Origin of the sequence: Kitasatospora sp. NBC_00039 (genome assembly GCF_045160625.1) — a bacterium.
Classification (GTDB): Bacteria; Actinomycetota; Actinomycetes; order Streptomycetales; family Streptomycetaceae; genus Kitasatospora.
The window spans coordinates 2,217,691-2,332,429 of the sequence record NZ_CP108289.1 but is presented as its reverse complement, the minus strand read 5'-3'; the positions used below and the strand labels follow the sequence as shown (position 1 = coordinate 2,332,429).

The 114,739-nt window shown below is 74.5% G+C and carries 93 protein-coding genes, 1 tRNA gene and 1 pseudogene (2 of these 95 running past the window's edge); 56 read left to right on the top strand and 39 right to left on the bottom strand.

Annotated features, from left to right (window positions below; translation table 11 throughout):
* The 6 genes from OG286_RS10465 to OG286_RS10440 all read left to right on the top strand — a co-directional run.
* Positions 1–377 carry the 3' end of an aminotransferase class IV gene (locus tag OG286_RS10465; RefSeq protein ID WP_396319679.1) on the top strand. It extends 412 nt beyond the left edge of the window, so only the last 377 of its 789 coding nucleotides appear in the window; its start codon lies off the left edge, out of view; the stop codon is at positions 375–377.
* 134 nt (positions 378–511) lie between these two features.
* Entirely contained in the window at positions 512–1,324 is an 813-nt protein-coding gene (locus OG286_RS10460) for an ABC transporter ATP-binding protein (protein WP_396319680.1), read from the top strand.
* Positions 1,321–3,861 carry an ABC transporter permease gene (locus OG286_RS10455; protein WP_396319681.1) on the top strand — a complete coding sequence of 847 codons (2,541 nt, stop codon included), beginning with the start codon at positions 1,321–1,323 and terminating at the stop codon, positions 3,859–3,861. Before OG286_RS10460 ends, OG286_RS10455 begins: the two co-directional genes overlap by 4 nt.
* A 307-nt stretch (positions 3,862–4,168) precedes the next feature.
* Complete coding sequence (locus tag OG286_RS10450) at positions 4,169–4,657, top strand: hypothetical protein (RefSeq protein WP_396319683.1); 489 nt, start codon at positions 4,169–4,171, stop codon at positions 4,655–4,657.
* A complete protein-coding gene (locus OG286_RS10445) occupies positions 4,654–6,246 on the top strand; it encodes a multicopper oxidase family protein (RefSeq protein WP_396319684.1) in 1,593 nt (530 codons plus the stop codon). Before OG286_RS10450 ends, OG286_RS10445 begins: the two co-directional genes overlap by 4 nt.
* A gap of 335 nt (positions 6,247–6,581) precedes the next feature.
* The gene (locus tag OG286_RS10440; protein ID WP_396319685.1) at positions 6,582–7,943 is read left to right on the top strand and encodes a DUF2252 domain-containing protein; all 1,362 of its coding nucleotides are present in this window, start codon (positions 6,582–6,584) and stop codon (positions 7,941–7,943) included.
* Between the two features lie 35 nt (positions 7,944–7,978).
* Here the strand turns inward: OG286_RS10440 and OG286_RS10435 are convergent, their stop codons facing one another.
* Positions 7,979–8,917 (bottom strand): LLM class flavin-dependent oxidoreductase, encoded by a 939-nt coding sequence (locus OG286_RS10435; RefSeq protein ID WP_396319686.1) that lies wholly within the window; start codon positions 8,915–8,917, stop codon positions 7,979–7,981.
* 86 nt (positions 8,918–9,003) lie between these two features.
* Here OG286_RS10435 and OG286_RS10430 point away from each other — a divergent pair, with 86 nt between their 5' ends.
* The gene (locus OG286_RS10430) at positions 9,004–9,765 is read left to right on the top strand and encodes a helix-turn-helix domain-containing protein (protein ID WP_396319687.1); all 762 of its coding nucleotides are present in this window, start codon (positions 9,004–9,006) and stop codon (positions 9,763–9,765) included.
* On the opposite strand, the gene OG286_RS10425 is transcribed toward OG286_RS10430, so the two are convergent.
* Positions 9,744–10,166 carry a hypothetical protein gene (locus OG286_RS10425; RefSeq protein ID WP_396319688.1) on the bottom strand — a complete coding sequence of 141 codons (423 nt, stop codon included), beginning with the start codon at positions 10,164–10,166 and terminating at the stop codon, positions 9,744–9,746. The two genes, OG286_RS10430 and OG286_RS10425, sit on opposite strands and share 22 nt — an antisense overlap.
* Before the next feature lie 363 nt (positions 10,167–10,529).
* On the opposite strand from OG286_RS10425, the gene OG286_RS10420 reads away from it, so the two are divergent.
* The gene (locus OG286_RS10420; protein ID WP_405365105.1) at positions 10,530–12,083 is read left to right on the top strand and encodes a hypothetical protein; all 1,554 of its coding nucleotides are present in this window, start codon (positions 10,530–10,532) and stop codon (positions 12,081–12,083) included.
* Positions 12,084–12,434: 351 nt separating this feature from the next.
* Here the strand turns inward: OG286_RS10420 and OG286_RS10415 are convergent, their stop codons facing one another.
* From OG286_RS10415 to OG286_RS10405, 3 genes are read right to left on the bottom strand one after another with little or no spacing between them, the layout of a single operon-like run.
* Entirely contained in the window at positions 12,435–13,970 is a 1,536-nt protein-coding gene (locus OG286_RS10415; protein WP_405362103.1) for a Clp protease N-terminal domain-containing protein, read from the bottom strand.
* A complete protein-coding gene (locus OG286_RS10410) occupies positions 13,967–15,286 on the bottom strand; it encodes a tetratricopeptide repeat protein (RefSeq protein ID WP_405365103.1) in 1,320 nt (439 codons plus the stop codon). Before OG286_RS10410 ends, OG286_RS10415 begins: the two co-directional genes overlap by 4 nt.
* Position 15,287: 1 nt before the next feature.
* On the bottom strand, positions 15,288–15,638 hold the full coding sequence (locus tag OG286_RS10405) for an effector-associated constant component EACC1 (RefSeq protein WP_396319692.1): 351 nt from the start codon (positions 15,636–15,638) through the stop codon (positions 15,288–15,290).
* Positions 15,639–15,752: 114 nt separating this feature from the next.
* Between OG286_RS10405 and OG286_RS10400 the strand changes: the two genes are divergently transcribed.
* On the top strand, positions 15,753–16,343 hold the full coding sequence (locus OG286_RS10400; RefSeq protein WP_396319693.1) for an HAD family hydrolase: 591 nt from the start codon (positions 15,753–15,755) through the stop codon (positions 16,341–16,343).
* Between the two features lie 70 nt (positions 16,344–16,413).
* On the opposite strand, the gene OG286_RS10395 is transcribed toward OG286_RS10400, so the two are convergent.
* A complete protein-coding gene (locus OG286_RS10395; protein ID WP_396319694.1) occupies positions 16,414–17,331 on the bottom strand; it encodes a diacylglycerol kinase in 918 nt (305 codons plus the stop codon).
* 64 nt (positions 17,332–17,395) lie between these two features.
* Positions 17,396–19,018: an FAD-binding oxidoreductase gene (locus tag OG286_RS10390; RefSeq protein ID WP_396319695.1), complete on the bottom strand. Its 1,623-nt coding sequence runs from the start codon at positions 19,016–19,018 to the stop codon at positions 17,396–17,398.
* 20 nt (positions 19,019–19,038) lie between these two features.
* Here OG286_RS10390 and OG286_RS10385 point away from each other — a divergent pair, with 20 nt between their 5' ends.
* Entirely contained in the window at positions 19,039–19,701 is a 663-nt protein-coding gene (locus tag OG286_RS10385; protein WP_405362109.1) for a TetR/AcrR family transcriptional regulator, read from the top strand.
* 127 nt (positions 19,702–19,828) lie between these two features.
* Positions 19,829–21,415: a glycerol-3-phosphate dehydrogenase/oxidase gene (locus OG286_RS10380; protein ID WP_405362111.1), complete on the top strand. Its 1,587-nt coding sequence runs from the start codon at positions 19,829–19,831 to the stop codon at positions 21,413–21,415.
* A gap of 31 nt (positions 21,416–21,446) precedes the next feature.
* Here OG286_RS10380 and OG286_RS10375 read toward each other — a convergent pair whose 3' ends face one another.
* Together OG286_RS10375 and OG286_RS10370 are read right to left on the bottom strand one after the other, a co-directional pair.
* Complete coding sequence (locus OG286_RS10375; RefSeq protein ID WP_396319698.1) at positions 21,447–21,740, bottom strand: hypothetical protein; 294 nt, start codon at positions 21,738–21,740, stop codon at positions 21,447–21,449.
* Positions 21,741–21,924: 184 nt separating this feature from the next.
* Entirely contained in the window at positions 21,925–22,704 is a 780-nt protein-coding gene (locus tag OG286_RS10370) for an SDR family oxidoreductase (RefSeq protein WP_405362113.1), read from the bottom strand.
* Between the two features lie 112 nt (positions 22,705–22,816).
* Here OG286_RS10370 and OG286_RS10365 point away from each other — a divergent pair, with 112 nt between their 5' ends.
* Together OG286_RS10365 and OG286_RS10360 are read left to right on the top strand one after the other, a co-directional pair.
* Positions 22,817–23,722 carry a LysR substrate-binding domain-containing protein gene (locus OG286_RS10365; RefSeq protein ID WP_396319700.1) on the top strand — a complete coding sequence of 302 codons (906 nt, stop codon included), beginning with the start codon at positions 22,817–22,819 and terminating at the stop codon, positions 23,720–23,722.
* 199 nt (positions 23,723–23,921) lie between these two features.
* Positions 23,922–24,497: a TerD family protein gene (locus OG286_RS10360; RefSeq protein WP_396319701.1), complete on the top strand. Its 576-nt coding sequence runs from the start codon at positions 23,922–23,924 to the stop codon at positions 24,495–24,497.
* Positions 24,498–24,526: 29 nt separating this feature from the next.
* Here OG286_RS10360 and OG286_RS10355 read toward each other — a convergent pair whose 3' ends face one another.
* The gene (locus OG286_RS10355) at positions 24,527–25,870 is read right to left on the bottom strand and encodes an FAD-dependent monooxygenase (RefSeq protein ID WP_396319702.1); all 1,344 of its coding nucleotides are present in this window, start codon (positions 25,868–25,870) and stop codon (positions 24,527–24,529) included.
* A gap of 199 nt (positions 25,871–26,069) precedes the next feature.
* On the opposite strand from OG286_RS10355, the gene OG286_RS10350 reads away from it, so the two are divergent.
* The 7 genes from OG286_RS10350 (at position 26,070) to OG286_RS10320 (ending at position 35,595) form a co-directional block, all read left to right on the top strand.
* Positions 26,070–28,109 carry an FAD-dependent oxidoreductase gene (locus tag OG286_RS10350; protein ID WP_405362117.1) on the top strand — a complete coding sequence of 680 codons (2,040 nt, stop codon included), beginning with the start codon at positions 26,070–26,072 and terminating at the stop codon, positions 28,107–28,109.
* Between the two features lie 34 nt (positions 28,110–28,143).
* Complete coding sequence (locus OG286_RS10345; protein WP_405365101.1) at positions 28,144–28,701, top strand: PadR family transcriptional regulator; 558 nt, start codon at positions 28,144–28,146, stop codon at positions 28,699–28,701.
* Between the two features lie 270 nt (positions 28,702–28,971).
* Positions 28,972–29,688: a hypothetical protein gene (locus OG286_RS10340; protein ID WP_405365099.1), complete on the top strand. Its 717-nt coding sequence runs from the start codon at positions 28,972–28,974 to the stop codon at positions 29,686–29,688.
* A 150-nt stretch (positions 29,689–29,838) separates the two neighbouring features.
* A complete protein-coding gene (locus OG286_RS10335) occupies positions 29,839–31,476 on the top strand; it encodes an amidohydrolase (RefSeq protein ID WP_396319706.1) in 1,638 nt (545 codons plus the stop codon).
* A 627-nt stretch (positions 31,477–32,103) separates the two neighbouring features.
* The gene (locus tag OG286_RS10330) at positions 32,104–34,791 is read left to right on the top strand and encodes an RHS repeat-associated core domain-containing protein (RefSeq protein WP_405365097.1); all 2,688 of its coding nucleotides are present in this window, start codon (positions 32,104–32,106) and stop codon (positions 34,789–34,791) included.
* Between the two features lie 214 nt (positions 34,792–35,005).
* Positions 35,006–35,257 (top strand): hypothetical protein, encoded by a 252-nt coding sequence (locus OG286_RS10325; RefSeq protein WP_405365095.1) that lies wholly within the window; start codon positions 35,006–35,008, stop codon positions 35,255–35,257.
* Between the two features lie 80 nt (positions 35,258–35,337).
* Positions 35,338–35,595 carry a hypothetical protein gene (locus tag OG286_RS10320; protein ID WP_396319709.1) on the top strand — a complete coding sequence of 86 codons (258 nt, stop codon included), beginning with the start codon at positions 35,338–35,340 and terminating at the stop codon, positions 35,593–35,595.
* A gap of 115 nt (positions 35,596–35,710) precedes the next feature.
* On the opposite strand, the gene OG286_RS10315 is transcribed toward OG286_RS10320, so the two are convergent.
* Entirely contained in the window at positions 35,711–36,280 is a 570-nt protein-coding gene (locus OG286_RS10315) for a hypothetical protein (RefSeq protein ID WP_396319710.1), read from the bottom strand.
* 317 nt (positions 36,281–36,597) lie between these two features.
* Here OG286_RS10315 and OG286_RS10310 point away from each other — a divergent pair, with 317 nt between their 5' ends.
* A complete protein-coding gene (locus OG286_RS10310; protein WP_405365093.1) occupies positions 36,598–37,563 on the top strand; it encodes a DUF4331 family protein in 966 nt (321 codons plus the stop codon).
* A gap of 120 nt (positions 37,564–37,683) precedes the next feature.
* On the opposite strand, the gene OG286_RS10305 is transcribed toward OG286_RS10310, so the two are convergent.
* Positions 37,684–40,860, bottom strand: a complete 3,177-nt coding sequence (locus OG286_RS10305) for a putative bifunctional diguanylate cyclase/phosphodiesterase (protein WP_396319712.1) — start codon at positions 40,858–40,860, stop codon at positions 37,684–37,686.
* Between the two features lie 139 nt (positions 40,861–40,999).
* On the opposite strand from OG286_RS10305, the pseudogene OG286_RS10300 reads away from it, so the two are divergent.
* The 4 genes and pseudogenes from OG286_RS10300 to OG286_RS10285 form a co-directional block, all read left to right on the top strand.
* A pseudogene (locus OG286_RS10300) lies at positions 41,000–41,230 on the top strand (MbtH family NRPS accessory protein); the annotation flags it as partial.
* A 108-nt stretch (positions 41,231–41,338) separates the two neighbouring features.
* On the top strand, positions 41,339–44,668 hold the full coding sequence (locus OG286_RS10295) for an amino acid adenylation domain-containing protein (protein ID WP_405366046.1): 3,330 nt from the start codon (positions 41,339–41,341) through the stop codon (positions 44,666–44,668).
* Positions 44,665–45,453 (top strand): leucyl/phenylalanyl-tRNA--protein transferase, encoded by a 789-nt coding sequence (locus tag OG286_RS10290; RefSeq protein WP_405362125.1) that lies wholly within the window; start codon positions 44,665–44,667, stop codon positions 45,451–45,453. The genes OG286_RS10295 and OG286_RS10290 overlap by 4 nt, the downstream gene beginning before the upstream one ends.
* An 86-nt stretch (positions 45,454–45,539) precedes the next feature.
* The gene (locus OG286_RS10285; RefSeq protein ID WP_405362127.1) at positions 45,540–46,391 is read left to right on the top strand and encodes a serine hydrolase; all 852 of its coding nucleotides are present in this window, start codon (positions 45,540–45,542) and stop codon (positions 46,389–46,391) included.
* Positions 46,392–46,404: 13 nt separating this feature from the next.
* Here OG286_RS10285 and OG286_RS10280 read toward each other — a convergent pair whose 3' ends face one another.
* The 5 genes from OG286_RS10280 to OG286_RS10260 form a co-directional block, all read right to left on the bottom strand.
* Complete coding sequence (locus OG286_RS10280) at positions 46,405–47,547, bottom strand: FAD-dependent monooxygenase (RefSeq protein ID WP_405362129.1); 1,143 nt, start codon at positions 47,545–47,547, stop codon at positions 46,405–46,407.
* A 41-nt stretch (positions 47,548–47,588) separates the two neighbouring features.
* Positions 47,589–48,236 (bottom strand): GTP-binding protein, encoded by a 648-nt coding sequence (locus OG286_RS10275; RefSeq protein WP_405362131.1) that lies wholly within the window; start codon positions 48,234–48,236, stop codon positions 47,589–47,591.
* Between the two features lie 3 nt (positions 48,237–48,239).
* On the bottom strand, positions 48,240–48,605 hold the full coding sequence (locus OG286_RS10270) for a DUF742 domain-containing protein (RefSeq protein WP_396320137.1): 366 nt from the start codon (positions 48,603–48,605) through the stop codon (positions 48,240–48,242).
* A 64-nt stretch (positions 48,606–48,669) separates the two neighbouring features.
* Positions 48,670–49,101: a roadblock/LC7 domain-containing protein gene (locus OG286_RS10265; RefSeq protein WP_396319717.1), complete on the bottom strand. Its 432-nt coding sequence runs from the start codon at positions 49,099–49,101 to the stop codon at positions 48,670–48,672.
* On the bottom strand, positions 49,098–51,794 hold the full coding sequence (locus OG286_RS10260; protein WP_405366045.1) for a nitrate- and nitrite sensing domain-containing protein: 2,697 nt from the start codon (positions 51,792–51,794) through the stop codon (positions 49,098–49,100). The genes OG286_RS10265 and OG286_RS10260 overlap by 4 nt, the downstream gene beginning before the upstream one ends.
* A gap of 833 nt (positions 51,795–52,627) precedes the next feature.
* Between OG286_RS10260 and OG286_RS10255 the strand changes: the two genes are divergently transcribed.
* The 3 genes from OG286_RS10255 (at position 52,628) to OG286_RS10245 (ending at position 55,206) form a co-directional block, all read left to right on the top strand.
* Entirely contained in the window at positions 52,628–54,286 is a 1,659-nt protein-coding gene (locus tag OG286_RS10255) for a 2-isopropylmalate synthase (protein ID WP_405363842.1), read from the top strand.
* The gene (locus OG286_RS10250; RefSeq protein WP_396319718.1) at positions 54,283–54,810 is read left to right on the top strand and encodes a YbaK/EbsC family protein; all 528 of its coding nucleotides are present in this window, start codon (positions 54,283–54,285) and stop codon (positions 54,808–54,810) included. The genes OG286_RS10255 and OG286_RS10250 overlap by 4 nt, the downstream gene beginning before the upstream one ends.
* 324 nt (positions 54,811–55,134) lie before the next feature.
* Positions 55,135–55,206 (top strand) — tRNA-Glu (locus OG286_RS10245).
* 92 nt (positions 55,207–55,298) lie between these two features.
* Here OG286_RS10245 and OG286_RS10240 read toward each other — a convergent pair.
* The 3 genes from OG286_RS10240 to OG286_RS10230 form a co-directional block, all read right to left on the bottom strand.
* The gene (locus tag OG286_RS10240; RefSeq protein WP_396319719.1) at positions 55,299–55,829 is read right to left on the bottom strand and encodes a GNAT family N-acetyltransferase; all 531 of its coding nucleotides are present in this window, start codon (positions 55,827–55,829) and stop codon (positions 55,299–55,301) included.
* Positions 55,830–55,988: 159 nt separating this feature from the next.
* Positions 55,989–56,399: a Scr1 family TA system antitoxin-like transcriptional regulator gene (locus OG286_RS10235; protein ID WP_405365091.1), complete on the bottom strand. Its 411-nt coding sequence runs from the start codon at positions 56,397–56,399 to the stop codon at positions 55,989–55,991.
* A gap of 69 nt (positions 56,400–56,468) precedes the next feature.
* A complete protein-coding gene (locus OG286_RS10230) occupies positions 56,469–56,660 on the bottom strand; it encodes a hypothetical protein (protein WP_405365089.1) in 192 nt (63 codons plus the stop codon).
* Positions 56,661–56,787: 127 nt separating this feature from the next.
* Here OG286_RS10230 and OG286_RS10225 point away from each other — a divergent pair, with 127 nt between their 5' ends.
* Both OG286_RS10225 and OG286_RS10220 read left to right on the top strand, forming a co-directional pair.
* Entirely contained in the window at positions 56,788–57,228 is a 441-nt protein-coding gene (locus OG286_RS10225) for an ATP-binding protein (protein WP_405365087.1), read from the top strand.
* 325 nt (positions 57,229–57,553) lie between these two features.
* Positions 57,554–57,748, top strand: coding sequence for a hypothetical protein (locus tag OG286_RS10220; protein ID WP_405362138.1), 195 nt, complete (start codon positions 57,554–57,556; stop codon positions 57,746–57,748).
* 25 nt (positions 57,749–57,773) lie between these two features.
* On the opposite strand, the gene OG286_RS10215 is transcribed toward OG286_RS10220, so the two are convergent.
* A complete protein-coding gene (locus tag OG286_RS10215; RefSeq protein ID WP_405365085.1) occupies positions 57,774–58,772 on the bottom strand; it encodes a DUF5937 family protein in 999 nt (332 codons plus the stop codon).
* A gap of 91 nt (positions 58,773–58,863) precedes the next feature.
* On the opposite strand from OG286_RS10215, the gene OG286_RS10210 reads away from it, so the two are divergent.
* Both OG286_RS10210 and OG286_RS10205 read left to right on the top strand, forming a co-directional pair.
* Entirely contained in the window at positions 58,864–60,153 is a 1,290-nt protein-coding gene (locus OG286_RS10210; protein ID WP_405362142.1) for an MFS transporter, read from the top strand.
* Between the two features lie 159 nt (positions 60,154–60,312).
* On the top strand, positions 60,313–61,041 hold the full coding sequence (locus OG286_RS10205) for a hypothetical protein (RefSeq protein ID WP_405362144.1): 729 nt from the start codon (positions 60,313–60,315) through the stop codon (positions 61,039–61,041).
* Between the two features lie 30 nt (positions 61,042–61,071).
* On the opposite strand, the gene OG286_RS10200 is transcribed toward OG286_RS10205, so the two are convergent.
* On the bottom strand, positions 61,072–61,515 hold the full coding sequence (locus OG286_RS10200; protein WP_405362146.1) for a protein phosphatase: 444 nt from the start codon (positions 61,513–61,515) through the stop codon (positions 61,072–61,074).
* 463 nt (positions 61,516–61,978) lie between these two features.
* Between OG286_RS10200 and OG286_RS10195 the strand changes: the two genes are divergently transcribed.
* Positions 61,979–62,356, top strand: a complete 378-nt coding sequence (locus OG286_RS10195; protein WP_405362148.1) for a peptidoglycan-binding protein — start codon at positions 61,979–61,981, stop codon at positions 62,354–62,356.
* A gap of 88 nt (positions 62,357–62,444) precedes the next feature.
* Here the strand turns inward: OG286_RS10195 and OG286_RS10190 are convergent, their stop codons facing one another.
* On the bottom strand, positions 62,445–63,785 hold the full coding sequence (locus tag OG286_RS10190) for a LuxR C-terminal-related transcriptional regulator (protein ID WP_405365083.1): 1,341 nt from the start codon (positions 63,783–63,785) through the stop codon (positions 62,445–62,447).
* A gap of 154 nt (positions 63,786–63,939) precedes the next feature.
* Between OG286_RS10190 and OG286_RS10185 the strand changes: the two genes are divergently transcribed.
* The 6 genes from OG286_RS10185 (at position 63,940) to OG286_RS10160 (ending at position 69,839) form a co-directional block, all read left to right on the top strand.
* On the top strand, positions 63,940–64,869 hold the full coding sequence (locus OG286_RS10185) for an NADP-dependent oxidoreductase (protein WP_396319729.1): 930 nt from the start codon (positions 63,940–63,942) through the stop codon (positions 64,867–64,869).
* A 140-nt stretch (positions 64,870–65,009) separates the two neighbouring features.
* Positions 65,010–65,948 (top strand): ABC transporter ATP-binding protein, encoded by a 939-nt coding sequence (locus OG286_RS10180; protein ID WP_396319730.1) that lies wholly within the window; start codon positions 65,010–65,012, stop codon positions 65,946–65,948.
* Positions 65,945–66,778, top strand: coding sequence for an ABC transporter permease (locus OG286_RS10175; RefSeq protein WP_405365081.1), 834 nt, complete (start codon positions 65,945–65,947; stop codon positions 66,776–66,778). Before OG286_RS10180 ends, OG286_RS10175 begins: the two co-directional genes overlap by 4 nt.
* Positions 66,779–66,920: 142 nt before the next feature.
* Entirely contained in the window at positions 66,921–68,210 is a 1,290-nt protein-coding gene (locus tag OG286_RS10170) for a sensor histidine kinase (protein WP_405366044.1), read from the top strand.
* Positions 68,200–68,889, top strand: a complete 690-nt coding sequence (locus OG286_RS10165) for a response regulator (RefSeq protein WP_405362156.1) — start codon at positions 68,200–68,202, stop codon at positions 68,887–68,889. The genes OG286_RS10170 and OG286_RS10165 overlap by 11 nt, the downstream gene beginning before the upstream one ends.
* A gap of 164 nt (positions 68,890–69,053) precedes the next feature.
* On the top strand, positions 69,054–69,839 hold the full coding sequence (locus tag OG286_RS10160; protein ID WP_405362158.1) for an SDR family NAD(P)-dependent oxidoreductase: 786 nt from the start codon (positions 69,054–69,056) through the stop codon (positions 69,837–69,839).
* 42 nt (positions 69,840–69,881) lie between these two features.
* Here OG286_RS10160 and OG286_RS10155 read toward each other — a convergent pair whose 3' ends face one another.
* The 4 genes from OG286_RS10155 to OG286_RS10140 are packed head-to-tail and all read right to left on the bottom strand — an operon-like array spanning position 69,882 to position 74,130.
* Positions 69,882–70,553, bottom strand: coding sequence for an ATP-binding cassette domain-containing protein (locus OG286_RS10155; RefSeq protein WP_405362160.1), 672 nt, complete (start codon positions 70,551–70,553; stop codon positions 69,882–69,884).
* Positions 70,550–71,332: an ABC transporter ATP-binding protein gene (locus OG286_RS10150; RefSeq protein WP_405362162.1), complete on the bottom strand. Its 783-nt coding sequence runs from the start codon at positions 71,330–71,332 to the stop codon at positions 70,550–70,552. The genes OG286_RS10155 and OG286_RS10150 overlap by 4 nt, the downstream gene beginning before the upstream one ends.
* The gene (locus OG286_RS10145; protein ID WP_405362164.1) at positions 71,329–73,332 is read right to left on the bottom strand and encodes an ABC transporter permease subunit; all 2,004 of its coding nucleotides are present in this window, start codon (positions 73,330–73,332) and stop codon (positions 71,329–71,331) included. Before OG286_RS10145 ends, OG286_RS10150 begins: the two co-directional genes overlap by 4 nt.
* Before the next feature lie 9 nt (positions 73,333–73,341).
* Positions 73,342–74,130 (bottom strand): hypothetical protein, encoded by a 789-nt coding sequence (locus OG286_RS10140; protein ID WP_396319737.1) that lies wholly within the window; start codon positions 74,128–74,130, stop codon positions 73,342–73,344.
* Between the two features lie 169 nt (positions 74,131–74,299).
* Between OG286_RS10140 and OG286_RS10135 the strand changes: the two genes are divergently transcribed.
* Both OG286_RS10135 and OG286_RS10130 read left to right on the top strand, forming a co-directional pair.
* Positions 74,300–74,926, top strand: coding sequence for a hypothetical protein (locus OG286_RS10135; RefSeq protein WP_396319738.1), 627 nt, complete (start codon positions 74,300–74,302; stop codon positions 74,924–74,926).
* The gene (locus OG286_RS10130; RefSeq protein WP_405362166.1) at positions 74,917–76,323 is read left to right on the top strand and encodes an ABC transporter substrate-binding protein; all 1,407 of its coding nucleotides are present in this window, start codon (positions 74,917–74,919) and stop codon (positions 76,321–76,323) included. Before OG286_RS10135 ends, OG286_RS10130 begins: the two co-directional genes overlap by 10 nt.
* 24 nt (positions 76,324–76,347) lie before the next feature.
* On the opposite strand, the gene OG286_RS10125 is transcribed toward OG286_RS10130, so the two are convergent.
* The 3 genes from OG286_RS10125 to OG286_RS10115 all read right to left on the bottom strand — a co-directional run bounded on the left by OG286_RS10125 (position 76,348) and on the right by OG286_RS10115 (position 79,382).
* Positions 76,348–77,451 (bottom strand): PP2C family protein-serine/threonine phosphatase, encoded by a 1,104-nt coding sequence (locus tag OG286_RS10125; RefSeq protein ID WP_405365079.1) that lies wholly within the window; start codon positions 77,449–77,451, stop codon positions 76,348–76,350.
* Between the two features lie 186 nt (positions 77,452–77,637).
* Positions 77,638–78,060: a MarR family winged helix-turn-helix transcriptional regulator gene (locus tag OG286_RS10120; protein ID WP_396319741.1), complete on the bottom strand. Its 423-nt coding sequence runs from the start codon at positions 78,058–78,060 to the stop codon at positions 77,638–77,640.
* A 98-nt stretch (positions 78,061–78,158) separates the two neighbouring features.
* The gene (locus OG286_RS10115; protein WP_396319742.1) at positions 78,159–79,382 is read right to left on the bottom strand and encodes a M48 family metallopeptidase; all 1,224 of its coding nucleotides are present in this window, start codon (positions 79,380–79,382) and stop codon (positions 78,159–78,161) included.
* A 230-nt stretch (positions 79,383–79,612) separates the two neighbouring features.
* Here OG286_RS10115 and OG286_RS10110 point away from each other — a divergent pair, with 230 nt between their 5' ends.
* Entirely contained in the window at positions 79,613–80,764 is a 1,152-nt protein-coding gene (locus tag OG286_RS10110) for a CapA family protein (protein ID WP_396319743.1), read from the top strand.
* Between the two features lie 865 nt (positions 80,765–81,629).
* On the opposite strand, the gene OG286_RS10105 is transcribed toward OG286_RS10110, so the two are convergent.
* Positions 81,630–82,280, bottom strand: a complete 651-nt coding sequence (locus OG286_RS10105) for a hypothetical protein (protein ID WP_396319744.1) — start codon at positions 82,278–82,280, stop codon at positions 81,630–81,632.
* A gap of 313 nt (positions 82,281–82,593) precedes the next feature.
* Here OG286_RS10105 and OG286_RS10100 point away from each other — a divergent pair, with 313 nt between their 5' ends.
* Positions 82,594–83,763 (top strand): PQQ-dependent sugar dehydrogenase, encoded by a 1,170-nt coding sequence (locus OG286_RS10100; RefSeq protein ID WP_405362171.1) that lies wholly within the window; start codon positions 82,594–82,596, stop codon positions 83,761–83,763.
* A gap of 85 nt (positions 83,764–83,848) precedes the next feature.
* Here OG286_RS10100 and OG286_RS10095 read toward each other — a convergent pair whose 3' ends face one another.
* On the bottom strand, positions 83,849–84,592 hold the full coding sequence (locus tag OG286_RS10095) for a TetR/AcrR family transcriptional regulator (RefSeq protein WP_396319746.1): 744 nt from the start codon (positions 84,590–84,592) through the stop codon (positions 83,849–83,851).
* Between the two features lie 190 nt (positions 84,593–84,782).
* Between OG286_RS10095 and OG286_RS10090 the strand changes: the two genes are divergently transcribed.
* The 7 genes from OG286_RS10090 to OG286_RS10060 all read left to right on the top strand — a co-directional run bounded on the left by OG286_RS10090 (position 84,783) and on the right by OG286_RS10060 (position 99,379).
* A complete protein-coding gene (locus OG286_RS10090) occupies positions 84,783–85,514 on the top strand; it encodes a DUF4386 domain-containing protein (RefSeq protein ID WP_405362174.1) in 732 nt (243 codons plus the stop codon).
* Between the two features lie 139 nt (positions 85,515–85,653).
* The gene (locus tag OG286_RS10085; RefSeq protein ID WP_396319748.1) at positions 85,654–86,514 is read left to right on the top strand and encodes a DUF4132 domain-containing protein; all 861 of its coding nucleotides are present in this window, start codon (positions 85,654–85,656) and stop codon (positions 86,512–86,514) included.
* On the top strand, positions 86,511–91,682 hold the full coding sequence (locus OG286_RS10080) for a hypothetical protein (protein WP_405362176.1): 5,172 nt from the start codon (positions 86,511–86,513) through the stop codon (positions 91,680–91,682). The genes OG286_RS10085 and OG286_RS10080 overlap by 4 nt, the downstream gene beginning before the upstream one ends.
* On the top strand, positions 91,679–92,884 hold the full coding sequence (locus OG286_RS10075; protein ID WP_396319750.1) for an AAA family ATPase: 1,206 nt from the start codon (positions 91,679–91,681) through the stop codon (positions 92,882–92,884). Before OG286_RS10080 ends, OG286_RS10075 begins: the two co-directional genes overlap by 4 nt.
* Before the next feature lie 4 nt (positions 92,885–92,888).
* Entirely contained in the window at positions 92,889–96,758 is a 3,870-nt protein-coding gene (locus OG286_RS10070) for a DUF5682 family protein (protein WP_405362178.1), read from the top strand.
* Positions 96,755–98,788, top strand: a complete 2,034-nt coding sequence (locus tag OG286_RS10065) for a hypothetical protein (RefSeq protein WP_405362180.1) — start codon at positions 96,755–96,757, stop codon at positions 98,786–98,788. The genes OG286_RS10070 and OG286_RS10065 overlap by 4 nt, the downstream gene beginning before the upstream one ends.
* 123 nt (positions 98,789–98,911) lie before the next feature.
* The gene (locus OG286_RS10060; protein WP_405362182.1) at positions 98,912–99,379 is read left to right on the top strand and encodes a MarR family winged helix-turn-helix transcriptional regulator; all 468 of its coding nucleotides are present in this window, start codon (positions 98,912–98,914) and stop codon (positions 99,377–99,379) included.
* A gap of 106 nt (positions 99,380–99,485) precedes the next feature.
* Here the strand turns inward: OG286_RS10060 and OG286_RS10055 are convergent, their stop codons facing one another.
* From OG286_RS10055 to OG286_RS10035, 5 genes are all read right to left on the bottom strand, one after another.
* Positions 99,486–100,058 (bottom strand): GTP-binding protein, encoded by a 573-nt coding sequence (locus tag OG286_RS10055; protein WP_396319754.1) that lies wholly within the window; start codon positions 100,056–100,058, stop codon positions 99,486–99,488.
* A gap of 55 nt (positions 100,059–100,113) precedes the next feature.
* Positions 100,114–100,494 carry a DUF742 domain-containing protein gene (locus OG286_RS10050; RefSeq protein ID WP_396319755.1) on the bottom strand — a complete coding sequence of 127 codons (381 nt, stop codon included), beginning with the start codon at positions 100,492–100,494 and terminating at the stop codon, positions 100,114–100,116.
* Positions 100,491–100,922: a roadblock/LC7 domain-containing protein gene (locus OG286_RS10045; protein ID WP_405362185.1), complete on the bottom strand. Its 432-nt coding sequence runs from the start codon at positions 100,920–100,922 to the stop codon at positions 100,491–100,493. The genes OG286_RS10050 and OG286_RS10045 overlap by 4 nt, the downstream gene beginning before the upstream one ends.
* Positions 100,919–103,057: an ATP-binding protein gene (locus tag OG286_RS10040; protein WP_405365077.1), complete on the bottom strand. Its 2,139-nt coding sequence runs from the start codon at positions 103,055–103,057 to the stop codon at positions 100,919–100,921. Before OG286_RS10040 ends, OG286_RS10045 begins: the two co-directional genes overlap by 4 nt.
* 554 nt (positions 103,058–103,611) lie before the next feature.
* Positions 103,612–104,892 (bottom strand): acyl-CoA dehydrogenase family protein, encoded by a 1,281-nt coding sequence (locus tag OG286_RS10035; RefSeq protein WP_396320140.1) that lies wholly within the window; start codon positions 104,890–104,892, stop codon positions 103,612–103,614.
* Positions 104,893–105,301: 409 nt separating this feature from the next.
* Here OG286_RS10035 and OG286_RS10030 point away from each other — a divergent pair, with 409 nt between their 5' ends.
* The 3 genes from OG286_RS10030 (at position 105,302) to OG286_RS10020 (ending at position 110,540) form a co-directional block, all read left to right on the top strand.
* Entirely contained in the window at positions 105,302–106,375 is a 1,074-nt protein-coding gene (locus OG286_RS10030) for a GAF domain-containing protein (RefSeq protein ID WP_396319758.1), read from the top strand.
* A 233-nt stretch (positions 106,376–106,608) separates the two neighbouring features.
* On the top strand, positions 106,609–108,153 hold the full coding sequence (locus OG286_RS10025; RefSeq protein ID WP_405362189.1) for a lipase maturation factor family protein: 1,545 nt from the start codon (positions 106,609–106,611) through the stop codon (positions 108,151–108,153).
* 206 nt (positions 108,154–108,359) lie between these two features.
* Positions 108,360–110,540, top strand: a complete 2,181-nt coding sequence (locus tag OG286_RS10020) for a hypothetical protein (protein WP_405365075.1) — start codon at positions 108,360–108,362, stop codon at positions 110,538–110,540.
* Between the two features lie 101 nt (positions 110,541–110,641).
* Here OG286_RS10020 and OG286_RS10015 read toward each other — a convergent pair whose 3' ends face one another.
* Entirely contained in the window at positions 110,642–111,673 is a 1,032-nt protein-coding gene (locus OG286_RS10015; RefSeq protein WP_405362193.1) for a transglycosylase SLT domain-containing protein, read from the bottom strand.
* Positions 111,674–111,970: 297 nt separating this feature from the next.
* Here OG286_RS10015 and OG286_RS10010 point away from each other — a divergent pair, with 297 nt between their 5' ends.
* On the top strand, positions 111,971–112,240 hold the full coding sequence (locus OG286_RS10010; protein ID WP_396319762.1) for a hypothetical protein: 270 nt from the start codon (positions 111,971–111,973) through the stop codon (positions 112,238–112,240).
* Positions 112,241–112,309: 69 nt separating this feature from the next.
* On the opposite strand, the gene OG286_RS10005 is transcribed toward OG286_RS10010, so the two are convergent.
* Positions 112,310–113,140, bottom strand: coding sequence for a helical backbone metal receptor (locus OG286_RS10005; RefSeq protein WP_396319763.1), 831 nt, complete (start codon positions 113,138–113,140; stop codon positions 112,310–112,312).
* A 183-nt stretch (positions 113,141–113,323) separates the two neighbouring features.
* Between OG286_RS10005 and OG286_RS10000 the strand changes: the two genes are divergently transcribed.
* Together OG286_RS10000 and OG286_RS09995 are read left to right on the top strand one after the other, a co-directional pair.
* Positions 113,324–114,421 carry an ABC transporter substrate-binding protein gene (locus OG286_RS10000; RefSeq protein ID WP_396319764.1) on the top strand — a complete coding sequence of 366 codons (1,098 nt, stop codon included), beginning with the start codon at positions 113,324–113,326 and terminating at the stop codon, positions 114,419–114,421.
* A gap of 3 nt (positions 114,422–114,424) precedes the next feature.
* Positions 114,425–114,739: the 5' end (the start) of a FecCD family ABC transporter permease gene (locus OG286_RS09995; protein WP_405365073.1), read on the top strand. It continues 768 nt past the right edge of the window; 315 of the gene's 1,083 nt are visible here — the first part of the coding sequence; the start codon lies at positions 114,425–114,427; its stop codon lies beyond the right edge, outside the window.

The window sequence follows — 114,739 nt, the reverse complement described above, 5'->3', positions numbered from 1 at the left end:
TCGGCCTGGTACGGCAGCGTCGGCTGGCCCAACTCGACGGCTACGACGATGCGTTGCTCGTCGACCAGGAGGGCCGGATCACCGAGGGGGCCACCTGGAACGTCGGCTTCCACGACGGCCGGCGGCTGGTGTGGCCGGAGGGCGAGGCGCTGCCCGGCGTCACCGCCGCCCTGCTCGCCCGCGCCCACCCCGGCCCGCAATGGCGCGAGCCCGTCACCGTCGCCGGCCTGGACCGCTTCGAGGCCGCGTTCGCGCTCAACGCGGGCGTCGGCGTCCGCCCGATCGCGGCGGTCGACGGCACCGCCTTCGACCCGGCCCACCCCGCCGTCGCCGCCCTGCGCGCCGCGTACGAGCGGATCGCGGGCGACGAGGTCTGAGCTGAACGGGCAGCCCAGGGGTGGGGATAACCCCACCCTGCGTCCGCCAGCGGCCTCCATGGTCCGGGCCGTCCGGCCTTCCTAGTCTGGAACACGTCGATGACCAGCGATGATTCCCGAAGGAAGGCCCCACCATGGCACCCCGCCGCGACCGCCGCCCGACCGAGCAGTACGGGCAGACCGAGCAGTACGGGCGCCCCGCCCACGCCGCGATCGAGCTGCGGGCGGTCCGGCGCAGCTACGGGCGCGGCGCCGAGACCGTGCACGCCCTGCGCGGGGTCGACCTGGTGCTGGAGCGCGGCACGTTCACCGCCGTCATGGGGCCGTCCGGCTCCGGGAAGAGCACCTTCCTGCAGTGCGCGGCGGGCCTGGACCGCCCGGACGGCGGCGAGGTCTACCTGGGCGGCGAGGAGATCACCCGGCTGAGCGAGAACCGGCTCACCAAGCTGCGCCGCAGCCGGATCGGCTTCGTCTTCCAGTCCTTCAACCTGCTGCCGTCGCTGACGGTGATGCAGAACGTGCTGCTGCCGCAGCGGCTGGCCGGCGAACGCCAGGACCGGGCCCGGGCCAAGGAGTTGCTGGCCCAGGTCGGCCTCGGCGAGCACGCCGGGCGGCGGCCGGGGCAGCTCTCCGGTGGGCAGCAGCAGCGGGTGGCGATCGCCCGCGCGCTGATCACCGCCCCGGACGTGGTCTTCGCCGACGAACCGACCGGCGCGCTGGACACCCGGACCGCGCACGAGGTGCTCGGCCTGCTGCGACGCGCCGTGGACACCATGGGCGCGACCGTCGTCATGGTGACCCACGACCCGGTGGCCGCCTCCTTCACCGACCGCGCGCTCTTCCTGGCCGACGGCGCGCTCGCGGGCGAGCTGCACCACCCGGACCCGCAGGCCGTGGCCGACCGGATGGTCAGGCTGGCCGCGCGCCCGGTCGGGGTGGCGGCATGAGCAACGGACTCGCGCGCGCCGCGGTGCGCTTCCGGCCCGCCTCCTTCGCGGGCACCTTCATCGCCCTGCTGTTCGGCGCGGCCGTCATCATGGCCTGCGGCACCCTGCTGCAGACCGGCCTCACGGCCAGCGTGGCGCCGGTGCGGTACGCGCAGACACCGGTGGTGGTCGCGGCCGACCCGACCGTCTCGGTCACCCGCAGGGTCGCCGAGAACACCGAGACCCAGAAGCTGAGCGTTCCCGAGCGGGCCCGGGTGGACGCGGCACTGGCCGGGCGGATCGCCGCCCAGCCGGGTGTCGCCGCGGCCCGCCCCGACACCGCCTTCCCGATCCCCGCGGCCGCCGGCCTCCCCGGCCTGACCGGCCACGGCTTCGCCTCCCTCGGCATCGTCGGCCCGGGCGAGAAGCTGGCCGAGGGCCGCGCCCCCGGCGCCGGCGAGGTCGTCCTCGACGCGGACACCGCCAGGGCCGCCCACCTCGCCCCGGGCGCCACCGTGACGCTCACCGCGCCCGGTGGCAGCGGCACGTACCGGATCTCCGGCCTCGCGGCCTCGCCGGGCGGCAGCGCACAGCAGGCGTGGTTCGCCGACTCCGTCGCCGACCGCCTCTCCGGACACCCCGGCACGGTCGACGCGATCGCCGTCCGGCCGCGCGACGGCGTGGACGCCAGGATGCTCGCCGCGCAGGTCCGCCAGGCCGTCGGCGGCGAGGCCAAGGTGCTCACCGGTGACGCCCGCGGCGCCGTCGAGCTGCCCGTGCTCGGCGAGAGCCGGACCATGCTGACCGCCCTCGGCAGCTCCTTCGGCGGCGTCGCCACCATGACCGCGGTCTTCGTCGTGATGAGCACCGTCGCCCTGGCCACCGGCCAGCGTGCCCGCGAGTTCGCGCTGCTCCGCGCGATCGGCGCCACCCCGCGCCAGATCCGCCGCACCATCGCCACCGAGGCGATGCTCGTGGCACCGGTCGCCGGCGCGCTCGGCATCCTGCCCGGACTGGCCCTGGCCCGCTGGTGGTTCGGCGAGATGGTGTCCCGCGGCGCCGTGCCCGGGGCCGTCTCGCTGGACGTCGGCCCGGTGCCGATGCTCGCCGCCGTCGCCACCTGCACGCTGGCCGCCCTGACCGCCGGCTTCTTCGCCGCCCGCCGCCCGGCCCGGCTGCGGCCCGGCCAGGCCCTGGGCGCGGCCGCCGTCGAGCCCGGCCGGCCGGGCAGGGTGCGGACCGTCATCGGAGTGCTCTTCACCGCCGGGGCCGTGGCGCTGGCCGGCGTCGCGGCCGGCCTGGACGGGACCAACGCCGCCAACACCGCGCTCGGCGTGGTGATGTGCTTCCTGGTCGCCGTCGGGCTGCTCGGCCCCTGGGTGGCCCGCGCCGCCGCCGGGGTGCTCGGCGCCCCGCTGCGGGCCGCCGCCGGCGCGCCCGGCTCGCTGGCCGCCGACAACACCCGGGCCAACGCCCGCCGGCTGGCCTCCGCGATCACGCCGATCGTCATGGTCACCGCCTTCTGCGGGACCCTGCTCTTCATGCAGGGCACCATCCGCCACGTCACCGGCGAACAGGTGCGCAGCGGCATCACCGCCGACCACGTGGTCGGCCCCACCGGCCCGGGCCTGCCCGCCGCCACCGCCGACCAGGCGGCCAAGGTGCCCGGCGTGGCCGCCGCCGTCGGCGTGCTGCGCACCGGCGCCGTCTACCGCGACGGCGACATGCTCGCCACCGCCACCGCGCTCGGCGTCAACGGAGACCCGGCGAAGCTGCCCCGCGTCCTCGACCTCGGGGTGAAGAGCGGCGCACTCGGCGACCTCGGCCGCTCGGCCGACACCGTCGCCCTGGACGCGGTGCTCGCCGACGCCCTCGGCGTCAAGGCCGGCGACCGCGCCCCGCTCTGGCTCGGCGACGGCACCAGGGTCGAGCCCACGGTGGTCGCCACCTACGAACGCGGCCTCGGCTTCGGCCAGGTGTTGCTGCCCCGGGCGGCCGTCGCGGCGCACGTCACCGCCGGGTACGACAGCCAGGTGCTGGTCGCGGACGCACCCGGAGCCGACCACGCCGCCGTCGCCGCCGGTCTGGCCGGGCTCGCCGGTACCGGCCCGGCCGCCGTGACCGACCGGGCCGGCTACGCGGCGCAGGTCAACCAGGCCCAGGAGATCAGCGCCTGGGCGAACACCGTGATGGCCGGCGTGCTGGGCGGCTTCGCGGCCGTCACCGCCGCCAACACCCTGGTGATGACGGTGCTGGACCGGCGCCGCGAGGTGGCGCTGCTGCGCCTGGCCGGGACCACCCGGCGGCAGGTCCGCGGCATGATGCGCTGGGAGGCGCTGCTGGTCGCCGCGACCGGCCTGGCGGTCGGCGGGGTGATCGCCTGGATCACGCTGGTCCCGATCACCCGGGGCATCGCCGGCGCCGCCCCGCACATCCCGGCCGGCACCGCCCTGCCGCTGGCCGCCGGGGCAGTGCTGCTCTGCCTCGGTGCGACCGGCCTGCCGGCGCGGGCACTGCTTCGGTCCCGTCCGGTGGCGGCGGGCGGCGGCAAGCAGTAGCGGGCACTCGTGGCGTGCTGGGACCTGGACCGCCGAGGGTTCACGGACGAACGGGCGGTGCGCGATCTCGGCGCACCGCCCGTTCGGGTGAGAAATCGGCCCCGGACCGGCGCATTGGGGTGGTCGCCGGAGACAACGCCCCTGAGGTGCGCTGATCGTGATGTCCGATCAGCTACGCTCGCCGCCGCGCCGCCCGTGGCCGAGCCGCCTCCGGCGGCGTTTCCCGTTCCCCTGCCGGCCCCCGTGCCCGCTCCGCGTACCCGTGCCCGTCCCGCCGCCACCCCGGCCTAGCAGAGAGAAGCCCTCCATGAGCAGTCCTCCCGTGGCCCCCGCGCCCCGCTGGCCGCTGATCCTGCTGCGGGCGAGCGCCACCGCGTCGGCCCTCCTGGCCCTCCTGCAGACCGTGCTGGCCGGCGGATTCCTCAACGGCCACTACGAGGCGCTCTCGATGCACGCGGCGGGCGCGACGGCGCTGGCCGCCGTCGTGGTCTGCCAGCTGGTGTCCGGGGCGCTGATCGTGTGGCCCGGCCGCGGCCCGCGCCGGCCGCTCGGCGTCGCGGCGCTGCTGACGGCCGCGGTCATGCTGCAGACCGGCCTCGGCTACAACCGGGCGGTGGGCCTGCACGTGGTGGTCGGGGTGCTGCTGGTCAGCGGCGCCCTGTTCGCCCTGACCGGCGCCTGGCGGCAGCCGCTGCCGGCCCGCCCGGCGGCCCCCGCCGGAGCGGACGGCCCCGGGGACCCCGACGGCGCCGGCCTGCTGCCCCGGCCGGGCGGGCACGTGGAGGCGGCCCAGTGAGGCGCCGCCGGTTCCTGGGCATCGGCGCGGCCGCGGTCGGCGCGGGCACGCTGGGGGCGTTCGCCGTCCCGGCCGCCGCCCGCCTGCTGACCGAAGGCCGGCCGGGTCTGCTGCTGAACAGCACGGTGCCGCTGCCGGAGGCGTTCCAGGTGCCGCTGCCGGTGCCGCCGGTCCTGCGGCCGGTGAGCAGCGACGGCGGCACCGACCACTACGAGATCACCCAGAAGGCCGCCCGGCTGGAGATCCTGCCCGGCCTGCGCACCGAGACGTGGACGTACGGCGGCAGCTACCCCGGCCCGACGCTGGCCGTCCGCTCCGGCCGGCAGACGGTGGTGCGCCACCGCAACGAGCTGCCGGTGCCGTCGGTGGTCCACCTGCACGGCGGGCACACCCCGGCGGAGAGCGACGGCTACCCGATCGACCTGATCCTGCCGTTCGGGTCCGACAGGTCCCTTGCCGCGCCGGGCATGGCGGGCATGGCGGGCATGCCGGGTATGGAACACCCCGCCGACCTCCCGCTCGGCCGGATCACCGACGGCGACCGCAGCTACACCTATCCCGGCAACCAGCGCGCGGCCACGCTCTGGTACCACGACCACCGGATGGGCTTCACCGGTCCCGGCATCTGGCGCGGCCTGTCCGGCTTCCACCTCGTCCACGACGACGAGGAGGACGCCCTGCCACTGCCGCGCGGCGACCGCGACCTCCCGCTGATGCTCGCCGACCGCGCCTTCGCCGAGGACGGCTCCTTCCGCTACCCGGCCGTCGACCCCGCGCTCGCCGTCCCCGGCGTCACCGACGACTACATGAACGGCGTCCTCGGCGACGTCCTCCTGGTCAACGGCGCCCCCTGGCCCCGGCTGGACGTGGACCGCGCCCGCTACCGGCTGCGCCTGCTCAACTCCTCCAACGCCCGCCTCTACCGCCTGGAGCTCGACCCGCAGCCCTCCGGCGGCGGCGCGCTGGTCCAGATCGGCGGCGACGGCGGCCTGCTGGAGGCCCCGCTCGCGCACGACGCCGTCGAGATCGCCCCGGCCGAGCGCTTCGACATCGTGGTCGACTTCTCCCGCTACCCGCCGGGGACGTCCGTCCGCCTGATGAACCGGTTCGGCAGCGAGCGGACCACCGAGGTGATGCGGTTCGACGTCTCCTCCCGCACCGTCTCGGACGACTCGGCCGTGCCCGAGCGGCTCTCCGACTTCGAGCGGCTCGACCGGGCGGCCGCCGTCACCACCCGCACCTTCGGGTTCCGCCGCAGCCGCAGCGACGGCTGGACCATCAACGGCCAGCCGTACCAGCCGGGCCGCGCCCTCGCCCGGCCCGCCCTCGGCACCACCGAGATCTGGCGCTTCTTCACCGACGTCCACCACCCCGTCCACCTCCACCTGGACCCGTTCCAGGTGCTCTCCCGCAACCGTGCGGACCCGGGCCCGTACGACGCCGGGTGGAAGGACACCGTCGACCTGCGGCCGGCGGAGTCGGTGGAGGTGCTGGTCCGGTTCACGGACTACCCAGGGACGTACATGCTGCACTGCCACAACCTGGAGCACGAGGACATGGCGATGATGGCGGACTTCGTGGTCGAGTGAGGGCCTTCGGGTCCTTCGGTGGGCCGGCGGGGCTTTCCGGGGTCCGCCGGGGCCGCCGTGGCTTTCCGTGGCTTTCCGTGGCTTTCCGGAGCCGCCGTGGCCGTGGGGGCCTCACCTGTTCGGCCGAGTGCGGGCGGGCGGGGATGCCGCGCACCCGTCCACGCCTCGACATGCCGGGCCCCGGCAGGTGACCTACCGTCGCGAAGAAGGGAGATGACACCTGCCGAGCGGGATGCCACGTGCGGGCAGAGCCGCCACCCGCCGACCCCCGACGCCGCCCGCCGACCGGGACGCCGCCCGGCGGAAGAGCCGCCCCGCCGACCGAGGAGCCGCGCATGACCACTTCCGCCGAACGCCGCCGGCGTGGCCGGGCCGCCCGTGACCGGGTCTCGCGCTCCGCCCACGGCCGCTGGATCCCGGCCGCCGACCGCCCGGACCCGATCGTCGTGCTGGAGCAGCAGGCCGTCGACCGGGTCCCCGAGCTGCTGCCGATCCGCTACGGCCGGATGGCCGACTCCGCCTTCGCCTTCCTGCGCGGCTCCGCCGCCGTCATGGCGGCCGACCTCGCGGCCGGCCCCGACACCGGCATCACCGTCCAACTCTGCGGCGACGCCCACCTGTTGAACTTCGGGGTGTACGCCTCGCCGGAGCGCGCGCTGCTCTTCGACCTCAACGACTTCGACGAGACCTACCCGGGGCCGTTCGAGTGGGACGTCAAACGTCTCGCCGCCAGCGTCGCCGTCGCGGCCCGGGACAACGGCCACGACGAGGAGCGCGTCCGCCGGGCCGCGCTCGCCGCCGTGCAGGGCTACGTCAGCGCGATGCGACGGCTGGCGGCGATGGGTGAGCTCGACGTCTGGTACGCCCGGATCGACTCCGAGGACCTGCTCCCGCTCGTCCGCAAGCCCAAGCACCGCAAGCAGGTCGAGGCCGGACTCGCCCACGCCCGCCGCCGCACCAGCCTGCAGGCCTTCGGGAAGCTCACCGAGGAAACGGAGGACGGCCGGCGCCGGATCATCAGTGAGCCGCCGCTGATCGAGCCGCTGCCGAGGAACGAGCTCCGCCGCGTCGGCAAGATCTTCAGCGACTACCGCGCCACCCTGGCCGAGGACCGCGGCGTCCTGCTCGACCGCTTCCACTTCGTCGACGTGGCCAGCAAGGTGGTCGGCGTCGGCAGCGTCGGCACCCGCTGCTTCATCATCCTGCTGGAGGGCCGTGACACGGAGGACCCGCTCTTCCTCCAGATCAAGGAGGCCGGCCGGTCCGTCCTGGAGGAACATCTGCCGACCACCCGCCCGCACGCCGAGGCGCCGATCGCCCACGGGGGTCAGCGCGTCGTCACCGGTCAGCGCCTGATGCAGGCCGCCAGCGACATCTTCCTCGGCTGGACCACCGGCCCCGCCGGTCGTCACTTCTACGGCCGCCAACTGCGCGACATGAAGGGCTCGGCGGACGTCGCCGACATGACGCCATCCGCCCTGCGCGCCTACGCCGACCTCTGCGGCCGTGCCCTGGCCCGGGCCCACGCCCGCTCCGGCGACCGCCTGGCCATCGCCGGCTACCTCGGGACCGCCGACACCTTCCCCGAGGCGATCGCCGACTTCGCCGGCCACTACGCCGACCAGACGGAGGTCGACCACGCCGAGCTGCTGGCCGCCATCGCGGACGGCAGGGTCGCGGCCCGGCGCGAGATCTGACGCATGATCACATGGGCCGCGGCTCGGGCGGGAGCTCAGGCAAGCCCGGGCAGGAGCTCGGCGAGCCGCCGGAGCTGCTCGCGATGGGACGGCAGGCCGAGCGCGCCGAGCCGGGCGACGACGTGGCGCGCGCCCGCGTCCCGGTAGCGGGCGAGCCCGGCCGCGACGTCCTCCGGGGTGCCGGTGACCACCGCCTGGATCTTCTCCAACTCCACCAGCGGCATCCCGTAGTTGGCGTGCGCGTAGGCGTCCAGCGCCTCGCGGCCGCTCGCCACGTCCGTGTCCACGCGGACGGAGACGAACAGCGCCGGGGTGATGTCCGCCGCCGGACGCCCGGCATCGGCCGCCGCCTTGTGGACGTCCGCCAGCCCCGAGCGGTAGTCGGCCGGGTCGGGTGGGTAGGGCAGCCAGCCGTCGTACAGCCGCCCGGTGCGGGCGAGTGCCGCCGGCGTCGCGCCGCCGAGCCAGACCGGCGGGCCGCCCGGGCGGAAGGGGGCGGTCGCGGCCGGGATCGCGGCGAAGTCGTGGAACTCGCCGTGGAACGAGCCGGCCCCGCTCCACAGCGCCCGCCAGAGCGCCACCGTCTCGTCCAGCCGGGCGAACCGGCGCGCCCACGGCACCTCCGACAGCTCGTACAGCGGCTGCCCGAACCGCCCGGGGAAGCCCGCCCCGACCGCCACCGCCAGCCGGCCGCCGGAGAGCAGATCGACCGAGGCGAGCGCCTGCGCCGCCTGGATCGGCCGGCGCAGGAACGGCAGCAGCGCGCCGGTGCCGAGGGTCACCCGCTCGGTCACCGGGGCGAGGGCGGCCAGCATGGTGAGCGTCTCGATGCGCGGGCTGAGCAGGGAGTCGTTGGCGAAGAGCGAGGAGTAGCCCGACTCCTCGGCCTGCCTGGCGAAGGCGATCAGCTCGCGCGGGTCGCTGTCGGTGCCCCACTGGGCCTTGCCGGTCGGGAGAAGTACGCCGATGTCCATGCCGGTGATCGTCCCCGGTGGCCGGTAGTGCCACAATTCCCTTGAAGGAATGGCGAGTACGCCGTGACTGCGGTTACAACTGGCCTGTGGAATTCTCCCAGACGCTCCGCGAGCGCCGCACCCGCAGCCGTATCAGCCAACTCGACCTCGCCACCCGCGCGGGCACCACCCAGCGGCACCTCAGCTTCATCGAGTCCGGGCGCTCGGTGCCCGGCCGGGGCATGGTCGTCCGGCTGGCCGAGTCCCTCGACCTGCCGCTGCGTGAGCGCAACGAGCTGCTGCTGTCGGCCGGTTACGCCCCCGCCTACCCGGAGAGCCGGCTCGACAGCCCCGACCTCGCCCCCGTCCGGACGGCCATCGAGCACATCCTCGCCGGCCATCAGCCCTATCCCGCCCTGGTGGTGGACCGGAGGGGCGATGTCGTCGCCGCCAACGCCGCCGTCGACCTGATCACCGAGGGCGCGGCCCCCGAGCTTGTCGGCCCCGGCACCAACGCCTACCGCCTCGCCCTCCACCCCGACGGCCTGGCCCCGCGCATCCTCAACTTCGCCGCCTGGGCCCGCCACATCGTGGAGCGGACGGCGCACCTCGGCGAGCTCCACGCCGAACTGGCGTCGTACGTGCCCGAGCTGGAGGACATCGGGGCCGACCACCTGGGCTTCGCGGTGCCGCTGCACCTGCGTACCTCGCGCGGCGACCTCCATCTGATGACGACGGTCACCACCTTCGCGACCGCCGTCGACATCACGCTCGCCGAGCTGAAGCTGGAGGCCTTCCTCCCGGCGGACGAGGCGACGGCGGCCGCGCTGCGGGCCGAGAGCGGCACTCAGGCGCCGGGAAACATGTAGTCGGTGGTGACCCGGTCCTCGTCGTCGAGCAGCAGGACCTCCAGCCCGCTCCCGACCGGCTCGCCGCCGTCGACGGGGACCATCTCCCAGGTGAACCTGAGGCAGTCGCGGAGCCGGACGGCGGTGTCCCGCGCCCGGAAGGTGAACTCCCCGGGGGCGACGAACTCCCGGTGGCTGCGGGAGACCCGGGTCTCGATCGCGTCGTACCCCGCCGCCTCCAGTGCGGTGTCCTCGAAGCCCAGCTCGGCGGCCCGGTCGCGGATCTCCACCGGCGGCTGGAGGACGTGGACGCCGCCCTCCGCCCAGACCAGCTCGATCGCCTTGCGGCGCAGAGCCGGGTCGGGCTCGGTCCAGAGGGCGATGTAGCGGTCGGCGATCTCCTGTGCGGTGAGGGTGGTCATGGTGTGCTCCTCGCGTTGTGTCGGCGGTGTGCCCGGACGACACCCATCCTGCGGGGGGCGGGTGATGGCAACAATTCCCGGCGGGGAATGGCCCGGCGACCGGCGGGGTGGCCACCCCGCCGGTCGGCGGAATGACACGGTGCTGACACCCGCCAAAGGTCCGGTGCGGGGGATCCGCCGCACCCCAACTCGGTTGCCAGTGACCTTGATTGACGAGCTCTTGACGATTTGTTCACAGTTTGCATGTCTTCGACAATCTTATTCCTCGTCAGTAACATGGCGTGTGCGCGGCTGTTCGAGCCGCTGCTGAAGCCACTGGTCCCGGGCGCCCGTGTGCGCGTCCGCCACTTCGAAAGAGCTTCGTTGAAGAGTCCCCTCGGCACGGCGGTCCGCCCTGCCCTCGTTTCGCTGTTGCTGCTCGGTGTCGCTGCGTGCGGCCCGACATCGGGCGCGCAGCAGGCCGCCCCGGCCACCTTTGAGCCCGCCGGCGCCGTCGCCCCGGCCACCGCCTCCTCGCCGGCGAGCCCGTCGGCGGCGCGGGCGTCCGGCGCGCCGCACGCCCACGCGTCCAGCCCGGCCGCCGCCGCGCCGAGCTCCGGCCGCCCGGCGGCCGGCAGCCTTCCGGTGACGGCCGCCCAGCCAGGCGTCCGGCAGGCGGCCATCGGCGCACCCGGGAAGGACGGCGCGGCCGTCGCCCCGGAGGCGAAGAGCCTCCAGCTCACCGCGTACGACCCGGCCGCCGGCACGGCGGTCCTGGCGGCTGCGGGCGGCCCCTCGGCCGGCCCGTCCGCGACCGCCTCGGCGAGCGCGTCGGCGAGCTCGGCCGCGAGCCCGTCGTCGGCCCCGTCCGTGGCGCCGACGCCGGCCGACGTCGTCAAGCCGGGCCAGCTCCTCGCCAGCCCGCCGACCGACGCCGCGCCGCAGGGGGCGCTGGTCGCGGTCACCGCCGTGAAGTCCGCCGGTGGCGGTTCCGTCACGGTGTCCACCCGGCCGGCCACCCTCTCCGAGCTGCTCGGCAACGCCGAGGCGGACGGCAAGGTCCCCGTCGACCCGGCGGCGATCAAGGTGACGCCGCTGGTCAAGGACCTCAAGGCGACCGTCGCCCGGGAGAACGGCACCACCAAGGCCGACGCCTCCGGCACCCTGGAGGTCGACGTCAAGGCGCCGATCCCGCTGCCCGACGGCCTCAGCGCCGACGCCTCCGCCTCGCTCCAGCTCCACCCGGCCCTGCACTTCGCCTACCACGGCGCCGGCATCGGCAGCCCGCGCACCGCCTCGATCGGCTTCGACCTGGGTGCCCACGCCCAGTGGAAGGTCAGCGGCGACCTCGCGCGCAGCACCGGCTCCGCGCCGATCCGCCTGCCGTTCGCCAAGCTCCAGGCCAGCCCGGTCGTCACGGTGGCCGGCCTGCCGGTCGTGGTCAACCTCGGGCTGACCTGCTACCTGGAGATCGGCGCCGACGGGAAGATCCACGTCGAGGCCGAGCAGGAGATCACGGGCACCTGGGCCGTGCACGCCGACTACACCGGCGGACGCGGCTGGACCTCCTCCACCGACGCGGCCGACACCAAGGTCTCCCCGGTGCACGTCCGCCTCTCCGGCACGGCCGCCGTCCGCGCCGCCCTCGCCGCCGAGGTCAGCGTCGGCCTCTACGACACGGTCGGCGTCGAGGCCACCGTCGCCCCCTACCTGCGGGCCCAGGCGGACGGCTCGCTGGCCGTCGACGTCCCGGGTGGCACACCGCAGCTCCAGGGAAGTTGGGCCCTCCTCGGCGGCGTCGACCTGAACGGTGCGCTCACCGCCCACCTGAGGATCTTCGGCACCCCGATCGTCGAGGGCAAGCTCCCGCTGCCGCCGTTCCACCGCGAATGGCCGCTGCTCTCGGGCGCGTTGCCGTCGGCCTCGCCGAAGAGCTGAACCACTGCCGAAACCGTGAACCCCGGGCCGATCGCGTCGGCCCGGGGTTCACTGCTGTCGTGGTCTCGACGGACGGTGACGTGGGTGTCCGCCCAGCCGGTGTCGCTGCCGCCCCGGGTGGGTCCGGGGTATTCGAGGTGACGTGCGCCGTGGCGGTGACGCCGGTGCCAACGGTGGCGATCGCGCGGACCCGGAAGGTGCGCCGCGCACCGGCCGGGAGGCCGCCGATCCGCCAGGTGAGTTCGGTGGGCGTGCGCTGCCGGGCAGGCGGCGTGACGGATGCGGTGGTCCCGCGCGGGCTTTCGCCGCTGCAGAGGAGATCGGCCCGGCCGACTTCCTGGGCGCGGGGGCTCAGCTCATCGCCCAGACATCAGGGTCGTGTGGGCCGGGCTGTGCGGGCCGGGCCGGCGGTCGGGTGTGAGGGACGGTTGTGGCCAGCAGGCCGGTATAGGCGGTGAGGGCCTCCGTCACCTCCGCGGCGGTGACGCGGCGGCCCGGAGGGCCGTCCGGCGCGGTCTTGCGGCGCTGCTCGGCGAGTGCCGCCGTGAGGCTGTTGACCACCTCGCCGTAGTGGCGTGCCAGGACGAGGTCCTGCGACGCGGTGGCCGAGTCGAGGTGACGCCGGCGTTCGGCGAGCTCCAGTTCGTAGGCGTCGGCGACCGGATCGGCGTGTGGAGCGACCGTGCGGGCGCCCGCCACGGCGGCCGCCTGGTCGAGCAGGTCGATCGCGGAGCCCGGCAGGGCCTGGCCGGGCAGGTGTTCGCGGGCCAGGGCGGCCGAGGCCTGGAGCGCTTCGTCGGTGATCGCCACATGGTGGTGCTGCTCCAGCCGGGGACGGGCGCGCGTGAGGATCTCCTGTACCTCGTTCCCGGAGAGCGCGTCGATCTCCAGTGGTTGGAGGAGCCGGTCGAGGCTCGGGTCCGGTCCCCGGCGGCGGAACTCCGACGTGGTGCAGGCCGCGATGACGGAGACGCCGGCGCAGGCGAGCGCGGGCCGGAAGAAGGCCAGGGTCTCTGCTCTGCCGTCGGGGGTGTGCAGGACGGTGAGCGCGTTGTCGAGGAACAGGATGAGGCCGTCACTGCGCTGGAGCTCGGCGAGCAGACCGGACATCAGCTCGGCGAACCGGCCGTGGTAGTGGGGATCGGTGAACAGGGTTCCGGCGTCGAGCGAGTGGACGCGTCGGCCGGCGGCCGCCGCCGGCGCTGTGCCGGCGGCCGTGGCGTGGGCGAGTCCGGCCACGATGCTCGCCTTCCCCACCCCGGGGTCGCCGACCAGCAGCGGGACGTTCCGCTGCCGCCGGGAGAGGATCTGGATGATCCGCTTGATCTCCGTCGTCCGGCCGACGACGGGATCGAGTTCGGAGACGAGTGCCGCCCGACTGAGGTCGCGGGAGAACCGGTCCAGCAGCGGCGTCGCGGCAGGCGGTGGCGGGCCCGGATCGGCCGCGGAGCCTGACAGGGCCAGCACCTGCCGGCGCAGGCGGTTGGGGTCGACGCCCATTTCGGCCAGGACCTGGATGCCGATGCCGTCGCCCTCGCGGAGCAGGCCGAGCAGTATGTGCTCAGTGTCGACGTGGCTGCGGCCCAGGCGCACGGCCTCCCCGGACGACAGTTCCAGGGCCGTCTTCGCCCGGGAGGTGAGGGGGATGTACCCGGCCATGGCCTCCTGGCCCTGGCCCATGAGCTCCACGACCTTCCGGTGGACGGAGCTGTAGGAGAGGCCGAGGCTGTTCAGGGCTTCGGCAGCGGTACCCAGACCTTCGTTGAACAAGGCCAGCAGGAGGTGCTCGGTTCCCACGCAGGTGTGCCTGAGCATCCGGGACTCGTGCTGAGCCAGGCCGATGACCCGTCGAGCGTCGTCGGAGCCGAGGATGTTGGCTGTGTTCATCCCCTCGCCTCATCGTCGCCGAGAGCCGCCAGATCCGCCCGCGCCCGCCGTGTGTGCGGGTGGTCGGGGCCCAGCACCCGCTCCCGCTCCGCCACCAGCTGCCGCAGCAGCGCCGCCGCCTCGTCGGCCGCCCCGGAGAGTGTGAGGTTGCGGGCAAGCATGTGCCGGGTGCGAAGCGTGTGTGCGTGCTCGACGCCGAGGACGCGGCTGCGGTCGGCGAGCAGGACGCGGAGCATGGCGACGGCCTCCTCCCGGTCGCCCGCCTCGCCGAGGTTGACGGCGAGGAACTGCCGGGTGCGCAGGGTGTCCTCGTGCTCGGGGCCCAGTACGCCGTTCTGGTCGACCAGGAGCAGCCGCAGCAGGCGGGCCGCCTCGGCGGGGTCTCCGGCGCCACCGAGACTGTGGGCGTGGGACTGCCGGCCGAGCAGGGTCTCCGCGTGCTCGGGGCCGAGGACCCGGACCGCCTCGTCGAGGAGGGCGCAGAGCGTGTCCGAAGCCCCCTTCCAGTCACCGAGCGTGCCCTGACTCACCGCCGAGACGCGCCGCCTGCGCAGCTCTCGCTCAGCCGTTGCCGCGTACGCGCGGTTGACGCCGAGGGCGGTCAGGCCCGCCGTCCGGGTGCCGCGGTTGAGCGGAACCGGCAGGCCCTCGGCCGTCATCGTGGCTGCGAGCCGCCGGTAGAGGTCATCCACGGTGAGCAGTTCGGGGCCGCCCGCCACACCCTCGCGCAGCAGGCGGATCAGCCGTCCGGAGAAAGCGGTGTGGTCCTCCCCGGGCAGCGAGAGGGCGACCTGGTCGCGCTGGGCGGAGGTCAGGACGTACGTCCCCTCGACCTCCAGGCGGTTGAGCCGGTCATCGTCCCCGCCCGCCATCGAGTCGGTGACGACCCGGCCGGAGAAGCAGCAGTCGAGGATGATGATCTTCGCAGCGGCCCGGCTGTCGAGCACCGCACCGCGCAGCTTGTCGTACTCCAGTGAGCTGAACCACGGCGTCTCGAACGCGCTGTCCGGCAGGGCCAGGTAGAGGTCGTGCCGGCGTCCGGCGACCAGTCCGTGCCCGGCGTAGTAGACGAGCAGCAGGTCCTCGGCCTCCTGCACGGCGGTGTGCAGCCGTTGGCCGATGCTGCGCAGGTCGCCGTCGTCCAGCAGTACCGTGCAGTGGCCGGTGGGCACCAGCCCGTGGAAGGGGTCGGTGAACAGGTCGGCGAGGTCGTTGATCGTCTGCCGTACGGCGGCGAGGTCCGGGAGTTTCGGGTCGGAGTAGCTGCCGGCGCCGATCAGGACGATCCGGGACCGCTGGGGATCCGGAAGACGCACGTCACTCCTGCTCGGGTGCGCCGCCGTCCAGTACCTGGCGCAGGACGGCCTCCAGGTCCTTGCCGCGGATCCGCTTGGCGTCGAGCTCGACGGTCTCGCCGCCCGGCCGCCGGATCTTCAGCCGGACGTCGCTTCGCTTGGGCTGGGCGAACCAGGTGCGCAGTGAGGCGGCCAGCACCGAGACGGCGCCGCCGGCCCCAACCGCGACCGTCACGAGGTCCGCCACCGAGCCGAGTTCGCCCGGTGCCGGCGCCGCACCGGTCAGAGTGACGCCGGCCAGCCCCGGTTCCCCCCGAAGCCAGTCCGCGAGCGACTCGGCCTCCGCGGCGGTCTGCTCACCGGTCACCGACATGTGCACGTCCACGGCGCCCCCCAAGTGGCCTGGAAATGAGAAAAAGTCGACGCCGAAGTCTACTTAGCCGGGTGGCCCGCAGGCCCGGAAACGGGCGGGAGATAGCCTGGCCCGGTGATCATCCCGCTGCCGCCGGGCGAGTTCCGGGCCTACCTGTTCGACTGCGACGGCACCGTCGCCGACTCCATGCCGCTCCACTACCGGGCCTGGAAGCAGGCGCTCGACGAGTGGCACTGCGTGTTCCCCGAGGAGCTCTTCTACGCCTGGGGCGGCCGGACCGTCGCCGGCATCATCGCCTCGCTCAACGAGGAGCAGGGGCTGGCGATGCCGGTGGAGGCCGTCGCGCGCCGGAAGGAGGACCTCTACGGCGAGCTGTTGCCGCAACTCACCGCCGTGCCCGGCATTCTGGCGCACGTCGAGCACGCGCACGGCCGACTGCCGAGCGCCGTGGTTTCCGGCAGCACCCGGGAGTCCGTCACGGCGTCGTTGGCCACCCTCGGGCTGCTCGACAGGTTCGACCTGCTGGTCTGCGCCGGCGAGTACACGAAGGCGAAGCCCGACCCCGAGGCCTTCCTCCTCGCGGCGGAGCGGCTCGGGGTCCCGCCGCAGGGCTGCCTCGTCTTCGAGGACACCGACCTGGGGATCGAGGCCGCGACCGCCGCCGGCATGGCGTCCGTGCGCGTCCCCCCGCCCCAGGAGCGCTGAGCGGCGCGGAGGCGGGCGCAGGAGGCCGGCGGGGCCGGCCTCCTGCGCCGGGGGCGTCGGCATTCTCCGGTCAGGCCGGGGCGAGCAGGTGGAGGGCGCCCGGGGCGACGGTGACGTCGATCGGCAGCGCCGCCATGAACTCGCCGTCCGCGTAGGCGGTGATGCCCGGCGACTCGATGCGGAGCGAGGCCGTGCGGTGGGTGGTCACCTCCGGGCGGTCGACGTGCGTGCCCTTGAAGAGGGTGGGGAAGAAGCGGGCGATCCTCAGCCGCGGCATGGCGGCGACGAGGGTGAGGTCGAGCAGGCCGTCGGCGGGGTCGGCGGTAGGGCAGATGAGCATGCCGCCGCCGTAGCTGCTGGTGTTGCCGACGGCGGCCAGGGTGAGGTCCTGTTCGATGACCGTGCCGTCGGCCAGGGTGATGCGGAAGGGCAGTGGGCGCAGGTTGGCGAACTCGACCAGGATGGCGAGGTTGTAGCGCATCCGGCCCCGCGGCCAGCGGAGCCGGTTGGTGCGGTCGCTGACGAGGGAGTCGAAGCCGCTGGCGAGGACGGAGCCGAACCAGCGTGACGTACCGTCGGAGGCCGTGACCCGCCCGAGGTCCACGGCACTGGTGTGGCCGGCGGCGATGACGTCGGCCGCGGCCTCGGGTGCGCCGCGCGGCAGCCCGTACGCGCGGGCGTGGTCGTTGCCGGTGCCCGCCGGGACGACGCCGAGCGGGACGCCGGTGCCGGCCGCCGCCTGGAGGCCGAGGTTGATCATGCCGTCCCCGCCGACCACCACCAGCGCGTCGCAGGTGCCGGAGGAGACGGCGGCGTGGGCCAGCCGGAGGGACTCCTCCGGCGAGGAGCCCGCCCGTTCGTCCACCTCGACTCCGAGGGCGCGCAGGCGGGCGGTGGCGCGGCGGGCCGCCGGCTCGGCGTGGCCGGCGGCCGCCGCGGGGTTGGTGAGGAGGACGACGCGGCGGACGGCGCCTCTCGGACCGCTCATGCGCCCACCTCGCTTCGTCCGGCGCGAGCCCGGGCCCGGGCGCATCCCTCGACCGTTCGCCCGCTCAAGGGATCAGCTTTCCGGGGTTGAGGATGCCTGCCGGGTCGAGCTCGGCCTTGACCGCGCGCAGGATCCGGATGCCCAGCTCGCCGATCTCGTCGGCCATCCAGGGCCGGTGGTCGGCGCCGACGGCGTGGTGGTGGCTGATGGTGCCGCCGCCCGCGACGATGGCGTCCCCGGCGGCGCGCTTGGCGGCGGCCCACCGGGTGAGCGGGTCCTCGCCGAGGGCGGCCACGACGGTGAAGTAGAGCGAGGCGCCGGTCGGGTAGACGTGCGAGATGTGGCAGAGGACGAGCGCGCCGGGGAGGGCCCCGGTCAGGGCGGAGGTGACGGCGAAGCGCAGGTCGGCGAGCCGGCGCCAGTCCGTCGCCGTCTCCAGCGTCTCGCAGAGCGCGCCCGCGGCGAGCAGCGAGTCCCGCAGGTACGGGGCGCTGAACCGGCCGTGCTCCCAGGCCCGGGCGGGCGCTTCGCCGAGGGAGGTGCCGCCGGCGGCCAGCAGGACGGTCCGGGTGAGCTGGTGGCGGGTGGCGACCTGTTCGGCGGTGCCCTCGAAGACGGTGACCGCCAGGCAGCCGCTGACGGCCGGCTCGCCGCCGATCTTCTCCGTCATGGCCAGGTTGACCATGGTCTCGGCCTCGTCGGAGAGCCGGATGACGGTCGGGCCGGTGTCCTGCTGCTCGACGGCGCGCAGGGCGGCCGCGCCGGCGGCGAAGTCCGGGAAGGACCAGGCCTCGTAGGCCTTCACGGCGGGCACCGCGTGCACCCGCACCCGGACGGCGGTGATCACGCCCAGGGTGCCCTCCGAGCCGAGGAAGAGCTCGCGCAGGTCGGGGCCGGCGGCGGAGGCGGGGGCGCGGCCGAGGTCCAGGACGCCCGCCGGAGTGACGACGCGCAGGCCGCGCACCATCTCGTCGAAGCGCCCGTACCCGGCGGAGTCCTGGCCGGAGGAGCGGGTGGCGGCGAACCCGCCGATGGTGGCGAAGCGGAAGCTCTGCGGGTAGTGGCCGAGCTCGAAGCCGCGCTCGGCGAGCAGTGCCTCCGCCGCCGGGCCGGTCAGGCCCGCGCCGAGGACGGCCTCGCCGGAGGTCTCGTCCAGGTCGAGGAGCCGGTCGAAGCGGCGCAGGTCGAGTGAGACGACGGCGGTGAGCCCGCCGCGCTCCGGGTCGAGCCCGCCGACCACGCTGGTGCCGCCGCCGAACGGCACGACGGCGATCCGGCGCTCGGCGCAGAGCGCGAGCAGCGCGGTGATCTCGTCCTCGCTGCCGGGCAGCACGACGGCGTCGGGCGCGTCCTGCGGCTCGCGGCTGCGGCGGCGCAGCAGGTCGGGGGTGGACTTGCCGCCGGACCGGGGGAGGCGGTCGGCGTCGGCGGCACTCACGTGGGCCTCGCCGACCACGGCGGCGAGCGCCTTCAGGTCGTCCTCGGCCAGCCGCGAGGGGTGCAGCACGACCTCGTCGGCGGCCGGGCCGGGGGCGGCGTCGCCGGTGACGCCGAGGGCGGCGGTGAGCAGGGCCTTGATGTCGGCGGACAGCTCCTTGGCGAGGGCCGGGTCGCCCCAGGCGTCCCACTTCATCGGGGGGAGCGGCAACGCGGCGCCGGCCGGTCCCGCTTGCTTCTCAGGTGCCATGCGTTACAGTTTCACACATCATGTCAAGTAGTAACGCGAGCTCAGGCGGTTCCCACGGCACAGGCACCCCGGGTGGCCCTGGCGTTCCGGGCACCCCCGGCACCCCCGGCGGCGCCCCGGAGCCCCGCTCCACCGACGACGCGATCCTCGACGCCGCCGCCGAGCTGATCGTCCACCTCGGCGTGCGCCGGACCCAGTTGGCCGAGATCGCCCGCCGCGCCGGGGTCAGCCGGCCGACCGTCTACCGGCGCTGGCCGGACGTCCGGGCGGTCATCGGGGCGCTGCTCACCCGCGAGATCCGGGCCACCCAGGAGACGGTGGCACTCGCCGGCGAGGACCGCGAGGCCCTGGTGGACGGGGTGGTCGAGGTCGCCGTCCGGCTGCGCGACCACCCGGTGCTCGGCGCCCTGCTGCGTTCGGCCGACTCCGACACGCTCTTCGAGTACGTCGTGGAACGGCTCGGCACCAGCCAGCGCGGCCTGATCGAGGCGCTGCGCGCCGGCATCGAACAGGGGCAGGCCCACGGCTCGATCCGGGCCGGCGAGCCGGTCGAACTGGCCGCCATGGTGCTGCTGATCGCCCAGTCCACCGTGCAGTCGCACCGCATGGTTGCCGCGCTGCTGTCCGAGGAGGCCTGGCGGCGCGAACTGGCCCGGGCCCTGAACGGGTACCTCGCGCCGTGAGCCGTCACGAGCGCGCCATGACCGGCCGTGCTGCCGGGACCTGCCGGGGCGCCGGGGCCGACTGGGCCGTCACGGCCGGCCGGAGCACCGCAACCGATCGGAACACCGCGACGAACGGAGGCACCAGATGACCACCGCCGCAGGGCCCTATGCCGGAACCACCCGACTCGACGCCAGGCGCAGGGAGTTGGAGCTCGACGCGCTCACCGCCGGACCGGCCGTCGACCTGCTGGTGATCGGCGGCGGCGTCACCGGCGCCGGGGTCGCCCTGGACGCGGCCGCCCGCGGCCTGCGCACCGTCCTGGTCGAGGCCCGCGACCTCGCCTTCGGGACGAGCCGGTGGAGCTCCAAGCTGGTCCACGGCGGCCTGCGCTACCTCGCCTCCGGACGGGTCGGGGTGGCCCGGGAGAGCGCCGTCGAACGCGGTGTGCTGATGACCCGCACCGCCCCGCACCTGGTCCGCCCGATGCCCCAACTGGTGCCGCTGCTCCCGGGGTTGATGAGCCGAGGGCAGGCCTCGCTGGTCCGTGTCGGGTTCGTCGCGGGCGACGCGCTGCGGCTGAGCGCCGGGACGCCGGGCGGGTTGCTGCCCCGGGTGCGCCGCGTCGGCGCCGAGCGCGCCCGCCAACTGGTGCCCGGCGTCAGGGCGGAGGGCCTCACGGGTGCGCTCGTCGCGCACGACGGCCAACTGGTCGACGACGCACGGCTGGTGGTGGCGCTGGCCCGGACGGCCGCGCAGTACGGCGCCACCGTGCTGACCCGGGTGCGGGCGGAGGAGGTCACCGGCACCTCGGCCCGGCTGACCGACGCCCTTACCGGCCGGTCCCTCACCCTCGCCGCCCGCGCCGTGGTCAACGCCACCGGTGTCTGGGCCGGTGACGTCGACCCGTCGATCAGGCTGCGGCCCAGCCGCGGCACCCATCTGATCGTCGACGCGGCCGCCCTCGGCCGGCCGGCCGCCGCGCTCACCGTGCCGGTGCCGGGCTCCACCAGCCGGTTCGTCTTCGCGCTGCCGCAGCAGCTCGGCCGGGTCGCGATCGGCCTCACCGACGAGGACGCGCCCGGCCCGATCCCGGACGAGCCCCAGCCGACCGAGGGTGAGCTCGCCTTCCTCCTCGACACCGTCAACGCCGCCCTGCAGACCGCGCTGACCCGGGCGGACGTGCGCGGCGCCTACGCCGGGCTGCGGCCGCTGATCGACACCGGCGGCGGCGCCACCGCCGACCTCTCCCGCCGGCACGCCGTGCTGGAGTCCCCGTCCGGCGTGATCACCGTGGTCGGCGGCAAGCTCACCACCTACCGGCGGATGGCCGAGGACGCGGTGGACACCGCCGCCCGCCTGCGCGGCCTGCCCGCCCGCGCCTGCTGGACGGCCCGGCTGCCCCTGGTCGGCGCACCCACCCACCGCGACAGCCGTCCGGCGCCCGAGGGCGAGGTGCCCGCCTCGCTGCTCGCCCGGCACGGTGGCGCGGCCCGCGAGGTCCTGGCGGAGGGGACGGCCCTCGGCGCCGGCTACGCGGCGCCCGTCGCGCCCGGTATCGACGTCACCCGCGCCGAGATCGCCTATGCGGTCACGCACGAGGGCGCGCTGGACGCCGACGACGTGCTCCACCGCCGGACCAGGATCGGTCTGGTGGCGGAGGACGCCGACCGCGCCCGGGCCGCCGTCGAGGAGATCGTGGCGGAGATCGCCGCGGAGGCCGGACAGGCGTGAGGGCTCGTCCGGTGCCGGCCGCGCGGAGCCCTCAGTGCTCCGTGTGTTCCGGCATCGGGTGGGCGGCGCCGCCCAGCTCCAGCAGACAGGTGAGCGGCTGCTCGGGCGCCCCGGTCCGCTCCAGCCGGACGGCGAGCGGCACCGGCGGCTCCTCGGCCAACTGGGCGGCGAGGGTGAGCGGGTAGACGCCGTGCCCGTGCACGCGGTGGAAGGCGAGCTCCTTGCCGTCCACCAGCAACTCGGTCTCGGTGATCCAGCCGGACCGGACGTTCACCGTCACGGAGTGGTTGCCCCGGTCGAGGTGGAAGCTGTGCCGCTGGCGCATGGGGACCTCCTGGGGGACCCGTGCAGGGGAGCGGGAGCGGGAGCGGTGCGCGAGCGCCGCACGGTCAGTCTACGTCCGGTCACTGCGGCAGGCCCGGGCCGACGGGCGCCTCCGGCATGCGGCGAGGTGCCCCTGCGGGCGGGGTGCGCGGCCGGGCCGACGGCCGCTCACGCCGGTGGGTGCCTCACGCCAGGCGGCCGCCGCCGTCCACGTGGAGGACGGTGCCGGTGACGAAGGGGCTGGTCATGGTGAACAGGACGGCGCGGACGAGGTCCTCGGTGGTGCCGACACGGCGGGCCGGGTTGCGTTCGGCGATCGAGCGCAGGAACGGCTCCTTGTCGGCGCCCATGCGGTCCCAGGCGCCGCTGTCGACGATGCCGGGGGAGACCGCGTTGACGCGGACCGGGGCGATCTCGACGGCGAGGGCCTGGACGAGGAACGCCAGCGCGCCGTTGGTCGTGGCCATCACGGTGCGGGCGGGGGCGGGGCGCCAGGCGGCGACGCCGGAGAAGAAGGTGAAGGACGCGCCGTCGGCGGTGCCGGTGGCGGCCTGGCCGGCGAGGTGCTTGGCGAGCAGCAGCGGACCGTAGACCTTGGCGGCGAACGCCCGCTGGACGTCGGCGAGTTCGAGCTCGGCGAGCGGTCCGTTGGCGGGCGTCGCGGCGGTGGAGACCAGGTGGTCGAAGCGGCCGGTGGCGCTCGCCAGGGCCGCGATGGAGGCCTCGTCGGCGAGGTCCACCGGGACGACCTCGGCCGGGCCTGCGAGCTCTCCGGCCGTCCACTCCAGCTTGCGCGGGTCGGGGCCGGCCAGGACCAGTTCGGCGCCGGCCGCGGAGGCGGCGCGGGCGAGGGCGCGGCCGGTGTTCGAGCCGGCGCCGACCACGACGATGCGGCGGCCGGAGAGGCCGGTGGAGGGGAGGGCGGTGTAGCGGTGGTCGGTGGAGGGGAGGTCGGTGGAGGTCATGACGGTGGCTCCTGTCAGGGGGTGCGGAGGGGACTTCGGTACGTCCGACCTTCCACCGGCACCCGCCGATGAGTCCAAGGCTTCTTTTCTCGCCCACCCATAAACTCCGTGCATGGCTACACTGCGACAGCTCGAATACCTGGTGACCGTCGTCGACACCGGTTCCTTCACCCGTGCCGCCGAGCAGCTGCACGTCACCCAGCCCGCGCTCTCGCACCAGGTGCGGGCGTTGGAGCGGGCCGTCGGCGGCACCCTGCTGGAGCGGCTGCCGCGCGCCGTCCGGCTGACGCCGATGGGTCGGGCCGTCCTGCCGCACGCCCGGGCGGCGCTCGCCGACGCCGAGCGGTTGCGGACGGCGGCCCGCCGTACCGCGGGGCTGGACGGCGGCGAGCTGGAGCTGGCCACCGTCTACTCGGTGAGCCTCGGCATCCTGCCGCCGGTGCTGCGCGCCTGGCGCCGGCTCCATCCGCAGGTGCGGATCCGGCTGCGGGAGTACGCCCACAACGACGAGCTGCGCGCCGCGCTGGCGGCCGGGCAGGCGGACGTCGCGGTCGGCACGCCGCCGGCGGACTGGGAGGGGCCGATCCGGGAGCTCGGCGTGGAGGAGTTCGTCCTCGCCCTGCCCGTCGAGGAAGAGTTGAGTGATCGTCTCGTCATCGGCCTGGCCGACCTGTCCGAGCGCGACTGGGTCCACTACGCGCCCGGCAACGGGCTCGCGGATCTGCTGGACCGGGCCTGCGCGGAGGCCGGTTTCCGGCCGCGGGCCGCGGTGCGGACGGAGCAGACCGCGGCCGCACCGCTGCTCGCCGCCGCAGGGCTCGGGCCCGCCCTGGTGCCCGCCAACATCGTGCCGCCGGGTTTCGACGGCCTGGTCCGGCGGCCCGAACCGCCGGTGCGGCGCCCGCTCGCCGCGTACACCCGGACCCGGCCGGATCCGCTGACGGCGGCCTTCGTCGAGCTGCTGGCCCGGCAGGCGTGCCTGCTGCCGCCGCACGTTGCCGAGCTGCTGGCGGCATGAGGGTGCCGATGGGCTCGACCGCCGCGAGACCCGGGGCCGCTCCCGCCGCCCCCGGGCGCACCCGCCCCGCGGCCCCGCGCCCCCGCACCCCGCCCCCGTGCGCCCCACGTCTCGCGCTCCCGCATCGCTGCAAGCGGATTCTCGTGATCTCTACAGTGTTGTAGATTCTTGGGCAGGGAGAGCAATCGAGGAGGGCATCGTGGGAGTTTCGCTGGCCAAGGGTGGCAATGTCTCGCTGACCAAGGAGGCGCCGGGCCTGACCGCCGTCATCGTCGGCCTCGGCTGGGACGTGCGCACCACCACCGGGGCCGACTACGACCTGGACGCGAGCGCGCTGCTCTGCAACGCGCTCGGCAAGGTCGTCTCGGACCAGCACTTCGTCTTCTTCAACAACCTGCGCAGCCCCGAGGGTTCGGTCGAGCACAGCGGTGACAACCTGACCGGTGGCGGCGACGGCGACGACGAGCAGATCAAGGTCGACCTGGACGCGGTGCCGGTCGACGTGGCCAAGGTGGTCTTCCCGGTGTCGATCTACGACGCCGACGCCCGCCTGCAGAGCTTCGGGCAGGTCCGCAACGCGTTCATCCGGATCGTCAACCAGGCCAACGGCCAGGAGATCGCCCGGTACGACCTCACCGAGGACGCCTCGACCGAGACCGCGATGGTCTTCGGCGAGCTGTACCGCAACGGCGTGGAGTGGAAGTTCCGTGCCATCGGCCAGGGTTACGCCTCCGGCCTGCGCGGCATCGCCACCGACTACGGCGTCAACGTCTGAGGCGATGCCGGCGGCAGGCCGGTGAACTCCTACTCCGCCCGCGGATTCTGACGGAGGGTCGGCGGCCGCCCGATGGCGTGGCCGCCGAACCCGCCGGTGCCGGCGACCTGCTGCTGCCACCAGGCGATCATCGACGCCTCGTCCATGGCCGACCAGTCGGGCGCCCCGGTCACCTGGGCCTGCCCGAGCCGGCGCCCCACCTCGACGGTCTCCTGCCCGACCACGCCGCGTTCGGCGTCGTACGCGGGCAGCAGTTCGGCCCAGGAACGGGCCGTGCGCCACGTCTCCTCGAAGGCGCAGGCGTCCTGCAGCGCCTTGACGACGCCGCTGGTGTTGTGCGGGCGGACCACGGTGGCCGCGTCCCCGGCCAGCAACAGGCGGCCGGCGGTGCGGCGCGGGACGGCCAGGTCGTAGATCGGCTGCAGGAAGGTCCGCTCACGCGGGGTGAGGGTGACCACCCCCGCCCAGTACGGCGGCAGGTGCCGTTCGGCCAGTTCGGCCAGCTCCTCGAACCGGGCGGCGGTGAGCGTTCCGGCCGGGATGCTGGTCGCATCGTCCAGCCGCAGCCAGGACGGCGTGGGGGCGTAGAAGACCCAGTTGACCTGGGTGGAGCCGGGCTCCAGGCCCGGGATGCGGTAGAGCACCACCTGGCCGCCGGGGTAGCAGACGGTGATCACCTCGCCCTCCGGCCAGAGCGCCGCGCCGCCGGGCAGCACGTCCAGCAGCCCGGCATCGAAGCTGCCGCGCCAGCAGACGTACCCGGCGTAGGCGGGCCGGGCCCCGGGGAAGGCGGATTCGGGGCAGACGGCCTCGCGGACCACCGAGCGGTAGCCGTCGGCGCCGACCACCAGGTCGTACGTCTCGCGTCCGCCGCCGGCGCTCTCCACCCAGGCCTGCCCGCCGTTGCCGCTGTTCCCGTTCCTGCTGTTCCCGTTCCCGCCGTCCCCGTCCGTGCCTCCCACCGCGGTGACCGCGTCGCCGAGGCGGAAGGTGACGCTGTCGGGGGTGCGTTCGCGCAGGGCCTGCCAGAGCACACCCCAGTGGTAGGAGTGGAACGGCATCTCCTGTGCCCAGAGCAGCCGCCCGCGCGGGCTGCCCCCGCCGGTGGCGCCCGTCCCGCCCCCGCGCCCTTCGCGGGTGAGCCAGTGGCGGTGGCTGAGCCGGTGGTGCCGGATGCCGTCGTCCAGGTGGCCGGCCCGGACGAGTTCGTCGTAGCGGGGGTCGAGGACGCAGAGGCCGACCCCTCGGTCCTCCAGCCGGCCCGGGCTCCGTTCGAGGACCACCACCTGTTCTGCCCCGCCCCGCGCGGCGGCCCGCGCGAACGCGCACCCCGCGATGCTGCCGCCGACCACGGCTATCGACCCGCCCCGCACTGCCGCCCCCTCCCCGGGGGTCCGCTGTGAAACCCCCTGTCGCGCAACGACCATACGCGTGTTCGGCGGTGGGCTGACGGGCTGTCAGTGATATTCGGCGGGCACGGTGCGGATTCCGGTTATGCAACTTGTTGCATAGAGCCCGACGCTTCCCCTACCGTGTGGTAACAAAGAGCCGCCCCGCCGCCAGGAGACGTCGATGAGCACCACCGCCCAGCCGCCCTACCCCCACCTGCTGAGCCCGCTCGACCTCGGCTTCACCACCCTCCCCAACCGCGTGATCATGGGCTCGATGCACGTCGGCCTGGAGGAGGCCCCCGGCGGCTTCGACCGGATGGCCGCCTTCTACGCCGAGCGCGCCCGCGGCGGCGTCGGCCTGATCGTCACCGGCGGCATCGCCCCCAACGAGGCCGGCCGGCCCTGGGGCGGCGGCGCCATGCTCACCACCGAGGCGGAGGCCGACCGGCACCGCACCGTCACCGACGCCGTGCACGCCGCCGGCGGCCGGATCGCGATGCAGATCCTGCACTTCGGCCGCTACGCCTACCACCCCGACCTGGTCGCCCCCAGCGCCCTCCAGGCCCCGATCAGCCCGTACGTGCCGAACGCGCTCGACCCCGGGCAGGTCGAGCAGACCATCGAGGACTTCGTCCGCTGCGCGGCCCTCGCCCAGCGCGCCGGGTACGACGGCGTCGAGATCATGGGCTCCGAGGGCTACCTGATCAACGAGTTCATCGCCGCCGCCACCAACCGGCGCGAGGACGAGTGGGGCGGCTCCTACGAGAACCGGATGCGCTTCCCCGTCGAGATCGTCCGCCGTGTCCGCGAGCGGGTCGGCCCCGACTTCATCCTGATCTACCGCCTCTCCATGCTCGACCTCGTCCCCGGCGGCTCCACCCTCGCCGAGGTCGTCCGGCTCGCCCAGGCCGTCGAGGCGGCCGGCGCCACCATCATCAACACCGGCATCGGTTGGCACGAGGCCCGCATCCCGACCATCGCCACCTCCGTCCCGCGCGGTGCGTACGCATGGGTGACCAAGAAGGTGATGGGCTCGGTCACCGTGCCCCTCGTCGCCGTCAACCGCATCAACACCCCCGAGATCGCCGAGGAGTTGCTCGCCGACGGCTGCGCCGACCTCGTCTCGCTGGCCCGGCCGCTGCTCGCCGACGCCGACTTCGTCGCCAAGGCGCAGGACGGCCGCGCCGCCTCCATCAACACCTGCATCGGCTGCAACCAGGCCTGCCTGGACCACACCTTCAGCGGGCAGATCACCTCCTGCCTGGTCAACCCGCGGGCGTGCCACGAGACCGAACTCGTCCTCGCGCCCACGAAGGTGCGCAAGCGGATCGGCGTCGTCGGAGCCGGACCGGCCGGCCTCGCCTTCGCCGTCTCCGCCGCCGAACGCGGCCACGCCGTCACCCTGTTCGACGCCGCCGACACCGTCGGCGGGCAGCTGAACATCGCCCGGCGGATCCCCGGCAAGGAGGAGTTCGACGAGACCCTGCGCTACTACCGCACCCGGCTGGCCGAGTTGGCCGTCGAGCTGCGCCTCGGCGCCATGGTCGACGCCGGGCAGCTGGCCACCGAGGGCTTCGACGAGATCGTCCTCGCCACCGGCGTCAGCCCGCGAACCCCGGCCGACCTGCCGGGAGTCGACCACCCGAGCGTGGTCGGTTACCTGGACGTGCTGCGGGACGGCGCCCCCGTCGGCGAGCGCGTCGCCATCCTCGGCGCCGGCGGCATCGGCTTCGACGTCGCCGAGTACCTCACCGACCAGGGCGACGCCGCCAGCCTCAACCCGCCCGTCTTCCACCGCAAGTGGGGCATCGACCCCGAGTACCGGGAGCGCGGCGGCCTCACCAGCCCCGAGCGGCCCAAGCCCCCGCGCAGCGTCCACCTGCTCCAGCGCAAGACCACCAAGGTCGGCGCCGGCCTCGGCAAGACCACCGGCTGGATCCACCGCACCGAACTCAAGCACCGCGGCGTCACCATGGTCGCCGGCGCGAGCTACGAACTGATCGACGATGCCGGCCTGCACTTCGCCGTGGACGGCGAACGGCAGCTGCTGCCCGTCGACACCGTCGTCCTCTGCACCGGCCAGGAGCCGCGCCGCGACCTCGACGCCGCCCTGCGCGAACTCGGCCTCACCCCGCACCTGATCGGCGGCGCCGACGTGGCCGCCGAGCTCGACGCCAAGCGCGCCATCAAGCAGGGCACCGAGCTGGCCGCCGCGATCTGATCCGCTGGTGGGGCGGACCTCTAGGATCGACCCCATGTCGCTGCCGCACGCCATCCTCACCGCCCTGCTGGAGAAGCCGTCCTCGGGGCTGGAGCTGACCCGGCGGTTCGACAGGTCGATCGGTTTCTTCTGGTCCGCCACCCACCAGCAGATCTACCGCGAACTCGGCCGCCTGGAGACCTCCGGCCTGATCCGGGCCCTTCCGCAGACCGGCCCGGTGCGCGGCCAGAAGAAGGAGTACGAAGTCCTGCCCGCCGGCCGCGCCGAACTCGAACGGTGGACGGCCGGCGGGGACGACCCCAAGACCGTCCGCGAACCCCTGCTGCTGCGCCTGCGCGCGGCGGCGGTGGTCGGCACGGCCGGGCTGGAGGCCGAACTGGCCCGGCATCTCGCCCTTCACCGTACGCAGTTGGCCGACTACGAGGAGATCGAGCGGCGGGACTTCCCGCCCGAGAAGGCGGCCGGGGAGAACCGGCTCCAGCACGCCGTGCTGCGGGCGGGTATCGGGCTGGAGGCGTTCTGGGTGGAGTGGCTGACGGAGACGCCCGCCGCGCTGCCCGGTGCTTCCGCGCCGCCGGGCCCTCCTGCGTAGCCCGGTGGTTCGAGTCGGCCCGATGCTCCTGCGCAGCCCGGTGCTCCCGCGCGGCCCGGCTCCACTGCGCGGCCCGGTGCTTTGAGGCGGCCCGGTTCTCCTGCGCAGCCCGGTGCTCCCGCGCGGCCCGCTGACCCGTCCTGACCTGCGCTTCTGCCGTCAGGGCGGGCGGTGGGGCGGCCCCGGTGCGACACTGGGTGCCTGTCCCTGTCCGACTCCTGATCGGGGGCCCGCATGTCCCGTTCGCGGCCTCTCCTCGCTCTTGCCGCCGTGGCCGTGGCCACCGCCGTCACCCTCGGCACGGCCGGCAGCGCCACCGGCGCCGCCCCACCGGCCACGCTCACCGTCCGAGTGGCCCCGGCCGAGCAGTTGCCCACGGCGGACCAGTTGAAGGCGGCCCTGCTCACCGCCGCCGAGCTCGGCCCCGACTTCACCGAGGCCCCGGCGGGCGTCGGCCCCTCGCCGAGCGGCGGCGCCTCCCCGGTCGCCGGCTGCGACGTACTGCGCGCCCTGCTGAACCGGAGCGGGGCCCAGGCCTCGCCACAAGCCCCGCATCAGGAAGTCGAGTTCGACGGCCCCGACGGCAACCCGATGGTGACCGAGTCGCTCACCGCCGAGGACTCCGCCCGGCTCACCACCGACTTCGCCACCGTCACCGACGCGTTCGCCTCCTGCCACAGCCTCACCTTCAACGACGACGCCGGCGGGGCCGTGACCTTCACCGTCACCCCCATGACCCTCGGCGACCGCCAGGGCGCCCCCGCCGTCCGCCTCGACGGCACCCTGGGCGGCGTCCAGCTCAACGGCTACATCGCCGTCGAACGCTTCGGTTCCGTCGCCATGTCCTACGGCTTCTTCCAGCGCGACGACGGGTCCTCCCAACTCGCCTCCCTCTACTACCGCGCAGCCGCCGCCAAGGCCGAGCGCACCCTCGGCAGCACGGCCGGCAGCGCCACGGCTCCGGCGGCCCCGGCAGCCCCGGCCTGACCGGGCGGCGAAGGCCCGGGCGACCGGTGCGTGTCCCGCTGGGCGTGCCCTGTCGCACTGCGGCGAGGCTTATGACAACACCATTGACGTGTTGAGCGCGGCGGCGCTTTCATGGGCGCCACGGTCCCGACGCCCCCAGGAGCAGCATCCATGTCCAAGGCCGACCTGGTCTTCACCAATGGTCCCGTTCACACCGGCGACCCGGCCCGCACCCGGGCGAGCGCTCTCGCCGTCACCGGCGAGCGGATCACCGCCGTCGGCCACGACGAGGTCCGCGAGCTGATCGGCCCGAAGACCGAGGTGGTGGACCTCCGCGGGAAGCTGCTGATCCCCGGCTTCCAGGACGCGCACATCCACGCGGTCTACGGCGGGGTCGAGCTGGCCGAGTGCGACCTGACCGGCACCACCGAGGTGGACGAATACCTGCGCCGGTTGGGGGAGTTCGCCGCATCCCACCCCGGGCGGACGTGGATCACGGGCAGCGGCTGGTCGATGGAGAGCTTCGACGGCGGGCTGCCCACCCGGCAGCTGCTCGACTCGGTCGTCCCGGACCGTCCGGTCTTCCTGCTCAACCGCGACCACCACGGCGCCTGGGCCAACACCCGCGCCCTGGAGCTCGCCGGGCTGGCCGCCGAAACCCCCGACCCGGCGGACGGCCGGATCGAGCGGGAGCCGGACGGCACCCCGAGCGGGGTGCTCCAGGAGGGGGCGACGGCACTGGTCTCCCGCCACGTGCCGCCGACCACCGCCGCCGACCGGCTGGCCGGCCTGCTCCGGGCGCAGCAGCTCCTGCACTCGCTGGGTATCACCGGCTGGCAGGACGCGATCCTGGGTGTGTTCAACGGCCAGCCGGACCCGTCCGACGCCTACCTCGCCGCCGCCCGGGCCGGCACCCTCACCGCCCGGGTCAACGGCGCCCTGTGGTGGGACCGTTCCCGCGGCGCCGAGCAGATCCCCGAACTCGTCGCCCAGCGCGAGGAGTTGAATGCCGGACGGTTCCGGGCCGGCTCGGTGAAGATCATGCAGGACGGGATCGCCGAGAACTTCACGGCCGCCCTCACCGGCCCCTACCTGGACGGCTGCGGCTGCGCCACCGCCAACACCGGTCTCAGCTTCGTGGACCCGGCCGCGCTGCGCGACCACGTCACCGCCCTGGACGCGCTCGACTTCCAGGTGCACTTCCACGCCCTCGGCGACCGCGCGGTGCGCGAGGCGCTGGACGCCGTCGAGGCCGCGCGGACCGCCAACGGCCGGCGCGGCACCCGGCACCACCTCGCCCACCTCCAGGTGGTCCACCCGAGCGACATCGCACGCTTCGCCCGGCTCGGCGCGATCGCCAACATCCAGCCGCTCTGGGCCGCCCACGAGCCGCAGATGGACGAGCTGACCATCCCGTTCCTCGGCCCCGAACGAGCCTCCTGGCAGTACCCGTTCGGCGACCTGCTGCGGGCCGGTGCCACCCTGGCGGCCGGCAGCGACTGGCCGGTCAGCAGCCCCGACCCGCTCGCCGGCCTCCACGTCGCCGTCAACCGGATGGAGCCCGGGGCGACGGACGGGCGGGTCTTCCTGCCCGAGCAGCGCCTCGACCTCGCCACCGCCCTCGCCGCCTACACCGCCGGATCGGCCCACGTGAACGGCCTGGACGACGCGGGCAGCCTGCGGACCGGCCACCTCGCCGACCTGGTCGTCCTGGACCGCGACCTCTTCGCCGCCCCGGCCGCGGAGATCGCCGAGGCGTGCGTCGAACGCACCTACGTGGGCGGCGAGTTGGTCTACGCGTCAGCCTGAGCCGTTGCCGCCGACCCGGGCCGCCGACCAGGCCGGCCCGGCTCGGTGGCCCCAGGTCTGAACGGCGGCGGTCCGAACGGCAGCGCCCCCATCGAGCGGATGCTCGGCGGGGGCGCTGCCAACTCAGTACCGGGGGTGTGCGAAGGTGGGCTCTATCCCAAGGCCGGGTAGTTAGCGTTCTCGCAGGTAATGCAAGGGAGTTGATCGACTCTTGCGTGGCGGCTGTGTAGATGCCGGGGCCGTGCTTTCGGAGGTGGCCGTTCTCGGCCCAGCGGGATAGTTGTCTGTACATGGTTCCGAGGGTGATGTCGCCGAGGTGGTGTGCGAGCTCGCGGGCGGGCCAGCGGCGTTCGGGGTCGGCCCAGAGGAGGTCCAGGACCCGTTCCCGGCGACTGTGTAGTGACCGGTGGGCCACAGTTACCGTGCGGGCGATGGTCGTCAGCGCAGACGGCAGGACACACTGAAAGGGCAACGGAACTCCTCGCGGGACAGCTGTCTTGGACGACTGCCTGTACCAACGAGTTCCGTTGCTCTACATCGGAAACCCGTCAACACCCCTTGCATGACCTGCGAGAACGCTAACTACCCGGCCTCGAGCAAAGCCCGGGTGCGGCCTACACCAAGGCCGTGGCCGAGCTGGACGTGGCCTACCGACCGACGAAGACCACCGTGTCCATCCCGGGCAGCGAGATCGGCAACACCGGCCAGACGACGTTCACCCACGGCGCCGTGTACGACCCGATCAGCGGTGCGATGACACTCGAAGGCCGGGCCGCCGCCGGCGACCTGGGCGAAGAGTGGGTGACCTACAACTACGAGGACTACGGCCTGCTCCACGACATGGGCGGGCTGGACACCTACCTGCGGCAGTCCGACTGGGACGCCTACGGGCGCAACATCCGCTCCACGGTGAACCCGTGGGGCACCCAGATCGTCGCCACCAACACCTACGACGAGCCGACCGGGCGGCTGCTGACGCAGTACATCGACAAGCAGACCGCCGCCACCGGCTCGGTGCAGAACACGACCTACGCCTACAACCAGGCCGGACGGGTCACCGCGATCAGGGCGATCCCGAACAACACCCCTGCCGCGACCGACCTGCAGTGCTTCAGCTACGACCACCTCGGCCGCCTCACCACCGCGTGGAGCGACACCGGGCAGCTCAACCAGCCCACCCCGTCCCTCGGCGGCCAGGGCGCCTGCGCCAACGCCACGCCCACCAGCGGCGCGGCCGCACCGGCCAAGACCACGGTCGGCGGCGGCGCGGCCTACTGGCAGGAGTACACCTACGACCTGGCGGGCAACCGCACCAAGCTGGTCAACCGCGACCCGGCGGGCGACCCGGCCAAGGACCTGAGGACCGACCAGACCTTCCCGGCCCCCGGCACCCGCAACACGCCCACCACCGCGTCCGGTACGGGTGGCGGCACCGGCGGTCCGCACGCGCTGGCCACCGGCAAGTACACCTATGGCTGGAGTGCCGGCACGCAGGGCACCGACCAGTACGACGCGGCGGGCAACACCACGAAGATCAACAACCCTGGCGGCAACAAGATCCTGAACGCCGGCTTCGTCCTCAAGTCCGGTGAGTCGGTGCGCTCCAACGGCGCCCAGCTCACCATGCAGGCCGACGGTAACCTGGTGCTCAGCTCGCTGCGCTCCGGCCAGGCGATCTGGTCCACCAGCACCCAGAACCACCCGGGTGCTTGGGCGACCATGCAGGCCGACGGCAACTTCGTGGTCTACGACCCGCAGCGCGTCGCGCTCTGGTCCTCCAAGACCTATGTGGGCGCCGGCAGCGGCTACTTCGCGGTGGTCCAGGATGACGGCAAGCTCATCGTCTACGCCCCCGGCTGGCAGTCCAAGTGGTCCACCCCCACCTGGAACGCCGTCGATGCGGCCAACAGCGCCACGCTGACCTGGGACGTCGAGGGCAAGCTCGGCTCACTCACCCAGGGCACGGCCACCACGACGTACGTCTACGACGCGGACGGCAACCAGCTGGTGCGGCGCAACCCCGGCAAGGTGACGGTCAACCTGGGTGGTGGTGACGAACTCACCTACGACACCGGCAGCAAGACCAGTACCGGCACCCGCTACTACACCATTCCCGGTGGCATCACCCTCGTCCGCCAGGGCCCGACCAAGCTGACCTACCAGTTCTCCGACCACCACGGCACCAACAACCTGTCCATCGACTCCGAGACCACCACCGAGTCCCGCCGCACCTTCGACCCCTTCGGCGCCACCCGCGGCCCCGGCTCCCTGAGCACCCCGTGGTCCGGTGACAAGGGCTACGTCGGCGGATTGAAGGACGACGCCACCGGCTTCACCAACCTCGGCGCCCGCCAGTACCAGCCGAGCACCGGCCGCTTCCTCAGCCCGGACCCCATCCTCGACGCCGGCGACCCGCTCCAGTGGAACGCCTACGCCTACAGCAACAACAACCCCGTCAACCGCTCCGACCCAGGCGGCCTCAAGTCCGAAGAATGCGGCACGCTGTACGACTGCGGCTCGGCCGGCACCATCACCATGAAGAACCACGAGGAAACCACCGCCAACAATGTCCCCGAGCAGACGCCGGCGCGCGAACAGCAGCAATGGCAGCCCAAGGTACTCAGCGATGGAGATGGGAACTTCCTCAATCAGCTGGCTCCGTGTCGTGGAAACACGCACATGGCAGCTCACGGCTACAACTGCGCCCCCGCGTCGAGCTATTTCGGGGAGATGAAGAAGCTGACCTCGAATGCACTCTCGGGAGACAAGACCGCGCGCCTGACGCCCGAGGACATCGTTCGAATGTGGTACAGAGGCGACGGGGAGAAGAATCCCTCGCTTGTGTTCGGTTCCGATTCAGTCCTAGCCGCGATGGTGGCGTCGGATGAACATGTCCTAGCGATCCAGAAGCAGCTGACGCAGGGATTCCAGCATCCTGGCTGGTATGACCCAGTTATGGAGGGGGAATGGGTCACCAAGAATCGGAAGGGCGGTGCTTCTCTTAACGGAGTGAAGGACCTCCTCGCCCTGCTCGGGCTTGACGGAACGACTGGAACTGGGTTCATTAAGGGTGATGGGGGGAGCCGAGCGGACGCCGTTCTCGGCAGCTACTCCCTGAAATACCAGGTGGTGTCCGTGGATAAGATAGCCAAGACCATGACCGTCAACTATCATGTCAATAATACGACTGGATGGACTTCGTTCTGCCATGCCGGGTGTGGCAGAACTGACACGACGACAGGTCAGGGAGCGTCCATCACCCAGGACATCTACTGGACGCAGGTCCTCGATCTCACGCGCACCTACTACCGGTAAAGACGGAGAACGTGAAGGATTTTCTCGAATGACCTTCTTGTCGAGATTTCGGTACCGAGCCTCGGCTACAGTGGTACTGGCTGGCGTCCTGATGTCCTCCGGGTGCGGAGGTGCGCAGAAGTCCCCTCGGGCCCTGACAGCGGACGAGGTCACTGGAACGTGGACAGGCGAGGGAGGAGCGACCGTTTCGATCTCCGGCGACCACCGTTTTTCCGTGGACGCCCAGCTGGGCACCGGCTTCCTGGAGAAGGTGGGGCAGACCCGGACGGGTTCCTGGAAGTTCGTGGACCTGGGGGGAGGGAAGAACTCCGGTGTCGAGCTTGTCTTCCCTGTGGCCGCTGAGGCCAACAAAACCCCGCTGCCGATCGACTTCGTGTCACAGCAGGACGGCACTGAGGTCAACCTGTGCCTCTACGGAGAGCCTGACAAGCCCTGCACGGGCTACATCCTCCGTCGGAACGCCTAGCGGCTCGGCAGACTGAAACACCGGCGGTCCCCAGCATAGGTGGTGGGGACCGCCGGCACCCAGGCATCGACCATTACGACGTGGCGGGCAACACCACGAAGGTCAACAACCCTGGCGGCAACAAGATCCTCAACGCCGGCTTCGTTCTCAAGCCCGGTGAGTCGGTGCGTTCCAACGCGAGTATCAGCCTGATGCCCGGCGGAAGTGGCCGGCACATCGCTTGCAGTATTGCAGCGAGTGTCCAGAAGGATGACGGCGGGATGAACCTGTGTCTGGTCGAGGACCTCGACCAGACCTGCGGGGACGGACAGCTGCTTCGCAAGTCATCGCCCGGGTGACCTGTCCTTCCCATAGCCACCGGGTCTCCCCGGCGATCGGCGGGGGAGACCCGATGGCTTGGCGGAGCTTCGACCTTGCTTGAGAGGGAGGGTGAGTCCGGGTTCCGTACCGCCCTCAGGCGGCAGGGCGGGCCGCTCGCCGGCGGTAGTAGTGCACGGTGAGGATGCCGAGCAGGGGGCCCCAGGCGGCGAGGGGGAGGTAGGCGGCCCAGAAGGTGACGGTCTGCCAGCCGTGGGTGATCAGGCCGGCGTCGGTGGAGCCGTCGATCTTGCGGCCGGAGGCCATCATGGCGAGCGCGTAGGGGAAGATCATCAGTGCCGCCGCGCCGAGTCCGGCTGGGATGACGGCAGCGAGGGGCGGCACCCGCAGGCCGCCGAGGCGGGGGATCCAGCGCGGCCAGACCTCGCCCCACCGGCTGACCAGGCCGACCGCGAGGAAGGCGACGGCCTCGCTGAACAGGCTCATCCCGATGACGTACCACCACTCGCCGCCGAAGAGCTCGGGAGCGGCGGGGGCGTCGGGGCCGGGCTCCATCAGCGGCACGCGCAGGTCGACTCCCGCGATCCGCCAGAGGCAGGAGGGCAGCACGAGCAGGCTGACGAGGTAGGCCGTCCGTACCGCCCAGCGGGGTGCGTCCTCCGCCGGCCGGCCGTGCAGCCTCTGCAGGATGGTGCGCGCGGTCATGGGTGACCCTCCTCGTCCGAAGCCCCGGGGCCGAAGCCCCGAAGGGGTGGCTGCTTCGAAGATCGCAGCTGCCCCGGTCCCCGCTCATCCACCGTGGGGAGGGCCGCATCACCCGCGCGGGGGAGCCCGCCGGGGCGGCCCTCCTTCTCCCGGGGCCGCCCCGCAGCGCGCCGCGCTCGCCGGGAGGGCCGGCCGGCGTCGGCCATCCGGCGGACGGCCGGGCCCCGATCGGGCGTCCTCCCCCCGTGCCACGGATCCCACTGGTACCACGGAGCCGACAGCCAGGGGGGTCCGCAGAGACGAGGTAGCGCAGCGCCATGTCCCACCACCTCAGTGGTCCGAACCTCCGCTCGCCCCGGGGTGACGCCCGGCTCGACCTCACCGACGTGTTCGCCTTCCCGGCTGCCGACGCCTCCGGCCGCACCGTCCTCATCATGAACGTGAACCCGTACGCGCCCACCCGGGCCGCGGAGTTCCACCCGGACGCGGTCTACCGGATCAACATCGACAGCGACGGCGACAACCAAGCCGACGTCGCCTACTCCTTCACCTTCTCCGACCCCGACACCGGTGGTCAGACCGTCACCGTCCACCGTGCCACCGGGGAGGCGGCCCGCAAGCACGAGGCGGGCGGCGACGTGCTGTTCGCCGGAGTCCCGGTCGCCTTCGGCTACAGGCCGGGCGTGGTGGAGAGGGACGGCTGCAAGCTGTCCGTCGGGCTGCGCAGCGACCCCTTCTTCGCCGACCTCGAAGGGATCGTCAACAACTTCACCTGGACCGGCAAGGACGCGATGGCCGAGGCCAACGTGTTCGGCATCGCCCTCGAGGTGCCCGACGCCGAGCTCGGGCCGGAGCCGGAGATCGGCGTCTGGGCACGGGTCAGCCTGCACGAGAACGGCCGGCTGGTCTCGGTCGACCGGGGCGCCCACCCGTCCCTGACCGCCTACTTCAACGCCGAGGAGGTCAAGGACGCCTACAACACGGGCGAGCCGGCCGACGACTGGGAGAAGTACCGCGAGCCGTGGACGGCCGTCCTCCAGCACACCGGGGACTACACCACGGAGGCGGCCACCGAGACGCTGAAGCTCGTCCTGCCCGACATCCTCCGCTACGACCGTTCCCGCCCGGCCGCCTACCCCAACGGCCGCACGCTGGTGGACGACGTGACGTCCACCCGGCTGGCGATGGTCTCCGGAGGCAAGATCACCAGCGACCACATCCCTCCGCACACGGACCTGCTCCCCGCCTTCCCCCACCTCGGCCACCCGCACCCGGCCGAATGACGCGGCGGCCGGGCTGCCCGCCCGCCGTGGGCAGCCCGGCCGGGGGGGCGCGTGCACAACGACGGCTCCACGGACGAGAAGCCGCAGGGCGGCCGTTCCGCCGCGTGAAGCGGGTGTGCGTCAGTCGCCGTGGTGCAGGTCGCTGAGGTCGGCGTACTCCTGGATCAGGGCGCGGGCCTGGTCGGGGGCGAGCGGGCGGGCGAAGAGGTAGCCCTGGCCGAGAGGGCAGCCCATGGCGGCGAGGAGGTCGCGCTGCTCGGTGTTCTCGATGCCCTCGGCGATGACCTGGACGCCGAGGGTGTCGGCGATCCGGGTGATGCCCTCGACCAGGGCGTACTGCTGCTGGGAGAGGCCGAGACCGTCGATGAAGGACTTGTCGATCTTCAGGATGGAGATCGGGAACTCGCGCAGGTAGGAGAGGGACGAGTATCCGGTGCCGAAGTCGTCGATCGCGATGCCGACGCCCAGCTCGCTCAGCGTGCGCATATCGGTGTGCACGCGCTCGTCGCGCCGCATCAGCACGGACTCGGTCAGCTCCAGCACCAGCGCTCCGGGATCGATCCCGGAGCTGCGCACCGCACCGCGGACCACGTCCACGAAGCCCGCGTCGCGGAACTGCCGGGCCGACACGTTGACGTTGACCCGCAGCGGCGGGCGGCCGCCGGCCTTGCGGTGCCCTGCGCTGAGACGGTGCCAGCCGGCCGCCTCATGGGCGGCGCGCTCCAGGACCCAGGCGCCGAGCGGCACGATCTGGCCGCTCTCCTCGGCGAGCGCGATGAACTCGTCGGGCAGCACCATGCCGCGTCGGTCGTGCGGCCAGCGGACCAGCGCTTCGAAGGCGACCAGGTCGCCGGTCTGCAGGTCGACGATCGGCTGGTAGTACAGGTTGAAGGCGGACTCGGCGATCGCGGAGTCCAGGTTCTCGTTCAGCTCGTGCCGCTCCACCAGCCCGGCCTGGAACGCGGGCTGGTAGTGACACCACTGCCGCTTGCCGGCCGACTTCGCCGAGTACAGGGCCAGGTCGGCGTGGCTGAGCAGCTCCGTCGCGTCCACGCTGTCCTCGGTGGTGGCGACGCCGATGCTCGCCGACACCCGGACCGCGCCCGCGCTCAGCCTGAACGGCTCCGTGAAGGCGGCCAGTACGGCGTCCGCCGTGGCGCCGACGTCGGCCGGGCGCACCGCGTCCTCCACCAGCACCGCGAACTCGTCGCCCCCGAGCCGGGCCGCGGTGTCGGAGGTCCGCAGCGCGGTGGAGACCCGGAGCGAGACGGCGACCAGCAGCTCGTCGCCGACCGCGTGGCCCTGGGTGTCGTTGACCACCTTGAAGTCGTCCAGGTCGATGAAGAGCACCCCGGTGATCGCGCCGCTGCGCTCGCCGCGGGAGAGGGCGTGGCCCACGCGGTCCTGGAACAGGACGCGGTTGGCCAGGCCGGTCAGCGAGTCGTGGAAGGCGCGGTGGGTGAGCTCGCGCTCCATCTGCCGCTGCTCGGTGACGTCGCGCAGGGTGAGCACCAGGCCGCCCACGGTCGGATCGCCGCGCAGGTCGTTGCAGCGGACCTCGGCCTCGATCGGGGTGCGGTCGTGGCGCAGCACCCGCCAGTGCTCGCGCTGCGGCTCGCGGCCGTCGCCCGTGCGCGCGCCGCTGCCGTCGAGGCCGCGCATCCGGGCCAGCGCGCTGCCGACGGCGCGGCTGTCCTCGGGCGGGACGAGGTCGGTGATCATCGTGCCGTCCAGGCTGGGGTAGCCGAGGACGCGCTCGGCGGAGGAGGAGGCGTACCGGACGCCGTCGTCGGCGTTGAGGATCAGGATGACGTCGCTGGCGCTCTGCACCAGGGTGCGGAAGTACGCCTCGCTGTTGCGGCGGTTGATCTCCTGGCTCAGCATGACGCGCTCGACGGCCAGCGCGGCCTGGGCGGCGAGGATCTCCAGCGAGCCCCAGAGGCTGGCCAGCTCCTGTTCGGTGCCGGTGACGATGAGGGCGCCGATCAGCGGGTCACCGGAGGGGCGCTCGGCCAGGGTGAGCGGGCAGAGAAGGGCGGACGGCATGCCGTCGAGGCGGGCGGCGAGATCGCTGCCGATGTCCTCGACGGGCAGTAACCGGGTCTCCCGGACGGCGGCGAGGGCGAGCACCTCGTCCGAGTCGGAGCCGTTGCCGAGGGCGTGCAGGGTCGGGCCGCGTTCGGCGTGCCGGACGTGCAGCACACCGGCCTCGGTGACGGCGAGCAGTGCGACGTGGCCGGGCTCGGAGGGCATCAGGGTGGAGGCGGTGTTCTGGACGGCGTCGGCGACCTCCTCGACCGTGACGGCCGAGGTCAGCGAGGCGCCGGCCTCGCGCAGCGCCCGCTCCCGGGCCAGGGCCTGCCGCCGGGCTCCGACGACGATGGCGAGGCGGGCCAGGACGAGCAGGAAGAGCAGGGCGGAGAAGGCGCCGATCACCCCGGCGTTGTTGGTGTTGCCGTTGATGGACTCGACGATCAGGATGGTCGGCGCGATCAGCGAGGCCACGGTGAGCAGGGCGAGCCGGCCACGGCCGAGATCGACCTCCTGCGAGGGCACCGGTCTGGTCAGCTCGACCATGGAGGGGTGCAGTGCGGCCGCGCCCCAGGCGGTGTAGAAGGCGGCCCAGCCGAGGTCGACCGGGGTGCCGATGTGCCAGTCGCCGTGCAGCAGGATCAGCCCGTACAGGAGGTCCGAGATCAGCAGGCCGACCGTGCCGACGGTGAGCAGTTGGAGGGCCCGGCTGCTGCCGCCGCGTGGGACCAGCAGCCGCAGCAGCAGGAAGAGGACGATCACGTCCCCCAGCGGGTAGGCCATCGAGACGGCCTTCTGGAACCAGCTGAGGTCGGGGTTCCGGGCGTACGGGAGGATCAGGTAGATCCAGGCGAGCAGGGCGAGGCCCATGGTGAGGATGAGCGCGTCCAGCAGACTGGCGCGGTCCTGATGGGCCGTCCGCCAGCGGATGAAGCCCAACACGCCGGCCGCGTACAGCAGGTACTCGGCGAGGTAGAAACCGTCGGCGACGGAGGGGAAGGGGCTCCCCAGGTGCAGGAACTCCAACTGGATGACCTGGACCACCTCGCCGGCGGTGAAGCTGAGGTTGGCGAGTGCCAGCAGGTACCAGAAGAGCGCGTGGGAGGGGCGGTTGAGGCGGACGCCGACCACGATGGCGGCGACGCCGCCGAGGCCGATGCCCGTCCACCAGATGATCCGCTGCGCGGGGTTGATGTAGTAGATGCAGGTGAACAGCACCATCCACACCAGGTAACAGACCATCAGGTGATGTCGCCGGCGTGTCAACGAGGCTACCTCCTCCACGACATCACTCCGCCGGTCGGGCGGGGGAGTTCGGCGAGGAACGGGTCTTCCGGGGATGCCCTTCGGGTAGGGGCTTCGTCCGTCCGGTGGATTGCGATCGGACGTTCGAAATATGCCATGAGTGCGTATAGTCGGAAATGTCGCACCTCCCAGCATTCTGCCGCCACAGCATGAGGTCAAGCCGGTGGACGATGCAGCAGACAGCGCACAGGGCGCACGGACGGAAGTGAACTCCGGACGTCACGCCGTGCTGTGCAACGAAGACGGTCAGTATGCGATCTGGCCCGGCGATTTCACCGTCCCGAGCGGTTGGCGGACGGTGTTCGGGCCGGACGACCGGGCAGCCTGCCGGGCCTACGTGGAACGCGAGTGGCGGTGGGAGGGGCTCGGGCTCGGGCCCTTACCGGACGGGAGAGCCGGCGCAGACCGCCCGCCTGCCCGCGCCGGGTTCGCCGACACCGTGCACGGGCTCTTCCGGGCCCGCGCCGCACACGACCCGGACGCCGTCGCCGTGCTTGCCGAGGACGGCGAACTGAGCTACCGCGAACTGGACCGGCGCAGCGACCGGCTGGCCGCCGCGCTACGTGCCCGCGGCGTCGGTGCGGAGCGGGTGGTGCCCGTCTGCCTGGAGCGCGGGACCGGCCTCGTGACGGCCTGGCTCGGCGTGCTCAAGGCCGGCGGCGCGTTCCTCCCGCTGGACCCCGCCCACCCGGAGCGGCGGCTGGCGCAGCTCGTCGAGGACTGCCGGGCCGAGGTGGTGGTGGCGGGGCGCGGGCCGCGGTTCCCGGGGATCACGGTGCTGGGCGTGGACGGTCAGGCGCCCCCTCCCGCCCCTGACCCCGGCGCACCCGCCGGCACACCCGACGACGTCCCGGCCGGTCCCTCGGCAGCTCCAGTCGCACCCGACCCCGTACCAGCCGCAGCCGCAGCCGACCCCGCCGTACCCGACACCGCCGTACCGGACGACCTCGCGTATCTGATCTACACCTCCGGCACCACCGGCACCCCCAAGGGCGTACCCGTCACCCACCGCTCGCTGGTCTTCACCCTGGACCGGGTCATCCGCGCCTACGAGCTCACCCCGCGTGACCGGGTCCTGCAACTGGCCGCGCTCGGCTTCGACACCGCACTGGAGCAGGTGCTCGCCACCCTGGTCAGCGGCGCCACCCTCGTCCTCGGCGGGGCGCGGACCTGGGCGCCCACCGAACTGGTGCACCGGATGAGCGACCTGGCACTCACCGTCACCGACCTCACACCGGCCTACTGGCACCATGTGCTCGCCCTGCTCCCCGAGGGCGGTCCGGCCCCCGCCGGCCTGCGCCTGATGGTCGTCGGCGGGGACACCGTGCACGCCGACGACTGCCGCACCTGCCTGGCCCGGCTGCCCGGCGTCCGGCTGGTCAACGCCTACGGGGTGACCGAGGCCGCCGTCACGTCCACGCTCTGCGAGGTGACGCCCGAGGTGCTCGCCGGCGGAGGGGTGCACGGGTGCGCCGTGCACGGGGCCGCGGCCCACAGCGGGGCCCCGGACGGCGAGGCGGCGGACGGCGGCGTGACGGGGGCGGCGCCGGTGCCGATCGGGCGGCCGCTGCCGGGCGTGCGGGTGCACGTGCTGGACGCGCGGCTCTCCCCGGTGCGTCCGGGGGAGAAGGGCGAGATCTACCTCGGCGGCCCCGGCCTCGCGCGCGGCTACTGGCGCCGGCCCGGGCTCACGGCCGAGACGTTCCTGCCCGACCCGTACGCGCCCGCCCCCGGTGAGCGCATGTACCGCACCGGCGACGCCGGCCGCTGGCGCGCCGACGGCAACCTGGAGATCCTCGGCCGCTTCGACGACCAGGTGAAGGTCCGCGGCTACCGCGTCGACCCCGCCGAGGTCGAATCGGTGCTCGCCGCCCACCCCGACATCCGGCAGGCCCGCGTCGCCGCCGACGGCAGCGACGACGGGACGCGCGTCCTGACCGCCTACTACACGCTCACCGACCGGGTCGGCTCCGGTGCCCGCGCCCGGCGCGCCCAGATCCGCGCCTACCTGGCCGACCGGCTGCCGGACTTCATGGTCCCGGCCGAGTTCGTGCTGCTCGACCGGATGCCGCTCACCTCCCACGGCAAGATCGACCGCCGGCGGCTGCCGCACACCGCACCGCAGCTGCAACGCCGGGAGGGCGGGGGAGGGGCCGACGAGGCCCGGGCCCGCCAGGCGATGAAGGCGGGCGACGTGGGCACGGACGAGGCCGCCCGGGCCGACGGCGTCCCACGCGCCGACGGCACCCCGCGCCCGGACGGGACCCCGCGCCCCGACGGCAACGGGAACGCGACCGAGGCCGGCATCGCCCACCTCTGGTCCGAACTGCTCGGCGTCGCCACCGTCGGGCCCGCCGACGACTTCTTCGAACTCGGCGGCAACTCCCTGCTCGTCATGGAGATGATCGCCCGGGCCCGGATCATGTTCGGCGTCGATGTCACCCGGATCCGCTTCCTCACCCGCTCGCTGCTGCGCGACTCCACCCTGCGTGCCTTCGCCGCCGCCACCCGGACGGCACGATCGGCCCGGGACGGCCTCGGCGAGGCCGCCGTCGACTGGGTCGCGGAAGCCGAACTCGGCACCCCCGTCCGGCAGTCCTGGCGCCCCGCGCCCTCCCGCGCCGAACCCGCCGAGATCCTGCTCACCGGCGTGACCGGATTCTGCGGCGCCCACCTGCTGCACACCCTGCTCCGGACCACCGGCGCCCGCATCCACTGCCTGGTCCGCGCCCCCGACGAGGAACACGCGCTCGAGCGCATCCGCGCCGCGCAACAGCGGTTCCTGCGGCAGGACCTCTCGGACGCCCGGGTCGTCCCGCTGGTCGGCGACCTCACCGAACCGCTGCTCGGCCTGACCCAGCACCGGTTCGAGGCGCTGGCCGGCAGCCTGGACGCCATTCACCACCTCGGCGGGCAGGTCAACTTCATCTACCCCTACCACCAGTTGCGCGCCGCCAACGTCGGTGGCACCCGCGAGATCGTCCGGCTGGCCGGGCACTCCCGCGGCATCCCGGTGCACTACCTCTCCACACTCGCCGTCCTGGCCGGCTTCGGCCCGGCCGGCGTCAAGGAGGTGACCGAACGGATGCCGCTCGCGTACCCCGAGCGGCTCGCGGTCGGCTACGTGGAGAGCAAGTGGGTCGCCGAACAGCTGCTGCACAACGCGGCCGCAGCCGGCCTGCCGGTCACGGTGCTGCGCACCAACGACGTCACCGGCGACCTCACCACGGGGGTGATGAACACCGGCACCGAGATCTGCGCGCTGATCAAGTACATGGCGGACAGCGGGAGTTGCCCGGACGTCCGGCTGCTGCTCGACTTCGTCCCGGCCGACCGCTTCAGCCAGGCCGTCGCCCGTATCGCCGCCCACGCCCCCGCCAACGGTGAGGTCTACCACATCACCTCACCCCGCCCCGCCGTCCTTTCCGACCTCGCCGCCCGCCTGCGCGCCCGCGGCTACCCGGTGGACGAAGTCCCCTACGACATCTGGGTCCAGGACCTCGTCCGCTTCGCCGCCGGCCACCCCACCCACCCGATGACCCCGTTCGTCCCGCTCTTCGTCGACCGCAGCCCGGGGACGGAACTCTCCATCAGCGAGATGTACTTCCGCCCGACGTTCCCGCTCTTCGACCGCGCCAACACCGAACAGGCGCTGGGGGGCAGCGGGATCGACCTGCCGGCCGTGGACGACGGGCTGCTGGACCACTACCTGGAGCAGTTGACGGCGGAGGGCTTCCTGACCCCGCCGGTCGGGGCGGTGCGGAGGTGAGCGCCGTGGCCGGGGCGTTCGACGGGCTGGACGTGGCGCGGGCTCCCGGGGACGGGCCGGTGGCGTTCGGGGCCGGGCTCGGGGCGGAGGTGCTGCTGGCCGCGTACCGGCGCGGGCTCTTCCCGATGCCCGCCGCCGACGACTACGCGAGCGCCTTCAACGAGGCCCGGTTCGAGGACGCCGTGGCCGCGGGCACAGTGGCGCTGCTCCCGGGCGCCGCCGCCGATGACGACGACCCGTACGCGCTCGCCTGGTGGTCTCCCGACCCGCGCCCGGTGATCGCCCCGGACGGCGTGCGCCTCGGGAGCCGGCTCGCCCGGCGCCTGCGCAACAGCCTGCCGTGGTGGACCAGCGCCGACCGGGCCTTCCCCCGGGTGCTCGCCGCCTGCGCGGAGGACCGCCGGCCGTACTGGCTCACCGAGGAGCTGCGGGTCGCACTGCTCCAGCTCCACGAACGCGGTGCGGCCCACAGCGCGGAGGTCTGGGACGGCGAGGAGCTGATCGGCGGCGTCTTCGGGGTCGCCGCGGGCCCCGTCCTCAGCCTCGACTCGATGTTCCACCGCCGCTCCGACGCCGCCCGCGTCGCCGTCGCCGATCTCGCCGCCCGCTTCGCCGAGGCCGGCGGCCGCCTCCTCGACGCCCAGTGGGACACCCCCCACGTCCGCACCCTCGGCGCCACCAGCGTCCCCCGCGCCCGCTATCTCGCCGAGCTCGCCGCCCCGCCGGACGGCATCCGGCCGCTGGCCCCGGACTCCCTTCCGGCCTCCCGCCTGGGGCGTGTCTGACGGCCGGGGAGCGCCGGGCGCCCGGACGGGGGTGGTGAATCCGTGCGGCCGTTTACCCGGGGCCCCGCCCGGGAACGGGGCCGGGCATGGTTTCTGTGGTGGTGGCGCCGTGGGGCGGTGAGCCCGTTCTCGTGCGGGCCGGTGACGAGCTGCACGACGCGGCGAGCACGATGAAGGTGGCCGTGCTGGCGGCGCTGTACCGCAGCGGGGCCGATCTCGAGGCCGAGGTGCCGGTGGTGAACCGGTTCGCCTCGGCGGCCGGCGGGGAGTTCGGCAACGACCCCGGCTGGGACAGCGACCCGCAGCCCTGGACGCTGCTCGGCGGGACGGCCCCGCTGCGCACCCTCGCCGAGCGGATGATCACGCACTCCTCCAACCTCGCCACCAACCTCTGCCTCGCGCACACCGGGCCCGAGACGGTGGCCGAGGTCTGGCGGCGGGCGGGTGCGACCCGCAGCGCCAGCCCGCGCGGGATAGAGGACCACGCCGCGCGCGAGGCGGGCGTGCACAACCGGGTGAGCGCGCTCGACCTGGTCCGCCTGCTGCAATCCCTCGCGGACGAACCGGAGTTGCTCGCGCTCCTGGAGCGCAACGCCTTCCGGGTGGATCTGGCGGCCGGGCTGCCGCCGGGCACCCGGATCGCGTTCAAGAACGGCTGGTTCCCCGGTGTGCGGCACAGTGTCGGCCTGGTCCACCCGGAGGACTGCCCGCCGTACCTGATCGCGGTCTGCTACACCGGCCCGCTGGCCTCGGGCGAGGACGAGGCGGACCCTGCGGCCCGCCTGCTGGCGCGGATCTCGGCGGCGGTCTGGGAGCGGCGTCACGAGGTCGCCAGTGCCTCCAGCCCTTCCAGCGCCGCCTCGTTGAGCAGGTTGATCCCGTCGTCAAGTCTGTCCGTGGCCCTGCGCGGGCACAACCCCGCGCAGGGCCACCGGTAGGGACGGCGGAGCGTCAGTACGGCTGGACGAGCACGTGCGCGGCGCCCGGGATGCCGACCTTCAGCAGCTCGTCCTCCTCGGGGGTGGTCGGGGTGCCGGTCTCCTGCTTGAGGACGGCGCGGGACAGCGCCTGCACCCACATCGCGCGCGGCCGGCGGCGCTCCTCCCAGGCGGCCAGCGCGGCGGCCACCTCGCCGGGCGCCGTGACGGCGTCCAGCGACTCGGCGAGTACGAGCGCGTCCTCGACCGCCATCGCCGCGCCCTGGGCCAGGTGCGGGGTGCTGGCGTGCGCGGCGTCGCCGGCCAGGACCACCCGGCCGACGTACCACGGCTCCTCCACCGTGACCTGGGAGATCCGCGAGTAGACCACTGCGGCCGGGTCGGTGACCTGCGCCAGCGCCTCGGCTATCGGGCCGCCGAAGCCGGCCAGCCGCGCGGCGAGCTGCTCGTGGGCGCGGTCCACGTCCGGGCGGAAGTCCTCGGCCTCGGCGAACACCGAGCCCAGGTACATGAGGTTGTCGGTGATCGGGGTGAGCAGCGCCTTCGCCCTGAGGTTCCCCGCGGACATCACCACGCCCTGCACCTCGGGCAGGCGCGGCAGCGTGACCCGCCAGTTGGCGAAGCCGGTGTACTCGGGCGTGTACGTGTCGCCGTACAGCCGCCCGCGCAGCGGCGAGCCGATGCCGTCGAAGCCGACCACCAGGTCGTAGCGGCCGCTCCGCCCGTCCGAGAGGGTGACGTCCACGCCCTCGCCGTCGTCGGTGAGTCCGGTGATCGTGGTGGAGAAGCGGATCGACGCGCCGGCCTCGGTGGCGGCGGCGGAGAGCACCCTGGCCAGGGCGGGGCGCGGGATGCCGTTGTTGGCGGGCGCGTCGCCCATCCGCGGCTGCGGGATCTCGGCGAGGGTGGCGCCGGCCGGGTCGCAGATGGTCAGCACCTCCCACGCGAAGCCGGCGGCCAGGCAGGCGTCCAGCACGCCGATCTCGCGCATCACGTGCAGCGCGTTGGACGGCTGGATGATGCCGACGCCGAGCGCCTCCAGCTCGTCGCGCAGCTCGGCCACGTCGACCCGGTGGCCGCGCCGGGCGAGGGCGGTGGCCAGGGTCAGGCCGCCGATCCCGCCGCCGTGGATCAGGACGCGCAGGGATGAGGTCATGACGGGGTTCTCCAAACGGGGGAGTGGGAGGGGGAGAGGGCTCAGCCGGCCGGCGCCGCGTGGGCGGTGGAGAGGTCCATCAGGTGGTCGACCAGGGCCAGCAGCAGGTCCCGCCCGAAGGCGCGCTCGCGCACGTCGCCGAGGAGCATCGGCACCTGCGGGTCGAGGTCGAGGGCGGCCCGGATCTCGTCCGGGGTACGGGTGTTGTGCCCGTGGAAGCAGTTGATCGCGACCACGAACGGGATGCCGCGGCTCTCGAAGAAGTCGATGGAGGCGAAGCTGGTGTCCAGGCGGCGGGTGTCGGCGATGACGATCCCGCCGAGCGCGCCGTTCACCAGGTCGTTCCACATGAACCAGAAGCGCTCCTGGCCGGGTGTGCCGAACAGGTACACCACCAGCTCGGGGTTGACGGTGATCCGGCCGAAGTCGAGGGCGACGGTGGTGGTGTCCTTGGTGTCGACGCCGGACAGGTCGTCCACGCCGACGCTGGCGCGGGTCAGGTACTCCTCGGTGCGCAGCGGCGCGACCTCGCTGACCGAGCCGACCAGGGTGGTCTTGCCGACGCCGAAGCCGCCCGCGATGAGGATCTTCACGGCGGTGGGCGCGGCGGGCGCGGTGGGCGCGGTGGGCACGGTGGGCGCGTCAACGGTGTTCGGGGCGGAGGAAGGAAGGGGTGCGGTCGGTGCCATGGTTCAGAGTCTCCGGAGTCCTTCGCGTACGGCCGTCAGCAGTCCGAGGTCCGCGCCCCCGCCGGCCCGGGCCACCGAGAGCGGGGCCCGGGCCAGCAGCAGGCCCTGGGAGATCAGGTCGCCCAAGAGGATCTTGGTGACCGAGACGGGCAGGTCCAGAGCGGCCGCCACCTCGGCGACGGCGGCCGGGCGCCGGCAGCGGTCCAGGATCATCCGGTGCTCGGGCTGGAGCCCGCGTGACCCGGTGCGCGAGCCCCGGGCCAGGGCCGCGCCGGCCTCGTCCACGACGGTGGTCAGCACCGTGATCAGGGTGAGGTCGTCGCGCTCGGGCGCGGTGCGGCCGCGGGTGATGGTGTAGGGGCGCACCATCGAGTCCGAACCGTCGTCCCCGTCCTCGTCGGGGACTTCGCTCCAGTGCGGGATCACCGGGGCATCAACCCCGGTTCCTGGCGGCGAAGGCGTCGAACTCGCTGCGCGCCGGGGTGGTCAGTTTCTGGCCGACCTGCTGCACCAGCGTGTGCATGGCCACCGACATCACCTCGGCGTCCACCTCCTGGGAGGCGACCACGGCCAGGTGGGTGCCCTGGGCGGCGGCGATGATGAACAGCCAGACCTCGGACAGCTCGACGATGACCTGGTGCACCGGGCCGCCGTCGAAGAGCTGGCCCACGCCGCGCGCCAGGCTCTGCTGGCCGGTGGCGACGGCGGCCAGGCGCTCGGCGTCGGCGCGCTCGATGGAGCGGGAGTGGCTGACGACCAGGCCGTCGTCGGAGAGCAGGACGGCGTTCCTGGTCCCGGGCACCGAGTCGACGAGTCCGTCGAGCAGCCAGTCCAGGTCCTGGTGGGTGGCGATCGTGCGGTTCATGACTGGTTTTCCGTCCTCGTGGTTCGGGGGTCCGCGGCCGGGAGGGCCCAGGGGGAGGGGCCAGGCGCGGGGGTCGGGGGCCCGGCGGGCTCGGTCCGGGGTGCCGGGCGGGTGCCGTGGTCGAAGGTGGGGCCGGGGGGCCGGTCGGGGAGGCGGTGCCCGCCGGAGTCGTGGCCGCTGCCCTGGCCACGCGCCGCGCGGGACTGCCGCTGGAAGGCGCCGATCGCCGCCCCCGAGCGCCGCGGCGGGCGTTGGAACGGGTCGGCCGTCCCGGCCTGCCCGGTGCCGAAGCCGTCCGCCGTCGGGAGGTCGGCCGGACCGGGCGCGTGCTCCGTCCGGGGCGGTGGCGGGACGCGCAGCTCGGCGGCCAGGCTGGCCTGGCGCACGCGCTGCGGCAGCGGCGGCTGTCCGCCGCTCGGCTCGCTCAGCGGCACCGAGGAGGCGTACTCGGGCCGCTCCCGCCGTTCGGCGAGCCGGTAGTGCTGGGCCGGCCGGTACTGCTCGTCGGCGTACGGGGCTTCGGCGGGCGTCACCTTGGCGTACGCGATGTCCGGGTAGGCGGGGGTGTCGTGCCCGGGCGCGTCCGGGGCCGGTGCGGGCCGGGGCGCACCCGCGTGGGCCGCGGCGTGCGCGGGGGTGCCGTCCGCCGGGGAGCCGTGTTCGACCGGCTGCGCGGACTCCAGTGGCTGTTCGAGCGGCTGTTCCGGCGACGGATCCAGCGGCTGGACGTACTCGACGTGCGCGAACGCCTCGACCGGACCAGGCCCGGCGGCCGACGGGACCAGCACGATCTCCGGCGGCTCGCCGGCGACCGGCCCGTCCGTGCCCGGCCGCGGTCCGCCCGCCTGCGCCCCCGAGGCCGGCGCCACGCCGGGCGCCGCCTCGCGCGAGCGCCGGACGAGCGGGATCGGCTCGACCGGTGTGGCGTCCGGCAGGCCCGCGTCGCCGTCGATGACCAGCTCGGCGGGGACGAGCACGACCACCCGCGTCCCGCCGAAGGCCGACGGCCGGAACTCGATCCGCAGGCCGGTGTTGGCGGCCAGCCGGGCGACCACGTAGAAGCCGAGGCGGATGTCGTCCGCCCGGGCCAGCACGTCCATCCGGGGCGGACGGCTCATCAGCTCGTTGGCCGCGTCGTACTGTGCCGGGTCCATGCCGAGCCCGCGGTCCTCGATCTCGACCGCCAGCCCGCGGCCGACCATGGCGGCCCGTACCTCGACCGGGGTCGGCGGCCTGGAGAAGCTCGCCGCGTTCTCCATCAGCTCGGCGAGCACGTGCGCGACCGGGCCGACGGCCCGCTCGGAGAGCCACGGGTGTCCCTCGACGTCCAGCATGATCCGCCGGTAGTCCTGCACCTCGCCCTGGGCGGAGCGGAGCACGTCCAGCAGCGGGACGGGCTTGCGCCAGCGCCGCTGCGGCTGGCCGCCGGCCAGGATCACGAGGTTCTCCTCGTAGCGGCGCAGGCGGGCGGTGAGATGGTCGAGGTCGAACAGGCCCTCCAGCACCTCCGGGTCCTCGTGCCTGCGCTCCAGCTCGTCCAGCTTCTTCAGCTGCTGGCCGATCAGCAACTGGGTGCGGCGGGCGATGCGCTGGAGCAGCCGTTCGAAGCCGCGGTGCTGCTCGGCCTGCCGGACGGAGGTCTCCAGCGCGGAGGCGCGGGCCAGGTTGAGCGCCTGGCCGAGGCGGGCCAGCTCGTCGGTGCCGTTGCCCTGGTCGCCCGCGGTGATCACCCGGCTCTCGGCCTCGACGTCGACCTGCTCGCCTCGGGAGAGGCGCTCGACCACCTCGGGCAGGGTGCGCTCCAGCTCCTGTGCCTGGGTGTGCAGTTCCCTGATGCGGCGGCGCAGCGAGCGGGTGAGCCGCCAGCTGGTCACGATGACGGCGACGACCGCGACCAGGCCGATCACGGTGGTCAGCGCGAAGGTGGTGAGCAGCGAGAGGAACGAGCCCTTGCCGACCTCGACGATGCCGTCGGTGCGGGTCTCGATCGCCTTCACCAGCTGCGGGTTGAGCTGGTCGACGGCCTGGCGCCACTGGTCCTGGGAGGGCGGCAGCTTGACGGTGCCGCTCGCGTCCGCCGGGACGGCCCGGGTCAGCGACTGCTCGACGGCGGACTTGGCCTGCCACGCCGGGCTGGTCATCACGTCCTGCCAGGCCGCGGCCTCGGCGGCCGGGACGTACGGCAGGACCTGGACGGTGAAGAGGTGGTTTTGGGCGCCGATGGCCTGCTGGACCTGCTGGAAGTCGCCCGCGCCGAGCCTCCCGGACGGCCAGCCGCGGGCCAGGAGGGCGTCCTCGCGCGCCAGCATCTCCTTGGCCCAGAAGGCGTTCACCAGGGTCTTGGAGATCCAGGTGACCTCGCCGTTGTCGACGTGGCTGAGCGCGGTGAACAGCCGCAGGTCGACGGCGATCAGGTCGGTGTAGTAGGTGAAGGCCGCCTGCTGGTCGACGGCGCCGCGGTCGACCGCGGACCGCTGTTCGGCGAGCCTGCCCATCGCCTGCCGCGCCTCGGCGACGGCGCTGCGCACCTCGGTGGGGGCGCTGTCGGCGGTCTCGCCGGAGAGTGCCTGGAACTGGCGCACCGCGTCGTCGGTGAGCTGGCGCTGGCGGCGCAGCGCCTCGGTGACGCTGCCCGGCCGGGCGAGCGACTCGGCGCTGAGCCGACGCTCCTCCTGGAGGTTGTAGTAGACGATGTTGGAGGGCTGTCCGGCCTTCTGGGCCAGCAGGCCCTGGTCCGCCTGCCGGCTGAAGTCGAGGAAGGTCTGGCCGCTGGTGACCGCCCAGAGGACGGCGAGGGCCAGGCTGGGGACGACGGCCAGGACGAGCAGCGCCGTCCGCAGTGACAGGCGTGGACGCCTGCGGGGGGTCTTCGGCGTCGGGGGCCGCCGATTCGCACGCGCGCGCAGAGCTGACTCCTAGGGGAAGGCGGCCGGCCTGGTGGGGCCGGACCGTCCGGGCACGGGCTTTTGACGAGGCGATACTAGTCATACCGTGTAATAGGAGTGAAAACCCGTTCGCTACCTGGACAGGGTGCACACACGGCCTTAACACAACGTCATTCCCGAGTTCATGATTGGTGGGCGAAGGACCGTTGTGACGCGGGATGTCCTCTTCTGACGTGCGATGACGTGTTATCGGGGCAGATGGACGGTGGCCGGAAGGGCAGGCCGCGGCATCCGGGGGGATTGTGTGAGAACTGTGTGCCGATGGCCCCCGGCGGTGAGCAACTGGCCCCGGTAGGCCCACCCGCTCGACCGGACGATCCCTCAGGGCGGGGCGGAGCCCGGTTGTCCGAGGAGTTGATCGATGGTTACTGTCATCGGCATGAAGCCGTGGACCCTCCTTCTTGGTGGCCGCAGCGGGGTCTGACCGAACCGGCGCCCCGCTGCGGGGCGCCGTGCTGCCGGTTCGTCCTCCGGAACCACCCGCTTGCGAAGGACTTCACGTGCGATCCACCACGTTCCGCACCCCCGCCGGCCCCGTCCCGGCCGCCGCACCCGCCTGGAACCCGCAGCGCGGCAGCGCCATGCCGTACCACCGCTACCGGCCCGCCCACGAGCGCGTTCCGCTGGTCGGCGGCGAGCCGCGGGAGTGGCCCTCGCGCCGGATCGAGCAGGCCCCGCTCTGGGTGCCCGTCGACCTGCGCGACGGCAACCAGGCGCTCGCCGAGCCGATGGACCCGGCGCGCAAACAGCGGATGTTCGACCTCTTCCTGACCATGGGCTTCAAGGAGATCGAGGTCGGCTACCCCTCCGCCAGCCGCGCCGACTTCGACTTCGTGCGCCGGCTGGCCACCACCCCCGGCGCCGTCCCCGAGGACGTCACCGTCGTCGTCTTCACCGCCGCCCGCGAGGACCTGATCGACCGCACCTTCGAGTCCGTCGAAGGCCTGCCCCGGGTGGTCGTCCACCTCTACACCGCCACCGCCCCGGTCTGGCGCGACGTCGTCCTCGGCCGCACCCGCGACGAGGTCCGCGCCCTGGTCACGGCGGCCGCCGGGCACATGGCCCGGCGGGCCGGCGACCGCCCCGGCCTGCGCTTCGAGTTCTCGCCCGAGGTGTTCAACCTGACCGAGCCGGACTACGTCCTGGAGGTCTGCAACGGCGTCACCGAACTCTGGGACGCGAGCCCCGACCGGCCGGTCATCCACAACCTGCCCGCCACCGTCGAGATCTCCACTCCCAACGTCTACGCCGACCAGATCGAGTACATGCACCGTCACCTGGCCCGGCGTGAGGCGGTGATCCTCTCCGTTCACCCGCACAACGACCGCGGCACCGGCGTCGCCTGCGCCGAACTCGCCGTCCTGGCCGGCGCCCAGCGGATCGAGGGCTGCCTGTTCGGCAACGGCGAGCGGACCGGCAACGTCGACCTGGTGACGCTCGCCCTCAACCTGCACACCCAGGGCGTCGACCCGATGATCGACTTCTCCGACATCGACGAGATCCGCCGCACCGTCGAGCACTGCAACCGCCTGCCTGTGCACGAGCGCCACCCCTACGTCGGCGACCTCGTCCACACCGCCTTCTCCGGCACCCACCAGGACGCCGTCAAGAAGGGGTTCGCGCACCACGCCAAGGTGGCGGCCGAGTTGGGCCTGCCCGAGCGGGAGGTGCCGTGGGAGGTGCCCTACCTGCCGATCGACCCGGCCGACCTGGGGCGCGACTACGAGGCCGTGATCCGGGTCAACAGCCAGTCCGGCAAGGGCGGCATCGCCTACCTGCTGCAGACCGGACACGGACTGGAGCTGCCCCGGCGGCTGCAGATCGAGTTCTCCCGGGTGGTGCAGGAGTCGACCGACGACAGCGGCAGCGAGGTGACGGCCGAGGAGCTGTACGCGCTGTTCCGCGCCACGTACCTGGACGCCGCGGTGGACGTCGCCTGGCGCACCGGGGAGGAGGACGGCCGCCACTGGGCGGAGGTCGGCCCGCACCGCGGGGAGGGCAACGGCCCGCTGGACGCCGTCACCGCCGCCCTGCACGCGGCCGGAACCGCCGTCGACATCCTCGGGTTCACCGAGCACGCCGTCCGCACCGGCCCTGACAGCGACGCCGTCGCCTACGTCGAGGCGCGGGTCGCGGGCGAGGTGGTCTGGGGCGTCGGGCGGGACTCCTCCGTCCTCACCGCCGGTGTGCGCGCGGTGCTCAGCGCCGTCGGGCGCGCACGGGGAATGATGGCCCGATGACGTCCACCCTTCCCGAGCAGCCCGAACTGCCCGAGCAGCCTGAGCTGCCCGAACTGCCCGCCCGGAGCCGGGCCGTGGCCGACGCCCTCGCGGCGGCCGGCCTGCCCGGCGAGATCCGCGTCCTGCCCGACTCCGCCCGTACCGCGGCCGAGGCCGCGGCCGCCCTCGGCTGCGAGGTCGGCGCGATCGCCAACAGCCTGGTGTTCATGTGCGACGACGCGCCGCTGCTGGTCATGACCAGTGGCGCCCACCGCGTCGACACCGCCCACCTGGCCAGGGAGTTGGGCAGCGGCCCGATCACCCGCGCGAGCGCCGCCCAGGTCCGCGAGGCCACCGGCCAGGCCATCGGCGGCGTCGCCCCGGCCGGCCACCCGGCGCCGCTGCGCACGGTGGTGGACGAGGCGCTGGCCGGCTACCAGGTGCTGTGGGCCGCCGCCGGCCACCCGCACACCGTGGTGCCGATGACGTACGAGGAGCTGTTGAAGCTGACCGGCGGCATGCCGTCGGCGGTGACGGCGGAGTAGGTCCTCGTCGGGCAGGAGCCCGCTCTCCCGGTGGTGGTACGTGACCGGGAGAGCGGGTCGGCGGCTCAGGCCGGACGCGGCTGAGGGCTGGGCGCGGCTCAGGGCTGGGTGATCGTGGTTGGCGGCTGTGCACGGCCGGTGGGCCCTGGGCACGGGCATCACCCTCGTGGACGGCGGCCGGGGCGTTCACCATCTCCGAGGTCATGGACGTCCTGCGCCCGGGCCGCCGGCAGGCGCGGATTTCGTCTTTCGATCACCCGCTGATAAGTTCTTCCATGTCGGCGGGACGAGATCGCGGAAGTGATCGGAGGCCCGGCCGGTCAGGCGTCGGTGGTGCAGCGGTAGCACGCCCGCTTTCAGCGGGAGGGGTTCGTTCAATTCGGGCCCGGCGCTCCAACTCGCAGGGGCGGAAGTCGTTTTCGACTTCCGCCCCTGTCGGTTTTCCGGGCCGGTGGCCGGTGCGGTGCCCGTTGCTCCCGGGCCGGCTGTCAGATACCGAAGGCCGCTGCCCAGCGGGCCACACCGGACGGCAGGGGGTCGTCCTCGTTCAGGCTGAGCGCCATCCACGCCTCGTCGGGCGCCTCGGTGGTGAGCTCCACGCCGTGCGCGGAGGCGCGAACGAAGCCGAACCGCGGGTAGTACGTCGGGTGCCCGAGGAGGAAGACGAAGCGCTCGTCCATCGCACGTGCGGCGTGGAGCGCGGCCAGGACCGCGGCTGAGCCGGCGCCGGCACGCTGGTGGTCCGGGTGCACGGAGACCGGCCCCATGGCGAGGGCCGGGACGTCCCCGATGAATGCACGGGTCAGGACGACGTGGCCGACCGGCGTGTCGGTCGGGTCGGCGGCGTCCGTGGCGACCACGGAGAGCCCGTCGATCCAGCCCTCGTCGGCACGCAGGCCGGCCAGGACGTCGGCCTCGAACGGGCGGCCGAAGGCGGCGAGGGTGAGGGCGTGGACGGTGAGAATGTCCGCGCTGGTCTCGGCACGGGTGAGCCAGGAGGAGGAAGCGGAAGAAGACATGGTGAAACCCTTGGGTGAAGGGCCCCAGTGCACCGCGAAGGTGCGGTCAGACCAGGGCCCGGGAGATGAGGACGGTCGTCCGGGCGCTGCGCAGCACAGGCGCAGCGGTCATCACCGCGGCCACAATCTCACCTTCCCTGTTCTCTCTGGGTTTCCTGGTCAAGCACGGACGGGCCGAACGTAGCAGGCCGGGAGCGAGAACGCTTCTGATTTTTCGCCCGGCACCGGTAGAGGGCCTGGATGCACCGCCGGCCGCCCACCGGGTGGTGGACGGCTTTCGTCGATTACCCAGCTGAAGATCGCTCTCGGCCATCGCGTCAGGACCTCCTGGCGCGCCATGCGGGCGGCCACCCGGATTTCGATCACCTCCTCCGAGAGGAGCGGTTGACGCATTCCGTACAGGGACCGTGCGTGGTCCTCGGTCTGCAAGAGACCAGGAATCACCAGCGAGCTGTACTCGTGGAGCTCAACCGCCTCGGCCTCCAGCCCTGCGAAGTCCCGGAACCACGCCGGGTGCCGCACCCGGGCCTTCGCCTTCGCCTGCTGCACATCGTCCTTCGCGATGCTCAACAACCCGCCCGCGTTGAGGAGTTCGTCCGCCGCGTCCAGCAGCTCCGGCTGCGGCGTGCGCTTCCCCCGCTACACCGAGCCGATCACCGCCTCGGTGTAGCCGACCTGGCTGCCCAGTTCCTTCTGCGTCATCCCCGCACGCTCGCGCAGCAGCTCGATCTGCTTGCCGAGGGCGCGGAAGAAGTCCGACACCTCCGCGAGGTCCTCCGCCAACTCCGGCCGGGCCTCGCCGCTCTCTCCGCCACCCCGTACGTCACCCATTGCGACCACCCCTGATTTCAGGTCACGCCCAACAGCCCGAATGGGCCACCGTATGCACCCGGACAAACATGGACCGTATCCGCCTGATGCATGGTCAGAGTACGCTCGGCGCCCCACGCTATATCTCATGAAGTCCGAAATTCCCGTAGACATCCGCGCCGCGCGCCGCCTCACCACGCTCCTCGCGCCCACCCCCAAGGGTGCCGCGATGGGCCGCCGCATCGCCCGGCAGCAACTGATCGCCTGGCGCCTCAATTCCCTTGTCGAGGAGCCGTATCACTCCGCCCTGCTCATCATCGCCGAGCTCTCCGCCAACGCCTCCACCCACGGCCGCGTCCCCGGCCGGCGCTTCGAGCTCCTCGCCCTCATCGCCGACCCCCACGTGCTCCGTATCGAGGTCTCCGACCGCCACCCGGTCCGCCCTGCCGCCCTCGCCCCCAAGTCCCAGTCCGGGCGCGGCCTCACCCTCATCGACGCCCTGGCCGATCGCTGGGGCACCGACCCCCGCCACCCCAACGCCAAGACCGTCTGGGCCGAACTCGACCTCCCCACCGACCATGCCGCCTGAACGCCCCACGACGACCAGGGTCTGCGTCCTCACCCTCCTCCCCGTCACCCTCCTCCTCGCCCTCACCGCGTGGGCCTACCCCACCCACCCCGCCAAGCCCCCGGCACCGTCCACCGCAACAACAGTCGCCCCCACCCCCACCACAACCCCACCCCCCTGACCGTGCACAGGAAGTCGGCCTGGTGACTCTGCTGCGCCGCTGCTGCCGGTCGTCGCGCTGGTGGCACGGTGGCCGGACGGAAGCGTGCGTATGCTGCTCGAAATCACGCCCTGCCCTCCGGCCGGGAGGATCACAGCATCAGCTGGACAGCAGGGGTGGAAAAACGTGATCGGTCCAGTACTGCTCGGCATCCTGGCGGCCGTCGTCGGCGGCTGCGTCTGCGTGGTATGGGCGGAGCACGGCGGGCCCCGCTGGACGCGCGTCGTGGCTCAACTGACCATCGGATCGGGCAAGATGCTGCGCCGCTACCAGAAGGAGCGGCGCCGCAGCGTCGGCCGGTCCTCGGGCGGCGACTCGTAGGCCGTCGACAGCCCGGCAACGGCTTTCATCCCTCCCGCCCGCCGCGCTCCGCGGCCGCGAGCAGCACCTCGGCGGCCTCGGTGCGGGTGTACAGCACGTACCGGCCGGTGCGGTGGGCGTCGACCAGGCCGGCGGTGCGCAGGGCGGTCAGGTGCTGGGAGACCCCGCCCGCCGTGATGCCGGTGCGCCGGGCCAGGTCGGTGGTGGAGGCGGGGAGGTCGAGTTCGGCCAGCAGCTGTGCCCTTGTTCGGCCCAGAACCGCAGCGAGGGGCTGCGCCACCGCCGTACGCCGCTCCCACAGGGTGGCGATACCGCGCGGCGGGTACCGCAGGGTGGGCTGCCAGGCGGGGGCGGTGACGGAGAAGACGCGGGGCCAGGCGAACACCGACGGCACGAGCAGCAGGCCGTGCCCGCCGAGCCGTTGGGGGCCGCCGCCGCCGCCGAGACGGTGCCGGATGCGCAGCGTGTCGGCGTCCCACGCGACGGCCGGGTCGAGGTCGTTGAGCAGCCGGTCGGCGCCACCCTCGGCCAGCAGTCTGGCCCGGTGGAGGACGTCGCCCTCCAGCAGCGAGCGCATCCGCGGCCAGTACGGCGCGAGCGCGATCTCCCAGTATTCCTCGACGAGTTCGGCGAGCTCCGCCAGGCCGCGGTGGGGGTCTTCGAGCAGCGCATCGATGCGGGCGGAGCGCGGCGCCCGCTTCCCGCCGAGACCGGAGCGGACCCGCTCGGCCGGGGTCGCCCGGAGGACGGCCAGCTCGACCTTCAGGTCGGACAGCGGAGTTGCGGGCGGGGGAGCGACGAAGATCGGGATCGCCCGGGGCGGGTCCGGGACGAGATCGGCGAGCAGGCTCCGGTCCAGCCCGGCGGCGGCCAGCCGCGGGCGGACCCGGTCGCTCCAGGGCCGGTACAGACGGTGCTCGTCCGGGTTCCTGAGGATCCGGACACTGGCGACGACCTCCCAGAGCGGGGACAGGGCGAACCTGGTCCGCGCCAGATCGCGGGCGGTGAACTCCAACTCCAGCACTGCGCATCCCCGTCACTCGCTCCGGCCACCTCGCCTTTCAGTACAGCCTAAATTCATGGCTCGGGTCCGAGGGCGGCGCCAGGCTCACCCCATGACCACGACTCACCTCGGCGCCGGCCACCCGCCCGCGGCCCGGCCCGCGACCGGCCGCGCGCTCCTCCACGACCCCGACTTCCGCCTGCTCCTCGGCGCGACGGGGGTGAGCAAACTCGGCAGTGCGCTCGGCCAGCTCGCTCTCCCGCTGGTCGCCGTGGTGGCACTGGACAGCTCCGCCGGGCAGGTCGGCCTGCTGGCGACGATGAGCACGCTGGCGTTCGTGCTGATCGGTCTGCCCGCCGGGGCCTGGGTCGACCGGCTGCGCAAGCGGCCCGTGATGGTGGCCGCCGATCTCGTCCGGGTGGTGCTCCTCGCCTCGGTTCCGGTCGCCTGGGCGCTCGGCGCGCTCACCCTGGGACAGCTCTGCCTCGTGGCCCTGCTCTCGGGCGCGGCCACGGTTTTCTTCGACGTCGCCGCATTGAGCCACCTGCCGGACCTGGTCGGCCGGGACCGTCTCGCCCAGGCCAACGCGTATCTCGTGACGGTCGACGCCGCGACCCAGGTCGGGGGCCGGGGTGTGGGCGGCTTCCTGGTGGCACTGGTGTCCGCGCCGCTCGTGCTCGCCGTCGACGCCGTCAGCTACCTCTGGTCGGCGGCCTGCTTGATGCGGCTGCGCCGACCGGAGCCGGAGCCGGCGTCGGAGCCCGTGGGCACGGATCGCCGGCGGCTGGCCGGGGAGGTCCGGGAGGGCCTGCGCTTCGTCTTCGGCCACCCCTCGCTGCGGGCCGTCGCCCTGGCGGGTGGCTGCACCAACCTGTCCATCCAGCTCTGCCAGACCGTGCTCCCCGTCCTGTTCGTCCGTGAACTCCGGCTCCCCGACGCCGCGATCGGCCTGTTCTTCGCCGCCGGCGGGACAGGCGTCTTCCTCGGCTCGCTGGCGGCCCGCCCGCTGGCCCGCCGCCTCGGCGCCGGGCGGGTGCTCTGGTCGATGGGCCTGGCGGTCGCACCGCTCGGCATCACGGTGGCGCTGGTCGACCGCGGCCCGGCGCTCTGGCTCGCCGGCGGCGGCTGGCTGGTCACCACCTTCAAGGTCGGCATCGACAACGTCCTCAAGGTCAGTTATCGCCAGAGCGTCACCCCCGACCGACTGCTCGGCCGGATGAACGCCACCATGCGCTTCGTCCTCACCGGCTCCCTGGCCGCCGGGGCGGCACTGGCCGGGCTGCTCGGCGAACTGCTCTCCACCCGTGCCGCGCTCTGGGCCGGCGCCGTGGGCCTCGCCCTCGTCTGGGTGCCGGTCTACTTCTCGCCCCTGCGGACGCTGCGCGAACTGCCTGGCCTCTGAGCCGCCGGCGTCCGTACCGGCGGCCCGCGCGCCGCCCTGCCGCCCTGCGGTTCTGCCGCCCTGCCTCCCTGCCGCCCTGCACAGGAAGTCGGCCGGTCCGACTTCCTGTGCAGGGCGGGTGCCGAGGTCCCCGCCCGGCGGTGCGTTTAGGCTGCCGGCATGCCCGGTCTGCTGCCCTCCGTTCCCCGCCTTCCGGGGCCGTTCGTGCCCGCCGCTCCCAACGTCGGCACCCCGTTGGGCGTACTCGAGTTCGGCGCGGTCGTCGACCGCCGGCCGGTGCCGCGGCAGCCGACCCGCGCCCACCGGCTGCCCGGCGGCGCCCTGATCTACCGCTGGGAGTGCGACTCCGTCGAACTGGAGCTGCTGCTCTGCCCGTTCGAGGCGTCCGCCACCGACTTCACCGTCCCGGTCGACGCCTGCTGGGGCGCCGTCTGGCAGGTGTACGCGCGCACCGCGCTGCACCGCGTCGAGCTCTCGGCGGCCTTCCGCGCCGTGCCGGTGGACGTGGAGAGCGGCTACGACGGCACGCAGGCCGTGGCCGCCGTCACCCTGGAGAACGCCGGCACCGTCCTCACCCTCAGCGGCTCCGACGAGGAGGACATCTGCTCCCGCGCGGAGTCCGGCGACTCCGTGCCCCGCCGCTGGGCCGCCCACCTCGACGACGTCTACCGCCGCTCGCCCCGCCTCACCTGGGGCGTCGAGTACATGGACGGCTACCGCGGCCTGTCCTGGACCCTGCCATCCTTCGAACCGGGCGAGCACGCCGTCCTGCACGCCGCCACGAGCTGGCGCACCCCGCAGCCCGACGACCCCGAGGACGACATGTCCACCTGGTGGGCCGCCATGGTCCAGCCGTCGTACCTCCTGGCCGCTGCGTCGGCTCGATAGCCGCCCCGGGCCTGTCCGTGAACGCGCGCGTTACCCGAACCGCCCCACGAACCGCCGCTGCCACGGCGTCTCCACCGCGTGCCGGTCGTAGTGCTCCCGCACGTACGCCACCGCCTCGCCGGCCGGCACCCCGTCCAGGACCGCCAGGCAGGCGAGGGCCGTGCCCGTCCGGCCGCGGCCGCCGGCGCAGGCGAGCTCGACCCGTTCGGCGGTCGACCGCTCCCACGCCTCCCGCAGGGCCGCGGCGGCCTCGGTGCGGTCGGCGGGCAGCCTGAAATCCGGCCAGCGGAGCCACCTGGTCTCCCACGGGAAGGCCGCGGGCCGCCGGCCCAACAGGTAGAAGCCGACATCGGGCCGCAGGCCCGGCGGCACCGGCCGGAGCAGGCCGCGCCCCCGCACCAGCCGGCCGGACGGCAGGTGCAGCACGCCGGGGGTGGTCGGTTCCCAGAGCTCGGAGGCGGCGGAGGCGGTCATGGGCCGAGCCTACGCCGCGGATGCCGACAGAGCCCGGCCGGTCGGACGGGCAGCGCGCGCAGTCGGGGGCGGGTTCCGGAGGCCTGCCTCCGGTCCGGGGAGCGGAGTGTCGCATACGAAAGGTCTCAAGGATTCCGTTCGGGAGGGGCTGTCAGGTTGCTGAAGCGCACCGTCTCAGGAGGAAGGGAACACCCCAGACTGGGCGGGAGGAGTCAGCACGCGACTCGGGCTGGGGCTCGTGCCCGGTGACAACGGGGTCGTTCGGAAGACGTACTTCAGCCCTGGGTACGACATCGTGGGTCCCCAACCCGAGATCCTTCGCCTCCACGTCGACTCCTGACGCCCACCGGTCCCCGGTGGTCGACTCACCCGCGTCGACTCGTGCAGGACGTTCCAGGAACGTCGGGCCCGACGCGGGACAACCCGTCAACCATGCGATCCGTCAGAACGAGGAGTTTTGGAAATGCAGAAGAACTGGGCCCTTCGGGCTGCCGCCCTCACCGTGGGCGCCGGCGCGGTCCTGGGACTGACCGCCGGCTCGGCCAACGCCGCCGGACTGATCCAGCTGGGCGACAGTGGCCGGGCGGTCACCTGCGTCCAGCAGGCCCTGAACTACGAGAACTCGGCCGGCCTCCAGGTCGATGGCCGGTTCGGCCAGTCCACCTACGATGCCGTGATCAACTTCCAGGCCAGGCAACTGCTGGCGAAGACCGGCAAGGTCGACGTGAGGACCGGGGAGAACATCCTGGGGGAGGTCTACAACGACTACTTCTTCTACCAGAAGGGATCGCCGACCCTGCGCGCCTGGCTCGGCGAGTGCACCTACCTGATGCCGAGCTGACCACCCGGCGCCGCTAGGACGGCCGGGTAGACACCCACGGGGGTGGTTTCACGGCGTGCGCACGCCGTGAAACCACCCCCGTGGGTGTCTAGGACGCCGCGTACAGCGCCGTCGAGGCGGGCATGCCGGCGCGGTGGGCCAGGGCGGCGGCCTCGCCGCGCGAGGTGACGCCCAACTTGGCCAGGATGTTGGCCACATGGAACTTCACCGTGGACTCGCTGATGTGCAGGGTCAGTGCGATCTCCCGGTTGCGGCGGCCCTGGGCGAGCTGGTCGAGGACCTCCAACTCCCGCGGCTGGAGCCCCTCCAGAGGGTCCGTGGCGGCGGGCGCGGCGGACACGGTCAGCGGCAGGTCGACGGTGACGGTCGTGCCCCAGCCGGGGACGGCGTCGACGGTCAGGTGGCCGGCCAGGGCCGCGATCCGGTCGGTGGTGCGGTGGACGGCGAGCGCGTCGGCGGCCAGCAGGCCGGGGCCGTCGTCGCGGACCACGGCCCGGACGGTGTCCGCCACGAACTGCCAACTCACGTGCAGGCGCGTCAGGTTGTCCTGCTCCAGCATGGTGAGCACGGTGGAGCGGACGGCGGCCCGGGCCGTGTGCGCGGTGTCGGCGGGGACGGAACGGTCCCCCGCCGCCGGGGGCAGCAGGTCCAGCCGGACGGGGCTGTGCCGCAGCAGGGGGCGCAGCTCGTCGGCGAGCCGGGCGAACGCGGTGGCGGCGGGCTCCTCGCTCAGCTCCCGGTCGAGGTCGGCGCCCGCACGCAGGCCGAGCAGGGCGTCGACGGCGAGTTCGGTGGCGCTGCGGCGGGCGGTGGCGTCGTCCAGGGCGGCGGAGCGCAGCGGGGCGAGGATCGCGGTGAGGGCGGAGGCGTGGGCGCCGCTCAGTTCGGCGATCGCCCGGGCCCGGGCGCCGGCCGAGGCGCGGGAGGCGGCCGCGTGCACGGGGGCGGCGTCGGTGGCGCGGTGGTGGGAGTGGGTGGTGACCAGCTCCCACAGCTGCTGGAGGACGGCGAGCGGCTGCGCGGGCAGCGGTCCGGCGCTCTCCCGGACCAGCACCAGCAGGGCGCCGTTGCTGCCGGCCGGCGCCGAGGCGACCGCCACGGCCGGCCGGAGCCGGCCCGCGAGCACCGCCTCGCCCTGCCACGGGTGGCCGGGCTCCACCGCCTCCGCGAGCCGGGCCAGCTCCAGGCTGGTGATCCCTCCGGCCAGGTCGGCGGCGCCGAAGACGTTGGTGGGGGAGTACGTGCAGACGCCGCTGAGCTGGGCGATCGCGGTGTGCGGGACGAGGTCGGCGAGGATCTCGGAGAGCCGCGGCAGGATGGCCGGCCGGGGGGTGCGCAGCACCTCGACGGCCCGCGCCAGCGCGTCCTCGGGCCGCTCCCACGGCCGGGCCCCGGACGGATCCCCGCTGTCGTGCACGTGTTCCACCATGCCGTCCAGCCTAGTTGGGCCGGCCGGCCGGCCGCCTGGCCGTTCGGACAGGTCGAACCGGCCGAACGGCGGGCCGGTGATCGGCCGCCGGCCCGCCAGGCTGGACCCGTCACCACGACGAACCTCCCGAGACACCAGGAACGGTGGGATTTCCATGACCAAGGCCATCGGCTTCTCCGAGTACGGCGGCGCGGACGTGCTGCGCCCGATCGAGATCGACCTGCCCGCCCCCGGCCCGGGCCAGGTGCGGATCGCCGTCCGCACCGCGGGCGTCAACCCGCTCGACCACAAGCTGCGCAACGGCGCGCTGACCCAGCTCTTCCCGCTGACGCTCCCACACGTCACCGGCTCCGAGGTGGCGGGCGTCGTGGAGGCGGTCGGCGAGGGCGTGACCGCATGGCAGGCCGGTGACGAGGTGTTCGGCCTGATCCTCGGCGGCGGGTACGCCGAACACACGCTGGGGGAGGCCGGCAAGCTGGTCCGCAAGCCGGCCACGCTGAGCTGGGAGGAGGCCGCGGCGATCCCGGTGGCGGCCGAGACGGCCTGGCGCTCGCTGGACCTGCTGGGCGTCAAAAGCGGCCAGACGCTGCTGGTGCACGGCGCGGCCGGCGGCGTCGGCACGGTGCTGCTGCAGTTCGCCCGCTCGCGCGGGATCCGGGTGATCGGCACCGCGAGCGAGGCCAACCACGCGCACCTGCGCGAGCTGGGCGCGATACCGGTGGCGTACGGGGACGGGCTGGCCGAGCGGGTGCGGGCCGTCGCCCCGGAGGGCGTGGACAAGGTGCTGGACGCGGCCGGGCAGGGCGGCGTCCTGCCGTTCTCGATCGAGCTGGTGGGCGGCGCCGAGCACGTGCTGACCATCGCCGACTGGGAGGGTGCGGCCACGTACGGGGTGCGGTTCAGCGGGGGCACGGAGGCGGTCGAGTACCACGGCCCGGCGCTGGCCGGCGCCGTCGCGCTGCACGAGGCGGGCACTCTGCGGCTGCCGCTGCACCGGGTGTTCCCGCTGGCGGAGGCGGCGCAGGCGCAGCAGGAGAGCGAGCGCGGGCACCTGCGGGGCAAGATCGTCCTCGCGGTCGGCTGAGCGCAGCCGAGGGGTGCCGCGCCGCTGAGGGGTGGCCCGGCGCCTTCGGCACCCGCATCAACCGATCGGTTGATGCGGGTGCCCCGGGTCGAGCGGATCGGCGGATGCCGCCCGTCCCGGCCGCTCGCGAAGCTGGACCCATGAAACCTTCCGGCAGTCCAGCGCCGCCCGCCTCGGGCCCCGTCATCGAGGTGACCGGCCTTCAGAAGTCCTACGCGGGGCGCCCGGTGGTCGACGGCGTCTCCTTCTCCGTCGCCGAGGGCGAGATCTTCGGTCTGCTCGGCCCCAACGGTGCCGGCAAGACCACCGTGGTCGAGTGCGTGGCCGGGCTGCGCGTTCCCGACGGCGGCACCGTGCGCGTGGCCGGGCTCGACCCGCGTGCCGACCGCGCGGAGACCACCCGGGTCCTCGGCGTCCAGCTCCAGGAGAGCGAACTCCAGCCCAAGCTGACCGTCCGCGAGGCCCTGCAGCTGTACGCCGCCTGCTACCCCGACCCCGCCGACTGGCGGTCGCTGGCCGGGCGGCTGAACCTCACCTCCCGGCTGTCCACCCGGTTCGCGGACCTCAGCGGCGGGCAGAAGCAGCGGCTGTTCATCGCGCTGGCGCTGATCGGCCGGCCGCGCGTGGTCGTCCTGGACGAGCTGACCACCGGGCTCGACCCGCAGGCCCGGCGCGCCACCTGGGAGCTGGTCGAGTCGGTCCGGGAGGGCGGGGTCACCGTCCTGCTGGTCACCCACTTCATGGAGGAGGCGCAGCGCCTCTGCGACCGCATCGCCGTCGTCGACCGGGGGCGGATCGTCGCGCTGGACACCCCGGCCGGGCTGATCGGCCGCTCCGCCGGGGCCAGGGTCGTCTCCTTCCGGCCCTCGGTGCCGCCGGCCGAGGCCGACCTCGCCGCGCTGCCCGGGCTCGTCTCCGTCGTGTCCGAGGAGGGCCGGCTCACGCTGGCCGGGACCGACGAGACCGTCGACGCCGTCCTCACCCTGCTCGCCCGCAACCGCATCACCGCCCATGAACTGCGCGTCACCGACGCCACCCTGGAGGACGCGTTCATCGACCTGACCGGAGCCGAGTCATGACCGCCGCCCGCACGCCGTCCACGCCGTCCACATCCGGGTCGTCCGGGTCGTCCGGGTCGTCCACGCCGTCCGCCCGGACCGCCCACCGGCGCGGGCCGGCCGCCGCGGTCCTCGCCGCCGAGGCGCGGCTCTTCCTGCGGGAGCCGGCCGGCGTCTTCTGGATCCTGGTGTTCCCCACCCTGCTGCTCGTGATCCTCGGTTCGATCCCCGCCTTCCGCGACGTCAAGGAGTCGCTCGGCGGCATCAGGACGGTCGACGCCTACGGGCAGGTGTCCGTACTCATCGCGCTGCTCACGGCCGCCGTGGCGGCCATGCCACCGGTGATCACCGGCTACCGGGAGCGCGGCATCCTGCGCCGGATGTCGACCACCCCGGTCCGCCCGGGCGCGCTGCTCGGCGCGCAGATCGTCCTGCACGGCGCGGCCGCGCTGGTGTCGGCCGCGCTGTCGCTGGCGGTGGGCCGGATCGTCTTCGACGTGGCGCTGCCGCGGCAGCCGCTCGGCTACCTGCTCGCCCTGGTGCTCGCCGCTCTCGGCGCGCTGGCCCTCGGCGCGGTGATCTCCGCGCTCTCCCGGACCTCGAAGATCGCCAACGGGGTCGGCACCGGGGTCTACTTCCCGATGATGTTCTGCGTGGGCACCTGGGTGCCGGTGCAGGCGATGCCGGACGCGCTCGCCCGGGTGGTCGGCTGGACGCCGTTCGGCGCCGCCGCCGAGGCGTTCGGCGAGGCGTCGGCGGGGTCCTGGCCGGGCTTCGGGCACCTGGGCGTGCTCGCGGTCTGGGTGGTGGCGCTGCTGGTGGCGGCCGCCCGCTGGTTCCGGTGGGAGTGACCCCGTGGTGATCGGCCTCGTGCAGACTGGGCGGGTGACCATTGCGTACGGGGGGGCCGGCGGGGACGCGGCCGACAGGGGCGGGCCCGGCGGGATCGCCGTCGGGGGTGGTGCGCCCGGCAGCGACCGGGGCGGGAGCGACGTGGCGCGGACGGGGGCCGAGAACGCCGCGAGGACTGGCACCACCGTCGAGCGGCGGTGGGCGGTGTTCCACCGCTGGGGCTCGTTCGCCCTGCTCGGCGCGGGCCTGCTGTTCTCGACGGCCACCTCCCGGCTGTTCGGGATGGACGGGCCCCGGTGGGCGGCCGTCGGAGCGCTCGCCGCCGCGGCCGTCGTGCTGCAACTGTGGTGGCTCGCGGCGGCCCGCGACCGCCCCGGCCCGTCCGCCCGCAGCGCCGTGTACTACGGGGTCCGCTGGGCACTGGCCTTCGCGCTGACCTGGCTGAACCCGTTCTTCGCCACCTACGCGACCGCCGGCTACTACGACGCGGAGCGGCTCCTGCCGCGACGCCTGCGCTGGCCCGGCATGGTCGCCACCGCGGTGACCCTGGCGGGCTCCCAGTCCGGCGGGTTCCCGCCGCGCGGCACGACGGGGATGGTCGTCTTCGGCGGGCTGCTCACCGTGCACCTCGTGCTGCTGGTCGTGCTCAGCCGCGTCGCCGCCCAGGAGGCCGAACGGGCCCGCGTCCAGGCCGCCGCCATCGAGGAGCTGGCCCGGGCCAACACCGCGCTCCAGCAGGCGCTGGCGGAGAACGCCGCCCTGCACGCCCAACTGCTCGTCCAGGCGCGGGAGGCCGGGGTCGCCGACGAGCGCACCCGGATGGCCGCCGAGATCCACGACACGATCGCGCAGGGCCTGGCCGGGATCGTCACGCAGCTCCAGGCCGGCGCCACCACCCCCGACCCGGCGGCGGCCCGCGAGCACCTGGACCGCGCCGCCGACCTCGCCCGCCTCAGCCTCGGCGAGGCCCGGCGTTCCGTCCGCAACCTCTCGCCGGCGGCGCTGGAGCACGACACGCTGCCCGGGGCGCTGCGCAAGACGGTCGCCGAGTGGCGCGAACGGACGGGGGTGCAGGCCGAGTTCACCGTCACCGGCACGGTGGAGGAGCTGCACGGCGAGATCGCCGCCACGCTGCTGCGGATCGCCCAGGAGGCGCTCGCCAACGCCGCCCGGCACGCCCGGGCGACCCGCCTCGGCCTCACCCTCTCCTTCATCGACGACGAGGTCGTCCTGGACGTCCGGGACGACGGCCGGGGCTTCGACCCGCTCGCCCTGCCGGCCGCCTCCGCGCGCGCCGGTACCGGCGGCTTCGGCCTGGCCGGCATGCGGGCCCGGGCCGAACGCATCGCCGGCTCGGTCACCGTCGAGTCCGAACCCGGCTTCGGGACGGCGATCTCGGCTCGCGTACCGTTGGTGCGCCATGAGCGCTGACGTGATCACCCTGCTCCTCGTCGACGACCACCCCGTCGTCCGCGACGGCCTGCGCGGCATGTTCGCCGCCGACCCCGGGTTCCGGGTGCTGGGCGAGGCATCGAGCGGCCCCGAGGCCGTGGCCTGCGTCGCCGCCCTCGACCCCGACGTCGTCCTGATGGACCTGCGGATGCCGGGCGGCGGCGGGGTCGAGGCGATCACCGAGCTCACCCGCCTGGGCGCGCGGGCCCGCGTCCTCGTCCTCACCACGTACGACACGGACGCCGACACCCTGCCCGCCATCGAGGCGGGCGCCACCGGCTACCTGCTGAAGGACGCGCCGCGCGACGAACTGTTCACCGCGGTGCGGGCCGCGGCCGAGGGGCGCACCGTGCTCTCCCCGGCGGTCGCCTCCCGGCTGGTCGCCGCGGTGCGCACCCCGGCGGCCCGCGGCGAGGCCGTACGCGGCGAGACTGCCCGCGGCCGGGAGCAGACCGGGGCGGACACCCCGCTGTCGACGCGCGAGCGCGAGGTGCTGGCCCTGGTGGCCAAGGGCACCTCGAACCGGGAGATCGCCCGGCTGCTCTTCGTCAGCGAGGCCACGGTGAAGACCCATCTCACCCACATCTACGCCAAGCTGGGCGCGGCCGACCGTGCGGCGGCGGTGGCCCAGGCGTACGAGCGGGGCATCCTGGGTTAGCTCCTGTCCGGCCGATCCCGCCGGGCGCGCGATCGACCGGACGCGGCCGTTCAGCGGTGCCCTCGGCGCCGGGTGCGCCCCGCGGACGCCGGGGCGGCCGGCCGCGAACGCCGGACCCCTTGGCCTCCCGGCATTCTGACGCAGCGTCGGTAGAGTCCGGTGCCATGACCGATGTGAGCGAATTCCCGTACGGGGGCCGGCTGGCCGGCAAGGTGTGCGTGGTGACGGGCGCGGCCAGCGGCATCGGCCGCGCGGTGGCCGAACGCTTCGCCCGGGAGGGTGCGTCGGTCGTCGCGACCGACGTGGACGCGGACGGCCTGCGACGGCTGGCGGAGCAACTCCCGGAGGCCGTCAGCACGGTGGTCGGCGACGTCTCCCGGGACGACGACGCCCGCCGGATGGTCGCCGCCGCCGTCGACCGGCACGGCCGTCTGGACGTCCTGGTGGCCAACGCGGGCGTGATCCCGCTGATGGAGATCACCGAGGCGAGCGCCGAGGACTGGGACCAGGTGATGGCCGTCGACGGCCGCGGCATGTTCCTCACCTGCAAGTACGCGGTGGAGGCGATGGCGGCGCCCCGCGGGCAGGGCGGCGCGATCGTCTGCGTCTCGTCCATCTCCGGCGAGGCCGGCCAGCGCGGCCAGGCCGTCTACGGGCCCGCCAAGTTCGTCGCGTCCGGCCTGACCAAGCACCTCGCCGTCGAGTGGGCCGACCGGGGCATCCGGGTCAATGCGGTGGCCCCCGGGACCATCACCACCGAGCGCGTCCGCCGTCTCCAGGACGAGCCTGGCGGCCCCGAGTACCTCGCCGCGATCGAGAAGCTCCACCCGATGGGGCGGCTCGGTGCCCCGGCCGAGGTGGCCGCCGCCGTGCTCTTCCTGGCCTCCGACGACGCCTCCTTCGTCACCGGCGTGGTCCTCCCGGTGGACGGTGGCTACCTGGCTCAGTAGGCCGTCGGCGGCCCGTCGGGGTGTGCGGTTCCGGCTCGGCGATCACCGGGCTCCGGCCGGACGCTCTCTCAACTCGGCGGGCTCCCCGGAGAAGGCGACCTCGCCCCGGTGCAGCACGTGGACGACGGCCGCCCCGGCCAGGCCGCGGGGGAGCGACCGCGCGGTCAGCACCACCGCCCGGCCCTCGGCTCCGGCGGTGGCGAGCAGGTGCGCGTGCAGCCGGGCCGCGACGGCGGGCGCCAGGCCCTGGTCCGGCTCGTCCAGCAGGAGCAGGCGCGGTCGCGTGGCCAACGCCCGGGCCACGGCGACCAGTTGCTGCTGACCTCCGGAGAGTGCCCCGGCCCGGCGGGGTAGCAGGGCGGACAGCTCGGGGAAGAGCGCGAGTGCCTCCCCGGCGGAGGAACCGCCCAGCTCCAGGTGCTCGGCCACCGTGAGCGAGGCGAACACCGCCCGATCGGCCGGCACCAGCGCCAGCCCCAGCCGCACCCGCCGGTGCACGCCCAGCGCCGTGACGTCCCGGCCCTGCCAGGTCACCCGCCCGGCGGCCAGCGGGGCCAGGCCGGCCAGGGCGTGCAGCGCACTGGTCCGCCCGGAGCCGTTGCGGCCGAGCAGGACGGTGACCGCGCCGGCGGGGAAGGCGAGGTCCACACCGTGCAGGGCCTCCAGCGGGCCGTAGCGGACCCGGGCGGCGTGCAGGGCGGCCTCGACGGTCACGGCCGCCCCGTCCCCGCGGCGGCGCCGCCCCAGGCCCGGGCCACCCGCGGGTCGTCCAGGACCTCGGCCACCGGGCCGCGCGCCATCACCCGGCCGCCGGCCATCACGTAGACGCGGTCGGCGAGTTCACGGACCAGGTCGGGATCGTGCTCGACCAGCAGCAGCGCCGTGCCCCGGTCGGCCAGACCGCGCAGGACGGAGACCAGCCGGGCGGTCTGCGCGGTGTCCAGACCGGCGGCCGGCTCGTCCAGCAGCAGGACGTGCGGACCGCCCGCCAGTGCGCGGGCCAGCTCCACCAGGCGCAGCACCCCGGTGGGCTGGTCGCCGGCCGGCTGCGCCGCGACGCCCTGCAGGCCGAACAGGGCGAGGGCCCGGGCGGTCGCGGCGTCCACCGCGCCGGCGTCCGGGCGGCGGCCGCGTCGCTGCTCGGCGCCGATCCGGACGTTGTCCGCCACCGTGAGGGTCGGGAAGACGGCGATCTGCTGGAACGTCCGGGCCAGCCCGAGCCGGACCCGGGCGTGCGCGGGCACCCGGGTGACGTCCCGGCCGCCGAGGACCACCCGCCCGGCGTCCGGGCGGACCGTCCCGGCCAGGCAGTCGAACAGGGTGCTCTTCCCGGCGCCGTTCGGCCCGATCAGCGCGGTGACCCGCCCCGCCGGCGCGGTCAGGTCCACCCCGGCGACGGCCTCGATCCCGCCGTAGCGGCGCACCACGCCCCGCGCGGTCAGCCGGACCGGGCCGGTGCCCGTCCGGTGGACGGCGGTGCCCCGCCGGCTCACGGCGGTACCTCCCCGGAGCCTGCGGCCCGCCGGGCGGCGATCAGGACACGGGTCCGGAGCCCCGTCGCGGTGAGGCGGACCGGTGGGAGCGCCGGGGGCGGCGGCACCGGGCGGCGGCGCGGCAGCCGGTCGGCCAGGCCCGCGAGGCCGCCTGGCAGCCGGCCGATCGCCGCCGCCAGCACACCGACAGCGACCGCCGACACCCCGGTCACCGTGCCCGCGTCCAGGCCGATCAGCAGCGCGGCGGCCAGCACCGCCCCGAGGGCGCTGTCCGCGCCGGCCACCACCACCGCGGCGAACCAGAGCAGCCCGAGCACCGGGTCGAACGACGCCGGGTCGAAGGCCCGCCCGGCGAGCCCCATCAGCCCGCCGCCGAGCGCCGCCAGCGCCGCGCCCACGACGAACGCGAACAGCTTCAGCCCGGGCACGTTCACGCCCGCGGCCACCGCACCCGCCTCGTGGTCGCGCATCGCCGTCAGCGCCCGGCCCGGCCGCCCGCGGTGCAGCCCGTGCACCACCAGCAGGCCGAGCGCGAGCAGCAGCAGCTCGGCCAGGTAGAAGGCCCGGTCGCCGGTCAGGAAGGAGGGCCGGTCCAGGGTCAGCCCGGTGGTCGCGTACGGCTGCTGGAAGACGAAGCGGCTCATCGCCGTCCCGACCGCGAAGGTGACCAGGGCCAGGGCCGGGCCCCGCCGCCGGATCGCGGGCCACCCGGTGAGCAGCCCGAGCGGAGCCGTCGCCAGCACGGCGAACAGCAGCGCGGGCACGGCGGGCAGGGGCGGCACGCCCGGGATCCGCCCCGACATCAGCAGCGCCGTCCCGAGCGCGCCCAGCCCCGCGTACCCGGCCTGGCCGAGCGAGATCTGCCCGCCGTACCCGGTCACCACCACGACGGAGAGCAGCACCAGGGCCAGCGCGGGCACGAGCAGGGCGCTGCGCAGGTCGCCGTCGCGGAAGCCGAGCGGCAGCAGGAGCAGCACCAGGCAGACCGCCCCGGCCGCCCGCCCGCCGCCGGTCGCCCCCCGTCGGCCCGTCCACCGGGTGGTCGGCGGCCGGCCGGTCAGCGGGGTGCGGTCGCCGCGCTCGCCGGCGATCGCGGGGCCCGCCAGCAGTGCGGTGGCGAGCAGCGCCACGACGAACAGGTTGGCCTGCACCGCCTGCACCAGCGGCAGCAGCCGGCCGGACGGCTGCAGCCTGGTCAGCTCGGACTGCGCGATCCCGAGGCCGAGGCCGGTCGCCACCGCCACCGGGATGCTGCGCAGCCGGGCCGCGACGGCGACCGCCAGGGTCTCCATCACCAGCAGCGGCAGCCCGTACGGGTCGAGCAGCAGGTAGGGCGCCAGGGCGACGCCGACCAGGCCCGCGGTGAACGAGCCGAACGCCCAGCCCGCCGCCGAGACCCGGTCGGCGTCCACCCCGGCCAGCCGGGCGAGCCGCCGGTCGTCCACGACGGCGCGCACCTGGAGGCCGAACCGGGTGAACCGGGTGACCGCGGCCACCGTCACGGCGAGCACCAGGATGGCGGCGAGCTGCGCCACGGCGTCCGGGCGCAGGGTGTGCCCGCCGGGCAGCCCGATCGGGGTGCCGCCGAACGGGGACGGCGCGCCGCTCACCGGGGCCGTGCCCCAGACCAGTACCACCACGCCGATCAGCAGGACGAACACGCCGAGCCCGGCCACCATGGTCTCGGCCGTTCCGGCCCCGCGCCGCTGCAACGGCCGGTACACCAGGACGTCCAGCAGCACCCCCAGCGCGGGTGCGACCAGCAGCAGGCAGCACGCGACGGCCGGCCAGACCGGCCAGTGCCGCACCACGACCAGGTCGCGCACCAGGTAGGCGACGAGCATGGCCTGAGCGCCCTGGGCGAGGTTGAGCACGCCGGTGGCGCGGTGGCAGACGACCAGGCCGATGCCGCTGAGCGCGGCGGCGCTGCCCACGGTGAGGCCGGCGAGCGCGAGGTCGACGGTGAGGGCGAGGGAGTCGGGGGCGGGGACGTCCGGCACGGGACCGCCTCAGCCGGCCGGCGGGGCGGCGTCGCCCGGACGGGTGGGGCCGGCCCGCCCGCCGGGCGCATCGGGTCCGCCTGGGGCATCGGGCTCCCCGGGCTCGTCGGGTGCGTCAGGCTCACCGGGCACGTCGGGCGTATCGGGCACGCCGGGCGCATCGGGTTCGCAGAGTCGGCACGGGGTGAGCCCGCGCGCCCGGACGGCGGCGGCGTCCACCGGCTCGGTGCGGGACTTGCCGGCCACCAGGGGGCAGTCCGGCCGGTGGTAGAGCGTGCCCTCGGGGACGGCCACCGCGGCGGCGCCCCTCCCGACGGTGCCGACGGCGCCCGCGGCTTCGCCCGGCGCGGCCCGGCTGCGCGCGGTGTCCTCGGGCGCGGTGTCGCCCGCCTCGGTTTCGTCCGGCGCGGTGCCGTCGGCCTCGACCAGCAGGTCGTACAGCCGCGCGACCCGTCGGCCGGTCAGGTCGGCGGCGTGGTCGTCGAGCCCCGGGGAGCCGCCGGCCGAGCGCAGGGCGACCAGGACGATGCCCGCCACGATCAGCGCCGCGCCCGGGATGGTGGACGAGGCCAGGTAGGGGATCTGCTGCTCGGCGAAGCGCTCGCCGGAGACGCCGTACCAGCCGAGCACGCAGAGGGCGGCCCCGGCGGCCGCGATGATCCAGCCGGCCCACTCGCGCGCGTCCCGGACCGTCCGCACCGCCCGCGCCGCGGGGTGCCGCGGCCCGGCGCCGTGGCGGGCGACCGGCCCCGTCCCGGCGGTGCGGGTGCTTTCGCCCCCGGATTGCGATTCGTCCATGGATCCGCCTTCATGGTGTCACCTGCGACATTTCCAGGATCGGCCTGGAACAGCATCCGGACACCGGCAGAGCGGGCCGCGTGGCGCATCCGGGTCGCGCGGCTCGCGCGGCCGGGGCAGACGGGCAGACCGTGCCCGCGCGGCGATCGCCGCAGTCGAGAGGAACACCATGCACGTGAGGCAGAGCGGCACCCGCGACACCCGCGGCACGCGTCAGGGCGGCGGCCCCGTCCTGCGGTCGGCGAGCGTGCTGCTCGCGCTGCTGCTGGCGGGCACGGTGGCCGCGTGCAGCAGCAGCACGTCCGGCTCCACGGCCTCGGGCTCGGCGTCCGCGTCGGTGTCCGCATTGGAGTCGGCGCTGGCGTCGGCGTCGGCGTCGCTCAGTGCGAGTGCCAGTGCCGGCGCGAGCGCCGGTGCCACCGCGCCCGCCGACCAGGCGACCGCCAAGAACCAGGTCACCGCCAACTGGGAGAAGTTCTTCGACCCCAGCACCCCGATCCCGGAGAAAGCGAGCCTGCTCCAGAACGGTGACGCGCTGCTCCCCGTCCTCCAGGGCTTCTCCCAGGACCCGCGGGTCGGCCAGGTGAAGGCCAAGGTGACGGACGTGACGTTCACCTCGCCGACCGGCGCCACCGTCACCTACGAGCTCTCCCTCCAGGGCACCGTGGTCGAACCGAGCGCCACCGGCCAGGCCGTGCTGGAGAACGGCACCTGGAAGGTCTCCCGCTCCACCCTGTGCGGCCTGCTCACCCAGGCCGGCGGCGCGAGCGGCACCCCGATCCCCGGATGCAGCTGACGGGCTCGCCGTCCCGCCGGGCCGCCGACGGACCCACCCGCCGGCGGCCCGCGCGCCGCGCCCTGGCGTCGCTCCTCGTGCTACCGCTCGTCCTGCTCGGCACCGCCTGCGGCACCCGGCTGCCGGAGAGCGCGTTCGGCCCCCGCCCCACCCCGGGCGGGGGCACGACGCCGGTCGGCAACCCGGCCTCCGACACCGGCGTCACCGCCGCCGAGATCAGGATCGGCATCGTGACCTCGCTGACCAGCCCGGTCGGCAGCGAGGTGTTCGCCGGCCCGCGCTACGGCGCGCAGGCCTTCGTCCAGGCCCTGAACGACCGCGGGGGCCTGCACGGGCGCACCGTCAGGCTGGTCACCTGCGACGACGGCGGCAGCGGCATCGGCAACCAGGACTGCGTGCACCGGCTGATCGACCAGGAACACGTCTTCGCCTTCGTCTCCGGCAGCGTGCTGGACTACGCCGGTGCCGGGTACGTGAGCGGCAAGGGCGTGCCGGACATCGGCGGTCAGCCGGTCGGCACGGCGTACGACCGCTGGCCGCACCTCTACGGCATCTACGGCAGCAGCGCGCCGCGCGACGGCCACGCCGTCGGCTGGAACGGGACGCTCTACCAGAGCACCGAGGTGTTCCGGTTCTTCAAGGAGCGGCTGGGCGCCGCAAGTGCCGCCGTGGTCGCCTACAACCAGGCCGACTCGGCCCGCTACGCCGCCCAGCTGAAGACCGGCCTGGAGGCGGAGGGTTACCGCGTCCTGGTGCAGACGGTCGACTTCGCGCTGCCGAACTTCCAGGCGGTGGCCGCCGCCGTCCGCGCCGACGGCTCGCAGCTCCTCTTCGACGCCATGGACACGCGCGGCAACGCGGCGCTCTGCCGGGCGCTGGACGACTCGGGGGTGACGGTCGCGGCGAAGGTGACCAACGTCCAGAACTGGTCCGAGACCGTCCGTACCGACTACCGGTCGTCACCCGGTTGCCGTAACGCGCTCTGGGCGACCTCGTCCAGCCTCAACTACGAGGACGTGGGCTACCCGGCGGTGCAGGAGTTCCGCACCGCGATGGCCCGGTACTACCCCGACCGGGAGCCGCTGCTCTCGGCCTGGGAGCTGGAGGGGTGGGCGGGCGCGCAGTGGCTCACCGACGCGATGGACTCCTGCGGCGCGGACCTCACCCGGGCCTGCGTCGAGCGGTTCATGAACCGCTCCGAGCCGTACGACGCGCACGGGTTGATCCTGCCCGCCTCCTTCGTGCCGCAGCCGCCGCCGTCCGGGCCGACCCGGGCCTGCCTGAACGCGGCCCGCTGGCAGGACGCGGCGGAGGGCGGGAAGGGCGGCTGGGTCACCCAGGTGGCGTCGATGACCACCAACTGCTTCGAGGTGCCGCAGCTGCCGTACCGGCCGTGACGCGCCCGTGGGACGGGTCGGCTCTCAGGTGAGCCGCTCCGCCAGGACGATCGCCGCGTCGTCGTCCAGCCGGCCGCCGACGTGGTGGAGCAGGTCGCGGCGCAGGTGGTTCAGCAGGGCAGCCGGGCGGTCGGCGCGCCACGCGGTGACACGTTCGGTGAGCGGGTAGAACCGGCGTGAAGCGTCGCGGGCCTCGATCACGCCGTCGGTGTAGATCAGCAGCCGGTCGCCGGGGAGGAAGGGGAACACCTCCACCTCGTACCTGGTCGGGGCCAGCTCGCCGAGTCCGAGCGGGGGAGCGGGGTGGCGGGCGCTGAGGGCGGTGATGCCGTCGGCGTGCAGCAGCAGCGGGGGCGGGTGGCCGCAGTCGATCAGGCGCAGCACGGAGCCGTCGTCCGGGATGTCCAGGATGACGGCGGTGATGAACGACTCGCCGGCGTCGTCCGTGGCCGGGCCGTCCAGGGCCGGGTCGGGGACGGCGCCCGCCACCGCCCGGCGCAGGCGGTTCTGCTCGCCGAGCTGGGCGAGGTCCCAGCAGACGCTGCCGTCCAGGTAGGTGGCGAGGTCGGGGAGCTCGGCGTGGAGGTGGGCGGCGGCCCGGAACGCGCCCAGCAGCAGGGCCGCGTCGCCGAGCGAGGAGAGGCCCTTGCCGCGGACGTCGCCGACGAGCAGCCGGGTGCCGGTGGCGGTGCGGGCCGCCGCGTAGAGGTCCCCGCCGACCTGTGCCTCGGCCTCGGCGGCCAGGTAGACGGAGGCGAGGTGGAGCGGCCCGATCCGGTCGGGCAGCGGGCGCAGCAGGACCCGTTGGGCCGCCTCGGAGACCGAGCGGACCTGGGCCAGCTCCCGTTCGTGCCGGTCGCGCAGCACCCGTAGGGCGATGATCAGCGCCGAGACGGCGATCTGCGCGCCGAGCTGGGTCTCGTGGTTGGCGGTGTCGATGCCGTCGCGAAGGAGGCCGATGACGGTCAGTGCGGCGAGGGCGATCAGGGCGACGGCGGTGGTGGCCCGGGCCCCCGCGAAGGAGGCGGTGATCGCGGGGGCGACGATCAGCAGCGGGCCCAGGTGGATCTCGGGCGGGGTGAGGATGTCGACCACGGTGATCGCCACGATCAGCGCGAGCGACAGCACCGTCAGAGCGCGGCGGCCGGGCCGCCACGACCGGCGGCGGTCACGGGGACGCTGCCGAAGTGGCACCTCTCCTCTGTACACCGTCCGGGCGGTGCGCCGCACCCCGGGCCACGGGTGGGCCGGCCGCGCGGACGGCGCCCGGGCGGGCGGCTCAGTCCCGGGGGGGCTCAGTCCCCCGCGGGCGGCTCAGTCCTGGGCGCCGTAGCGGGCGAGGTAGTCGGCGAAGCGCGCCACGTCCTGGTCCGACCAGTCGGTGAAGCGGGCGGTGAAGGAGGCCCGGCGCTGTTCGTTGGCCTCGCGCAGCAGGGTGAGGCCGGCCTCGGTGGCGCGCAGGATCTGGCCGCGCTGGTCGTCCGGGTCGGTCTCGCGGCGCAGCAGGCCGAGCTTCTCCAGCGCGGTCACCTGACGGCTGACGGTGGACTTGTCCAGCATGAAGTGCATCGCGACGTCCGCGGCCCGGCAGCCGCCGCGCTCGTTGATCAGGTCCAGGATGCTGTAGGTGACCAGGGAGAGGTCCGGGTGCAGCTGGCTGGCCTTGTGGCGGGCCCGCCGGGCGAAGGCGGTCAGTTCGCGCTGGATGGTGTCGATCGACGTCTCACGACCGGGCACGGCGTACCTGCCTCCTCGGGAATTTTGTTGCACTATACAACGATTTTATGGTCGATGGCGCAGTCCTGCCCGGCGCCGCCCCGCTCGGCCGGCCCCGCTCAGCCGGCCCGGCTCCCGTCGGGTGCCGAGGCCTGCCAGGCGCGGGCGGCCGCGATCCGGCGCGTCGCGCTCGGGTGAGTGGCGAACAGTAGCTCAAGCACCCGCGGCGGGTCGACGTCGGACACGTTGGCCAAGGCCAGTCTGCGCTGCATCGCGACGAACTGCTCGGCGTCCGAGGTGAGTTCGAGTGCGTGACGGTCCGCCCTGGCCTCGATCCGGCGGCTCGCCGCGCACTGCACCGGGCCGGACAGCGCGCCCAGCAGCGCCGCGCAGGCGACCAGCAACGGCAGTGCGCGCGGATCGGCCGCGTCCGCGGCCCCGGCCGCCGACAGCAGCGGTCCCCAGGCGGCCAACCGGCCGAGCAGGACCACCACCACCGCCGCTCCCGCCGCGCCCAGCAGCGTGCCGGTCAGCACGTCCCGGTGCTTGACGTGCCCCAGCTCGTGCGCCACCACCAGCTCCACCTCGCGCGGCTCGGCGGTCGACAGCAGCGTGTCGTACGCGACGATCCGGCGCGTCGCGCCCAGGCCGGACACGTACGCGTTCAGCGCCGTCGTCCGCCGCGACGCGTCCGCCACCAGGACGTCCCGCACCCGGACGCCGTCCCGTTCGGCCAGCGCCAGCAGCGCTGTGCGCAGCGGGCCGGGCGGCATCGGGGTGAAGCGGTTGAACACCGGCTCCACCAGCACCGGGTACAGGAACGAGAGCGCCGCCGTGAGCAGCGCGGCCGCGGCCGCCGCCGGGAGCCACCAGCGCTCCGGCGACCAGGCGGTGAGCGCGAACAGCCCGAGTGCCACGGGGAGCGTCAGCGCCAGGGCGAGCGCCGACCCGCGCAGCGCGTCCACCGCCCAGCCGGCCCAGCCCTGGGTCACCAGCCCGTACCGGGCGCGCACCGAGCGGACGCCCGCGCCGAACGGCAGCTGCGCCACCTGCCCGAGCACGACCAGCGCGGCCGCCCCGGCCAGGACCTCCGCCGTCCGCGAGCCGCCGAACCAGCCGCCCGCCGCCGTCACCAGCCCCGCCCCGGCGGGCGTCAGCCCCAGGGCGAGCGTCAGCGCCAGGCCCGCCAGGCGCCCGCCCAGTGCCCACGGCAGCTGCGCACGCCGGAGGGTGCGGCCGCGGGCGAGCTCGGCGGGGGTGAAGTCGGCGGCGGGGCCGGGGGCGTCGTGGGGCTCGGGGGCGGGTGCCGGGGTGCCCGGGGGCGGGCTGACGGAATCTGTCATCTGTGGGCCGTCATCCGTTTGCTGTCATCTGTCGTCCGTCATCTGTCCTCTGAATTCTGTCAGCCGCCCGCCCGCTCCGCCGCCCCGGTGGCGGAGCGGGCGGGCCGTCCTGCGCGCAGGACCGCCGTGCCTCGTACTGCTCGCCGAACACGGTGTGGAGGCGGGGCGGAGGAGGCGCGGGGGAGTGGCGTAGGCTGACCGCTCTTGGACCGACCCCGGGGGGATCTCACATGCGCCGTGCCGCGGCCGCCGTCGCACTGCTGCTCGGGCTGATACCCGTGGCCGCCTGCGGGCCGGACGACCCGGCCCCGGCCAAGGCCGCGCCGGCCGGCGATGCGGCCGGGCCCTCGGCCGCCGGGTCCGCCACGGCGGGTGCGACCGGCACCGCGGCGCCGGCGCCGTCCGGCAGCGCCGCCGCACCCCGGCCCGACGGCAGCATCACGGTGGCCTTCGCCGGCGACGTCCACTTCGAGGGCCGGACGGAGTCCCGGCTCGCGGTGAAGGCCCCGGAGCAGGCGCTCGGCCCGATCTCCGGAACCATCTCCGACGCGGACCTCGCCGTCCTCAACCTGGAGACCGCGATCACCGACCGCGGGGCCCCCGAGCCGAAGACCTACACCTTCCGCACCTCGCCCAAGGCGCTCACCGCGCTCAAGGACTCCGGCGTCGACGTCGTCTCGATGGCCAACAACCACGCCGTCGACTTCGGCCCCGACGGCCTCGCCGACACCCTCGCCGCCAAGGACGCCTCGCCGATCCCGGTCGTCGGCGTCGGCCACAACGCCAAGGAGGCGTACGCCCCGTACGTCACCACCGTGCGCGGGGTGAAGGTCGCCGTGGTCGCGGCCAGCCAGGTCGAGGACATCACCAACCAGAAGTGGCGGGCCGGTGCCGACAAGCCGGGCATCGCCTCGGCGCTGGACGCCGCCGCGCTGGTCAAGGCGGTCGAGGCGGCGAAGCAGCAGGCGCCCGTCGTCCTCGTCTACCTGCACTGGGGAGACGAGGGCAAGGCCTGCCCGACCGGCCCGCAGACCGCCATCGCCAAGAAGCTCGCGACGGCCGGTGCCACCGCGGTGGTCGGCACCCACGCGCACACCATGCTCGGCTCGGGCATGCTCGGCAACACCTACGTCGGGTACGGCTTCGGCAACTTCCTCTGGTACGGCACGTCCAACTACGCGTTCTCCAACGAGACCGGTGTCACGACGCTGACCCTCACCTCGGCGGGCAAGGTCACCGGCGAGGTGTTCACCCCGGCCACCGTCGACGGCCAGGGTGTCCCCGTCCCGCAGACCGGCGCCGCCGCCGAGGCCGCCCTCAAGCGGCGCGACGGCCTCCGGGGCTGTACCGGCCTGGCCCCTGCGCCCGGCCCCGCGCGCTGAGTTCGTCCAAGTCCCGGGTGGTGACCGCCTCGGCGACGGGGATGCCGCTGCGGTGCGCCAGGGCGAGCCGCTCCCGCACCTCGCGCGGCGTCCGCGGCCGCCACCCCGGGCCGTGGCAGCACCCCGAGTGGAACGTCACCCCGGCGGCGAGCACGGCGGTCAGCGCCCGCCACCCGGCATCGTCCCGCCGCTTCGGGACCGCCAGATCCTGCCCCGCCTCGAGCAACTTGCCCCGGCAGTGCGGGCAGAGGTCATGCCCCGGTGCCGGCCACCGCTTCACCGAGACCCGGCACGGCGGGCAGACGAAGTGCCGGCGAGACGTCCGAGCGCGTGTACACACGGGTACCACGATAGGGCGGTGGCGGACCGTCAGCACGTGGATTCCCCCGGCCTGCGGATGAGCGCGGGCAGCCGGGACGGACCTCGCCGGGCAGGTGGCGGAGACCCAGGGCCGGAGTCCGCCCTCGGAGGGGCGGGACACCCGCCGCGAACGGCGGGCCCGTCCAGCGCGGTCGGGCCGGTCACCGGCCGGGGTGGAGCGGGCGGCGGCCCTACGGGCGCCACCCGCACCGGGGCCTGTTCCGGCCGTGGTCGGCGGACGACGAGCGGCTCGCCGCCGAGGCGCTGCGGGTCACCGGGGTCGACCCCTGCGCCGACCGCAGGCTGGACCGCCTCTCCGGCGGCCGGCGCCAACGCTGCCGGCCCGCCGTGGTGTTGGCCCAGGACGTGCCCGTCGCCGGACCGGTGCCCGCGGCCGCCGCCGGGCTGTCCGCCCGGTGTTCCACGAGGGGGCGGCACCCCCGGTCGTGGAGCGCCAGGGGCGCCGGCGGCCCCTCGGCCGGGCACACCGGAAGGGCCGCCACGGTCACCACGCGTTGCAGTACTCGATGTGCAGGTGGGCGGGTACGTGCCGACGGGTCCGCGCCCGTGCCCAGGGGCCGGCGCTGAGTTCGACGCAGAAGTGCCCGGCGTCCGGGGAGCGGTGCAGCTGTGACGGGGCCTGGTCGACGAGCCCGCGGAGCGAGGTGCCGTGTTCGCGGAAAGCCCTGGAGCTGCCCACGACGAAGAGGGTGTGGGCGGCGATGTCGAAACCGAGGTGGTCACGGTACGTCCGGTAGTTCCACCGCTGGTGGTCGATGGCGCTCTCGTCGGGGAAGTCATGGTCCGGGGTGGCGGCGGTGCGCGGTTCGCCGGCGCCGAGTCGGGCCCGGACCTGCTTCCACGACGCGGCCGGGAACTGCAGGCTGTGATGGGCCAGCACCAGGTCCAGCGCGACCGGTTCGCCGTCGCTGACGACGCCGGCGGGGGCGACGTTGGCCCGGATCGGCAGGTAGACCAGCGACCGCGCGGAGCGGGCGGCCAGCGCCCACAGGGCGGCGAGCCGGGCGGCGCCGTCCCGGTCGGCGTACATCGACAGCCAGTGGCCGTCGTCGCGCAGCGCCAGCCGCGCCGGCGCCGGGGCCGACCGGACCACCCGGACCTCCTCGGCGCCCAGCCTGACCTTGTGTATGTGCACCCGCTGTTCCACTTGTCTCCTCGGAGCCCGCCTTCTGTCCAGGGCACGCCCTCGGGCCCGTCCCGTCGCCCGGCCCGCCGGTCGGGCGGACGACGGGAGTCTCGCACGTCGTCGTTCCGGGCCCGGTGCCGGTTTCGCCGACGGCGGTGGGTCCTGCTCAGGGGCCTGCTTCGGAGGCCCGGTTCCGACCGGCAGCCGGTCGGTTGCGCCGGCGCGGCGCGTACCGAGGGCTGCGGGGCGGCCGGTGTGGTGAGCTGGTCGCGGCCGTGTCAGCCGCGCGGCAGCCGCACCTGGCTCTCTGGAGGAGACGTCCATGCGCCGTCGGTCTGTGGTCGCCCTGCTGACCGTGCTGTTCGGGTCCGGTGCGGCCGGCGGCTGCTCCTCCGTGGCTTCCAGGGCCGCGAACTCCACGGTGCCCACCCCGGGCGCGTCCGAGGTGCCCTCGGGCACCCCCACCCTGGCGTCCCCCGCCTCGCCGGCATCCACCCCGCCGGTGGCGGTCCGGGCGACGGTCACCGACGGACTGGCATCGCCCTGGGGCCTGGTGGTCCTGCCCGACGGGGACTTCCTGGTCTCCGAACGGGACACCGCGAAGATTCTCCGCATCGCCGCGAAGGGCGGCGGCAAGACCGAGACCGGCACCGTCCCCGGGGTGGTCCCCGGTGGCGAGGGCGGCCTGCTCGGCCTGGCGCTGTCGCCCGGCTACGCCACCGACCACCTGGTCTACGCGTACGTCAGTACCGCCGACGACAACCGGATCGTCCGCTTCCCGTACGACCCGACGCGGCCCGCCGGGCAGCAGCTGGGTGACGTGTCCGTCCTCCTGACGGGTATTCCGCGCGGCCACCGGCACAACGGCGGCCGGATCGCGTTCGGTCCGGACGGGCTGCTCTACGCGGGCACCGGTGACAGCAGCAACAGCGCGCTCTCCCAGGACAAGGGCTCGCTCGGTGGCAAGATCCTCCGGCTGGCCCCCGACGGCACCCCCGCCCCCGGTAACCCCTTCCCCGGGTCGCCCGTCTACTCCTACGGCCACCGCAACGTGCAGGGGCTCACCTGGGATCCCCAGGGCCGGCTCTGGGCCTCGGAGTTCGGCCAGGACAACTGGGACGAGCTGAATCTGATCCGCGCCGGCGGCAACTACGGCTGGCCGGTCGTCGAAGGCGTGGGCGGCCGCCCCGAGTTCACCGACCCGGTGGCCGAGTGGCGCACCTCCGAGGCCTCCCCGAGCGGCATCGCCTATGCGCAGGGGGCCGTCTGGATGGCCGCGCTGCGCGGCACCCGGCTCTGGCGCGTCCCGCTCGACGGCGAGCATCTCGCGTCTGCCCCCCAGGAGTTCTTCGACGGCGCCTACGGCCGCCTGCGCACGGTCGTCGCGGACCGGGACGGCACGCTGCTGGTGCTCACCGACAACACCGACGGGAGCGGCGAGCCCAAGCCGGGGGACGACCGCCTCCTGCGGCTGGCGATCTCCCGGAGATAGCGCTTCCGGGCGAGCCGGCCTCCGGGCGGGGCGGGGTTCGCCGGGGGCAGGGCTCAGGCCGGACCGGTGCCGGACGGGGCCGGTTTCACGCGCGGCCGGCGGAGGACCAGCCCTGCCGGTGGAGCCGTTCGAAGCCGTCCAGCAGGAGATCGAGTGCGAACTCGAACTCGAACTGGTCGTCGCAGCCCTGGCCCACCACGGTGCCGTCGTCGTGGGGCCGGACGGTGGCGATCTCGGCGATGTGGGGGAACCGGACGGCCAGCTCGCGCAGGGCGGCCGCCTGGACCTGCGGGTCGGGGCTGGGCGCGGTGGGCAGTAGCTCCTGCGTGAATCCCCACGCGCGGCTGCCCAGGGCGTGCATCGCGTGGTGGGTGAGGTCCGCCGAGAGGCCGCCGGCCAGGAGCGTTCCGATCAGGGAGTCGAGGTAGCCGAGGATGCCGGGGGTGGGGCCGGTGCGCGATTCGATGACGCGCGCGGCCCACGGGTGACGAAGCAGCGCATGCCGGGCCGCGAGGACGTGCCGGCGGGCGGCGCCCTTCCAGGCGGCGTCGCCTGCGGACGCGTCGGCCGGCGAGTCGGCCCTCGCCTCGCCCTCCTCCCCGATCTCCCCGATCTCCGCGATGACGGCGTCGACCATGCCGTCGAGGAGTTCCTCCTTGTTCGCCACGTGCTTGTAGAGCGCCATCGGCACGACGCCCAGCTCCTGGGCGAGGCTGCGCATGCTCAGCGCCTCGATGCCCGACCGGTCGGCACGTGCGACGGCGGCGCGCAGCACCCGGTCCCGGTTCAAGTTGGTCCGGCGCGCGGTGGCGTTCGTCTGCTGGGGCATCTCCTGACCGCCTCTCCTCGGGCTCGGCCCGGACTCCGCCGGCCGGACTCCGTTCGTCCCGGAGTCCGCCCGGTCCGGGCTGATTCTTCCTTGACAGGTGTACGCGGTACACCCTAGCGTCATCGACGAAGGTGTACGCCGTACACCTCTGGTGCCGGGTGCGGCCGGCCGTGCCAGTGAAGGAGTTCCGGTGATCCCCTCGAGAAGGCTCGCGACAGCGGCGGGCGTGTGTTACCTGGTCACCCACGTCGCCTCGATCGGCGGGCTGGCCCTCTACGGCCCGGTGCTCGGCAACCCCGACTTCGTCGTGGGCCCCGGCCCGGACGGCCGGGTGCTGCTGGGGGCGCTCTTCGAGGTGGTGCTCGCCCTGGCCGTCGTCGGCACCGCGATCGCGCTGTTCCCCGTCGTCCGGCGGTACGGCGAAGGCGCCGCGTTCGGCTATCTCGGCCTGCGCACCCTGGAGGCTGCCGTCATCGCCGTCGGCATCGTCAGCCTCCTCGCGATGGTGACGCTCCGTCAGAATCAGGAGGCGGGAACGGATCCGGCCGCGGCGCGCACCGTCGGCAGGGCGCTGCTCGCGGTCCACGACTGGACGTTCCTGCTCGGGCCGAACTTCGTGCTGGGTGCCAACACCGTGCTGGTGGCGCATCTGCTGTACCGGTCGGGCCTCGTGCCGCGGTTCATCGCCGTCCTGGGCCTGGTCGGCGGACCGTTGATCTTCGCCTCGGCGATCGCCGTGCTGCTCGGCCTCTACGGGCAGCTCTCGGCGTGGGGAAAGCTGGCCGCCGTCCCGGTGTTCGCCTGGGAACTGGCGCTGGCCTTCCGGCTGATCTTCCGGGGCTTCCGGACGCCGGCCGCCGCCGGGCCCCTGCCGGTGGGTGGCGACCCGGTTCCGGTCCCGGTCGGTCTGCCGCAGGTCTGAGCGGCAACGCGCCGCCGCCGCACCCCGCCGCACCCCCGTCGCCGTACCGCCGATGACCTCGGCGAAGCGGCGGCGGAGGCGTTGTCAGTGTGTCCCGTTACGTTCCTCCCATCACTGACCAGCTGGGAGGAGAGCGGCCGTGGCGTGGGTGGAAGCGGGAGCGGGCGGCTACGAAGTCGCGCTCGACGAGGAGGGCAAGGTGATCTGCCGCAACGCGGCGGGCCGTCGGCTGAAGGCCGTCCCGCCGAAGCTGAACGACGATCCGGTGGTCACCGGGCTCAGGCAGCTCACCGAGTGGCTGGCCGCGCACCGGCGCCGCTGCCTGGACGACGTCGAGCGGTGGATGGTGCGCTCGCTGCCGGTGCCCGCCGCCGTGGTCACCGCCGTCTGGGCCGACGAGGCCTGGCAGGAGGTCCTGCGTGACCTGGTGGTCACCGGGGCTGACGGTTCGGTCGCCGGGTTCCTGCGCGGCGCCGACGCCGAGCGAGGGCTCGGCCTGGTCGACCTCGACGGGGACACGGTGCGTCTCACCGACGGTGAGATCCGGATACCCCACCCCGTCCTCCTGGACGACCTGGACGACCTGCGCGAGTTCGCCGTCGAACTCGGCGTCGCCCAGCACGTCCAGCAGCTGTACCGGGAGGTCTGGCACCGCCCGGCCGGTGCCGACGCGCCCGGTACCGAGGTCACCACCTACGCCGGCGGCCGCTACAAGGAGCTGCGCGAGCTGCTCGGCCGCTGCGCCCGGCTCGGCTACCGGGTGCGCGGCGGCCACGCCGTCCTGCCGGTCGTCGAGGGCGGCGCCGCACTGGAGGCCCGCGTCTGGGTCGGGGACTTCTACGACTACGACGAGTGCGAGACCGGCGCACTCAGCTGGACGGGCCCGGACGGCAAGGTCCTGCCGCTCGCCCGGGTCGGGCCGGTCGCCTGGTCCGAGGGCATGCGGATGGCCGCCGCGCTGCACGCCGGCCGCACGATCGAAGGGGAGGAAGCCGTATGAGCACCAGCCAGATGAACACCGGTCACACGGACACCGACCGCACGGACGCCGACCGCACGGACGCCGACCGCACGGACGCCACCGCACTGAACGAGCGCCTGCTGGACGCCGGCGCGGTGCTCCCGGCCGGAGCGCTGCCCGGCGCCGGGCAGCCCGACAGCCCCGCCGACGTGCTCACCGCCCGCAGCTACGCCCACCCGGCGCTCGACGGCCGCCGCGTCGTCCGGCTGGTGCCCGGAGCGCTCGGCCCCGCCGAGGACCTCGCGGTCGACTTCCTCGGCCTCAAGCCCGCGCAGGAGCCGGCCGAGGTCGGCCAGGTCCGCCAGGAGGCGCTGGGCTTCCCGGCCTGGGCGCTGGTCCACGACCCGGCCAACGGACACCACGCGCTCGCCCTGGTCAAGGAGATGGAGCGGCTCGCCCGCCAGGCCAGGTCCAAGCCCGGGCATGCCAAGGACGGCTTCGAGGCGCTCGCCGTGCGCCTCGGCCGCGCGGTGCCGCACTTCCTGCCCACCTACTGCGAGGAGGTCGGCCGGATCTTCCTCGACCACGGCAACCAGACCTACGCCGGCACCTTCTTCGGCAAGGCCCGCGAGGCCGAGCGCACCCACAGCCTCACCGTGGACGAGGAGCGGCTGCGCGCCGTCTTCCTGGAGTTCGCGCTGGCCGGCGCACTCACCGTCAAGGCGCTGCGGCAGTACGTCAGGGAGCTGAGCGGCCGGCTCGACCCGCTGACCGCCTGGCAGCGGTTCCGCCAGCTCTGCACCGAGCGCTCGGCGGCCGGCATGGCCCCGTACGCCGGCGTGGCCGAGGACGCCCGCGCCCTGATCCGGGCCGCCGGGCTGGACCGCACCGAGCACGAGCGGGCCCTCCTCGCCGAGCTGCTCGCCTCACCCGCCGTCAACCGGGCGCCCGGCGCCTTCTGGAAGTCCTGGCACGGCGCCGTCGTCGACCTCGGCCGCAGTGACGGGACGGTCCGCGCCCGCCTGCTGGAGCTGCTGCCCGACCCGGCGGGCTCCGGAGACCAGAACGCCCAGGACGCCTCCTGGCTCGCCGTCCTCGCCGAGAGCGGCGCCGAGCAGCAGCTCACCGGGCCGCGCACCGGGCCGGTGGAGGGCGCCGGGCCCGTCGAGCCGGCCGCCGCCTGGCTGCAGCGCTGGCTGGGCCACATCGGCCGGGGCTGGCGCAGCCGTGGCCTCAGCACCGAGACCGTCGCCCTCGCCGGGCGGATGGCCGGGCGGCTGCGCACTGACGGTGTGCCGGTCGACCTCCTCGGCGGCCGCCGGAGCACCACCCTGATCGAGGTCCTCGACCTGCTGCTCGCCGAGGGCGTCCCGGTCGCCGACCCCGCCGACGGCTTCGCCCTCGACCTGGGCGCCTGGGTCGCCCAGTCCGGCCCCGGCAGCCGTACGCTCGCCGCGCTCGCCGCCGACCCCCGGTTCCGGCCCGCGCTGCGTGCCGCCGTCCCCGGGGTCTGGGACGCCGCGGTGGCGAAGCAGGTGCCCGCCCTCCCGGTGCTGCGCGAGCTGTTCGTCGAGTGGTCCGACGCACGCGCCGACGAACTCCTCGCCGCCCGCGGCCTGGCGAGCGCCGCGGACCTGCTGCGTGAGCTGCGGAGCAGCCGCCGCGCCATCCGCGCCGAGAACCCGGCCGCCGCCGAGCGGATCGCCGGTCTCGACGTCGCCGGCCTGCTCGCCCGCACCCTGCGGGCCGGCATCTTCGACGAACTCGGCTGGCCCGCCCTCGAAGAGGCGCTCGGGAGGCTCGGCGTCGAGCGAGGCGAGGCCCCCGGCGGTACGGCCGGCAACCACCTCCCCGAGGGCCTGTACGCGGAGGACGCCTGGCCGCACCTCGTCCTGGCCCGCAAGAACCAGGTCGTGGTGGCCGGACCGCAGGGCATCCTGCTGGAGCACACCCTGCGCATCCCCGACAAGCTGGAGCAGTGGCAGCGCCCCCGGCTCCGCTACGTCGACGGCGAACTGCTGGTCGCCTGGTACCGGGACGGCAAGCAGCACGCCTACTGGTCCGGCCGCCCCGCCGAGACCTTCCTCCTCGGCGGCGAGACCGTCGTCCGCTACTACGGCGGCAATCAGGAGCCCGAAGCCCCGTCCCTCCCGCTGCCCGGCGGCGGGCGCACCACCGGCGAGCGCCCGTTGCACGCCGGCGACACCCGGATGCCCGCCGAGCACCCGGTGATCGGCGACGGCACCGGCCACTGGACGGTCCGCCACGGCCAGGGCGGCGGCTTCCTCACCGAGCTGGACCCGGCCACCGGCACCCTCGGCCGCGCCGCCGAGCCGCCCCGGATCGCCGCCACCGCGGCCGCCGGCCGGCTCGACGTCCACCGCACCCGGCTGCTGCCGATGCAGCCCGGGTTGGAGGCCACCCCGCTGGGCACCGACGGCGCCGCGCTCGGCAGCTGGGTCCGCGTCGGAGCGGGCCGCGTCACCACCGGTACCGCCGACGGCACCACCCTCGTCCTGTCCGGAGGCGGCAGCCACCCCCAGCGCTTCCCGGTCGGCCGGCTCGCCCTGCCCGGCGGCGCCCGCCCGATGGTCGTCGAGGGGCGCGGCGGCTCCCTCGCCCTCGCCCTGCCCGGCACCGACGGCACCCACGCCGACGGCGCCCGGGTGGACGCAACCACCGGCACCACCGCCGACCTGAGCGTCTGCCGCGCCGGCGGGCTCGACGCCGCCGGCACCGGGCTCGTCCCGCCGCTCGTCCACTGGCACGCCTTGCGGCCGCGCGACGAGGAGGGCTCGCTCGTCCTGCGCGCCGTCACCGACGAGCAGGCCGCCCGGCTGATCGACGCCGCCTGGCCGGTGGACACCCGGCCGGTCGCCGCGGACGAGCAGCGCTGGCTCACCGTCCAGGGCGGGCGGCGCCTGCTCGCCAACGGCAAGAAGACCCGTGCCAGGGTGCCCGTCGCGGCCGTCGGCGAGGCGCTGCCCGGTATCGGTCACCCGCTGCTGCGCGCCGGCGTCGCCGGGCTCGCCCGGGCCGCCGCCGACCTGCTCGACGGGGTCGCCCGGTTCGTCTCGCAGCCCGAGGCCAAGGCGCGCTCCAAGGCGGGCGCCGCCCGCCCGGCCGCCTACCGGCCCGAGCACGGCCGCGACGACGAGCTGCGCGAGGCCGTCGGCGTCGTGTTCCCCGACCTCGGCGGCTTCGGCCGGTCCTGGGGGAGCGACGGCCAGTGGCGGGTCATCAACAACCTGCGCACCGTCACCGCCGTCCTCGCCGACCCGCCCGCGGCGCCGGAGGGCACCGAGGGCTGGTCCACCCCGCTGCGGGTGGAACTGCACGGCGACGACAACCACCACGGCTGGCTCCACCTGCTCGGCCGGCTCGGCACCCTCGCCTACGCCGCGGCCGCCCCGCTCACCGGAGGCGCCGAGCGGTCCGCTCTCGCGCTGCTGCTCGACGAGTTGACGAAGGGCCCGCTCGCCGACCGCGGCGCCACCCTGCGCGAGATCACCCTGACCGAGCCGCTCCACGGCGCGAGCCATAACCACAAGCACGAGAAGCGCACCGGCCAGGTGCTGCGGCACGGCGACCGCACCGTGATCGTCCTGGGCTGCCGCCACCACCGCGGCGACCGGGTGCACTGGCTCGCCGTCGACCACGACCCGAGCGGCGCCTTCGGCCCCGTCGACCACTTCGCCACCGTCGAGGAGCGCACCACCACGGAGACCCTCACCGCCGACTGGACGGCCCGGTTCACCGCCCTGCTCGCCCTGCACGGCGCCTTCGCCCACCAGGCCGGCCACGCCGCCGACTTCGCCGGGCGGACGGGCATCGGCACCACCCGCGCCACCCTGCTGCTCAGCCCCACCAGCGGTCTCTTCCAGTGGTACGGCAACGTGCTCCCGGCGGACCGGCTCAAGGAGTTCGGCCTCAAGTCCACCGAGGCCAGGGCCGCCCGCGACTGGCTCCGCGACCGGGACCGGACCGGCCTCGCCGACGTCTGGGCCGCCCTGCTGCCCGCCGACCCGAAGAGCCTCTGGACCGAGGGCCCCGACACCCTCGCCGGCGCAGCCCGCTGGACGGAGCGGTTCGGCACGCTCGTCACCCTGCCCGAGGAGGCCCAGGCCACCGTCAGCGGCGCCGCCATCGGCCACATCGAGGCGGTGCTCAACCCCGCCCGGACGCCCTGGCTCAGCCGTACCACCGGCTTCCGGGTGCGCGCCGACGAGGCCGGCGACGTCCGCCTCCGCCCCGACGACGCCGCCGCCCTGCCCGGGAGCAACACGCTCAGCGGCACCGTCGACGCGCTCCGCTGGCTGGCCTACCACCTGCCCGCCGACAGCCCGCTGCGCCCGCTGCTGCCGCAGGCCGTCGCCGCACTGCGTGCCAGGCTCGCCGACCCCGGCCTGCTGCTGGACTACGACCTCCAGCGCACCGTCAAGGACCAGAAGCCGGCCACCATCCTGCGCACCCGGTTCGGCCTGCCGGCCGAGGGCGGCGGCGACGCCGACGGCCTGGTCCGCTGCGGCGAGGCGCTCGTCCTGGCCCCCGGCCACGCCGGCGACGAACACATCTGGCTGCGCCCCGCCGGGCTCGCCGGTGCCGGAGACCCGCTGCTGGAGCTGCTCGACGGGCTCTCCGACAGCTACTGGTTCGGCGTCGAGCGGCGCGCCCTTCAGGTGATCCTGAGCGGCGAGCTGGAGCGCCTGGTGGCGCCGCCGGAGTCCGGGCCCGAGGGCGGGGCGGTGACCGGCTGGGCGCAGGACCCGCAGCTCAGCGCGCCCGACCTGGTCGCCGAGGCGGCCAAGGCGCACGGCCTGGGCGAGGACGCCGCCGCGCTCTACCTCCAACTGCTCGCCCTGCCCGACCCGACCGACCGCAACGTCGCCCGCTGGACCGGCTGGAAGCCCGCCCGGCTCAGGCGGGCGCGCGCCGAACTCGCCGCCACCGGCCTGGTGCTGGAGGCCAAGCGGGCCCGGGCCGGCCGCAGCCTCTTCCTGCCCGGCGGCTGGCAGGAGGCCAAGGCCCCCGGCCTGCCCGCCGAGACCTGGAAGGCCGGCCTGTACGAACTGCCCACCCACCGCGCCGTCCTGCCGCACCTGTCCGTCCCGGAGCTGTTCGCCCGGGCCTGGCGGCGGATCGGCGACGGGGACACCCCCGGCTACGAAGAGCTCCGGACCAGCAACCGCAGGAAGGCCCGCCGATGAGCACGACCACCGAGACACCGAGCGCGACCGGGCCCGGGACCGCTCCCGGGACCGCGACGGCTCCCGCTGCCGCGACGGCGGTCGGGACGCGGCAGATCGTCCCGCCGGAGGAGAAGTACGCCGCCGAACTGGAGTTCCTGGCCGCACACGACTCCGGCCCCCGCCCGCCGGGCTGGCGGCTCACCCCGCGCGCCGTCGTCACCTTCGTGATGGGCAGCGACGGCGAGAAGCTCAAGGCCGGGCGGAAGAGCATCGTCATCGAGCAGAAGTTCGTCGGCGAGCGGGCGTTGGTCGAGCGCTGCGTCGTCACCCTCGCCGGCGAGCGCGGACTGCTGCTCGTCGGCGAGCCCGGCACCGCCAAGTCGATGCTCTCGGAGCTGCTCGCCGCCGCCGTCTGCGGCACCAGCGCGCTCACCGTCCAGGGCACCGCCGGCACCACCGAGGACCAGCTCAAGTACGGGTGGAACTACGCCCTGCTGCTCGCGAAGGGCCCCAGCCGGGAGGCCCTGGTGCCCTCGCCGGTGCTCACCGCGATGACCACCGGCGCGGTCGCCCGGGTCGAGGAGGTCACCCGCTGCCTGCCCGAGGTCCAGGACGCCCTGGTCTCGCTGCTCTCCGAACGGCGCATCGCCGTCCCCGAGCTGGCCGGCAGCCCGGACGGCCAGCTGCACGCCGCGGCCGGCTTCACCCTGATCGCCACCGCCAACCTGCGGGACAAGGGCGTCAGCGAGATGTCAGCCGCCCTCAAGCGGCGGTTCAACTTCGAGACGGTCGGCCCCATCGGCAGCCTCGCCGCCGAGGTGGAGCTGGTCCGCCGCCAGTCCACCGCCGCCGTCGCCCGCGCCGGTGCCCCGTACGCGGTGGACGACGCCGTGCTGGAGGCGCTCGTCACCGCCTTCCGGGACCTGCGCACCGGCCGCTCCACCGAGGGCTGGGACGTCGAACGCCCGTCCACCGTGATGAGCACCGCCGAGGCCGTCTCGGTGGCCACCGCCCTCGGCGTCTCCGCCGCCTACCTGCCCGACGGCGGCGACCTGCTCGGACGGCTGCCCGGCCAGCTGATCGGCGTCGTCCGCAAGGACGACCCGACGGACGCCGCCCGCCTGCTCGGCTACTGGGACGGCCCGGTCCGCCGCCGCGCCGAACGGGGCGCCGGCACCTGGCGTACCCTCTGGGACCTTCGCTCGGCACTGGAGGCGTGAGGCGATGACGACGAGCAGCGCGGTCCGGGCCCTCGGGGCGGACCTCGACGACCCCCGCCGGGCACCGGCGGACCCGCGCGCGGTGGTGGAGGCGGAGGCGGCACGGCTGGCCGCCTCGGGCGCCGGCGCACCCGGGCCGTACCTGATCGGGGTCCGGCACCACGCGCCCTCGCTCAGCGCGGTCGTACCCGCGCTGCTCGACGCCGCCCGGCCCGAGGTGGTGCTGGTCGAGCTGCCCGCCGAGTTCCAGCCCTGGCTGGGGTGGCTGGCCGACGAGTCCACCCGGGCGCCGGTCGCCCTCGCCGCCGCCCCGGCGGCGGCCGGGAGCGGCGCCGGTGAGGGAGCGGGTGACGGTGCGTCCGGGCTCGCCTTCTACCCGTTCGCCGACTTCTCCCCGGAGCTGGCCGCGCTGCGGTGGGCCAGGCGCAACGGCGTGGCGGTGGTCGCCTGCGACCTGCCGCTCGCCCACCGGGGCCAGGGCGGCTCCGGCCCGGCCGACCGCTCGACGGCCGGGCCGGGTGCGGGCGCCCGCCCCGGGGTCGCCGACGCGCTGCGCCACCGGCTCACCGGGCGCGACGACGACGAGGACCTCTGGGACCGCCTGGTCGAGACCGCCGCCCCCGGCTCCACCCCGGAGGCCGTCCGTCGCGCCGCCCTGCTGGTCGGCTGGGCCCTGCGCCGCGACGCCGCCGACAGCACCGGCGTGGACCCGTACGACCTGAGGCGCGAGGCCTGGATGCGGGCGCGCATCCAGGACGCCACAGCCGGCGGGCGCCGCGTCGCCGCCGTGGTCGGAGCGTTCCACGCGCCCGCGCTGCTCGACCCGCCGGACGGCACGGAGGCCGGCGCGCCACCCGTGCCGGACGGCGGCCACGTCGTCTCGCTGATCCCCTACACCTACCCCCTGCTCGACGCCCGCTCCGGCTACCCGGCCGGCATCCGCGACCCCGAGTGGCAGCACACCGTCCTCGACGCCGGCGGGGACCCGGCCCGCCTCGCCGACGCGCTCACCCACACCGCCGTCCGGATCTGCGAGGCCCTGCGCACCCAGGACCACCCCTCCGGCCCCGCCGACGCCCGCGAGATCGTCCGCCTCGCCGGCGACCTCGCCCGGCTGCGCGGCCTCGCCGCCCCCGGCCGCGGCGAACTCGTCGAAGCCGTGCAGACCGTCCTCGCCCAGGGCGAGCCGCTCGGGCGCGGCCGCGCGGTCGCCCGCGCCCTGGAGCGCGTCCTGGTGGGCACCCGCACCGGCCGCGCAGCCCCCGACGCCCCCCGCAGCGGCCTCGCCCCCGCCGTGGAGTCACTCCTCGCCGGACTCGGCCTCCCCGGCCCCGGCGACACCGCCGAGGCGGGCCCGCGCGAACTCCGCCTCGACCCGCTGCGCTCACGCCTCGACCGCCGCCGCGAGCTGCTCCTCCACCGCCTCGCCGCCTGCGCCGTCCCGTACGCAGAACCGGTCACCACCACCGGCGCCGGCGGCACCGAGACCCTGGGCACCCGCTGGCGCGTCCGGTGGACCCCGGCCACCGCGGCGATGCTCACCGTCGCCGGCACCCGCGGCGTCACCCCGGCCCAGGCCGCCGAAGGCACCCTGCGGGACCGGCTGCGCCGCGAGGAGGAGGCCGACGGCCCGACCGCCCGCGAAGTCCTGACCGGCCTCGCCGAGGCCGCCGCCTGCGGCCTCCCCGCGCTGGCCGGCACCCGTCTCACCCAGCTCACCAGCGTCCTGCCCGGGACCGCGACCCTCCCCGAACTCCTCGACGCCCTCGCCCTCCTGGACCGCCTTGCCGCCGGCCACATCCCCGGCCTCGCCGCTGATCCGTCGGACGGCGAAGAGGCCGCGCAGACCGGTGCGTTCGCCGCTCCCGCCGCTCCCGCCGCTCCCGCCGCTCCGGCCGCTCCCGCCGCTCCCGCGGCTTCCGCGGCCCCGGCCGCCTTCCGGCATGGCGAGGGCGCCGAAGTTCTGGCCTCCGCAGGGGAGCTGCTGACCACCGCGGCGGTGCGGCAGCTGGACGGGCTGGCCGGCTCCGACGACCCGGCCGATGCCCGCGCGCTGGTGGAGCTGGCGCGCCGGGCGGACCGGTCGGGTGGGCTGCGGCTCGGCCACGCGCTGGCCGAACTCGCCGAAGAGGGCAGCCCGTTGGTCCGCGGCGCGGCGGGTGCGGTGCGGGTGCTGCTCGGGCAGGACGGCCCGGCGGCGTTCGGCGGGCGGGCGGCCTCGTGGGTCGACGGTGCCACCGGGCCCGACAGCCGGCACACTCTCGGGCGTTCGCTGGTCGGGCTGCTGACGGCGGCCGAGGGGCTCTTCGACACGGCGCCCGAGGTGCTGGAGCCGGTGCTGGAGCGGGTCGCCACGTTGTCCGACACCGGGTTCCTGGACCGGCTGCCCGCCCTGCGCGGTGGCTTCGACACCCTCAGCCCGGCCGCCCGCGGCCGGCTGCTGACGTTGGTCGAGGAGCGGCTCGGCACCCGCCTGCGCGCCCTGCCCGACACCGTCGCGCCCGCCCTGCTCGCCGGCTGGGCCCGCGCCGACCTGGCGGCCCGTGCCGCCCTGGGCCGGCGCGGCTTGCTCCCGGAGGCGTTCGCCGGGCCGCCGGGCCACCCGGCGCCGGCCACCGCACCCACCCCCACCACCGCCAACGTACCCACCGCCAACGCACCCACCGCCCTCGCCTCGACCGCCCTCGCCCCGACCGCCCCCGCCACCCACGCCCTCGCCCCGACCGCCCCCGCCACCCACGCCCTCGCCCCCGCCGAGCGGTGGCGGCTGCTGCTCGGGCGGCCGGGCAGCGGGGGCTTCGGCGGACGGTCCGCCCGGCTGGCCACCGCCCTCGACGAGCTCTACGGCACCGGGCGCGGCGAGGGATCCGGGCCCGGCCTGGACGGGCGGGGCGGTGCCGGCGGCAACCGGGGCGGCCGGGAGGCGCCGTATCCGGGCGTGCGGGAGTGGGGCGAGGAGTTGGCCGCGCTGTTCGGTCCGGGCATCCGGGAGGAGGTGCTGGCCGCGGCCGCGGCGCAGGGCCGCACGGATGCCCTGGAGGCGCTCGACCCGGGCGCCGTCCGTCCCTCCGTCGAGCTGCTCCGCACCGTGCTGGAGCACGCCGGCGGGCTCCCCGAGGCGCGGATCGCCGGCCTGCGGCCGCTGGTGCGGCGGCTGGTCGACGAGCTGACGCGGGAGCTGGCGACGAGGCTGCGCCCGGCGCTGACCGGGATCAGCGTGCCGAGGCCCAGCCGCCGGCCGGGTGGCGGCCTGGACCTGGACCGCACGATCCGGGCCAACCTCGCCACCGCCCGCCCGGCGCGGCCGGGGGAGGCGGACGCCGGCACGGTGATCGTCCCCGAGCGGCCCGTCTTCCGGACCAGGGCCCGCAGGGCGGCGGACTGGCGGCTGATCCTGGTCGTCGACGTCTCCGGGTCGATGGAGTCGTCCACGGTGTGGGCGGCGCTGACCGCCTCGATCCTGGCCGGGGTGCCGGCGCTCAGCACCCACTTCGTCGCGTTCTCCACCGAGGTCGTCGACCTGACCGAGCGCGTGGAGGATCCGCTCGGTCTGCTCCTGGAGGTCCGGATCGGCGGCGGCACGCACATCGCGGCCGGGTTGAAGTACGCGCGTGAGCTGGCGACGGTGCCCTCCCGCACGCTGGTCGCGGTGGTCAGCGACTTCGAGGAGGGCGGTCCGATCGGCGGGTTGCTGGCGCAGACCCGGGCGCTGGTCGACTCCGGCTGCCTGCTGCTCGGCTGCGCCGCGCTGGACGACACCGGGAAGGCGCGGTACTCGAAGGCGGTCGCGGGCCAGTTGGTCGCGGCCGGGATGCCGGTGGCGGCGCTCAGCCCGCTCGAACTGGCCCGTTGGGTGGGGGAGAAGGTCCGATGACGGTACCGATGGAAGCCGGCGCGCGCTGGCCGGCGGTCCGGCCGGAGGTGGTCGCCGAGGTGGTGGCCGGGCTGTCGGCGCGGCTGCAGAAGAGGTTGGACGGCGCGGCCGCCAAGCTGGCGGCGTGCCCGGTGCAGCGGTCCGGCGACGACTGGCGGGTCGCGGTGGACGAGGAGACGGAGCTGGTCCTGCACGCGCCCGGCGGGGTGGTCGTCGGCCGGTCCGGCGTGCGCTGCGGCTGCCTGCTGGCGCCCGCCTGCGTGCACCGGGCGGCCGCGGTCTCGCTCTGCCGTCTCGCGGACGACGATCAGGGGCCCGACGCCGCAGCGGACACCGGGGCGGCCCACACCCGGGCCGCCGGCACCCCGGCCGCCGACACTCCGGCGGCGGACGGCACGGGGGCCGCGGCCCCCGGAGCCGGGTCGGAGACGCCGCTGACCGCGGCCGAGCAGGCGGCCGCCCGTCACCTGCACCGGGCCGCCTCCGCCGTCCTCGCGGCCGGGGTGGGCGGGGCGGGGGCCGTCCTGCAGGCGGAGCTGCTCCGGGCGGGGCACCGGGCCCGGCTGGCGGGGCTCCACCGGCCGGCCGCGGCGGCGGTCGCCGTGGTGACGCGGGTCCGCGCGGCACGCTCGGGCGAGCCGGACCACCGGCTCGCCGACCTCGTCACAGCCGTGCGCGAGCTGCTCGAACCGGCCGCGGCCCTGGCGAGCGGCCACCCCGGTGGCGGTGTCGGCACCGCCGAGCTGCGCGGCACCGCCCGGCAGGCCTACGGGGAGGCGGGCGGGCTGCGGCTGTACGGGCTGTTCGCCGAGCCGGTGCTGACGGCCACCCACGTGGGCGTGCTCACCTGGGCGGTGGACGCCACCGGGCGGCTGAGCACCGTCGCGGAGGTCATGCCGCACGCCGATGCGACGGCCGCGGCCCCGCAGGCCGTCGGCGCCGGGAACCGCGCGGTCCGGCTGGGCGACGCGCTGCTCAGCCACCGCGAGTTCAGCCGTGCCGGGCTGGCCGTCCAGGGGGCGACGAGGTCAGCCACCGGGCGGCTCGGCGCGGGGGCCTCGGTGAAGGCGGTCCGCGCGGCGGGCGCGGCGTGGACGGCGGAGCCGGTCGCCGCACTCTGGGCCGAGCCGCCGGCCGCGCAGGTGGAGCGCGCCCTCTCGGCGGCGGCGTTGCCGTACGAGAGCCGGCCGGCCGGGAGCGACCTGCTGTTCCTGGACGTCACGTTGCTCGGTACCGCCCCGTACGGGCCGACCGGGGTGCCGCGGCTGCTCGCCGACTGCGGCGGCCTGGTCGTCGCGCTGTGCGCACCGCACGAGCACCCGGGCCTGGCGTACCGGGGCAACCTGGCGCTGCTCGCCACCGCGCCGGGGCTGAGACTGCGGGTGATCGGCCGGCTGGAACGGGCCGCCCGCCCGGAGCTGCGCCTGCTCGCCGCCGGTCCGGCCCCGAGCGAGCCGGGGCCGGGATCAGAGCCGGGGCCGCGGCCAGGACCGGAGCCGGAGTCGCACGACCTGGCGGGCGTCCCGTTGCTGTCCCTGCCCGCCGACCGGGCGGGACGGGTCAACCTGGGCCTGGAGCGGTTGCAGACCGCCGACCTCACCCTCCCCACGCCCCTCCGCGACCCGGCAATCCCCGCGCCGGCAGCGATCCCGGAGGCCGCCGGCGCCCCCGACACCCCCCACGCCCCTGTGCACCTGCTCACCCGCCGGGTCGAGCAGGCCGTGACCGGCGGCCGGCACGCGCTCGCGCTCGGTGCGACGACGCCGGCCGCCGACGCCGCGCAGCTGGCGTCGGCGGGCCTGGCCACGGGGGCGGCGCTGCTGGGCGGGCTCCGGGCGGCGGCGGGGGACCACCCGCGGGACGTGTTCGGCCGGGTGGTGGCGGACGACCACGCGGCGTTCACCTCCGCGTGGCTGGCAGCGGCGTGTTACGCCGAGGAGCTCGCCTCGGCGCTCTGCGCGGTCGGCTGGGCTCCGCAGGGGGAGGCGGTCACGTCGGCGGCCCAGGGAAGTACTTGCACAGGCAGGTAAACCGCGCCGAATGGCATACTGGGTGGACGGGAGACGTTCGACCGGTCGTCACACCATCGACCCGGGCCGGACACGGTACCGGGGCCGGCACCAGTGACGGGACCGGGAAGAGAAGGGCGAGCCATGGGTATCCACGACGATGCCGCCGAGATCCGCGCCTGCGGGTGGCGCACGCTCGCCGCGCTGCACGGGCTCATCGACGCGGCGCTGGAGAAGGCGCTGCAGGCCGAGCACCAGCTGTCGGTGGTCGAGTTCACCGTGCTGGACGCGCTCTCCCGGCAGGACGGCTGGCACATGCGGATGCAGCAGCTGGCTCGCGCGGCGGCGCTGAGCAGCAGCGCGACCACCCGGCTGGTGACCAGGCTGGAGGACCGCGGCCTGCTCGGCCGCTACCTGTGCGCGGACGACCGGCGCGGCATCTACACCGAGCTGACCCCGCAGGGCCGCCAACTGCTCCAGGCCGCGCGCCCGGTGCACGACGCCACCCTGGAGGCGACGCTGGCGAAGGCCACCGAGATTCCGGAGCTGGCCCCGCTGGTGCACGCGTTGGACGAGCTGGAGCTCACCCCGGGCGCCCCGGCCACCGCCTGACGCAGGCACCCGGCATCTGGAACACGCCGCCTGGCACCCGGCGCTCGACCCCGGCACCCGAGGCGCCGGGGTCAGGCGACCTCGCGACGGACCGCCCAGACCGCCCTCAACGCCGCGAGGCGAGGGCGTCCCGGTGGACGCGGTCCAGGAGGGCGAGCAGCAGCTCCTTGCTGGAGGCGCGCTCGCGGACGTCGCAGAGCACGACCGGGACGCCGGGATCCAGGTCGAGGGCGCGCCGGACGTCCTCGGGGCTGCTGTCGCGCCGGCCGTGGAAGCAGTTGACACCGATCGCGAACGGGATGCCGCGCTGCTCGAAGAAGTCCACCGCGGCGAAGCTGGACTCCAGCCGCCGGGTGTCGGCCAGCACGATCGCGCCGAGCGCACCCAGCGCCAGGTCGTCCCACATGAACCAGAAGCGGAACTGGCCGGGCGTGCCGAAGAGGTAGAGCACCAACTCGTCGTGGACGGTGATCCGGCCGAAGTCCATCGCGACGGTGGTGGTGGACTTGTCCTGGACACCGTCGAGGCTGTCGACCCCGATGCTGGCGCGGGTCATCCGCTCCTCGGTCTGCAGCGGCTCGATCTCGCTGACCGAGCCGACCATGGTGGTCTTGCCGACGCCGAAGCCGCCGGCGACGAGGATCTTGACCGCGCCCGGCACCAGGCTCTGGGTCGTCAATTCGGGTCTCCTGGAGGGAACTGGAAGCGTGGACGCAAGCGGAGGCCCCCGCCGGTCAGAGCCGGCGGACGCCCTCGATCACGGCCTGGATCAGCGAGATGTCCGGCGCCTCGGCGAGTTGGACGGGCGCACGGGTGAGGATCAGCCGGGCCTCGGCGAGGTCGTCCAGCAGCACCTTCACCACGCTCACCGGCAGGTCGAGGCCGGCCGCGATCTCGGCCACGGCCAGCGGGCGTTCGCGGCACAGGTCGATGATCGCGGCCGGTTCGGGGGCGAGCCGGGTGGTGTCGGTTCGCGGGTCGGCGGTGACCACCAGGGTGATCAGCGCGAAGTTGTCACGGGCCGGGCCGGTGCGCCCGTTGGTGATGGCGTAGGGGCGGACGAGATGCCCGGCGTCCTTGTCGAAGAACCAGGCCTCCTCGGCGTCGGCGGTCACGCACCGCCGCCCACGCCGGCCTGGCCGGCGTCGCTGCGCGGCGCCGCGGTGAGGTACTGGCCGACCTGCTTGACCAGCATGTTGATCTCGTACGCCATCAGGCCGGCGTCGACCATCTCGCTGGTCAGCACGGCGAGCCGGGCACCCTGGCCGGCGGTGGTGACGAACAGGAACAGCTGGTCCATCTCGATCACCGTCTGCCGGACCCGGCCGCCGTTGAAGCGGTGGCCGGCGCCGCGGGCGAGGCTCTGCAAGCCGGAGGCGACGGCCGAGAGGTGCTCGGCGTCGGCGCGGTCCAGGCCTCGGGAGAGACCGACCAGCAGGCCGTCCTCGGAGAGGACGATGGCGTGCCGGGTCTCCGGGACCCGCGCCACCAGCTGGTCCAGCAGCCAGTTGAGGTCGCGCTGGGTGTCGGTGTGCTGCGTCATGACTGCTGTTCCTTAGCTGCGGAAGGTGCGGCCGGTGCGGGGGGCGCGGCCGGTGCGTCCGACTCGGGGGCGGCCGCGCGGGCGGTCCGGGTGCCGCGCTGGATGGCGGCCATGGTGGTGCGGGAGCGCTGGGGCGCGGTGTCGTCGGCGGTGCCCGGGGCGGGGGAGCCCGCCGGACCGGCCGCCGGGAGGCCAGGCGCACCTCCAGGACCACCCGCCGGCATCCGGGCCGGCGCACCCATCGGCGCACCCAGCGGCGCACCCAGCGGCGCGCCCATGGGCGTGCCCGGGAAGGCGGCCGGCGGCCGGAGCGCGGAGCCGGGGGCGTGGGCCTCGCGCAACTGCTCGGCGAGGCTGGCGTTGCGAACCCGCTGCGGCAGGACGCGCGGGGTGCGCAGCTCGCCGTCCGGGTTGTGCTCCAAGGGGGCCTCCTGAGCACGTTCGTGGATGGGCGCGGCGGGGTCGGCCGGGGGGTTTCCCGCCGGGCCGGCCCACAGCCCGTCGGCGAGGCCGCCGCCGGGAGCACCCGCCGCGGCGCCCGTGGCCGGCGGTCCGCCCGCCTGGTCGTCGTACGGCCGGGGCGGCGCGGGCCGGGGGACGACCACGGCGCCGGGCAGCCCGGGGATCTGAGCGCCCACCGGAAGGCCGCCGCCCGCGGGTTCGCCCTCGCCCCGCGCGGCGCCGTCGCCGTACTGGGCGAGCAGTTCGCCGATGATCACACCGCTGTCGTGCCGGCCCCCGGGGTTCCCGGGGGCACCGAAGCCGACGGGGTCCATGGGGCCGACGGGGTCCATGGGGTTCCCCGGGAGCCCGGCGTCCGTGCTCTCCGCGCCCGCGGCCGGCCCGGTGGCCGAGGGAGCACCGCCCAGCAGCCCGCTCAGCACCCCGGAGAGTGCCCCCGACAGCTCCTCGTCGGTCTCGCCCGGCCCGCCGTCGAGGGTCTGCTCCGGCACCGGCGTCCGGGTCACCCGGGCGCCGGCCGGCAGGCCGGGCACGTCGGCGACCTGCTCCGCCTGCTCCAGCAACGGCGCCGGCACCAGCACCACGGCCCGCGTCCCGCCGTACGGGGAGGGGCGCAGGGTCACCTGGATGTCGTGCCGGGCGGCCAGCCGGGCCACCACGAAGAGGCCGAGCCGCAGGTCGTCGCCGAGCGCGGAGACGTCCAGCTCGGGCGGGTTGGCGAGGTAGTCGTTGAGCCGCTCGTACTCGTCCCCGCTCATGCCGAGGCCGCGGTCCTCGACCTCGACGACGAGACCCTTGGGGACCTCCTGCGCGGAGACCTGCACCTGGGTGTAGGGCGGGGAGAAGGTGGTGCCGTTCTCGATCAGTTCGGCGACCAGGTGGATGACGTCGGCGACGGCCTGCCCGCTGAGCGAGGTGCGCGGCACGCCCTGGACGACCACCCGGGCGTAGTTCTCGGTCTCGGAGACGGCGCTGCGCAGCACGTTGACCACGGGCACGGCGTTGCGCCAGCGCCGGGCGGGCAGGGCGCCGCCGAGGATGACCAGGTTCTCGGCGTTGCGCCGCATCCGGGTGGCCAGGTGGTCGACGGCGAACAGCTCGCGCAGCAGTTCGGGGTCCTCGTGCTCGCGCTCCAGCGCGTCCAGCATGCTGATCTGTCGGTGGATCAGGATCTGGGTGCGGCGGGCGATGTTGAGGAAGACCTTCTTCGTCCCCTCGCGGCCCTGGGCCTGGTGGACGATGGCGGCGATGGCGGCCTGCCGGACGGCGGCGAGGCCGTCGGCGGTCTGCTGGACCTCGTCGCCGGCGCGCCGGGAGGGTGCCCAGGCGGGCGGCGCGGGCACGGACTCGCCGGCCTGGAGGCGGCCGACGACCTCGGGGATCTCGTGCTGGGCGAGCGAGAGGGTGTCGGTGCGCAGCCCGGAGAGCCGGGCGGAGAGGGTCCCGGCGAGCCGCACGCCGCTGATCAGGCTCCAGAGCAGGACGACGGCGACGACGGCGCTGACGGCCAACAGGGCTGTGTGGTGGCCGGTGTTGCGCAGCAGGTAGGCGGCGTATCCCCAGGCGGCGGCGAGGCCGAGGCAGGGGACCAGCACGAGGGCGAGGAGCGAGCCGCGGAGAGAGCCGGACCGGCCGGCGCGGTGGCCCGTGCGGGGGGCCGATATGCCTGGCATCTGATTCCTTGTTGCTGGGCCGAACGGCGGTATCGCCCGTGTGCTCCGACCGGGCAGCGGGGGTGCCACGGCCGGCGGTGCCCGGAGGGGGTGCCGGACGATATGACGCCGTGTCACCGTCCGGACGGGGTGCAGCACGGCCGCCGACTGCAAGGCACGCTACCAGCCCCAGGTGCCCCTTCGGCAACATCAACTGACGGTATGTGAACAGCCGATGACCCGTTCGTCCGTCATCCGGAACGGTTCCGGGATGCGGATCGCCGCTGGTCGTGGCGCCGCGTCCGGACGTGCCGGCGGCTTTCCGGAGGCCGAGGACCGGCCTCCGAAAAGTCGTCAGGAACAGGTCAAGTCTAGCGGGTCGAGGTGGCGTCCGCCCAGACGGCGAATCCGGCCGCGCCGGCCCCTCGGGGGTCGCCCCGGGGTCCGGGCGACTCGAGGGGCCCGAGGGGCCCGAGGGATGCGGGGGATGCGGGGGGTCCGGCGGGCCCGAGGGCCCGGGTGGGGGCCGGGGCCCGGGGTGACCCGGATCCGCCCCCCGTCCGTCTCGGACCGTCTCAGACCGCCATCGGCAGGTGCAGCAGCGCCGCCTCCAGCGACTGCCCGGCCTCGGCCTCGGCCTCCGCGGCGGACTCGCGCTCGCCCAGCTCGGACCAGGCCCAGCCGGCCAGGTGGGACAGCTCAGCCGACCACTGCTTGCCGTACGTTCCGGCGGCGACCTGGCCGAGCCGCAGCCGCTGGACGTCCGAGGTGCCGGCCGGCGGGTAGACGTGGGTGGCGTCGCGCAGGTAGCGCTCGATGCGGAACTCGGCCTGCAGGCCCCGGGCGGCGTGGATCTCCATCGCGTTGCGCGCGGAGTCCAGCGCGTACTCGGTGTTGATGAGCTTGGCGTTCATCAGCTCGGCGTCGCAGGGCTTGCCGTGGTCGAGCAGGTGGGAGGCGTGGTACGCGGCGAGCTTGGCGGTCATCAGCCGGGACTGCATCTCGCCCAGCTTGAGCGCGATGTTGGGCAGCTGGGAGAGCGGCTTGCCGTACAGCATCCGCTCCTCGGTGAACCGCACGGTGTCCTCGACGATCGCCACGTGGATGCCGAGGGCGACGGCGGCGAGGTTCAGCCGGCCGTACAGGGTGGAGGAGGAGTAGGCGACGTCCAGGCCCTGGCCCTCCCGGCCCAGCCGGTTGGCGACCGGGATCCGGCACTCCTCGAAGACGATCTCGCCGAAGCTGAACCCGTGCAGGCCGCTCTGCGAGCCGGGGTCCCCGGTGCGGAAGCCGGGGCGGTCGCTCTCGACCAGGAATGCGGAGAGGCCCTTGCTGCCCTTGCCGGTGCGGAACACCACGCCGTGCACGTCGCCGATGTGCGAGTTCCCGACGAACCACTTGCGGCCGTTGAGCACGTACTCGTCGCCCTCGCGGTGTGCGGTGCCGCTCATGCCGAGCACGTGGCCGCCGGACTCGGGCTCGGTGACGCCGATGGTCGGCAGGGACGCGCCGGAGGCGAACAGTGGCAGCCACTTCCGGCGCTGGGCGTCGGAACCGAAGTGGATGACCTTGGCGACGCCGAGCTGCGAGGCCTGCGCCATGGCGCCCATCGCGCCGCTGACCCGGGCCAGTTCCTCGACGATGACGGTCTTGGCGAGGTGGCCGAGCCCGAGGCCGCCGAACTCCTGCGGGATGGTGACACCGATCCAGCCGCGGCGGGCGATCTCCCGGGAGAGTTCGAACTCGACCTGGCGGTCGGCCTCCATCCGGGCGACCTGCGGGCGCACCTCCTTCTCCGCGAACTCACGCACCTCCGCGCGAAGGCTCTCGTGTCGCTCGTCGGTGAAGTAGTCCATCGCCATGCTGGGTCCTCTCGGGTTCGGGGGGTGGTCGTGCCTCCGTCCATACAGCCGATCCGCGCCGGCCGCCCGAGGGTGGGGAGTTGGGGTGGCGGTCGGCTGCCCCAGTGCAGCCGGTGCGTGCGGAAGTGCGGACCGTGTCACGGGGGACACCGTCCGTATTTTCGGCAGGGCTCATTGTTGTATGGGGATCCGGGTGTCTCCAGAGTTGATCTTTGATTGGCGCGATCGGATCGCCCGGGGACGGTCGAGGATTGAAAGGCCGCGAAGCGGGGAAGTGATCTTCCCCCACTTTTGACGACCAGCCCGAACGCCGCTCACATGCATCTTTGACTGTCCATCAGCAAACTTGATCCGGGTGGGCCGGGAGCGCGGATCGTGCCGGATGTCTGATTACATGTGCGCCATGACTGATGTGATGAGCACTCCAGGCCAGTTCCCGGGTGCCGGCGGTGAGTCCGAGCGGACCCGCAGGCTGCGCAGCCTGGGTCTCAACGAACCGACCGCGGACGAGGCCTTCGACCGCTTCGCTCACCTGGCCGCCAGCATCACCCGCGCCCCCATCGCGATGGTCAACTTCATCAACGACGAGCGGCAGATGTTCCGGGGGCTCTATATTCCGCCAAGCTCGGCCGAAAAGGCGGCCGAAGAGGGCGCCTCCTGGGCCGATCGCGGCATCGCGTTCGACCTTCCGACCCGTCAGATGCCGCTGAGCCACGGTTTCTGCCCGCACGTCGTCGCCCAGCGCTCGCCGCTCGCCCTCGACGACATCCTCGCCTACCCCCGGTTCGCCGGGAACCCGGTCGTCGACGAACTCGGCGTGCGCGCCTACCTCGGCGCCCCGCTGGTCGACGACAGCAACACCGTCATCGGCACCGTCTGCGTCCTCGACCGCGAACCCCGCCAGTGGGGCCGCGAGCGGCTGCGCGACATCCAGCACCTCGCCGAGGCGCTGCTCTCCGAGATCCGGCTGCGCGACAACCTGCTCGCCCAGCAGCAGGAGATGTTCGCGGCGTTCGACGGCTCGCCCTTCCCGATCATGCTCACCGACGGCCCCGGCCAGGAGATCCGCTACGCCAATGCCCAGCACGCCGACATCTTCGGCGCCCCGGCGGCGTACGGCGCGATCGGCCACGCCTACCCGCAGCTCGGCGCGGCCGGCCTCCAGCAGGCGGTCGCCGAGGCGTACCACACCGGGCGGGCCACCGTCCTCAACGACGTCCGCATCAACTCCACCCGGCCGGACGCCCAGCGGATCCAGCAGATCTTCAGCTTCACCTGCACCCCCCTGCGGGCCGCGCGCACCGGCCAGGTCAACGGCGTCCTCACCGTCGGCATGGACGTCACCGCGCAGTCCCGCACCGAGGAGGAGCTGGGCACGCTGGCCGCACTCCTGGTCGACCGGCTGCAGCAGAACGGCGCCACCACCGGCCGCCCGGGCCTCGGCGCCGGGAACACCGGCCTCGTCCTCCCGGGCTGAGCCCGCACCGGGCCACCGTCCGGCCCACCGCCACCGTGGCGGGGCGCCTCTCACCCCCGAGGAGAGGCTCCCCGCCACGGTGCTGTCCGCAGTACGTGCACCCCGCGGCACGCGGCACGCGCACCCCGCGGTTCGCGTCGACCGGCGCCGCCCAGTGCCGGGCGGGTGAACCGGCACCGTCGCACACCCGCGCCGGTGCCCGGCGGCCCGGGCCGGTGGTAGGCATTGGCCGCATGGACTGGTTCGCCGCCCCCGAGTACTGGCTGAGCAGGCTGCTCGTGCAACGGCTGCTGGCCGCCGTCTACCTCACCGGCTTCCTCGCCGCCGCCGCCCAGTTCCGGGCCCTGATCGGCACCGGCGGCATGCTCCCCGTCCCCCGCTTCACCGCCCGGGTGTCGTTCCGCCAGGCGCCCGGCCTCTTCCACCTCCACTACAGCGACCGCTACTTCGCCACCGTCGCGTGGACCGGCGCCGCGACCTCCGCCGCCCTCGTCGCCGGGCTCGGCGACGCCGTCCCGCTCTGGGTGTCGGTGCTCCTCTGGGCGCTGCTCTGGGTGCTCTACCTCTCGATCGTCAACGTGGGGCAGACCTGGTACTCCTTCGGCTGGGAGTCCCTGCTGCTGGAGGCCGGATTCCTGGCCGCCTTCCTCGGCAACGAGGACACCGCACCGCCCGTCCTGGTGCTCTGGCTGATGCGCTGGCTGGTCTTCCGGGTCGAGTTCGGCGCCGGACTGATCAAACTGCGCGGGGACAGCTGCTGGCGCGACCTGACCTGCCTGCGCTACCACCACGAGACCCAGCCCATGCCCGGCCCGCTCAGCTGGTTCTTCCACCACCTGCCCGCCCCGCTGCACCGGATCGAGGCGGCAGCCAACCACGTCACCCAACTCCTCGTCCCGGTCGGTCTCCTCCTCCCGCAGCCGGCCGCCACCTACGCGGCCTGCGTGATCGTGGCCACCCAGCTCTGGCTGGTCGCCTCCGGCAACTTCGCCTGGCTCAACTGGCTCACCATCACGCTCGCCCTCGCCGCCGTCGACCCCGCCCGGCTCGGCCTGCCCGTCCACCCCCACGCGTACGGCGGCACGCCCGGCTGGTTCGAGGGCGTCGTGATCGCGTTGACCCTCGCCGTCGCCGTCCTCAGCTACTGGCCGGTACGGAACCTGGTCTCGCGCCGGCAGGTCATGAACCGCTCCTTCAACCGCCTCCACCTCGTCAACACCTACGGCGCCTTCGGCAGCGTCAACCGCATCCGTCAGGAGGTCGTCGTCGAAGGCACCGACGAGCCTGCCGTCACCCCGTACACCGTCTGGCGCGAGTACGGCTTCAAGGGAAAACCCGGCGACGTGCGCCGCCTCCCGCGCCAGTACGCCCCCTACCACCTGCGCCTGGACTGGCTGATGTGGTTCGCCGGCATCTCACCCGCCTACGCCCGGCCCTGGTTCCTGCCCTTCGTCGCCCGGCTGCTCGCCAACGACCCGGACACCCTGCGGCTGCTGCGCCACAACCCCTTCCCCGACGCCCCGCCGACCCACGTCCGGGCGACCCTCCACCTCTACCGGTTCACCGATTGGCGCGAACTGCGCGAAACCGGAGCCTGGTGGCACCGGACCGCGCTCCACGAGTACCTCGCGCCGGTCAGCCTCGACACCCTCACCCGATCCGGTTACCGGCCACCGCTCGGCCGGCGCACCCGCACTGTGCCGATGGACGGGCTGCGCCGACGGCCCGGTCACCCACCCGGCCCCGCGCCGCACCACCCGCCCGGCCCTCCCGAGTAGCGGCCAGGCGAGCGGTGTGGCACGCCACACCGGCCCGGAGGGCGGTGGGTGCGTGCAAGGCTCGAACGGGCACCCGTATTCTTGGCCTCCACAACCGGCAGGCCGACCGCGCGCCCCAGCCCCACCCGCCGGGGCAACCGTGCGCACCAGGTCCGCCGTCCCCCTCGCCGCCCGCCCCGCCGCAGTCGCCCAGAACCGGACCTCACATGACAGTGCTTCACTCGCGCAACGCCGACGCGGCCGACGCCGCCGATGCCAAGGCCGCCGACGCCGCCACGGCCGACGCCGACGCCAACGACGCCAAGGACCTGGAGCAGACCCGCAGCCAGGCGGCGGACACCGACCTCCGCGACGAACTCGGCCGCTACGCCGAACTCGGTGCCTTCACCCTCACCGCCGAGACCCACGCCTGGTACGCGGCCGTCGACACCGTCGCCACCCCCGAGGACGCCCGCGCCGCCTCGACCGTCCTCGCCGAACTGCGCGGCCGCGACCTCCAGCAGACCTGGGAGGCCGTCACCACCCTCGCCGCCGACGCCAAGCTCGACGAGCCCGGCACCATCGCGGTCGCCGCCCTGTTCGCCGAGACGCTCCAGCGCGTCCACCAGACCTCCGCGACCCTGACCGGCGCCGCGTACGACGCCGACCTCGCCGCGCTCGTCGCCGCCACCGCGGACCGCACCTGGCGCCGCGAGCGGGGCGTCAAGCTCTCCTTCCTCAAGGTGCGGGCACTGCGCAAGCAGGCCGCCGCGCTCGCCGCCGGCGGCCGCAAGGTCCGCCCCGAGGAACTGCACGAGGCGCTCGCCTCCGCCGAGATCGAGCGCCGCGCCTGGGCCGTCCTCGCCCCGACCGGCGCGCTGCCCGTCCCGCCCGCCGACGGCGCCCTGGCCGAGGGCACCGCCGCTGCCTTCGATGCGATCGGCGCCGGCCTGCGCGACCTCGGCGGCCTGCTGCCCGAGCACGACCTCGACGCGCTGCCGTTCGGCGAGCTCATCGACCTGGTCGAGCGCCTCGCCGCCGACGAGGGCACCCTGTACCGCCTCCCCGCCATCCGCTCCCTGCGCACCTCCCTGGAGGAGGCCGGCCTCGGCGAACTGCTTGCCGAGCTCACCGCCGCCCGCGCCGACCGCCGCGCCGCCGAGGCCGCCTTCAGCGCCCGCCAGGCTCTGGCCGGCGGGCAGCGGGACGGGCTGACGGGGCGGGAGGAGACCACCGAGGCGGTGTCGGAGCCGGCTGCCGAGGTCGAGGCCGAGGCTGACGTTGCGACCGAGGTCGAGGCTACCGAGCCGGAGGTTGTCGCCGAGGACGTGACCGAGGACGAGACCGAGGTGGACGCCGAGGACGAGACCGACGCCGTCGGGGTGGTGGAGGCTGACGTCGAGGCCGACGTCGAGGCCGCGGCTGAGGTCGAGGCCGAGGCCGAGCAGGCTACGGCCGAGGAGCCCGTCGAGGTCCGGCCCGTCGTGGTCACCCTCCCGGCGCCGTCCCCCGCAGCCGACGACCTGGTCGACGTCATCTCGGTCACGGCGATGGCCGAGGTCGAGCCGGCCGAGGTCGAGCCCGAGGCCGTGGCTGAGACCGTGGCCGACATCGAGCCGGCCGTGGCCGAGGAGCCCCAGCCCGTGGTCGTCGAGCCCGAGATTGTGGCGCCGGTGGCCGAGACCGAGACCGTGGCTGTGATCGAGCCCGAGGTTGAGGCGGCCGGGGTCGAGGTCGACGCCCCGGTCGAGGCCGTCGAGGTGGAGCCGGTCGAGGCCGAGCCCGTTGCCGCCGAGGTCGAGGTCGAGGCCGTGGTCGAGGAGAGCGCGCCCGAGGTCGTGACGCCGGTCGCCGAGGTGGAGGCCCTCGAGGTCGACGCCCCGGTCGAGGCCGTCGAGGTGGAGCCGGTCGAGGCCGGGCCCGTTGCCGCCGAGGTCGAGGCCGACGCGGTGGCCGAAGAGCCCGAGGCCGTAGAGGTCGTGGCCGAGACCGAGCCTGAGGCCGTCGTGGCCGAGGAGACGGCCGAGGAGACGACCGATGAGGCCGAGCCGGAGCCCGTCGCCGAGGCTGAGCCTGAGCCCGTCGTCGTTCCCGAGCCGGTCGCCGAGGCCGAGCCGGAGCCCGTCGCCGAGGCTGAGCCTGAGCCCGTCGTCGTTCCCGAGCCGGTCGCGGCCGCCGAGCCCGCCGCTGCCGGGCAGCCCGAGAAGCCCGACTTCACGCCGGGCCGTCCCGTCACCGCCTACTCCGCCGACGAACTGCTCGCCGTGGTGCGGTGGGTGGACGCCGACGGTGTGGAGCGCAGCGAGGAGGAACTGCTGCGGGCGGCCATGAAGGAGCTGGGCTTCGCCCGCCTCGGCCCGCGGATCAAGGAGGCGCTGGGCGCCGCCGCCACTGCCGCGCGCGCCTGACGCAGAGCGGCGCCGACCGGTTCGGCGACGACGAAGGGCCCGGTGGGGTGGTGTTGCACCGCCTCCACCGGGCCCTTCGTCATGGCTGTGGCCGTGCTCGCTCAGCCCGCCTTGTTCCAGGGCGCGCTGGACATGAGTGCCTTGACGTTGGCCACGTAGCTCGGGTTGGGGATGGCCAGGCTGCCGGTGGTGGCGCCGGTGACCGGGTCGGTGACGGTGTTGTAGTGCACGTTGCCCGCGCCCGCGTTGTAGGCGGAGATGACCAGGTCGAGCAGCGGCGTCTTGCCGGTGGCCGGGTCGGGGGAGAGGTCGTACTTCCCGCCGAACGAGGAGTCGCCGTAGTAGGCGACCAGCCAGTCGAGCAGCTGGGTGCCGAGCTGGACGTTGCCGGCCAGCGTCTTCGGGTCGGAGGTGGTCCCGAACTTGCTGTTCATCCAGCTCACGGTGGCGGGCATGACCTGCATGGTGCCGATGCCGCCGTCGCAGGCGAGGATGCCGGACTGCCAGCCGCTCTCCTGCCAGGCGATCGCCTTGACCAGGCCGACCGGAAGGGCCGGGAGCTTGTCGGTGCCGCCGTTGCTGAGGGTCAGTGTGCGGGGCTGGCCGGCGGCGGAGGTGAGCGCCGCGGCGACGGCCTCCTTGGGCTCGTCGGGCTGCGGCTTGCTCGGCGTGCAGCCGCTCTGCAGCGGCGGGACGTGCGGGGTGGCGGGCGCGGGCGGCGGCGGGGGTGCGACCGGCCCGGGCTTGGCGGTCGGCGCGGGCGCGGGCGCCGCCGCGACCGGGGCGGGAGCGGGGGCCGTTGCGGCCTTCGGGGCGGGGTCGGCGGGCTTCTCGGCGGTGGGCTTGGCGGTGCTCGCCGCAGCGGTCGGGCTCGGCTTGGCCGTCCTGCCCGCCGTCGTGCTCGGTGAGGCGGCCGGTGAGGCACTGGCGCTCGGGGTGGCGCTCGCCGTCGCGCTGGCCGTCGGCGTGGCCGTCGGCGTCGTGGACGGGGTGGCGTCCGTGGCGGTGGCCGCCGCCGGGGCCGGCGTCCCCCCGGCCGTGTCGTCCGCCTTCTTGGTGCCGCAGCCGGTCAGCAGCGCCGTCGACACGGCCGCCGCCGACACCAGTACCAGCGCCTGCCGTGAAGCACGCACCTTCATGTCGTTCCGCCCCCCTGTGTCGCCGGCCGACCCGGCGAGAGGCGACATCCTACGGTGATCGGATCGGTGCGCCGCCCGCCGGGGCCCGGGCACCGGTCCGGTACGAATCTCACGCGCTGGGGGCCCCGGTGCCCCGACACGGCCGGCCGGTCCGCCGGTTCGTCCGGCTGCACCGCGACGGAGTCGCGGCGTTGGGCTGTTCGGCCGGGGTGTCGCGCGTCCGGCGACGTCCGTGCCCAGCGTGGTGTGCCCAGGGGGCCGACGCAACAGCCCGAGGAAGGACGGCGTCCCATGGCACGCATCACCCGGGAACGAACCGAGACGTTCACGGTCGAGACCTACCGGCTCCACCTGGAGGGCGGCGAGCGGCAGGCACTGCGTTCCGTCCCCGGTGACTACGTGCGGAAGCTGTCGGAGGCGGAGGGGCACACGGTGAACGCCGTTCTGGTGGATGCGAACCTGCTCGACGGCGAGGGGCCGTGCGAGGACACCGAACTCGTCCACGTCCTCGAATGGCTGATGGCGTGCGACCGGGTCATCCGGTGCGTCCCGCTCATGTGAGCCGTTCCCGCACGAGCCGGCCGCTGCCCGGCGCCGGCCCACTGCTCGGTCCGGGGCGGCGCCGTGGCCTCAGCAGGGTGGCAGAGCCCGCGCCAGCTGGGCCGCCAGCACCTCCGGCGCCTCCGCCAAGGACGGTCCGTACCAGGTCAGATGGCGCCCGCTGACCAGCGCCGCCGGGATGCCGGGGAACGCCTCCGGGCCGTCGTCCGCCGTGAAGCGGTACGGCTCGTCCGGGAGGACCGCCAAGTCGGGTTCAGCAGCGAGGAGTTCGGGCAGCGGAACCGCGGGGTACCGTTCCGGGTGGCCGGCGTGGAGCAGGTGGACGCCGAGGCGGCCGAGAAGGTCGCCGGCGAAGGTGTCGCGCCCGAGCACCATCCAGGGGCGGCGCCAGATCGGCACGACGGCGCGGAGGGGGCTCGACAGCGGATGGACACCGGCCCACGAGGTCCGGGCGGCCTGCGGGGACCACGCGGCCTCGGCGGCGTCGAGCCACGCGGGCCGCGGCAGGCCGCAGCCGACCGTCAGGAGACGGTCCAGCGAGGCGAACGCCTGCTCCAGCGTGCGGATGTCGGTGACCCAGACGGCCAGCCCGGCGGCCCGCAGCGCATCGAGGTCCGGTCGGCGGTTCTCCTCGTCATTGGCGAGGACCAGGTCCGGGCCGAGCGCGACGACCCGGCCGACGTCGGGGTTCTTGGTGCCGCCGACACGCTCCACCGCCAGGCCGGCGGGGTGGCTGCACCAGTCGGTGGCGCCGACCAGCAGTCCGGGCGCGGAGACGGCGACGGCCTCGGTCAGCGAGGGGACCAGCGACACCACCCGCCGCACCGGTCCGGCCCCGAGCGCCACCGGCAGCCCGAGATCGTCCAACGGCTCTGCAGGGAAACCGGAGAGGGAGGCCATACGGCCACCCTAGGCCCTCTCCGGCCGGTCTCGCCGGGCGCGCGATCGACCGGACCGGACCTCGGCCGGACGCCGGCCGTACGGCGCCGGAAAGTCCCGGGAACCGGGCGGGGTTGGTGGCCGACTACCTGGTCCGGGTTCGTAGGACGGGCCCGAGCACGACCATTGACCAGGAGAGTTGTCATGCGCCCTCGCGTGTTCTGCGGTATCGCGGCCGCTGTTGCCCTGTTCGCCACGGCCTGTGGGAGCGGCGGTGGAGGGAGCACGGACAGCAGCAGCAATGGTGGCGGCGGTGGCGGGCAGGCCACCGCCGCCGGTGCGTTCCCGGTGAAGGTCGCCGACTGCGCCGGCAAGGAGACCACCGTCAAGCAGGCACCGAAGAAGATCGTCACCAGCAACGCCGCCGGCCTGGAGATGATGCTCCAGCTCGGCGCCGGCGACCGGGTGATCGGCACCGGGTTCCCGCCCGGCAAGGGCAGCCTGCCGGGGCCGATCGCCGAACAGGGCGCCAAGGTACCGGTGCTGGGCGAGATGGGGATCGCCAAGGAGAAGCTGCTCGGCTCCGGCGCCGACCTCTACGTCGACGCCTTCGGGGCGATGCCGATGATGGGCGGCGCGGGCGCGGGCCCGAGCGAGGAGGAGTTCGCCGCCGCGGGCATCCAGCACGTCTTCCTCCTCTCCACCGCCTGTTCCGGCACCCCCAGGGCCGCCAAGGGGCCGCGCACCGACCTCGGCGAGGTGGAGAACGACATCCGCCGGCTCGGCGCGGTCACCGGCACGGGCGCCCGTGCCGAGGAGCTCGTCGCCGGGATGGAGAAGAAGGTCGGCGAGGTGCGCGCCGCCACCGCCGGCGTCCCCGCCGGCCAGCGGCCGGGCTACTTCTTCTTCGACTTCGACGCCGGCACCAAGCAGCCGGTCGCCGTCTGCGGCCGCCAGGTCGCCAACGCGGTGATCACCCTGGCCGGCGCGCGCAACGTGTTCGCCGACTGCGACGCCGACTTCAAGCCCGTCTCCTGGGAGGACGTCGTGGCCAAGGACCCGGACTGGATCCAGCTCGCCGTCCGCACCCGCGGCACCGAGGAGGAGAACCGCAAGGCCTTCGACGACGCCGAGGCGTTCCTGAAGAGCTTCCCCGCCACCCAGGGCCTGAAGGCCGTCAAGGGCGGGAAGTTCCTGCGGATCGGCTCCGAGGTCACCACCATCGCCGGGGTCCGCAACGCCGACACCGTCCGGCAGATCGCCGCCACCGTCCACCCGGACCTCGTCAAGAACGGCCAGTAGACCGTGGCATCGGCCACCACCACCGCCGCCGGGCGGACCCGCACGCGCACCCTGCGTGCCGGGCCGCTCGCGGCCGTGCTCACCCTCGCCCTGGTCGCCGCGCTGACCGCCGCCGTCTCGCTCGGATCGGTGGACATCCCGCCCGGCGAAGTCTGGTCGGTGGTCGCCCACCGCCTGACCGGCAGCGCACCCGAGCCCGGCACCCGGGACCTCATCGTCTGGCAACTGCGCGTCCCGCGCGCCCTGCTGGCGGCGATGGTCGGGGCCGGGCTCGGCCTCGTCGGCACCGCCGTCCAGGCACTCGTCCGCAACCCGCTC

What these genes read in the sequence shown, in the direction of transcription:
- OG286_RS10405 (WP_396319692.1), bottom strand. Translation starts at nt 15,638, where the DNA reads ATGTCGGTGACCGGTGAGCAGACCGCCGCGGAGGCCGAGTCGCTCGCG.
- OG286_RS10380 (WP_405362111.1), top strand. Translation starts at nt 19,829, where the DNA reads ATGACCACCGCCGCAGGGCCCTATGCCGGAACCACCCGACTCGACGCC.
- OG286_RS10065 (WP_405362180.1), top strand. Translation starts at nt 96,755, where the DNA reads ATGACGGTACCGATGGAAGCCGGCGCGCGCTGGCCGGCGGTCCGGCCG.
- OG286_RS10310 (WP_405365093.1), top strand. Translation starts at nt 36,598, where the DNA reads ATGTCCCACCACCTCAGTGGTCCGAACCTCCGCTCGCCCCGGGGTGAC.
- OG286_RS10135 (WP_396319738.1), top strand. Translation starts at nt 74,300, where the DNA reads ATGCACGTGAGGCAGAGCGGCACCCGCGACACCCGCGGCACGCGTCAG.
- OG286_RS10185 (WP_396319729.1), top strand. Translation starts at nt 63,940, where the DNA reads ATGACCAAGGCCATCGGCTTCTCCGAGTACGGCGGCGCGGACGTGCTG.
- OG286_RS10395 (WP_396319694.1), bottom strand. Translation starts at nt 17,331, where the DNA reads ATGAGCGGTCCGAGAGGCGCCGTCCGCCGCGTCGTCCTCCTCACCAAC.
- OG286_RS10060 (WP_405362182.1), top strand. Translation starts at nt 98,912, where the DNA reads ATGGGTATCCACGACGATGCCGCCGAGATCCGCGCCTGCGGGTGGCGC.
- OG286_RS10230 (WP_405365089.1), bottom strand. Translation starts at nt 56,660, where the DNA reads ATGGGTGACGTACGGGGTGGCGGAGAGAGCGGCGAGGCCCGGCCGGAG.
- OG286_RS10390 (WP_396319695.1), bottom strand. Translation starts at nt 19,018, where the DNA reads ATGGCACCTGAGAAGCAAGCGGGACCGGCCGGCGCCGCGTTGCCGCTC.
- OG286_RS10140 (WP_396319737.1), bottom strand. Translation starts at nt 74,130, where the DNA reads ATGGACGAATCGCAATCCGGGGGCGAAAGCACCCGCACCGCCGGGACG.
- OG286_RS10005 (WP_396319763.1), bottom strand. Translation starts at nt 113,140, where the DNA reads ATGGCCTCCCTCTCCGGTTTCCCTGCAGAGCCGTTGGACGATCTCGGG.
- OG286_RS10435 (WP_396319686.1), bottom strand. Translation starts at nt 8,917, where the DNA reads ATGGACATCGGCGTACTTCTCCCGACCGGCAAGGCCCAGTGGGGCACC.
- OG286_RS10075 (WP_396319750.1), top strand. Translation starts at nt 91,679, where the DNA reads ATGAGCACGACCACCGAGACACCGAGCGCGACCGGGCCCGGGACCGCT.
- OG286_RS10460 (WP_396319680.1), top strand. Translation starts at nt 512, where the DNA reads ATGGCACCCCGCCGCGACCGCCGCCCGACCGAGCAGTACGGGCAGACC.
- OG286_RS10240 (WP_396319719.1), bottom strand. Translation starts at nt 55,829, where the DNA reads ATGTCTTCTTCCGCTTCCTCCTCCTGGCTCACCCGTGCCGAGACCAGC.
- OG286_RS10110 (WP_396319743.1), top strand. Translation starts at nt 79,613, where the DNA reads ATGCGCCGTGCCGCGGCCGCCGTCGCACTGCTGCTCGGGCTGATACCC.
- OG286_RS10350 (WP_405362117.1), top strand. Translation starts at nt 26,070, where the DNA reads ATGAGCACCACCGCCCAGCCGCCCTACCCCCACCTGCTGAGCCCGCTC.
- OG286_RS10205 (WP_405362144.1), top strand. Translation starts at nt 60,313, where the DNA reads ATGCCCGGTCTGCTGCCCTCCGTTCCCCGCCTTCCGGGGCCGTTCGTG.
- OG286_RS10035 (WP_396320140.1), bottom strand. Translation starts at nt 104,892, where the DNA reads ATGGACTACTTCACCGACGAGCGACACGAGAGCCTTCGCGCGGAGGTG.
- OG286_RS10315 (WP_396319710.1), bottom strand. Translation starts at nt 36,280, where the DNA reads ATGACCGCGCGCACCATCCTGCAGAGGCTGCACGGCCGGCCGGCGGAG.
- OG286_RS10270 (WP_396320137.1), bottom strand. Translation starts at nt 48,605, where the DNA reads ATGGTGCGCCCCTACACCATCACCCGCGGCCGCACCGCGCCCGAGCGC.
- OG286_RS10345 (WP_405365101.1), top strand. Translation starts at nt 28,144, where the DNA reads ATGTCGCTGCCGCACGCCATCCTCACCGCCCTGCTGGAGAAGCCGTCC.
- OG286_RS10250 (WP_396319718.1), top strand. Translation starts at nt 54,283, where the DNA reads ATGACGTCCACCCTTCCCGAGCAGCCCGAACTGCCCGAGCAGCCTGAG.
- OG286_RS10190 (WP_405365083.1), bottom strand. Translation starts at nt 63,785, where the DNA reads ATGGTGGAACACGTGCACGACAGCGGGGATCCGTCCGGGGCCCGGCCG.
- OG286_RS10225 (WP_405365087.1), top strand. Translation starts at nt 56,788, where the DNA reads ATGAAGTCCGAAATTCCCGTAGACATCCGCGCCGCGCGCCGCCTCACC.
- OG286_RS10370 (WP_405362113.1), bottom strand. Translation starts at nt 22,704, where the DNA reads ATGACCTCCACCGACCTCCCCTCCACCGACCACCGCTACACCGCCCTC.
- OG286_RS10415 (WP_405362103.1), bottom strand. Translation starts at nt 13,970, where the DNA reads ATGAACACAGCCAACATCCTCGGCTCCGACGACGCTCGACGGGTCATC.
- OG286_RS10175 (WP_405365081.1), top strand. Translation starts at nt 65,945, where the DNA reads ATGACCGCCGCCCGCACGCCGTCCACGCCGTCCACATCCGGGTCGTCC.
- OG286_RS10335 (WP_396319706.1), top strand. Translation starts at nt 29,839, where the DNA reads ATGTCCAAGGCCGACCTGGTCTTCACCAATGGTCCCGTTCACACCGGC.
- OG286_RS10375 (WP_396319698.1), bottom strand. Translation starts at nt 21,740, where the DNA reads ATGCGCCAGCGGCACAGCTTCCACCTCGACCGGGGCAACCACTCCGTG.
- OG286_RS10425 (WP_396319688.1), bottom strand. Translation starts at nt 10,166, where the DNA reads ATGACCACCCTCACCGCACAGGAGATCGCCGACCGCTACATCGCCCTC.
- OG286_RS10010 (WP_396319762.1), top strand. Translation starts at nt 111,971, where the DNA reads ATGGCACGCATCACCCGGGAACGAACCGAGACGTTCACGGTCGAGACC.
- OG286_RS10080 (WP_405362176.1), top strand. Translation starts at nt 86,511, where the DNA reads ATGAGCACCAGCCAGATGAACACCGGTCACACGGACACCGACCGCACG.
- OG286_RS10440 (WP_396319685.1), top strand. Translation starts at nt 6,582, where the DNA reads ATGACCACTTCCGCCGAACGCCGCCGGCGTGGCCGGGCCGCCCGTGAC.
- OG286_RS10180 (WP_396319730.1), top strand. Translation starts at nt 65,010, where the DNA reads ATGAAACCTTCCGGCAGTCCAGCGCCGCCCGCCTCGGGCCCCGTCATC.
- OG286_RS10095 (WP_396319746.1), bottom strand. Translation starts at nt 84,592, where the DNA reads ATGCCCCAGCAGACGAACGCCACCGCGCGCCGGACCAACTTGAACCGG.
- OG286_RS10115 (WP_396319742.1), bottom strand. Translation starts at nt 79,382, where the DNA reads ATGACAGATTCCGTCAGCCCGCCCCCGGGCACCCCGGCACCCGCCCCC.
- OG286_RS10385 (WP_405362109.1), top strand. Translation starts at nt 19,039, where the DNA reads ATGTCAAGTAGTAACGCGAGCTCAGGCGGTTCCCACGGCACAGGCACC.
- OG286_RS10100 (WP_405362171.1), top strand. Translation starts at nt 82,594, where the DNA reads ATGCGCCGTCGGTCTGTGGTCGCCCTGCTGACCGTGCTGTTCGGGTCC.
- OG286_RS10165 (WP_405362156.1), top strand. Translation starts at nt 68,200, where the DNA reads ATGAGCGCTGACGTGATCACCCTGCTCCTCGTCGACGACCACCCCGTC.
- OG286_RS10025 (WP_405362189.1), top strand. Translation starts at nt 106,609, where the DNA reads ATGGACTGGTTCGCCGCCCCCGAGTACTGGCTGAGCAGGCTGCTCGTG.
- OG286_RS10020 (WP_405365075.1), top strand. Translation starts at nt 108,360, where the DNA reads ATGACAGTGCTTCACTCGCGCAACGCCGACGCGGCCGACGCCGCCGAT.
- OG286_RS10195 (WP_405362148.1), top strand. Translation starts at nt 61,979, where the DNA reads ATGCAGAAGAACTGGGCCCTTCGGGCTGCCGCCCTCACCGTGGGCGCC.
- OG286_RS10040 (WP_405365077.1), bottom strand. Translation starts at nt 103,057, where the DNA reads ATGCCAGGCATATCGGCCCCCCGCACGGGCCACCGCGCCGGCCGGTCC.
- OG286_RS10000 (WP_396319764.1), top strand. Translation starts at nt 113,324, where the DNA reads ATGCGCCCTCGCGTGTTCTGCGGTATCGCGGCCGCTGTTGCCCTGTTC.
- OG286_RS10450 (WP_396319683.1), top strand. Translation starts at nt 4,169, where the DNA reads ATGAGCAGTCCTCCCGTGGCCCCCGCGCCCCGCTGGCCGCTGATCCTG.
- OG286_RS10285 (WP_405362127.1), top strand. Translation starts at nt 45,540, where the DNA reads ATGGTTTCTGTGGTGGTGGCGCCGTGGGGCGGTGAGCCCGTTCTCGTG.
- OG286_RS10030 (WP_396319758.1), top strand. Translation starts at nt 105,302, where the DNA reads ATGACTGATGTGATGAGCACTCCAGGCCAGTTCCCGGGTGCCGGCGGT.
- OG286_RS10160 (WP_405362158.1), top strand. Translation starts at nt 69,054, where the DNA reads ATGACCGATGTGAGCGAATTCCCGTACGGGGGCCGGCTGGCCGGCAAG.
- OG286_RS10130 (WP_405362166.1), top strand. Translation starts at nt 74,917, where the DNA reads ATGCAGCTGACGGGCTCGCCGTCCCGCCGGGCCGCCGACGGACCCACC.
- OG286_RS10210 (WP_405362142.1), top strand. Translation starts at nt 58,864, where the DNA reads ATGACCACGACTCACCTCGGCGCCGGCCACCCGCCCGCGGCCCGGCCC.
- OG286_RS10200 (WP_405362146.1), bottom strand. Translation starts at nt 61,515, where the DNA reads ATGACCGCCTCCGCCGCCTCCGAGCTCTGGGAACCGACCACCCCCGGC.
- OG286_RS10045 (WP_405362185.1), bottom strand. Translation starts at nt 100,922, where the DNA reads ATGACGCAGCACACCGACACCCAGCGCGACCTCAACTGGCTGCTGGAC.
- OG286_RS10255 (WP_405363842.1), top strand. Translation starts at nt 52,628, where the DNA reads ATGCCGTACCACCGCTACCGGCCCGCCCACGAGCGCGTTCCGCTGGTC.
- OG286_RS10455 (WP_396319681.1), top strand. Translation starts at nt 1,321, where the DNA reads ATGAGCAACGGACTCGCGCGCGCCGCGGTGCGCTTCCGGCCCGCCTCC.
- OG286_RS10365 (WP_396319700.1), top strand. Translation starts at nt 22,817, where the DNA reads ATGGCTACACTGCGACAGCTCGAATACCTGGTGACCGTCGTCGACACC.
- OG286_RS10265 (WP_396319717.1), bottom strand. Translation starts at nt 49,101, where the DNA reads ATGAACCGCACGATCGCCACCCACCAGGACCTGGACTGGCTGCTCGAC.
- OG286_RS10275 (WP_405362131.1), bottom strand. Translation starts at nt 48,236, where the DNA reads ATGGCACCGACCGCACCCCTTCCTTCCTCCGCCCCGAACACCGTTGAC.
- OG286_RS10070 (WP_405362178.1), top strand. Translation starts at nt 92,889, where the DNA reads ATGACGACGAGCAGCGCGGTCCGGGCCCTCGGGGCGGACCTCGACGAC.
- OG286_RS10280 (WP_405362129.1), bottom strand. Translation starts at nt 47,547, where the DNA reads ATGACCTCATCCCTGCGCGTCCTGATCCACGGCGGCGGGATCGGCGGC.